Source organism: Pseudomonas sp. BF-R-30, from assembly GCF_019956175.1.
Classification (GTDB): Bacteria; Pseudomonadota; Gammaproteobacteria; order Pseudomonadales; family Pseudomonadaceae; genus Aquipseudomonas; species Aquipseudomonas jessenii.
In genome coordinates, this window is record NZ_JAHBDE010000012.1 from 1 (window position 1) to 96659 (window position 96659).

The 96659-nt window shown below is 57.1% G+C and carries 85 protein-coding genes and 3 pseudogenes; 48 read left to right on the forward strand and 40 right to left on the reverse strand.

The window, feature by feature from the left end:
• The 5 genes from KGB20_RS08915 to KGB20_RS08935 form a co-directional block, all read right to left on the reverse strand.
• Positions 1-588: hypothetical protein (locus KGB20_RS08915; protein ID WP_223532195.1), on the reverse strand; the 588-nt coding region annotated here is incomplete at its 3' end.
• A gap of 126 nt (positions 589-714) precedes the next feature.
• Positions 715-1410 carry an arsenical resistance protein ArsH gene (gene arsH, locus KGB20_RS08920; RefSeq protein WP_154910547.1) on the reverse strand — a complete coding sequence of 232 codons (696 nt, stop codon included), beginning with the start codon at positions 1408-1410 and terminating at the stop codon, positions 715-717.
• 11 nt (positions 1411-1421) lie between these two features.
• Positions 1422-1892 (reverse strand): arsenate reductase ArsC, encoded by a 471-nt coding sequence (locus tag KGB20_RS08925; RefSeq protein ID WP_154910546.1) that lies wholly within the window; start codon positions 1890-1892, stop codon positions 1422-1424.
• A 28-nt stretch (positions 1893-1920) separates the two neighbouring features.
• Positions 1921-3204 (reverse strand): arsenic transporter, encoded by a 1284-nt coding sequence (locus KGB20_RS08930; protein ID WP_154910545.1) that lies wholly within the window; start codon positions 3202-3204, stop codon positions 1921-1923.
• Between the two features lie 23 nt (positions 3205-3227).
• Positions 3228-3575, reverse strand: a complete 348-nt coding sequence (locus KGB20_RS08935; protein WP_090454848.1) for a metalloregulator ArsR/SmtB family transcription factor — start codon at positions 3573-3575, stop codon at positions 3228-3230.
• A 158-nt stretch (positions 3576-3733) separates the two neighbouring features.
• On the opposite strand from KGB20_RS08935, the gene KGB20_RS08940 reads away from it, so the two are divergent.
• Positions 3734-4237 carry a GNAT family N-acetyltransferase gene (locus tag KGB20_RS08940; RefSeq protein WP_150814836.1) on the forward strand — a complete coding sequence of 168 codons (504 nt, stop codon included), beginning with the start codon at positions 3734-3736 and terminating at the stop codon, positions 4235-4237.
• A gap of 206 nt (positions 4238-4443) precedes the next feature.
• Here the strand turns inward: KGB20_RS08940 and KGB20_RS08945 are convergent, their stop codons facing one another.
• The 4 genes from KGB20_RS08945 to KGB20_RS08960 form a co-directional block, all read right to left on the reverse strand.
• On the reverse strand, positions 4444-5781 hold the full coding sequence (locus tag KGB20_RS08945) for a CitMHS family transporter (RefSeq protein ID WP_154910544.1): 1338 nt from the start codon (positions 5779-5781) through the stop codon (positions 4444-4446).
• A 119-nt stretch (positions 5782-5900) separates the two neighbouring features.
• Positions 5901-6644, reverse strand: a complete 744-nt coding sequence (gene phbB / locus KGB20_RS08950) for an acetoacetyl-CoA reductase (protein ID WP_008017165.1) — start codon at positions 6642-6644, stop codon at positions 5901-5903.
• Between the two features lie 132 nt (positions 6645-6776).
• Positions 6777-7565 (reverse strand): hydroxypyruvate isomerase family protein, encoded by a 789-nt coding sequence (locus KGB20_RS08955; RefSeq protein WP_154862223.1) that lies wholly within the window; start codon positions 7563-7565, stop codon positions 6777-6779.
• Positions 7566-7593: 28 nt separating this feature from the next.
• Entirely contained in the window at positions 7594-8253 is a 660-nt protein-coding gene (locus tag KGB20_RS08960) for an aspartate/glutamate racemase family protein (protein WP_008017162.1), read from the reverse strand.
• 228 nt (positions 8254-8481) lie between these two features.
• On the opposite strand from KGB20_RS08960, the gene KGB20_RS08965 reads away from it, so the two are divergent.
• A complete protein-coding gene (locus KGB20_RS08965) occupies positions 8482-9420 on the forward strand; it encodes a GntR family transcriptional regulator (protein WP_043302255.1) in 939 nt (312 codons plus the stop codon).
• On the opposite strand, the gene rraA is transcribed toward KGB20_RS08965, so the two are convergent.
• Positions 9413-9895, reverse strand: coding sequence for a ribonuclease E activity regulator RraA (gene rraA, locus KGB20_RS08970; RefSeq protein ID WP_150814832.1), 483 nt, complete (start codon positions 9893-9895; stop codon positions 9413-9415). The two genes, KGB20_RS08965 and rraA, sit on opposite strands and share 8 nt — an antisense overlap.
• A gap of 194 nt (positions 9896-10089) precedes the next feature.
• Between rraA and KGB20_RS08975 the strand changes: the two genes are divergently transcribed.
• From KGB20_RS08975 to KGB20_RS08995, 5 genes are all read left to right on the forward strand, one after another.
• Complete coding sequence (locus tag KGB20_RS08975; protein WP_223532197.1) at positions 10090-11226, forward strand: isocitrate/isopropylmalate dehydrogenase family protein; 1137 nt, start codon at positions 10090-10092, stop codon at positions 11224-11226.
• 116 nt (positions 11227-11342) lie between these two features.
• Positions 11343-12611: a 3-oxo-tetronate kinase gene (gene otnK / locus KGB20_RS08980; RefSeq protein WP_154910543.1), complete on the forward strand. Its 1269-nt coding sequence runs from the start codon at positions 11343-11345 to the stop codon at positions 12609-12611.
• Positions 12601-13482 (forward strand): LysR family transcriptional regulator, encoded by an 882-nt coding sequence (locus tag KGB20_RS08985; RefSeq protein WP_150814830.1) that lies wholly within the window; start codon positions 12601-12603, stop codon positions 13480-13482. Before otnK ends, KGB20_RS08985 begins: the two co-directional genes overlap by 11 nt.
• A 41-nt stretch (positions 13483-13523) precedes the next feature.
• Complete coding sequence (locus tag KGB20_RS08990; protein WP_154910542.1) at positions 13524-14588, forward strand: lactonase family protein; 1065 nt, start codon at positions 13524-13526, stop codon at positions 14586-14588.
• Positions 14585-15625: an AbrB family transcriptional regulator gene (locus tag KGB20_RS08995; protein WP_150814828.1), complete on the forward strand. Its 1041-nt coding sequence runs from the start codon at positions 14585-14587 to the stop codon at positions 15623-15625. Before KGB20_RS08990 ends, KGB20_RS08995 begins: the two co-directional genes overlap by 4 nt.
• Before the next feature lie 49 nt (positions 15626-15674).
• Here KGB20_RS08995 and KGB20_RS09000 read toward each other — a convergent pair whose 3' ends face one another.
• Positions 15675-16403: an ABC transporter substrate-binding protein gene (locus KGB20_RS09000; RefSeq protein ID WP_154862229.1), complete on the reverse strand. Its 729-nt coding sequence runs from the start codon at positions 16401-16403 to the stop codon at positions 15675-15677.
• 215 nt (positions 16404-16618) lie between these two features.
• On the opposite strand from KGB20_RS09000, the gene acnA reads away from it, so the two are divergent.
• Complete coding sequence (acnA, locus tag KGB20_RS09005) at positions 16619-19297, forward strand: aconitate hydratase AcnA (RefSeq protein WP_154910604.1); 2679 nt, start codon at positions 16619-16621, stop codon at positions 19295-19297.
• Between the two features lie 321 nt (positions 19298-19618).
• Here the strand turns inward: acnA and KGB20_RS09010 are convergent, their stop codons facing one another.
• A complete protein-coding gene (locus tag KGB20_RS09010; protein WP_150813717.1) occupies positions 19619-19870 on the reverse strand; it encodes a hypothetical protein in 252 nt (83 codons plus the stop codon).
• A 343-nt stretch (positions 19871-20213) separates the two neighbouring features.
• Between KGB20_RS09010 and KGB20_RS09015 the strand changes: the two genes are divergently transcribed.
• Entirely contained in the window at positions 20214-20693 is a 480-nt protein-coding gene (locus tag KGB20_RS09015) for a hypothetical protein (RefSeq protein WP_154910541.1), read from the forward strand.
• A 284-nt stretch (positions 20694-20977) separates the two neighbouring features.
• Here KGB20_RS09015 and KGB20_RS09020 read toward each other — a convergent pair whose 3' ends face one another.
• The 4 genes and pseudogenes from KGB20_RS09020 to KGB20_RS29250 form a co-directional block, all read right to left on the reverse strand.
• A complete protein-coding gene (locus KGB20_RS09020) occupies positions 20978-21616 on the reverse strand; it encodes an aldolase (protein WP_154910540.1) in 639 nt (212 codons plus the stop codon).
• Complete coding sequence (locus tag KGB20_RS09025) at positions 21613-22578, reverse strand: GntR family transcriptional regulator (RefSeq protein ID WP_154910539.1); 966 nt, start codon at positions 22576-22578, stop codon at positions 21613-21615. Before KGB20_RS09025 ends, KGB20_RS09020 begins: the two co-directional genes overlap by 4 nt.
• A gap of 155 nt (positions 22579-22733) precedes the next feature.
• Complete coding sequence (locus tag KGB20_RS29245) at positions 22734-23597, reverse strand: methyl-accepting chemotaxis protein (protein WP_411740890.1); 864 nt, start codon at positions 23595-23597, stop codon at positions 22734-22736.
• Positions 23595-24362, reverse strand: a pseudogene (locus KGB20_RS29250) (MCP four helix bundle domain-containing protein); the annotation flags it as partial. The gene KGB20_RS29245 and the pseudogene KGB20_RS29250, both read right to left, overlap by 3 nt.
• Before the next feature lie 311 nt (positions 24363-24673).
• On the opposite strand from KGB20_RS29250, the gene pyk reads away from it, so the two are divergent.
• The 7 genes from pyk to KGB20_RS09065 all read left to right on the forward strand — a co-directional run bounded on the left by pyk (position 24674) and on the right by KGB20_RS09065 (position 32505).
• On the forward strand, positions 24674-26122 hold the full coding sequence (gene pyk / locus KGB20_RS09035; RefSeq protein WP_154910538.1) for a pyruvate kinase: 1449 nt from the start codon (positions 24674-24676) through the stop codon (positions 26120-26122).
• A gap of 14 nt (positions 26123-26136) precedes the next feature.
• Positions 26137-26298, forward strand: coding sequence for a hypothetical protein (locus KGB20_RS09040; RefSeq protein ID WP_008017143.1), 162 nt, complete (start codon positions 26137-26139; stop codon positions 26296-26298).
• Positions 26291-27592 (forward strand): phosphopyruvate hydratase, encoded by a 1302-nt coding sequence (gene eno, locus KGB20_RS09045; RefSeq protein WP_154910537.1) that lies wholly within the window; start codon positions 26291-26293, stop codon positions 27590-27592. Before KGB20_RS09040 ends, eno begins: the two co-directional genes overlap by 8 nt.
• A gap of 3 nt (positions 27593-27595) precedes the next feature.
• Entirely contained in the window at positions 27596-28393 is a 798-nt protein-coding gene (gene tpiA, locus KGB20_RS09050; RefSeq protein ID WP_154910536.1) for a triose-phosphate isomerase, read from the forward strand.
• A 79-nt stretch (positions 28394-28472) separates the two neighbouring features.
• Positions 28473-30098, forward strand: a complete 1626-nt coding sequence (locus KGB20_RS09055; protein ID WP_154910535.1) for an NADP-dependent glyceraldehyde-3-phosphate dehydrogenase — start codon at positions 28473-28475, stop codon at positions 30096-30098.
• Positions 30099-30106: 8 nt separating this feature from the next.
• The gene (gpmI, locus tag KGB20_RS09060; protein WP_223532201.1) at positions 30107-31630 is read left to right on the forward strand and encodes a 2,3-bisphosphoglycerate-independent phosphoglycerate mutase; all 1524 of its coding nucleotides are present in this window, start codon (positions 30107-30109) and stop codon (positions 31628-31630) included.
• Between the two features lie 158 nt (positions 31631-31788).
• Complete coding sequence (locus KGB20_RS09065) at positions 31789-32505, forward strand: TerC family protein (protein WP_154910534.1); 717 nt, start codon at positions 31789-31791, stop codon at positions 32503-32505.
• Between the two features lie 74 nt (positions 32506-32579).
• Here the strand turns inward: KGB20_RS09065 and KGB20_RS09070 are convergent, their stop codons facing one another.
• The 6 genes from KGB20_RS09070 to KGB20_RS09095 all read right to left on the reverse strand — a co-directional run bounded on the left by KGB20_RS09070 (position 32580) and on the right by KGB20_RS09095 (position 40331).
• The gene (locus tag KGB20_RS09070; RefSeq protein WP_154862239.1) at positions 32580-33431 is read right to left on the reverse strand and encodes a DUF2950 domain-containing protein; all 852 of its coding nucleotides are present in this window, start codon (positions 33429-33431) and stop codon (positions 32580-32582) included.
• 80 nt (positions 33432-33511) lie between these two features.
• A complete protein-coding gene (locus KGB20_RS09075) occupies positions 33512-35059 on the reverse strand; it encodes a DUF3300 domain-containing protein (RefSeq protein WP_154910533.1) in 1548 nt (515 codons plus the stop codon).
• Between the two features lie 165 nt (positions 35060-35224).
• On the reverse strand, positions 35225-36502 hold the full coding sequence (locus KGB20_RS09080) for a flavohemoglobin expression-modulating QEGLA motif protein (protein WP_154910532.1): 1278 nt from the start codon (positions 36500-36502) through the stop codon (positions 35225-35227).
• 87 nt (positions 36503-36589) lie between these two features.
• The gene (locus KGB20_RS09085; protein WP_154910531.1) at positions 36590-38716 is read right to left on the reverse strand and encodes a TonB-dependent receptor family protein; all 2127 of its coding nucleotides are present in this window, start codon (positions 38714-38716) and stop codon (positions 36590-36592) included.
• Positions 38717-38822: 106 nt separating this feature from the next.
• Positions 38823-39563 (reverse strand): Mut7-C RNAse domain-containing protein, encoded by a 741-nt coding sequence (locus tag KGB20_RS09090; protein ID WP_057715344.1) that lies wholly within the window; start codon positions 39561-39563, stop codon positions 38823-38825.
• Between the two features lie 213 nt (positions 39564-39776).
• Positions 39777-40331: a YdeI/OmpD-associated family protein gene (locus KGB20_RS09095; protein WP_154910530.1), complete on the reverse strand. Its 555-nt coding sequence runs from the start codon at positions 40329-40331 to the stop codon at positions 39777-39779.
• Positions 40332-40745: 414 nt separating this feature from the next.
• On the opposite strand from KGB20_RS09095, the pseudogene KGB20_RS09100 reads away from it, so the two are divergent.
• Positions 40746-40931, forward strand: a pseudogene (locus KGB20_RS09100) (alkyl sulfatase C-terminal domain-containing protein); the annotation flags it as partial.
• Here the strand turns inward: KGB20_RS09100 and KGB20_RS09105 are convergent.
• Together KGB20_RS09105 and KGB20_RS09110 are read right to left on the reverse strand one after the other, a co-directional pair.
• Entirely contained in the window at positions 40917-42050 is a 1134-nt protein-coding gene (locus KGB20_RS09105) for a response regulator (RefSeq protein WP_150813700.1), read from the reverse strand. The pseudogene KGB20_RS09100 and the gene KGB20_RS09105 sit on opposite strands and share 15 nt — an antisense overlap.
• 117 nt (positions 42051-42167) lie before the next feature.
• Positions 42168-47030, reverse strand: coding sequence for a HAMP domain-containing protein (locus tag KGB20_RS09110; protein ID WP_154910529.1), 4863 nt, complete (start codon positions 47028-47030; stop codon positions 42168-42170).
• Between the two features lie 304 nt (positions 47031-47334).
• On the opposite strand from KGB20_RS09110, the gene KGB20_RS09115 reads away from it, so the two are divergent.
• Together KGB20_RS09115 and KGB20_RS09120 are read left to right on the forward strand one after the other, a co-directional pair.
• Positions 47335-47976 carry a response regulator transcription factor gene (locus tag KGB20_RS09115; RefSeq protein ID WP_057715341.1) on the forward strand — a complete coding sequence of 214 codons (642 nt, stop codon included), beginning with the start codon at positions 47335-47337 and terminating at the stop codon, positions 47974-47976.
• A 319-nt stretch (positions 47977-48295) separates the two neighbouring features.
• Complete coding sequence (locus KGB20_RS09120; protein WP_150813722.1) at positions 48296-48595, forward strand: hypothetical protein; 300 nt, start codon at positions 48296-48298, stop codon at positions 48593-48595.
• 146 nt (positions 48596-48741) lie between these two features.
• Here the strand turns inward: KGB20_RS09120 and KGB20_RS09125 are convergent, their stop codons facing one another.
• Positions 48742-49395, reverse strand: a complete 654-nt coding sequence (locus tag KGB20_RS09125) for a hypothetical protein (RefSeq protein WP_154910528.1) — start codon at positions 49393-49395, stop codon at positions 48742-48744.
• A 277-nt stretch (positions 49396-49672) separates the two neighbouring features.
• Complete coding sequence (locus KGB20_RS09130; protein WP_090454856.1) at positions 49673-49951, reverse strand: DUF2790 domain-containing protein; 279 nt, start codon at positions 49949-49951, stop codon at positions 49673-49675.
• Between the two features lie 491 nt (positions 49952-50442).
• Here KGB20_RS09130 and KGB20_RS09135 point away from each other — a divergent pair, with 491 nt between their 5' ends.
• Together KGB20_RS09135 and KGB20_RS09140 are read left to right on the forward strand one after the other, a co-directional pair.
• On the forward strand, positions 50443-51417 hold the full coding sequence (locus tag KGB20_RS09135; protein ID WP_154910527.1) for a quinone oxidoreductase family protein: 975 nt from the start codon (positions 50443-50445) through the stop codon (positions 51415-51417).
• The gene (locus tag KGB20_RS09140; protein ID WP_090454858.1) at positions 51414-52340 is read left to right on the forward strand and encodes a LysR family transcriptional regulator; all 927 of its coding nucleotides are present in this window, start codon (positions 51414-51416) and stop codon (positions 52338-52340) included. The genes KGB20_RS09135 and KGB20_RS09140 overlap by 4 nt, the downstream gene beginning before the upstream one ends.
• A 944-nt stretch (positions 52341-53284) precedes the next feature.
• Here the strand turns inward: KGB20_RS09140 and KGB20_RS09145 are convergent.
• Positions 53285-53623, reverse strand: a complete 339-nt coding sequence (locus KGB20_RS09145) for a hypothetical protein (protein WP_150813696.1) — start codon at positions 53621-53623, stop codon at positions 53285-53287.
• Between the two features lie 314 nt (positions 53624-53937).
• Here KGB20_RS09145 and KGB20_RS09150 point away from each other — a divergent pair, with 314 nt between their 5' ends.
• From KGB20_RS09150 to KGB20_RS09170, 5 genes are read left to right on the forward strand one after another with little or no spacing between them, the layout of a single operon-like run.
• Positions 53938-55410, forward strand: a complete 1473-nt coding sequence (locus KGB20_RS09150; RefSeq protein ID WP_154910526.1) for a cytochrome c oxidase subunit II — start codon at positions 53938-53940, stop codon at positions 55408-55410.
• 49 nt (positions 55411-55459) lie between these two features.
• A complete protein-coding gene (gene ctaD / locus KGB20_RS09155; RefSeq protein ID WP_154910602.1) occupies positions 55460-57232 on the forward strand; it encodes a cytochrome c oxidase subunit I in 1773 nt (590 codons plus the stop codon).
• Entirely contained in the window at positions 57229-57921 is a 693-nt protein-coding gene (locus KGB20_RS09160) for a cytochrome c oxidase subunit 3 (protein WP_150813694.1), read from the forward strand. The genes ctaD and KGB20_RS09160 overlap by 4 nt, the downstream gene beginning before the upstream one ends.
• Before the next feature lie 6 nt (positions 57922-57927).
• A complete protein-coding gene (locus KGB20_RS09165; RefSeq protein WP_057715333.1) occupies positions 57928-58641 on the forward strand; it encodes a heme-copper oxidase subunit III family protein in 714 nt (237 codons plus the stop codon).
• 13 nt (positions 58642-58654) lie between these two features.
• Positions 58655-58972, forward strand: a complete 318-nt coding sequence (locus KGB20_RS09170; RefSeq protein ID WP_057715332.1) for a cytochrome C oxidase subunit IV family protein — start codon at positions 58655-58657, stop codon at positions 58970-58972.
• Positions 58973-59008: 36 nt separating this feature from the next.
• Here the strand turns inward: KGB20_RS09170 and KGB20_RS09175 are convergent, their stop codons facing one another.
• Both KGB20_RS09175 and KGB20_RS09180 read right to left on the reverse strand, forming a co-directional pair.
• Positions 59009-59569, reverse strand: a complete 561-nt coding sequence (locus KGB20_RS09175; protein WP_057715331.1) for a hypothetical protein — start codon at positions 59567-59569, stop codon at positions 59009-59011.
• Positions 59570-59699: 130 nt separating this feature from the next.
• Positions 59700-59993, reverse strand: a complete 294-nt coding sequence (locus KGB20_RS09180) for a hypothetical protein (protein ID WP_057715330.1) — start codon at positions 59991-59993, stop codon at positions 59700-59702.
• 299 nt (positions 59994-60292) lie between these two features.
• Here KGB20_RS09180 and KGB20_RS09185 point away from each other — a divergent pair, with 299 nt between their 5' ends.
• Entirely contained in the window at positions 60293-60832 is a 540-nt protein-coding gene (locus KGB20_RS09185) for a hypothetical protein (RefSeq protein WP_090454863.1), read from the forward strand.
• 142 nt (positions 60833-60974) lie between these two features.
• On the forward strand, positions 60975-61466 hold the full coding sequence (locus tag KGB20_RS09190) for a hypothetical protein (protein ID WP_154910525.1): 492 nt from the start codon (positions 60975-60977) through the stop codon (positions 61464-61466).
• Positions 61467-61548: 82 nt separating this feature from the next.
• On the opposite strand, the pseudogene KGB20_RS09195 reads toward KGB20_RS09190, so the two are convergent.
• The 4 genes and pseudogenes from KGB20_RS09195 to KGB20_RS09210 form a co-directional block, all read right to left on the reverse strand.
• Positions 61549-61973, reverse strand: a pseudogene (locus KGB20_RS09195) (GNAT family N-acetyltransferase).
• Positions 61974-62104: 131 nt separating this feature from the next.
• Positions 62105-62593, reverse strand: a complete 489-nt coding sequence (locus KGB20_RS09200; protein WP_154910524.1) for a GNAT family N-acetyltransferase — start codon at positions 62591-62593, stop codon at positions 62105-62107.
• Positions 62594-62742: 149 nt separating this feature from the next.
• A complete protein-coding gene (locus tag KGB20_RS09205) occupies positions 62743-63069 on the reverse strand; it encodes an isochorismate lyase (protein ID WP_090454865.1) in 327 nt (108 codons plus the stop codon).
• A 217-nt stretch (positions 63070-63286) separates the two neighbouring features.
• The gene (locus tag KGB20_RS09210) at positions 63287-63931 is read right to left on the reverse strand and encodes a TetR/AcrR family transcriptional regulator (protein WP_154910523.1); all 645 of its coding nucleotides are present in this window, start codon (positions 63929-63931) and stop codon (positions 63287-63289) included.
• A 136-nt stretch (positions 63932-64067) separates the two neighbouring features.
• On the opposite strand from KGB20_RS09210, the gene KGB20_RS09215 reads away from it, so the two are divergent.
• Complete coding sequence (locus KGB20_RS09215; RefSeq protein WP_154910522.1) at positions 64068-65807, forward strand: FAD-binding protein; 1740 nt, start codon at positions 64068-64070, stop codon at positions 65805-65807.
• A 47-nt stretch (positions 65808-65854) separates the two neighbouring features.
• Positions 65855-66823 carry a zinc-dependent alcohol dehydrogenase gene (locus tag KGB20_RS09220; protein ID WP_191628330.1) on the forward strand — a complete coding sequence of 323 codons (969 nt, stop codon included), beginning with the start codon at positions 65855-65857 and terminating at the stop codon, positions 66821-66823.
• A gap of 37 nt (positions 66824-66860) precedes the next feature.
• Here the strand turns inward: KGB20_RS09220 and KGB20_RS09225 are convergent, their stop codons facing one another.
• From KGB20_RS09225 to KGB20_RS09240, 4 genes are all read right to left on the reverse strand, one after another.
• Positions 66861-67667, reverse strand: a complete 807-nt coding sequence (locus tag KGB20_RS09225; RefSeq protein WP_154862250.1) for an SDR family oxidoreductase — start codon at positions 67665-67667, stop codon at positions 66861-66863.
• Positions 67668-67675: 8 nt separating this feature from the next.
• Positions 67676-68203 carry a VOC family protein gene (locus tag KGB20_RS09230; protein WP_154910520.1) on the reverse strand — a complete coding sequence of 176 codons (528 nt, stop codon included), beginning with the start codon at positions 68201-68203 and terminating at the stop codon, positions 67676-67678.
• A 667-nt stretch (positions 68204-68870) separates the two neighbouring features.
• Positions 68871-69407 carry a DUF2867 domain-containing protein gene (locus KGB20_RS09235; protein WP_150813685.1) on the reverse strand — a complete coding sequence of 179 codons (537 nt, stop codon included), beginning with the start codon at positions 69405-69407 and terminating at the stop codon, positions 68871-68873.
• A 23-nt stretch (positions 69408-69430) separates the two neighbouring features.
• Complete coding sequence (locus KGB20_RS09240; protein WP_154910519.1) at positions 69431-70081, reverse strand: DJ-1/PfpI family protein; 651 nt, start codon at positions 70079-70081, stop codon at positions 69431-69433.
• A gap of 126 nt (positions 70082-70207) precedes the next feature.
• On the opposite strand from KGB20_RS09240, the gene KGB20_RS09245 reads away from it, so the two are divergent.
• From KGB20_RS09245 to KGB20_RS09285, 9 genes are all read left to right on the forward strand, one after another.
• A complete protein-coding gene (locus KGB20_RS09245; RefSeq protein ID WP_150813683.1) occupies positions 70208-70762 on the forward strand; it encodes a TetR/AcrR family transcriptional regulator in 555 nt (184 codons plus the stop codon).
• A 786-nt stretch (positions 70763-71548) separates the two neighbouring features.
• Entirely contained in the window at positions 71549-72037 is a 489-nt protein-coding gene (locus KGB20_RS09250) for an Lrp/AsnC family transcriptional regulator (RefSeq protein ID WP_102675000.1), read from the forward strand.
• A gap of 135 nt (positions 72038-72172) precedes the next feature.
• Positions 72173-72712, forward strand: a complete 540-nt coding sequence (locus KGB20_RS09255) for a peptidylprolyl isomerase (RefSeq protein ID WP_150813682.1) — start codon at positions 72173-72175, stop codon at positions 72710-72712.
• Positions 72712-74484, forward strand: a complete 1773-nt coding sequence (locus KGB20_RS09260) for an aminopeptidase P family protein (RefSeq protein ID WP_154910518.1) — start codon at positions 72712-72714, stop codon at positions 74482-74484. The genes KGB20_RS09255 and KGB20_RS09260 overlap by 1 nt, the downstream gene beginning before the upstream one ends.
• A gap of 160 nt (positions 74485-74644) precedes the next feature.
• Positions 74645-75934 carry a purine-cytosine permease family protein gene (locus KGB20_RS09265; RefSeq protein WP_154910517.1) on the forward strand — a complete coding sequence of 430 codons (1290 nt, stop codon included), beginning with the start codon at positions 74645-74647 and terminating at the stop codon, positions 75932-75934.
• 172 nt (positions 75935-76106) lie between these two features.
• A complete protein-coding gene (locus KGB20_RS09270) occupies positions 76107-76820 on the forward strand; it encodes a TorF family putative porin (RefSeq protein WP_154910516.1) in 714 nt (237 codons plus the stop codon).
• Positions 76821-76876: 56 nt separating this feature from the next.
• On the forward strand, positions 76877-78928 hold the full coding sequence (locus KGB20_RS09275; protein WP_154910515.1) for a hydantoinase/oxoprolinase family protein: 2052 nt from the start codon (positions 76877-76879) through the stop codon (positions 78926-78928).
• Positions 78925-80607: a hydantoinase B/oxoprolinase family protein gene (locus tag KGB20_RS09280; RefSeq protein ID WP_154910514.1), complete on the forward strand. Its 1683-nt coding sequence runs from the start codon at positions 78925-78927 to the stop codon at positions 80605-80607. The genes KGB20_RS09275 and KGB20_RS09280 overlap by 4 nt, the downstream gene beginning before the upstream one ends.
• Before the next feature lie 316 nt (positions 80608-80923).
• The gene (locus KGB20_RS09285) at positions 80924-82141 is read left to right on the forward strand and encodes a DUF3422 domain-containing protein (protein WP_154910513.1); all 1218 of its coding nucleotides are present in this window, start codon (positions 80924-80926) and stop codon (positions 82139-82141) included.
• A 235-nt stretch (positions 82142-82376) separates the two neighbouring features.
• On the opposite strand, the gene mhpT is transcribed toward KGB20_RS09285, so the two are convergent.
• Positions 82377-83594 carry a 3-(3-hydroxy-phenyl)propionate transporter MhpT gene (mhpT, locus tag KGB20_RS09290; RefSeq protein ID WP_223532203.1) on the reverse strand — a complete coding sequence of 406 codons (1218 nt, stop codon included), beginning with the start codon at positions 83592-83594 and terminating at the stop codon, positions 82377-82379.
• 345 nt (positions 83595-83939) lie between these two features.
• Between mhpT and KGB20_RS09295 the strand changes: the two genes are divergently transcribed.
• Positions 83940-85247 carry an OprD family porin gene (locus KGB20_RS09295; RefSeq protein WP_411740891.1) on the forward strand — a complete coding sequence of 436 codons (1308 nt, stop codon included), beginning with the start codon at positions 83940-83942 and terminating at the stop codon, positions 85245-85247.
• Positions 85248-85308: 61 nt separating this feature from the next.
• On the opposite strand, the gene KGB20_RS09300 is transcribed toward KGB20_RS09295, so the two are convergent.
• Positions 85309-85797: a MarR family winged helix-turn-helix transcriptional regulator gene (locus KGB20_RS09300; RefSeq protein ID WP_150813673.1), complete on the reverse strand. Its 489-nt coding sequence runs from the start codon at positions 85795-85797 to the stop codon at positions 85309-85311.
• 213 nt (positions 85798-86010) lie between these two features.
• Between KGB20_RS09300 and KGB20_RS09305 the strand changes: the two genes are divergently transcribed.
• The 4 genes from KGB20_RS09305 (at position 86011) to KGB20_RS09320 (ending at position 91598) form a co-directional block, all read left to right on the forward strand.
• Entirely contained in the window at positions 86011-86841 is an 831-nt protein-coding gene (locus KGB20_RS09305; RefSeq protein ID WP_150813672.1) for a p-hydroxycinnamoyl CoA hydratase/lyase, read from the forward strand.
• 83 nt (positions 86842-86924) lie between these two features.
• On the forward strand, positions 86925-88373 hold the full coding sequence (locus KGB20_RS09310) for an aldehyde dehydrogenase (RefSeq protein WP_154910510.1): 1449 nt from the start codon (positions 86925-86927) through the stop codon (positions 88371-88373).
• A gap of 91 nt (positions 88374-88464) precedes the next feature.
• Positions 88465-90348, forward strand: coding sequence for a feruloyl-CoA synthase (locus KGB20_RS09315; RefSeq protein WP_154910509.1), 1884 nt, complete (start codon positions 88465-88467; stop codon positions 90346-90348).
• An 8-nt stretch (positions 90349-90356) separates the two neighbouring features.
• Positions 90357-91598, forward strand: coding sequence for a thiolase family protein (locus KGB20_RS09320; protein ID WP_154862308.1), 1242 nt, complete (start codon positions 90357-90359; stop codon positions 91596-91598).
• Positions 91599-91716: 118 nt separating this feature from the next.
• Here KGB20_RS09320 and KGB20_RS09325 read toward each other — a convergent pair whose 3' ends face one another.
• Complete coding sequence (locus KGB20_RS09325; RefSeq protein WP_154862259.1) at positions 91717-92628, reverse strand: LysR family transcriptional regulator; 912 nt, start codon at positions 92626-92628, stop codon at positions 91717-91719.
• A 109-nt stretch (positions 92629-92737) separates the two neighbouring features.
• Between KGB20_RS09325 and KGB20_RS09330 the strand changes: the two genes are divergently transcribed.
• From KGB20_RS09330 to KGB20_RS09345, 4 genes are all read left to right on the forward strand, one after another.
• Positions 92738-93577, forward strand: coding sequence for a hypothetical protein (locus tag KGB20_RS09330; RefSeq protein WP_090454904.1), 840 nt, complete (start codon positions 92738-92740; stop codon positions 93575-93577).
• A 154-nt stretch (positions 93578-93731) separates the two neighbouring features.
• Positions 93732-94700 (forward strand): ABC transporter substrate-binding protein, encoded by a 969-nt coding sequence (locus tag KGB20_RS09335; RefSeq protein ID WP_150813667.1) that lies wholly within the window; start codon positions 93732-93734, stop codon positions 94698-94700.
• A gap of 109 nt (positions 94701-94809) precedes the next feature.
• Complete coding sequence (locus tag KGB20_RS09340) at positions 94810-95928, forward strand: S-(hydroxymethyl)glutathione dehydrogenase/class III alcohol dehydrogenase (RefSeq protein ID WP_150813666.1); 1119 nt, start codon at positions 94810-94812, stop codon at positions 95926-95928.
• 92 nt (positions 95929-96020) lie between these two features.
• Positions 96021-96404 carry a VOC family protein gene (locus KGB20_RS09345; protein ID WP_102669643.1) on the forward strand — a complete coding sequence of 128 codons (384 nt, stop codon included), beginning with the start codon at positions 96021-96023 and terminating at the stop codon, positions 96402-96404.
• Positions 96405-96659: the final 255 nt, after the last annotated feature.

Here is a 96659-nt window from a genome sequence, read left to right on the forward strand (position 1 = left end):
GGAGGAGAGGGTGGCGATCATGGTGCTGCAGGCCATGACGGTGACGGTCATGGAGGTCCGGGGCGCGGCGACGCTGACCATGGTGGTGTAGCCGGGAACAAAGGCCCGGGCAATGCCCATGACAACGATGCCGCCGATGCAGCCAGGGACGCTGCCAGAGCTGATGCCAATGCAGCCCGGGACACGGCCAGAGCGACTGCGGATGCAGCCCGTGATGCGGCAAAAGCCACTGCCGATGCCGCACGGGATGCCGCCAGGGCTGAAGCAGATGCCGCCCGGGATGCCGCAAGAGCGGCTGGCGTACCGCGCGCAGAAGCGGATGCAGCCAGAGACGCTGCCCGGGCCACTGCAGATGCAGCGAGGGACGCCGCCAAGGCTGAAGCAGATGCCGCCAGGGATGCTGCCCGGGCTACCGCGGATGCAGCCAGGGACGCCGCCAAAGCCGAGGCGAACGCAGCCAGAGAAGCTGCCAAAGTTGAGGCGAAAGATGTCCGAGAGGATATGGCGGACGCCCCGGACGCCCCGGACGAACCGGATTTCGACGCGGTTGAGGTAGAGAACTAGACCTGCACGTTCGGCAATGAACACGGCAGGCATACCGTAGAAAACGTCCCGGGAGCTTGAGGGACGTATCGGCAAAGAGTCGCAAGCCCCGAAGCATCGTGGGGTTTGCGACTTGTTTCGGCTATCGAGCCAAGGCGAACATTTCTACAGTCAGATCGACCGCTGATTCACGCGCTGACTCAGTTCCTGCGCGGACTCTTTGCGTTCCGAGTAGCGGTCAACCAGATCGGGGCGATCCCGTAGCAGCAGGGTGAATTTCACCAGTTCCTCCATGACGTCCACCACCCTGTCGTACAGCGACGAGGGTTTCATGCGATTGGTGTCGTCAAACTCCAGAAAAGCCTTTGGCACGGAGGATTGATTGGGGATGGTGAACATGCGCATCCAGCGCCCCAGCACACGAAGCTGATTCACCACATTGAAGGACTGGGAACCGCCGCAGACTTGCATGACCGCGAGGGTTTTCCCTTGGGTTGGGCGAACGGCCCCCAACGCCAACGGCACCCAGTCGATTTGCGCCTTGAACACCGCAGACATGGAGCCGTGGCGCTCCGGCGAGCACCAGACCTGTCCTTCGGACCATTGCATCAGTTCGAGCAGCTCCTGGACTTTCGGGTGATCGGAGGGCGCATCGTCCGGTAGCGGCAGGCCTGATGGGTTGAAGATCCGTGTCTCGGCACCGAAGTGTTCGAGCAACCGGGCTGCTTCCTCGACCAGCAGGCGACTGAACGACCGCGCACGAGTCGAACCGTATAGCAACAGGATGCGCGGTTTGTGCTGGTCGTCGCGTCCACTGGCGATGGGCTGGGTCAGTGATGTGTCGAGATTGGGCTGGGGATGGGTCATGGGGGCTCCGGTCATAGCGTGCCGATGCGGTCGAGTTCCCGCTTCAGCGCATCGCGGTCGAGTTGTGCAAAAGGCAGGTCGAGGAATGCCCGGCAGCGCGTTTCGATGTGCGCCAGGGTCGAGTGGAACGCCGCCGATACCGTCGCGTCATCTCCCTTTATGTCCGATGGGTCTTCCAGGCCCCAGTGAGCTTTCAGCGCCGGCCCGAAGTACACGGGGCACGCCTCACCAGCGGCCTTGTCGCAGACTGTGATGACGATGTCCGGCGGGTTGCCTTCGAAAGCCTCATTGCCTTTGCTGCTCAAGCTGTCGATGGCGATGCCGGCTTCTTGCAACGTGCTCAGGCTGCGGGGCAGCACCTGTCCCTTGGGGAAGCTGCCGGCACTGATCGCCTCAAAACCTTGCGGGGCGAGATGGTTGAACATGGCTTCGGACAGGATGCTGCGACAGCTATTGGCGGTACACATAAACAGAACGCGCATGGTGATTCCTCTTTGCAGTCGCACAGGGCTAAACGCTCAGGCGCAGGGCCAGGGCAGACAAGGTGATGAACAGAATCGGCAGCGTCAGGACCACGCCGACCTTGAAGTAGTAACCCCAGGTAATGCGGATGCCCTTGCGCTCCAGCACATGTAGCCAGAGCAAGGTGGCAAGACTGCCGATGGGGGTGATTTTGGGACCGAGGTCAGAACCGATGACATTGGCGTAGATCATGGCTTCACGCACCACACCGGTGGCGTCACTGGCCTGAATCGACAGGGCACCCACCAGCACCGTGGGCATGTTGTTCATGCCCGATGACAGTAACGCCGTGAGCAGGCCAGTGCCCAGCGCGGCACCCCAGATGCCGAATTCGGCCATGTGGTTCAGCGCCATGGTCATGTAGGTGGTCAGTCCGGCGTTTTTCAGCCCGTACACCACCAGGTACATGCCCAGCGAAAAGATCACGACCTGCCAGGGCGCCTCGCGCAGCACCCGTCGCGTTGAAATCACATGCCCACGTGCAGCCACGGCGAACAGCATCGCGGCACAGACCGCTGCAATGGCACTGATGGGAATGCCCAAGGGTTCCAGTGCAAACAGCCCGATCAGCAACAGAGCCAGGACAATCCAGCCGACACGGAAGGTCAGGGGATCACGCACGGCGCGTCGCGGGTCCATCACGTCATCGAGAGAGTAGTGCCTGGGGATGTCACGCCGGAAAAACCAGTACAGCACCACGAGCGTGGTCGCCACGGCAACGAAATTGACCGGCACCATGATGGCGGCGTACTCGCTGAAGCCCAGGTCGAAGTAGTCGGCCGAAACGATGTTGACGAGGTTGGACACCACCAGGGGCAGGCTCGCCGTGTCGGCAATGAAACCGGCTGCCATGACGAACGCCAGGGTAGACGCTGGCGAAAAGCGCAGTGCAAGCAGTATTGAAACAACGATGGGGGTCAGGATCAGGGCTGCACCGTCGTTGGCAAACAGAGCGGATACGCCGGCCCCCAGCAGAATCGTGAAAACGAACAGGCGCCGCCCGTCACCCTTGGCCCAGCGCGCCACATGCAATGCCGCCCACTGGAAAAACCCGGCCTCATCGAGCAGCAGACTGATGATGATGAGCGAGATGAAGGTCGCGGTGGCGTTCCAGACAATGGCCCACACCAGTGGAATATCGTCCAGTGTCACGACGCCTGCCAGCAGGGCCAGGATGGCTCCCAGGGAGGCGCTCCAACCGACGCCCAGGCCCTTGGGTTGCCAGATGACCAACACCATGGTGAGCAGGAAAATGATAAACGCAGTAAACATGCGGAGTCTCGATGAGTGAAGGGTCAGCAGCAGGCGGAAGTGTTGAGTGGACGGTCGCCCATCGCGGCAAGACGAGTGCTGTCGTCCGCAAGCCAGTCGGCGTTTGCCAGCAAGGTTGTCTCGAGAACGTCGCGAACCCACGCGGGCAGATCGGGATTGAGCCGGTAATACACCCACTGCCCCTGGCGGCGGTCGAGAAGCAGGCCGCAGCCGCGAAGCTGGGCAAGGTGGCGGGAAATTTTGGGCTGACTGTCGTCCAGGGCGCAGACCAGCTCACACACGCATAACTCGCCTTCACGAGTGATGAGCAAAGTGGCCCGGGCGCGGGTTTCGTCGGACAGACATTTGAATACGGCAGCAGGATTGAGCATTGGCGTGGCTCGATACATATGGTTATTCGAATATACGATTTTCCATATGTATCGTGCAAGCCGCTCGGGCTCGCGAAGGGAAGGCTCGGCCCGACCAGGTTGTTCAGGTATGAGATAGACTCGAGCCCATTCGGCACAAGACACAGGAGAGGCGGTGAATGGAATCATTTAGCGTACGCGAGCTGAAAATGACTGACGCTCAAGCGTTGCTGGCTTTCGAAATCCAGAACCGTGAATGGTTCGAATCCCATATCGATGCGCGCGCCCCTGCTTTTTACTCGTTGCAGGGTGTCGCCGATCATATCGAAAGCTATTTGTCCGATTTCGCCATCGGCGCCTGGCACCCCTTTGTCATCGAGGATTCCAGTCGGAGAATCGTCGGTCGAGCCAATCTGAAAAGCATCGACTCATCGACGGGTTCTGCCGAAGTCGGCTATCGGATCGATCAACGCGTGTGCGGGCAGGGGTTGGCAACACGGGCGCTGAGGCACCTGATCCAGGAGGCCCGGATACGTTGGGGACTTGCGCAACTGGTTGCGTATGCCTTCAGGGAGAACGCCGGCTCCAGAAAAGTCCTGGATCGGTGCGGATTCAAGCTTGAGCAACTCTCCTGCAACGACAACACGGGGGGCGAAGATCGATTCGTCCTGTCGATCAGATGATGCTTGCGCAACTGTCGCAGCATCATTTCACTGCGTTATTCAGGGATCATCGGTGCGGCGATATCGGCGGCGATGTCATTTTGGCTAAACATTCGGGCACCAAAGTGATCCTTGATTGAGCGAACACAAAAAATCCCGAAAACATTTCTGTTTCCAGGATTTTTCATTGTTTCGATGCGGTGATGCTATTTGCTCTCGATTTTCCCTTAGACACCAACTGCCAGAGGGAACAATCCCAGCAGCAGGCAGGCGAGCAAGATCAGGAAGCTCAGCGCGAACGCCCATTTCATTGTGTATTTCTGGTGGTCGCTGAACTCCACACCTGCCAAGCCACAGAGCAGGTAGGTCGAGGCCACGAGAGGGCTGAGCAAGTGGACCGGTTGACCCACCAGTGAAGCCCGTCCAATTTCTGCCGCGGAGATGCCATAGGCCGCTGCAGCTTTGGCAAGCACTGGCAGCACACCATAGTAGAAGGCGTCATTGGACATGAAGAAGGTGCCCGGAATACTCGCCAACGCGGTGATCGGCGCCATGTACGGACCCCAGGTCGCCGGTAACATTGCCAGGAAACTCGCTGACATCGCATTGACCATGCCCGTACCGGACAGAATACCTGCCAGGATGCCGGCTGCCAGGAAGATCGCGATCTGGTTCAAAGCCGTTGGAGCGTGCGCGGAAATACGACGGCGCTGATCGTTCATATGCGGGTAGTTGATCACCAGCGCAATGGAGAACGCGACCATGAACAAAATGGACAGTGGCAGTATTTCCATCACCAGGCCGGCCATCAAGGCGATCGTAAGGCCAGCGTTCAGCCAGAACAGTTTTGGGCGACGCAGTTCGGCATTCTCGTCTGACATGGATGGCAGACCTTCGTCGTCAGCCTCATCCTCAAAGACGGTGGCGGCAGCACCCAGCGATAAGCGCAGTGTGCCCAAGCGTTGACGCTCGCGAATACCGATGAAGTAAGCCAGTGCAAGAACACCCAGGAAGCCCACCACCATAACCGGGATAAGCGGGATAAACAGTTCGGCAGTATCGACTTGCAAGGACGCTGCAGCACGTGCCAGAGGACCGCCCCACGGCAACAGATTGGTGACGCTCGCCGCAAGAATCACTACACAGGTGAGTGACAGTGGTTCGAGTCGCAGGCGCTTGAACAGAGGCAGCATCGCGGTGACGGTAATCATGTACGTTGTGGAACCGTCGCCGTCCAGCGATACCATCCCTGCCAGCAGTGTTGCAAACACGACGGCCTTCATCGGGTCGCCATTGATCAGCTTGATGAACTTACGAATGACCGGATCGAACAGACCGGTATCGAACATCACGCCAAAGTAGAGGATCGCGAACATCACCATGACCGCGGTTGGAGCAACCTTTTTTAGACCCTCGATCATCATGCCGCCCATGTCCGGGCCAAAACCCGCCAGCAGAGCGAATACGATAGGGACTATTGTCATCGCTACCAACGGTGACAACCGTTTGGTCATGATCAGTGCCATGAAGGTCACGATCATGCCGTAGCCGAGTATTGAGAGCATTTGTATCACCTTGACGTAAAGTACAATTGTTTTTATGGGATCTGCGCAAAAAGCGCATCAAGGTTCCCGCTGCATTTTTGGTCTGATCCAGCGGGTTGCCGCTGAGTCTCACACGAGTATCAACTCATGTGAAGACCACCATTTAGCGAGAAGTCAGCACCGTTCGCATACCCAGCCTCATCGGAGGCAAGCCAGGCACAGACAGCGGCGATTTCCTCAGGCGTTCCAAGGCGTCGAGTCGGAATGTCCTGGATGATGCGGTCCATGACGTCGGCGGTAGTAACGGACTTGAGTTTGGGAGTGGCAATGTAACCAGGGGATACGGTATTCACCGTGACGCCACGGGATCCCACTTCTCGTGCCAAAGCACGGGTGAAACCCCGGATTGCAGACTTGGCGGTGGAGTAGTTGACCTGACCCACTTGACCCAGTTGGGCGTTGACTGAGGAGATGTTGATAACGCGTCCCCAGCCTCTTTCAGTCATGCCATCGATAACCTGTTTGGTTACGTTGAACAGAGAGTTGAGGTTGGTGTCGATGACGGTTGTCCAGTCGTTTGGCTGCATTTCCTGAAAGACAACGTTGCGAGCGGTGCCTGCGTTGTTGATCAGGACATCGACTGGCCCGACATTTTTCTTGATCTGCTCAAAGGCTTGGCGGCAAGAGTCCCAATCAGCAACGCTTCCTTCAGAGGCGATGAAGTTAAAGCCAAGCTCCTTTTGCTGAGCGAGCCAAGTGTCTTTCAATGGGGAATCGGGACCGCATCCTGCGACAACGGTAAATCCGTCTCGGGCGAGTCGCTGGCAAACTGCTGTGCCCAGGTTTCCCATGCCAGCAGTAACAAAGGCGATCTTCTTGGTCATGCGTTAACTCCTTTTGTGTTTTTTGTGGGGAGTATTGCGTGCAACCTTCAAGGGCTACTGGCCCTAATAAACTCCACTCGAAATTGTTTTGCAAGGTAACGCAGTACAATTTCTTCAAAAAGAAACGATTTCTTACCAACGGTCATGTTCATGCGGGTTGGGTTTCATGATCCTCCATAGATCTTCGAGCCCGTCGAACGTGGAGGCGCGAGGGCGATACTCGCATCCCACCCAGCCTTGATAGGCATGGTCTTCAAGCATGGAGAGCAGTTTTGGAAAATCGACATTGCCAGTACCAGGTTCATTCCGGCCCGGGAAGTCGGCCACTTGGACATGACTAACGCGCGGCCACCATTGATTTAGCTTTCGCAGACAATCCTCGCCCAGAAGCTCCGTGTGGTAGGTGTCCAAGATCAGGCCGAGGTTGGGAAGGGCCTCAAGCATTTCCTCTGCAAAGTCGAAGCGGCTCATCAGGTAGCCCGGAACCTCAGTTGAGCTGATCACTTCAATCAAGGGTTCAATGCCTTCGCCAGACAAGAACTCGGCCGCGTACTTCAGGTTACGTCGATAAATACCGCTGTCGGCAATCACCCCAAGCTCAGCAAGCGACACACCAGACATCAGGTGCACCATTTTGCAGTCGAGCACCTTTGCGTATTGAACGGCTTGGTTCACTTCTGCCAGGAAATCCTGCTTTGAGCGACAAATGCCAGTGGTGCCTTTTGTTACTCCTGATGGCGCGGCAAATTGCACCATCTGCAGCTGATGCTCATTGAGAAGCTCCGCAATGTGCGTCGCTTCGTATTCATAGGGCGAGGGGAACTCGACCGCTCGAAATCCTGATTTCGCGGCCGCAGCAAACCGCTCTAGAAATGGCAATTCCGTAAATTGGAATCCAATGTGTGCGTTTAATCTGGTCATGCCTTACTCCGAGATTTTTCGACCTGCATCAAGCGTTCAAAAGGTTACGAAGTTTCAACACTGCGCTATCTGGCGTGGTCAGCACTGAAAGGCCGCTCGCTTGGCTTGCCAATTGCGCTGCGCTGGTCATGGAAAACTGCGCGAAACACAGCAGTTCGCTGCTCGTAGGCGCGCGAGCCGAATCAACAATCAAAGCGTCATGACGATCTGTATTTCCCCTGCGCAGTTCGTCAAACGCTTCAGGGCAGACCCGTGTATCGAGTTCAATCTCTACGCCGAGTTGCCGCGCATAGCTTTCAAACTCCTCAGTCATCGAAGTAATGGCTGGTTTGAAGGTCGCAAGGATAGTGATCCTTTGGGTGCGTTGAATGGCCTCCTCGATCATGGCTTCGTTCGGTTTGAGCACAGGGATGCTCAACGAGCGCTTGCACAGATCAATGGCGTCACCAAAAGCGGAGCACGTAAACAAGATCGCATCAGCCCCTGACTCCGCCGCATAGGTAGCCAGTTTCAAAAAGCGTTCATTCAATGCTGGAGTGAGTTCACCGGCTTCCGCCAAGTCGCTGGAAAGCGAGTCTTCCAACAGATTTGCGAGCTTGGCCTCGGGCCAGAGCCGAGTGAAAGCTTCAGTGATGGGGGCGATTGCCACCGGCGTCGCATGAATCAAATAGATACGTGGTGCAGTCATGACGTATTCCCGGTTTGTAGTAGATCAAGTTGATGGACGGTGAAGCCTTGGCATTTCGGTGGCGTGTTGATGCGCATGAGGTGTGTTATTTTTCTTTCAAGTCCCGGATTTGGGTGTCATGGCTCCATCCCAGACCTTTGCATCGAATCCATCCTCCTCTGATAACCGGTTTCCATGAATTCAGCAGAATTGACTCATCCACAACCATTGGCGGGCGAACAATCCAAAATGAAGCCCAAGATAAAAAAAGACCTTGCGGAGCAGTTGGCTCCCAAGATCATCGATATGGCGAGAGCCAGGTCGATGCGCGCCGGTGATCCGCTGCGCGAGGAGTCTTTTGCCAAAGAGTTGGGGGTCTCCCGTTCGCCGATTCGACGTGGTTTCGCTTTGTTGGCTGAGTTGGGCCTCGCGACCAAGGAACCGAATCGGGGCTATTTCCTGACGGCTGACGCGCGAGGAATCGACAGTCGTAAGCTCCCCTTGGAAGTCGACCCTTTTGAAGATTTCTATCTGCGTGTCGTCGATGACGTTCTTCGTGGCGACATCCCAACGACTTTTTTTGAAGCCGAGTTGATGCGCAAATATGAGGTGCCTAGAGGGCAACTCATGAAGGTCCTGAACCGGTTGGCCAATGAGGCGATGATTGAGCGCAAGCCTGGGCAGGGGTGGGAGATCAATAGTTTTCTGCATGACTCCAAGGCCCATATTCAAAGCTACCGTTTTCGTATGGCTATTGAACCGGCTGCCGTGCTCGAACCTGGCTACGAGGTGGATAAGGCCGCGTTTGCCAAAGCTCGTGAGACCCAGCAAAAAATGCTGGATGGAGACATTTTTAACCTGTCGCGATCTCAGCTGTTTCAGATAGGTGCACAGCTTCACGAACTGGTGGTCCGTTGTTCGGGCAACGCTTTTTTTCTCGAAGCTATCCGCCGGCAAAACCAGTTGCGTCGATTCATGGCCTACAAGGCCAACGTGGACCGGCCTCGCTTGATCAACCAGTGTAAAGAGCACATCCATCTTCTAGATCTCATCGAAAGTGGGCAGCGAGAAGCGGCTGCGGAGTTCCTGCGCAATCACCTCGATGTCGTCGGGCGGCAGAAAACCGACAAAGAGGCCAAGGATGAACTGGAATACCAGCGCAGCCTTGAGATCTCGGTGGTCAGCTAAGCCGCGGCTCGTTCAGCAGCACCACCCCATCGTCATCACCGTATAGCTGGTCGCCATCTGCGATGGTGTGCCCGGCGAATTCCACCGCTATACCAATCTGGCCCTCGTTGCGTTTGACGGTCTTTCGCGGTGATGTGCCCAGTGCCTTAATGGCAATCGGCATGTCGCGCAGAGCCGCCTTGTCGCGGATGTAACCGTAGATCAGTACGCCGGCCCAGCCGTTCCTCACCAAGTCCTCAGCGATCACATCGCCAAACAGTGCGTACCGATCACTACCCCCACCATCCACGACCAACACTCTGCCTTGACCCGGCAAACTGCTTATTTCTTTGATCCTTGAATTGTCCTCAAAGCATTTGAGGGTGAAAGCACGGCCCTCGAAATCATTTTTCCCGCCAAAGTCCCTGAACACTGGGGCCAGAACCCGAATGGTGTCCGGGTATTGGTCGCACAAATCAGATGTTTTAACTGTCATGGAGTGAGTCTCCTGGCTCGATTGATGGATGACCGTTGAGCGAAAAGATTGCACAAACTGAATATTCATGCAATAAAATGCAATCTGTCGAAGGCGATAACGACACTGCTCCAGGAAATGTCAGGACGAACGGGAGCAAATGGTTAAGGATTTCGCTTCGCCAATATTGTACTTTGTATTTACGATGTACATAAATGGAGCGGTTTTTAGACAGACCTGCTTCAAAAAATTCAGCTCAAACAATAAGCAAGGGGTGTGCGATGCGTATTTTGGTTCTTCCTGGTGATGGTATCGGTCCGGAAATCGTTGAATCTTCGATGTCGGTCCTGCAAGCAGCCAACAAAAAATTCGATCTGGACCTGAGCTTCGATTACGAGGATGTAGGTTTCACGAGCCTGGATAAATACGGCACCACCTTGCGTGATGAAGTGCTGGAAAAGGCCAAGGGCTACGACGGCATCATTCTCGGCACCCAATCGCACGCCGACTATCCAGTGCCTGAAAAGGGCGGTCGTAACGTTTCCGCCGGTTTCCGCATTGGCCTGGATCTCTATGCCAACGTACGTCCTGCCCGTACTCGTCCGTTCCTGACTTCGAACATGAAGGAAGGCAAGACGATGGATCTGGTCATCATGCGCGAAGCGACTGAAGGCTTTTATCCGGACCGCAACATGAGTCGCGGCTGGGGCGAAGTGATGCCGACCCCTGATATGGCTTTATCCACGCGTAAAATCACTCGTCATTGCAGTGAGCGAATTGCCCGCCGAGCGTTCGAGTTGGCTATGAAGCGTGACAAGAAGGTCACTGCCATTCACAAAGCCAACAGCTTCCATATGACTGATGGCCTGTTCCTGGAGTGCGTCCGTGATGTGGCAAAGGACTTCCCAGAAGTGGCTCTGGACGATCTGCTGGTCGATGCGTCGACTGCCCACCTGGTGCGCAGCCCTGAGCGTTTCGACGTGCTGGTCGCTACGAACTTCTACGGCGACATCATCAGCGACCTCGCCAGTGAACTGTCGGGTAGCCTGGGTCTCGCCGGCTCCATGATGGCCAGCGATATTCACTGCTGCGCCCAAGCACAGCATGGCTCCGCGCCGGATATCGCAGGTCAGGACAAGGCCAACCCGGTCTCCATGATTCTCTCCGTCGGCATGTTGCTGCAATGGATGGGCGAGCACCACAACAATGAAGCATTCATCAAAGCCGGTCTGGAAATGGACAAGGCCGTGGATGTTGTTCTGAAAGATCCTAAGCAACGCACCCCGGATCTGGGCGGTTCTAGCGGTACCAAAGCTTTTGGTGAGGCCGTCGCCAAGGTCATCCTGGGCTGATCGACACGGGCGGCATGAATGTCATGCCGCCCGTTGTTTGGAGTATTGCTGGATCAATAACAAGAGAATGCCTTTCATCCTTGGGGTAACCAAAGGAGGGGCGCGAGGAGAGAACAGTGAGTCAATTACTACTCGGTTGCATCGCTGACGACTTCACCGGCGGTACTGATTTGGCCAGTACTTTGGTACGTGGCGGGATGCGAACGCTGCAAGTGATCGGTGTGCCTGAAGGGCCCTTGCCAGAAGATATTGATGCTGTCGTTATTGCCCTGAAAAGCCGCACTGTCAGTCCCGAAGAGGCCGTTACTCAATCGCTTGAAGCGTTGGAGTGGTTGCGCACTGCGGGTTGCCAACAGTTTTTTTTCAAGTATTGCTCGACGTTCGATTCGACTTCTCGCGGGAACATCGGGCCTGTCGCCGACGCACTCGCTGATGCTTTGAATGTCTCGTTTGCTGTGGCTTGCCCTGCATTCCCGGAGAACAAACGCACGATTTTTAACGGTCATTTGTTTGTCGGTGATGTGTTGTTGAGCGAATCCGGAATGCGCAATCATCCGTTGACGCCAATGACTGATTCCAATCTGGTTCGAGTGCTACAACAGCAGACGCTCAAGCCAGTCGGGCTCGTTGCGCATTCGGTCGTAAGCAAGGGCGCGCAAGCCATTTCAACTGCCTTCAGTAACTTTGAGGCTCAGGGCCGCGGTTACGTCATTGTCGATGCGATAGATGATGAGGATCTACACGCAATCGGTCAGGCTGTTGCGGACCATAAACTCGTTACCGGCGGATCTGGAGTTGCGCTGGGTCTCCCTGAAAACTTCCGCCGTGCAGGTTTGCTGGGCAAATCCGAGACCGCTTCGGTACTACCCGCCATTGAAGGCTTGTGCGCGGTGGTTTCCGGAAGTTGTTCAGTGGCGACCAATAGCCAGGTCGAGCACTGGCAAAAGAGTCGTCCGAGTTTCTCCCTTGACCCGCTGCTCCTGACGAATGGTCATGATCAGGTAGCCGAAGCACTCGCCTGGGCGAAAGACTTGATTCAGCAAGGGCCGATTCTGATTTACGGCAGTGCGCAGCCAGAGACGGTAAAGCTTGCACAGCAGAAGCTCGGTGTTGAAGCCGCAGGGCAGATCGTTGAAGACGCGCTATCCGCCGTAGCTGTTGGCCTATATGAAATGGGCGTTCGTAAACTCGTGGTGGCCGGTGGCGAAACGTCGGGTGCAGTGGTCAAGGCACTTAAGGTCAAGGCGCTGAGAATCGGCGCGACAATTGATCCCGGTGTGCCTTGGACGCTTGGCTTGCGGGACGACCCGGTTGCCTTGGCACTTAAGTCCGGCAATTTCGGAACAGTAGACTTCTTCGAGAAGGCATTGGCCAATGCGCCATGATCTGCTCAGCCTGGAAATCTTCATGGCAGTGGCGGAGCAGCGGAACCTGACAAAGGCTTCGCAACTCTGCCACTTGGCGACGTCCGCGGTCAGTAAACGGATCAGCGAGCTTGAGGAGAAAGTCGGCTCACCTCTGTTTGTTCGCTACCCCCGCGGAATGGAGCTGACTCCGGCAGGGCAGTCGCTTCGTCATTACGCGTTGCAGGTGAATGAAACCCTCCAGAAGATGGATCAGGAGCTGAGTGAATATGGCGCTGGGATCAAAGGCCATGTTCGTTTGCACGCCATTACATCCGCGTTAGCACAACAGCTGAGCCTGGACATCGGGACGTTCCTGGAAACGTACCCCGATATCAAGTTCGACATCGAGGAGCGCGTCGGTGCCGCAATTGTACGAGCCGTCTCGGATGGGCGTGCGGATGTCGGCATCATCGCGCAGCAGACGCCGTCCCTTGGGTTGGAAACACTGGCCTATCGCGTGGACGAGTTGGTGATTGCTGTCCCAGATCACCATCCCTTGGCGGGGCAGGCGCAAGCCAGTTTTGAGCAGGCGTTGCTCTATGAATTCATTGGTCCTCATGTGGAAAGCTCGGTGCACCTGCTACTGACTGAACAAGCCCAATTATTAGGGAAGGCAGTCAGGCAGCGGGTTCGCGTTTCCAGTTTTGAGTGCATGTGCCGGATGGTCTCGACCAATCTGGGTATCTGCATTTTGCCTCGCGATGTGTTGCGCCCTTACCTGCGTCCCTTTCAACTACAAGCTGTGACTCTGGCTGAGCCCTGGGCCAAGCGTCAGTTGCAGATCGTTGCTCGACGATTTGAGGCTCTACCACCTACTGCCCGTGCGTTCGTCGCACACTTGACCGCGTAACAGGCGCTGTTCAATCACCTGTTCACTCTTGAGATGAGTACATGTTTATTTACGTCGGCTGTCGTACCACTCGTGAAAGAAATGCTCGCGGTAATGGGATCAACGTCTACAGCGTCGACTCGCAAACGGGGCAGCTGTCTCACGTGCAACTCGTTGATGGCTTGGTCAATCCGTCTTTCCTGGCCATCAGCAAACAACAGAATTTCCTGTATTGCGTCCATGGCGATACAGATCAAGCCAGTGCATTTAGCATCAGCGCCGACGGCACGCTGACCTATCTCAATAGCCAGAACACCCATGGTCACAATCCCGCTCATCTGGCGATTTCACCGGACGGTGGTTTCCTGGTGGTGAGCAATCATTACAGCGGTTCAGTGGTTGTGCTGCCAATACTCGCTTCGGGTGAGCTGGGCGAACTTTGTGATCAAGTGCTGACCGAGGGGCCAATCGGACCCCATCGAGTGGAACAGAAAGGCCCGAAGCCTCATTTCAATCCATTCGATCCCAGTGGAACGTTAGTGGTCGTGCCGGACAAAGGGCTCGACCGGATTTTCACTTATCGTTTCGACTCGCAACTGGGCAAGCTGCTGCCGGCAGCTTGTCCGTTTGTGGCCACTCGCAAAGGGGCAGGGCCACGGCATGTTGCGTTTCATCCCGGATTGCCAGTGGTCTATTCGGTCAATGAACTGGATTCCACCGTTGGCACCTACCGCTTTAACAGCGAAAGCGGAGAGCTTCTGCCGCAGCAGGTGATCTCTGCGTTGCCTGATTCTTTTACCGGCGACAGCACCGCCGCCGAGATCGAAGTCGATGGAGCTGGGCGATTCTTGTATGCCTCCAATAGAGGCAATGACAGCATCGCGATCTACAGCATCGACTCGCAAACGGGTTGGCTGACGTTCGTGTCGGCGACGCCAACGAAAGGCCGCACGCCGCGATTTTTTGCGCTCTCACCCGACGGACAGTTCATGTACGTCGCCAATGAGGACAGCGATATGATCGTGGTTTTCAGTGTTGACCCAGCAACCGGAGGCTTGACCCCGACGGGTAACCTGATCGAGACCGGGAGCCCTGTGTGCATGGTCTTCGGTGGTCCGAGGACATGAAGACGTTTTTCACCTCAATGGGATTGTGGTGGGCGACACCGCTCGTTGGCATTGCCGGGGCTCTGATCGCCAGTTATTTGAATTGGCCTTTGCCATGGATTATTGGATCGATGTTGGCGGTGATCCTGGTGCGTTGCCTGGGCTGGCGCGTGGGAGAGATTCCCAATGGCCGTCTGACCGGACAGTGGATGATCGCGACTTCCATCGGCTTGCACTTCACGCCTGTGGTGCTGGAACAGATCCTGGGGCATTTCGCGATGATGCTGTTCGCGGCGTTTCTCACCCTGTTCCTTGCACTGCTCGGCGTAGAGTTTATGCGGCGTCGTGGAATGGATCTGACGACTGCATTCTTCGCGTTCATGCCCGCCAACTTTGCAGAAATGATTCAATCGGGAATCAGGCATAAGGCCGACGTCAGTCAGATCGCTGCGGCGCATAGTGTGCGTTTGGTCGTGATTGTTCTCTGCGTGCCGCCTGCGATGTTTTTCACCGCGAAAATCTCGCCGGCAGTGGTCCATGCTCGCTTGCCGAGTGATTGGTATTGGTTGCTACCGCTGCTGATCGGCGGAGCGCTGACGGCAATGATCTGGAAGCGGTACAAATTACCGAATCCCTGGATGTTCGGTCCGATGGCTTTGTGTGCTCTCTTCACGGCCAGTTTCAATCTTCAAACGGCATTGCCCGTGGAACTCAGTCATTACGGGCAGCTCATGATCGGTTGCGCACTCGGTGGTTACTTTGATCGCCAGTTCTTCAGAGCCTCGCCGACTTTCCTGCTCAAGGTTTCGTTGTTCAACTTGATCATGATTTTCTGCACCCTGGTTCTGGCACTTGGAATCGGATACTTACTGGGCTTTCCGGTATTGACCCTAGCATTGGGCATGATGCCGGGCAGTAGTACAGAGATGTATCTGACGGCCGAAGCCCTAAACCTAGGTGTCGGTATTGTCACGGCGATGCAAATTATGCGCTTGGTGGTGGTGATGCTATGTGCTGAACCCGTACACAAAGTCTGGCTGAAACGCCTTCGCCGCTGAGCGGGCAAGTGCGTTTCAAGCCATCATGGGCGATGTATTAATTGCCCTGCTAGGGGGCGACAGTGACGTCGCTCTGACCGCTGTCGACGAGAGCTTTGAGGACGAAACCGCTGGCTTTCTGTTCTTCCAGGAACGCTCTGACGTAAGCCGCGCCAGCGACGCACTCCACGGGAACGCCCATCGCTTGGCGAATCGAGGTGAAGTAACCGTCCAGCACGCGCAGTTCGTTGTTGGCCTCGGCAACTTTGAGCAGTGGCTGACGCACGCCTGCAGCTGCATCCAAGTCTTCGTCGAGAAATAGGTCTACCGCGGCGGCCGATGTCGGCGCACGGACGAGGGTCGCGTGCTGCTGCGTTCGACTCAGGTACAAGTCATAAGCAGCACCCTTACCGACGGCGATTCGCACACCTGGTTGATCCAGATCTTCCATCTTGAAGAATCTGGAGCTGTTCTTGACCAGATAAGTGCCTTCGATGATCACGTACGGTTCGCTAAAAGCGACCTGAGCTTCACGCACGGGTTCGATGGCCAGGAAAGCAATATTCCATTGCTTGTTCGCCAATGCCTCGAACACCTTGCCGGCAGCGTCAAAGGTGATGAATTCAACAGGGACGCCCAGATGCTTGCCCAATTCCACGGCGAGGCTGACGGATACCCCTTGAGGTTGTCCTGTTTCGGTATTGCGCTGTGCAAGAACAGGGTTACCGAAGTTGATGGCTGCTCTGAGTACGCCAGTTGGGGCAAGATCGTTGAGGACTTCTGCGGTAGGGGTGGGCATACAGGTTCTCCAAGGGAAAATGTCATCGGCCCTGAGGGTAGGGAAGTGCGCAGGCCCTGACAATTTCAGGCTCGCCAAGGCTGCGTTCTCCGTGGACGAACGATGGCTTGCTCAACGCTCAATTTTACTTGAGCCTGCCTTTGGTTACGCTGGGTCCAACTGAACGACCGCACAGAGTCGTTTGCTCATGCACTCAACCGGTGAATGATAAGCCCATGATTTCAGCCATCGATGCACGCCATCAAAGTCACCTGCAAGTGGGCGACACCCGTTACGCCTACGTCGATCTGTACAAGATACTGACCCCGGACGAACTACTCGGTTTGCCCTATTCGATCCGTATCCTGCTGGAGAATGTGGCTCGTTGCTCCCCTACGGCTCTGGACAATGTCATCGCGTGTATACGCGAGGACGCCCTCGCTTGCGAAGTGCCTTTTTATCCCAATAGGCTGATGTTTCACGATACAACGTGTCTGCCGGCGTTGGCTGACTTTGCCGGCATGCGTGACATGGTTGCTGAAATGGGTGGCGCACCGGAAACCATGAACCCGATGATTCCTGCGGTGCTGGTCATCGATCACTCGGTGATTGTCGAGCGCTACGCCGAGGCGGATGCCGTCGAGAAGAACCTCGACATCGATTACCGCCGGAACTCCGAACGTTATGAGTTCATCAAGTGGGCACAAAAGAGCCTGACCAATTTCAAGGTGGTGCCGCCGGGCACCGGGATCATCCACCAGGTCAACATGGAATCACTGGCCACCGTCGTTTGGGAAAGCCAGACGGCCGACGGCCAGCCGCTGCTGCATCCTGACGATATCGTAGCGACTGACAGCCACACGCCCATGATCAACGCCATCGGCGTGCTGGGCTGGGGCGTGGGAGGGCTGGAGGGGCAGGCTGCCATGCTGGGCGAGCCGGTGCCGATCAGCTTTCCTGAGGTCGTCGGCATTCGGTTGAGTAACGAACTGCGGCCCGGTGTGACAGCTACCGATCTGGCATTGCGCATCACTCAGATGCTGCGTGCGAAAGGCGTGGTGGGTAAGTTCGTTGAGTTCTGTGGACCTGGTCTGTCGAGGCTCAGTTGGGCGGCACGAGGGACGCTGTCGAACATGGCCCCTGAGTATGGCGCCACGGTGGTGTTCTTCCCGTTCGACGACAGCACGATGGAATACATGCATCTGACCGGGCGTAGCGACGACACCATTGCGCGCATTGAAACGTACCTTGAAGCGCAAGGTCTGTGGCGCCACGACTCATTGCCCGAGCCGCATTTTGATGACCTGATCGAGCTGGACCTCGCGGCAATCGAGCCAAGTGTTGCAGGACCCCATCAGCCGCACCAGTGGCGCAAACTGGCGGACGCCGCACCATCCTTTCGCCAGGATATTCTGGGTGAGCGGGAGGGCATCATTGCTCGCTCCTCGGATAGTGAGGCCGAATACTTCGAGCCTTCTTTTGGCCAGGCGTTGAGCCATGGCGCAATCTCTTTAGCGGCGATCACCAGTTGCACCAACACCGCGAATCCGAGCCAGATGATTCAGGCCGGATTGCTGGCACGCAACGCCCAGCGTCGCGGTTTGCGCAGCAAGCCTTGGGTCAAGACATCGTTGTCGCCTGGCTCGCGGGTGGTGGCGGACTACTTGGAAAAGGCCGACCTCTTAAGCGACTTCTCAGCCTTGGGTTTTGACTTGGCCGGGTTTGGTTGCATGACCTGCATCGGTAACTCCGGCAGCCTCGAAGAACACATGGAGCGTTTTTCGGATCAGGGCCTCAAAACCGTGGTCGTACTGTCCGGTAACCGTAACTTCGAAGGGCGCGTTAATCCTCGGGTGCAGGTCGGTTACTTGGCTTCGCCGGCGCTAGTCGTCGCCTACGCGTTGGCCGGCACCATTGACATGGATATTCAGACTGAGCCGTTGGGCCAGGATGCGGCAGGCAACGACGTGTATCTGCACGAGCTGATGCCGAGCGAAGAGCAGATTCAGGCACTGGTCAGCCAGACCGTTCGCCCGGACCTGTTCCGCAAGCGCAACGCCATGCTGTGGGACGGTACTCATCACTGGCAGGCACTGTCGGCCAGTGGCAGCGTGCAATTTCCCTGGGCGCCGAATTCGACTTATCTGCGTCGACCAATCTATCTGCAAAACGTCAAACCTCAGGCCTCCACTGAGTTGTCGATTCATGACGCGCGTGTGTTGATGGTACTTGGCGACAACGTCACCACCGACCACATCTCACCGGCCAGTGCGATTCCACTCGAAAGTCAGGCTGGACAGTGGTTGACCGAGCGCGGCGAAAACCCCAACGATCTCAATCAATATTCAACCCGCCGCAGCAATCACGAAGTGATGATGCGCGGTGCGTTTGTCAATCGAGCGGTGAAGAATCAGCTGTTGGAGCAACAGCCGAGAGAGGGCGGCTTTGCCACGGCGTTCGACGGTTCCATTCAGCGCGTCTACGACGCAGCACTGAGTTACGTCGTCAAAGAGGTGCCGCTGGTGATTTTCGCCGGATTCAATTACGGCGCGGGCTCCAGCCGTGACTGGGCCGCCAAGGCGCAAGCCACACTGGGCGTCAAAGCCGTCATCGCACAAAGTTTCGAGCGCATCCACCGAAGCAACCTGATCGGCATGGGTATCCTGCCCATTACCTTTGCAGCTGGTGCTGATGCTCCGAGCTTGCGGCTGAGCGGTAATGAATCGCTGGATTTCAGTGGCTTGGAGACGTTGCAGGTGGGGGCAAACTCAGTGAGCCTAACGATCAGTTGTGCTGACGGAAGCCAGACGTCGGTGTCGTTGACTCTGCAGCTGGATTCACAACAGGAAATTCTGTACTTGAAGCAGGGTGGGATCCTGCCTTACGTCGTGCGCAAGGTTGTGGCGCAAGCATAGTCTTAATCGATACGGGGCTTGTAGACCTGTTGCTGCCTGCCCCAGATCTAGCCCGAACAGCAAAGTACTGGCCAGCTTCCGCGCAGCGGCTCAGTCGCCGTTATTCGCTACACGGAATGTCGCTAGGGCTGATAGCAACTACCCCCAAATAAACTGTTGTTCCATTGGTGCTTTAACAAACTGCATAACAGCGTAGTTGGCCGAAAGTGGCCTGTCGTTAAGGACTACTTTCAACCCAAAGCTGACGGTGGCGACAGGCAGAAATCGGCTGATTCTGTTAAAAAAGTCGACCATGGTTTTCGCAGCAGAAAACAACCCGACCTATTCGCCGCGATGGCTTTCCATGTCGGCAATGACCTGTGCAGATACGTCGAACACGAGGCGGTGGTTGTCGAACAGATCGTCCTGATCCGATACGAGATCGACGGCGACATGCCCGCAGTTGAACATCAGTAATAGTTGACCGCCGCCCGGCAGCGGGACGATACGAATAGCTTCGGCTTCACCTGTGGTCGAGATGATGGCTTTGGCGATAAGCAGACGGGTGTGTGAATCAATCGAAAGAGTAGGCATGGTAGCTACTCCGCTTTAGCGAGTATTTTTCAAGCGCCCCCACAAGTAGGATTAAATCGGCGCACCTTTGAGTGTAGCCCACGCGCACAGACTGCATAGAGGGATCAGGATCGGCGACCGGCAGAGAACGACCCATAGCTGACGGTGGCGCCAGGCAATAAACGGCCAAAGGCAGTCCGTCGTGGTGCCCAAAAAGCCGGAGTGACTCAAATTTCCTCAACCAGGGTATTCAAAGTCTCGCCGTGCTCAAACCACCTGCCGCAGCAGCGGTCACCACGTGGCACAACCTTCGGGATGAAACTACGCTGATGAAACACTGGTTTCCCTCCGATGGAGCTGGAAAATGGAAAGGATTTCTTCTACCGCTATCGTGTTCACCACGCTCGTCGCGCTTTCCAATACAGTTTCCGCTGAAACTCGCTCTCATAAAGATGCTCGCACATTCGTAGCCCAGGCACAGATCGGCAGTAACCTCTCTACTCTTGCACTTTTGGCAGCGAAAAGAACGATCACCTACGCGATGATCGTCACAAAACTGGGAAGTGCAGATGCAAGCAGTGCCGTGTCTGACGAAATCAATGCATTGCTGCCGCAGTACCAGCCTAAGTGGGATGAGAACCTTGCTGCAGCCTATGAGAAGTCATTCTCTCAAGAAGAGTTGTCATCACTCGTATCTGAAGGCCGCGCATCAAAATACGCGGGAAAAGTGAAAGAACAGCAATCCGAAATTGGTAGAGATATGCAGTCGAGTTCCGAGCCAATTCTGATTGCTCTTGTTACCGAGGCGCTTAAGGCGACCCTGTCCAAATACATCTCGAAATAGACGGTAAAACAGGGCGGCCGGCATTGCGACCTCGAGCGAAAACGCGCGCAAGACACAGGAGTCGTACATCAAGCTCGCCGGTTCAGTGGTGACCTGGGCTCCACCGAGGCACGACAAGCCCGTTAGAAAAACATCTGAGCAAAGGTATGTATGTGGTTGAGACGGACTTGAAAGAGTTCACTTCGCTAGCTGCTTCAGTGGCGAGCTGATTGGGCATTATGAGTAGCAAGGCGAACGACTAGTCATTGGCTCAATCGAACGCCTTGTCTTGGTCCTCAGTAGGGTTACCACTTAACAGAGAAGACCTGTCGTAGATCTTCAATAGCGTCTTCACCCAGTGACGCAGGTTTAGGATTGCTCATCATCCAAAGCTTTGCCGTTTCCTCAAGTTCTTCCAGCGCAAAGCTGGCTTTTGATACAGAGCTTTCCCAAACAACTGGGCCCAGCCGCTCCAGCATCACGCCCCGAACCGTGTTGGCCAATTGCGCCACTTGCCTGGCCACATCAGGAGAGCCGGGACGCTGATAGGCGATCAATGGGATGTGGCCAACCTTCATGATTTGGTAAGGCGTCAATGGTGGAAGGATGTCGTCATTGGCCCAGACTCCTGCAAGTGTTAGAGCTACGAGCGAGGTCGAATGGGTGTGAACTACACCGTTGACTTCAGGGTTGCGGTCGTACACCTGACGATGCAATTCCAGGGTCTTCGACGGTTTACTGCCCGAGACCCAAGTACCGTCCTTGCTGACTTTTGCTATCTCTTCCGGCTTCAATCTTCCTAGGCAGGCGTCTGTGGGGGTGATCAACCAGCCATCGTCCAGGCGTGCGCTAATGTTGCCTGCGCTGCCCACGGTGTAACCGCGTTCATAGAGGCTTTTTCCGACGATGCAGATTTCTTCGCGTAGTTGTTCTTCGGTACTCAACGTGTGCTCTCCTCGAGAAGTGATATGAGGCCAGTGCTGAGGCCAGAAAGTGAAGGGGTGGTTTCGGCAGATTCTGATCGCAGTTTCAGGATCGGCGATTTGTGAGCAAAAGAGCCGCTCAAGTGCTGCTTCATTAAATGCGCGGCTTCCAGGTTATTGCCCTGTTCCACCAGTTCGATCATCCGAATGTGTTCGGCACATTGTTTGTAGAGACGCTTGCGGTCGATCATCGAGCGGTATTCGATGAGCCGCCGCATGTTGTTCATCTGGACCAGAATCATGTGATAAAGCGGGTTGCCAGAGAGCTTGATGAACTCTTCGTGGAAGCGAATACCATTTTTCAAGAGGACGTCTGCTGGCAGGTTATCGATGCCACCGTTGAGCATGTCCTGCTGCTCTTTTTTAAGACGTTGGAGCTTGGCCAAGTCGTGCAGGTAAGTCGGCTCCAACAGTGCCGCTGGCTCGATTAGCGAGCGCACCTTGTAGATTTGCTCAAGGGTTTCCGGTGTCTTCGCCACATCCAGAAAACGCCAGCCATAACCAGGCTTTGGCTCAGCCCATCCAACTTTGGCGGCGCGATTGAGAATGTCGATGACCTGGGCTTTGGTCAGGTCATAGCGAGTGCGCAGAAACTGCTCCGTCACTTCACTCGGGATTGCGTTGTTCAACCAGTCTTCCGAGAGTCGGTAGTATTCATCCGGCTCTTCAAGAGGAAGTACCTCGTCTTGGATCTGCGATGGATCTTGTACTGATTCCAGTACGAAGAACCCGCGATTGGGCAGCTGCTCCAGAACACATTGTTCCGAGAGCAAGACCAGTGCTTCGCGCGCCGGAGAGCGAGATACGTTGAATTCGTCGGCGACTTTTTGTGCGCTCAGGTGAGCGCCCAGTGATAGCTCACCGGTCTGGATTTTCTGCCGGATCTCGGCAGCGATTCGTTGTACGAGGGCGCTTGAGGCCATATCTGTGATCACTTACGAAATGGGGTGGCGACAAATACAAACCGGTTGAACCGGAATGTGAGATCAAATGAGGCATACCTCAATTCGATCAGGTTTTGTCGCGTGTGACTACTTTTTAACGTGTCATTATGCAAAAAATTGCATGAACTTATTTGTTACATCTTGAAGTGTTGAACCATTGAATTCAGCTCAAGGGCCAGTAAACCAAGGGATTGAGACGCACTAGTGGTTTGTTGCGAGCCTGTGGCTGATTGGACAGACAGGTCTCGGATGTTGAGCAAGTTTTGGTCGACCGAACGCGCAACATGGGCTTGTTCCTCAGTCGCCGTCGTGATCATCAAGTTTCGTTGGTTGATGTCGTCGTTGGCGGCCACGATTTCTGCTAATGCACTTTGGGTGGACTGGGCTAGTGAGAGGGTGAGGCGGGTATTTTCACTGCTGCTGAGCATGGTCGACACGGCAGTATCCGTGCCGTTCTGGATCCCGCTGATCATGTCTTCAATTTCTCGCGTGGACTGCGCGGTACGGTGAGCGAGCGCGCGGACTTCATCGGCGACAACGGCAAAGCCCCGCCCCGCATCACCCGCCCGCGCAGCTTCAATGGCAGCGTTCAGCGCCAAGAGATTGGTTTGTTCGGCTATCGTGCGAATCACGTCCAGAACCTTGCCGATGCCTTGTGCCTGATCCGCCAGACGTTCCACTTGTTTTGAGCTAAGTTGCACGTCTCGGGTGAGTGTTTCAATTGCACCGAGGGTTTCTACCATGCGCTGTTGGCCACGAAGAGCAATGTCCCGGGAAGCCAACGACAACTCTGAAGTAGACAGCGCATTACGGGCCACCTCCTCAATGGCAGCTGTCATCTCATTGACCGCCGTGGCTGCCTGTTCGATCTCTGCATGTTGCTGATGAATGTCCTGGCCTGACGCCTCTGTAACGGTGTTCAGTTGGGCGGTAGCGGAGGTCAGTTGCTTCGAAGATCCGGAGATTTGACTCAGAGTTTTGATCAGGTTGTTCTGCATTGTCGCGAGGGATTCGAGCAGGCGAGTGGCTTCATCATTGCCGGTCGGTTGGATGGGCTTACTCAAATCACCTTCGGCAATTGTTCTCGCCGCTCTTACGGCTTCATTCAGTGGTGCAGTGATGCTGCGGGTCAGTAACCACGCCACCAGGATTGTGCCGATACCAACCAAAATGATGACCAGCACCACGCCTCTAACGGCACGTTGATAGGCATCGATTGATTGATTACCCGCGGCTTCCGCCCCTTGGTTCGAGCGATCAATCAGGTCATCAAAGTTTTTGGTCATCTGGTCGTACGAGTCCCGGATGGTCATCAAAAACTCCCTGGCACCGGGTTTATCGCCTTGCCGAGAAAGCTTGAGCAATTCGAGGTGATTCTTTGCATACACCTCCAGGCTGGCGTTGAACGCGCTCAAACGGCCCTTGTCTTCATCGCTGGTCAGCAACTGAGCATAGGTCTGCATTTGCTCCCGGACTTGCTGCAACCGCCCGGCAGTTTTGTCCTCGTAGGACTGCATGTCTTTTTCGCTGACCGAAAGAATGTGCTGCATCGATCCCATCCGATAGCGATTCAGCGCGGCATTAGCGGCACCCAACGCACGGACGCGCTGGAGCCAGTTGTCCTTGATTTGGATCGATTGATCTTGAACCTCGTCAATCTGCCGCAGCGCAAATACCCCCAAAGCAACGCTCAGCGCAGCAATGATGAAGAACCCGAGAACCATTCGACTGGCGATTGAGAGGTGTCTTGGCAGCATGAGCATTGTCCCTTCGGCAGAGTAGTGCGATCCGGGTCTTGGCCGGATGCGTGTATTTGTGCTGACTAAAATAGCATTGCATTTTGGTGTGTCAATGTGCCAATATTTTTTGGACGATTTTTCGAGACGGCTCACCTCAATGATTTGTGATCAAGGCATAAAAGCTGAGATTTAAAGGATTTAATCGAGCCGTGGTTGTTAGGGATACCAATCAGACCGCTTTGCGCTGATTGGTTATTTACACGCTAATAGCCATAAGCAGAATCCAGATTTCCTTTGCATTCAATAACAAAACCCTGTTCGAGGAAGCATCTGTCATGCAGCGCAGAACCAAGATCGTGGCCACATTAGGGCCAGCAACAGAATCATTCGAAGCCATCGAGGGATTGGTGAAAGCGGGCGTCGATGTCGTGCGTCTGAATTTTTCCCACGGCAAGGCTGAGGACCACATTGCTCGTGCCAGATTGGTCCGTGAGTTGGCTGCCAAGCACGGTCGCTTCGTGGCGGTACTGGCGGATTTGCAAGGTCCGAAAATTCGAATTGCGCGTTTTGCGGAAGGAAAAGTGATCCTCGAAAAGGGGCAACAGTTCGTTCTCGACGCTTCCCTGGACAAGACTGCGGGGGACAAGCAGCGAGTCGGAATTGACTACGAAGCGCTGATTACCGATAGCCGTCCAGACGACATACTGCTGCTCGATGATGGACGAATTGAGCTTAAGGTCTTGAAGGTCGAGGCCACGCAACTGATCTGCGAAGTTCTGGTCAGCGGGCCGCTGTCGAACAACAAAGGGATCAACCGCAAAGGCGGAGGGTTGTCTGCATCGGCGCTGACCGAAAAGGACTTCGCCGATATCAAGACTGCCGCAGAAATGCAGGTGGATTATTTGGCTGTGTCGTTCCCGCGAGATGCCTCTGATATGGAGCTGGCTCGTCGGCTGCTGCACGAAGCAGGAGGGCAGGCAGGTCTGATCGCCAAGATTGAGCGCGCAGAAACCGTCAATGATCTACGTATTCTGGATGCGATCATTGAGGCGTCGGAAGGTGTAATGGTCGCTCGTGGCGATCTCGGTGTTGAGATTGGCGACGCAGAATTGGTTGCCGTGCAAAAGCTTATTATCGACCGTGCTCGCACACTCAATCGCGTGGTAATCACTGCGACGCAGATGATGGAGTCGATGATCACTCAATCGATGCCGACGCGCGCTGAAGTATTCGACGTCGCCAATGCGGTGCTCGATGGCACCGATGCGGTGATGCTTTCAGCTGAAACCGCAGCGGGTGCCTATCCGATCGAGACGGTTGAGGCCATGCACCGGATTATCATCGGCGCCGAAAAGCACCCTCAGTCCCATCGCTCCAAGCATCGCGTCGATCAAGTGTTCCACAAGATCGATGAATCCATCGCCATGTCGGCAATGTATGCAGCGAACCATCTGCATGGCGTGAAAGCCATTATCTGCATGACGGAAAGCGGCGATACCCCTCGTTTGATGTCGCGCATACGTTCACACCTGCCCATTTTTGCATTCTCTCGCAACCTGGCTACTCAGAATCGGGTCACGCTTTTTCGTGGTGTCACCACCATTCCTTTCGACAGCGATGATTTCGCCCCAGAGTTGGTGAACGAGAAGGCCGTTGCGGAACTGACCCGGCGTGGCGTCGTGAAGGCTGGCGATCACATTCTGATTACCAAAGGCGACTACGCCAACGCCCAAGGCGGTACTAACTCCCTTCGAGTCGTGTGTGTCGGTGAAGCCATTCGCTGAGTGAGGAAGCACTGATGAGTGAGATTAATTCAGCAGACCAGGACGCGACTGAAAGTGAATCGTGGCCAAGAGATTTCGATTTTCGTGAGCAGTACGCGGAGCAGCAGGAATTACTGAAGTCGCAGAGCGACGACACGTTAGCTCCGAACCATCCGAAGGGGGAAAACCATGCTTAACAAGAACAGCCAAATTCAACAGATCAGTGCTCGGGAAATCCTGGATTCGCGAGGGAACCCGACTGTTGAAGCTGTGGTAACTCTCGCGAATGGAGTTACTGCTACCGCCAGCGTCCCTTCCGGTGCCTCGACTGGTTCACGTGAAGCGCTTGAGTTGCGAGACAACGCATCGCGCTACATGGGCAAAGGTGTCATGCGGGCGGTCGAGAATGTAAACAACCCGATCCGCGAGTGCCTGATCGGACTGGATGCATTGAATCAGCGCGAAATTGACAATGTCATGATCGCCCTGGATGGCACAGAGAGTAAGAGCATCCTGGGAGCCAACGCGATTCTTGCCGTTTCGCTGGCGACAGCCAAGGCGGCTGCCAAGGTTCAGAACATTCCCTTGTACGAACACTTGGCTGCGCTATACGGCTCGCCGGGCAAATTCAGCATGCCGGTTCCGATGATGAACATCATCAACGGTGGTGAGCACGCCGATAACAACATCGACATCCAGGAGTTCATGATTCAGCCAGTCGGAGCATCGTCGTTCCGGGAAGGGCTTCGCATGGGCGCCGAAGTGTTCCATTCCTTGAAGAAAGTTTTGTCGGAGCGTGGCCTGAGCACCGCGGTGGGGGATGAGGGTGGTTTTGCTCCTTCACTGGCCTCCAACGAAGAAGCACTGGTTGTTATCAAGGAGGCAGTGAGTAAAGCGGGTTACGAGCTGGGCAAAGACATTACCCTGGCACTCGATTGTGCTGCCTCGGAATTTTACGAGGGCGGTCAATATGTGCTCGCCGGTGAAGATCAGGCATTCAACTCGGCAGGCTTCGCCGATTACCTGACGATGCTCTGTGACAAATACCCGATTATTTCTATTGAAGATGGGATGGACGAAAGCGATTGGGACGGCTGGGCAGGCCTGACTAAAAAGCTTGGTCACGTGCAATTGGTGGGTGACGACCTCTTCGTGACCAACACCAAAATACTGCGAGAAGGAATTCAGAAAGGGATCGGTAACTCGATCCTGATCAAGTTCAACCAGATCGGAACACTCAGCGAGACGCTGGACGCCATCCGCATGGCGCAAAATGCCGGTTACACCGCAGTCATTTCCCATCGTTCGGGTGAGACCGAGGACACCACCATTGCCGACCTCGCCGTTGCCACTTGCGCGGGACAGATTAAGACAGGCTCTCTGAGCCGCTCGGATCGTGTGGGTAAATACAACCGTTTGTTGCGTATTGAAGAGGCCTTGCAGGAGCGAGCGCCTTACAACACGGCCGCGCTTCTGAACAGGAAAGCCTGAATCATGCAGACCTCTTCGAACAAACAAAAATTGGTGATCGGCAATTGGAAAATGAACGGTAGTAGCGCTGCCAATGCGTCATTGCTGCGTAGCGTACTTCCGGTGATTTCACGCTTTGAAGGTGTTGAAATTGCAATTTGCCCGCCGTTTCCTTACCTGACGACCGTGGCTGATCTACTTGATGATTCAGACGTTTTGTTGGGTGCTCAGAATCTTAGCTCCCAGCTATCAGGCGCTCATACCGGTGAAGTCAGTGCTTCGATGCTCCATGACATCGGCTGCCGCTTCGTGTTGGTCGGGCATTCGGAGCGCCGGGCGCTTTACTCAGAGGACGATGACCTTGTGGCAAAGAAATTTGCTACGGCGCTTCGAGCTGGGCTCATTCCGGTTTTGTGTGTCGGCGAAACACTTGCTCAGCGTCAGTGCGGCGAAACGGAAGGGATCGTCACTAGTCAGCTGAGCGCGGTACTGAAGGCTGTTGGTATTCAGGATCTGGCTAAAGGCGTTATTGCCTACGAGCCTGTCTGGGCCATAGGTACTGGCGAAACTGCGACGCCAGAGCAGGCGCAAGCAGTGCACCGACACATTCGGCAGTGGCTGGCGATCGAGGACCGCGCAGCCGCCGCTGATTGCCGGATTTTGTACGGTGGAAGTGTGAAGGCCGACAACGCAGAGCAACTGTTCAAGCAACCCGATATTGATGGCGGCTTGATAGGCGGAGCCTCTCTGGACGCGATGTCTTTCGCTGCCATTTGCTGGGCGGCTCAGGCCAATCCAACTACCGAATCTATCGCGGTCTGAATTCTTTTCAATGCATAGGTGCTGCGTGTCCGTTCATTTCTTTCGGGCAGCGCCTGGTGCAGGCACAGAGGTATAAAAAATGTCTTTAAACAATCGACTTGAAGCACTGTTTCCGAGCGCTGACGAAATCCCTGCTGCTTTCCGTCCAGGACCGGCCATCGAACAGCGCGACTATCTCGTTAATGGCGAGCTGCGATTGTGGGACGGTTCATTAGCTCCGGTTCGTAGTCCTGTGTGCCTGAAAAAAGAATCAGGATACGAGTCCGTAATTTTGGGTAGCACTCCGCTGTTGGACGCGCAAACTGCCATGACTGCACTGGATGCTGCGGTGCAGGCATATGATCGCGGTCAAGGCGCGTGGCCGACCATGCGTGTGGTCGAGCGTATTCGTCATGTCGAGGCTTTCCTCAAGCGTATGCGTGAACAACGCGAAGCCGTGGTGAAGTTGTTGATGTGGGAGATCGGCAAGAACCTGAAGGACTCGGAGAAAGAGTTTGATCGCACCTGCGATTACATCGTCGACACCATCAATGCGCTGAAGGAGCTGGATCGTCGTTCCAGCCGTTTCGAGCTTGAGCAAGACACCTTGGGGCAGATTCGCCGCGTTCCCTTGGGTGTGACGCTGTGCATGGGGCCGTACAACTATCCCCTGAACGAGACGTTCACTACGTTGATCCCGGCTTTGATCATGGGCAACACCGTCGTGTTCAAACCCGCCAAGTTTGGTGTGTTGCTGATTCGGCCTTTGCTAGAAGCGTTCCGTGACAGCTTTCCGGCAGGGGTCATCAACATCATCTACGGTAGCGGCCGAGAAACCGTCAGCGCTTTGATGGCCAGCGGCAAGATCGATGTCTTTGCCTTCATCGGTACCAACAAGGCTGCCAGTGATCTCAAAAAACTGCACCCGAAGCCGCACCGCCTGCGTGCCGCGCTCGGCCTGGATGCGAAAAACCCAGGCATCATCCTGCCTGATGTCGATTTGGATAACGCAGTCGCGGAGGCTGTAACCGGGTCGCTTTCGTTCAATGGTCAGCGCTGTACCGCACTAAAAATCCTGTTCGTCCATGAAACCATCGTGGACGCTTTCCTGGATAAATTTCAGTCGAAGCTTGCCCAGCTGAAACCGGGCATGCCTTGGGAGGCAGGAGTGGCATTAACTCCACTGCCAGAGCCAGGCAAGACTGATTTTCTCACTGGTCTGGTAAACGACGCGGTGAGCAAAGGTGCCAAAGTAGTCAATGCTGGTGGCGGTGAAGTCTGCGAAACATTCTTCTACCCTGCCTTGTTGTACCCAGTGACATCTGACATGCGCGTGTACCACGAGGAGCAGTTCGGGCCCGTAGTGCCGGTGGTGGTCTATCGCGATCTGGAGACAGTTATCAACTATGTCCTCGATTCAGATTTCGGCCAGCAGTTGAGTATCTTCGGCAACAATTCAGCGCAAGTTGGTCGTCTGGTCGATGCATTTGCAAACCAGGTCGGGCGTATCAACATCAACGCTCAATGCCAGCGTGGGCCGGACAGCTTTCCATTCAACGGGCGTAAAAACTCAGCTGAAGGGACACTGTCCGTCGACGACGCCTTGCGGGTGTTCTCCATCCGAACGCTAGTCGCCACCAAGTTCCAGGAGAGCAACAAAGAGCTGGTCAGCGACATCATCCGAAATCGTGAGTCGAGTTTCTTGACCACTGATTACATCTTCTAGGGGGAGTGATGACTACGCGCTCTTTGATTATCCTCGACGGTGTCGGCATTCGTCAGGCAACTGACTCGAACGCTTTTGCAGCAGCCAAAAAGCCAACGTTTGATGCGCTGCTTGAGCGCTATGCGAACAGCCAAATCGAGACATCAGGTCTGGCGGTAGGCCTTCCTCAAGGTCAGATGGGGAATTCCGAAGTAGGCCACATGAACCTGGGAGCAGGTCGTGTGGTGTACCAGAGCCTGACCCGGATTGATAAAGCTCTCGCGGATGGAGAGTTCTCTAGCAACCTAGCGTTGCTGGAATTGCTCCAGGGAGTAAAAACGCGCGATGGTGCTGTACACGTCTTGGGGCTGCTTTCCCCCGGCGGTGTTCATGGCCACATCGATCAGATTGTCGCGGCATGCGGTTGCCTCGTTGAGCAGGGTGTCGAAAAAATCTATGTGCACGGATTTCTAGATGGCCGAGACACTCCGCCCAAGAGCGCGCAGGCATCGCTGGATGCCTTGGAGAGTGAATTCGCTCGCTTGGGCGCGGGGCGGATTGTCTCGTTGGTCGGTCGTTACTATGCAATGGATCGCGATAACCGCTGGCCGCGGATCGAAACCGCTTACCGCCTGATTGTTTCGGCGAATGCTGAACATCAAGTGGCAACCGCTACTGAAGCTTTGTCAGCGGCTTACGAACGTGGTGAATCGGATGAGTTCGTCAAGCCGACAACGATTGGGCAACCTGTCAGTGTCGGCCCCGATGACGCGATGATCTTCATGAACTTTCGACCTGATCGTGCACGCGAATTGACCCAAGCATTGATCAAGCCCGAATTCGAAGGGTTTGAACGACCTTTTGTTTTGCCAAAGGATCGGCTGCTGACATTGACCCGGTATTCCGAAGAGTTGGACTGCCCATGCGCATTCGCTCCGGAGGCGATCAGCAACAGCTTGGGGGAACACTTGGCCATTCTTGGGAAGATGCAATTGCGCATTGCTGAAACCGAGAAGTACGCCCATGTGACGTTCTTTTTCAACGGCGGTAGAGAGCAGCCTTTTGAGGGGGAGGAGCGAATCCTGATTCCTTCTCCTGACGTTACTTCCTACGATCTTCAGCCTGAGATGAGCGCCCCCCTGTTGACGGACAAGTTGGTCAACGCCATCGCTGGCGGCGCATTCGATCTGATCGTTTGCAACTATGCCAACGGCGATATGGTGGGTCATACCGGCTCCTTTGACGCAGCCGTCAAGGCGGTTGAGGTGCTCGATGAATGTCTGCGCCGGGTGGTGGAAGCAACCCTCGCCGCCGGCGGTGAATGCCTGATTACAGCCGACCACGGCAATGTCGAACAAATGCTCGACACCGAGTCTGGCCAGGCACACACGGCTCATACCTTGAATCCCGTTCCGCTGATTCTGGTCAGTGAGCAACCTGGCCGAGAGGGACTGAAGAATGGCCGGTTGTGCGATATCGCTCCTACCTTGTTGCAGATGCTGAGCTTGCCGATTCCGTCTGAGATGGATGGCAACTCACTTCTTACCGTCTGATTGGCTTACAGGTGCCATCAGTGCATCGCCGCACCGACGATTGGTTTGGTCGCCCCCGTCGAGGCGATGTGGCTTAACACGACTCGCTCATTTGAGCATGCGGGCATTGCCAGTTTTGGTAGTGCCTTTTTTTCTGGGCAATCGAGAGTTATGAAGTTATGGAATGGTTTCTCAATCCGGAAATCTGGATCGCGTTTTTTACCCTGACAGTGTTGGAAATTGTTTTGGGTATCGACAACATCATCATGATTTCGATTCTGGTCAGCCGCATGCCGAAAGCAATGCAGCCGAAAACACGTTTTTTTGGCTTGGCCCTGGCCATGGTCACTCGCATTCTTTTACTGCTGTCCATCACCTGGATCATGCGCCTGACGGCTGATCTCTTTCATGTCTTTGATCAAGGGATATCAGGCCGTGATTTGATTCTGTTTTTCGGTGGATTGTTTCTGTTGTGGAAAAGCAGCAGCGAAATTTTCCAGGAGTTGGAAGGTGCCGAGGAGGGCGAGTCAGCGTTTGGCAAGAAAGGCGCGGGCTTTCTGAGCACGATCATTCAGATCGCAATCATCGATATTGTCTTTTCCCTGGATTCGGTCATCACGGCGGTTGGTATGGTCTCTCACGTACCGGTGATGATCGCTGCCATTGTGGTCGCTGTGCTGATCATGATGCTGGCTGCCGGAGCGATCAGCGCATTTATCGATAAGCACCCGAGTTTGAAAATGCTTGCCCTGGCATTTTTGATTGTCGTGGGTGTCGTGCTCATCGCAGACGCCATGGGGCAGCACGTACCAAAAGGCTATGTTTACTTTGCCATGGCTTTTTCGCTGGCGGTCGAAGCATTGAATATTCGGTTCAGGATACAAAAGCCTGCATGAATCATTGAAAACGGGGCAAGGACGCCTCGTTTCAGCAATCCACAGTTCTCATGTCAGGTCATCGTGACAACGTGTCAATGCATCGTGACAATTGGGGCCTGATCTTCAGCCACCTCTTTCCAGCTGTCATCCGGATCAAAGCGTTTCATCGCCAGCGCCAGTTTTTCACCTTCGGGCCCCAGGTCTTTTTCGAATACCTGTCCTTCATGACTGATCATGAAACTCATCACGCCGGTGTCGTTGTACTTTGCCGGCCAGGCGATCAGCGCAAAGCCGCGGCTCATCTTGTCGCCGATGAGGTAGCTGTAGGCGCCACCCGGTGCCGAAGGACCCTGGCCATGAAGGATGCGGAAGCGATAGCCATGCCACTCTTCGTCGGCTATGGCTTTGCCGAACGAAGGCCCCAGCGGGCTGATCTGGCCGCTGTCGTCTTCGTCCCAATAGAGTCCATCGTGCATGCCGGGGGTGCTGAAGATTTTCTGCGCATACTCGAGTGCGCCATCATCGTCGCGATCCACTGACGCATAGTCCATCTGGGCGTCGTGATAGGCCAGCACCGATTGCACCGCGGCAAGTTCATTGCGGCCGATTTGACGTGCACGGATCTCTGCACTGCCGGCCTTCATGTCGAAGCGCCAACCGTTCTCGTTCTTTGTAAGGGGGATAGGCAGTGTCCAGTTCTCACTGCCGACCGCCAGGACAGCCTTGCGGTCACTGGTGTTTTCAAAGTGGTGTTGCTCGCGGTACTGCTGCAAGAACGCATCCACATCTTTGCGCTGCACGCCTTCGCGGGGGATGTAATTGTGCCAGTCATTGCCCAGCAGTTCGGTCAGGCGTGCCTGGTCGGCGTGTTCCGTGCCCAGTGCTTCGACAAAGGCTTCCGCGGCCTTTTCCGGGGTTGGAAAGGCCTGCTGTGCCGTCGCCATGCACGACCACAACAAGCCGGTGGCTATAACCAGGACATGAGGGAGCAAGCCCGTGAGTCCCTTCAATCGAGGATAGTTGTTCAACGACGGCCCCCCCTTTGACGCGATGGTGGATTGGACGGCCGGCTGACCTGGTGGCCGGCTGATCGCGAAGCACTGGGGCGTTGGGCGGAAACCTGGCTGGCCCGGCCACGATTGGCCTGGACGTTGGCCTGGGATGGTGAGCGTGCGCCGGCGAACGCATTGTTGCGGGCACTGCCGGCACTGGCGGCAGGCCGTTTACTCGTCGCTTGCCGCGTCTGCGCGGAGCCTTCTCTGCGCTGATTCAACTGGGCGCTCTGGTTCCTGGGTTGCTGGGTCTCTCTCCTGGGCTGCTGATTCTCCCGGGTGTTCCTGGCCGTGCCCTGGCTTCTGTCCGCCGCCTTCGGTCTGTCTGCACCGGCCTGTAACCGGTCGCCGCCCGAGGCCCCGGACTGGAGTTTGCGTGTTTGATCACGGGCTTCGCGGTTGCTGGTGGCAGGTCGTTCGATACCGTGCCTGTCCATTGAGGTGCGGGCATTTTCACGGGCCTGGGCGCGTTGGGCATTGTCCCCGCGATAGGCTTCACGCTGGTTGGCACCGTTGAGTTGGCGGCCGTACTGTGCGCGGCTTGCGTTGTCTCGATAGGGCACGCCATTACGGTGCACCGGGTTGTGTTGCCATTTGTTGTTGGTGATCCGGTTGTTGGCATTGATGTTGTTGTAGCGATTGACGTCGATGTCGATGTCGTTATTGCCCCAGTCACATTCACCCCACAACGATCCAATGATCGCCACTCCGGCACCAAACGCGAGTCCGGCCATCAGGGCCTGACCAGGGTAATAGGCCGGTGGCGGTGGATAGTACGCGGGCGGCGACGCCGGATAGGGCCAGGTGCCGTAGGTGGTGGTCGGGTTATAGGTGGGGACGTACACCACCTGCGGATCGGCAGGCTGAATGATGATGGTGGAGTTGCTGGCGGGGGCCGATTCAGGGGCTGGAGCCGGTGCCGCAGTCGTGGTCGCCGGTGCCGGTGCCGCGACATTCTGGATCGTCACGTTCTGATATTGGTTGCTCTGCAGATTGCCGGCTGCCTGTGCCTGGCGCCGCAAGCGTTGCGCGCTTTCCATGACATCGTCGGGCTGCGCCAGGAAGGCATCGCCCAGGCGCTGGACCCAGACGGGATCCTGTCCGAGCAATGCCAGCACCTGCGGGAAGGCGACCAGTGCCTGCACGCTTGGATCCCATGGCTGGTTCGCCACCTGTTTGACCGCATCGTCACCCTTGGCGTCCGGGTGCGCTTTGGACCAGTTGACCGCCTCGCCGACTTCCCCGGGGTAGGTGGTGGCCATCAGCACCTGTGCAAACAGTGGGTCCGGGTAAAGCGCAATGGGCGCCAGCATCTGATCCAGTTGTTCCTGGGTGAATACCGGATCCTTGGCCGCCGGGGCGACGGGCGCTGCATTGGCTGTGCTTGCCGGTGCGGGTGCTGCGGCGGGTGCCGGAACCGGGGCCGGTGCGGCAGCGATCCCCTCCGTACCCAGTGCCAGGCAGGACGATCCGCTCAAGAACAGTACGGCCGACAACGCGTAAAGTAATGGATTGTGCATTGCACCCCCCATGGGGTCAGGCAGGCTTGAAATGAGTGGATCAATCCCTGGCAGGTGAAGCCGACTTTGCAAGCCACAGAGCCTGACCTCGACACCGCTTCCTAATGGTAGCAGTTGATTTTAAAAAGCCAGGTTGACTTTCAAACGGTGTGATCCTGTTCCTGGTCAATGTGCACTGGCATCGCTTTCGTGTTCTTCGGCGAATGCCATGAACACATCCAGGTCCAGCACCTCCAGCTTGATCTGGGCGATGAACGCCGAGAAGGCCAGGTTGGCGGCCAGCAGGCGCAGGTCGCTGGCCCAGGCCGGAAGATAGACCGGCCCCTTGAGCCAGCCAGACTCGAACAGGGGCGCCAGGCGCACGGTGTCAGCCAGGCTGAGGCGCCCTGCAAACAGATGCCCGACCAGTTCCGGCCGGTTGTCGCGGATAGCAATGCGCAGCAGGGTGTGGACGCCGAGCAACCCGGTCAGGTAGGCGGCGTCCTTGGTGAACGCCGAACCGCCCCGCAGGTCGGCGCCGCGGAACACCCGTTGGGTTGAGCGGAAGGATTCCTCTTCTGTCTGTCCGGCCGCCAGAAAGCCTTCGAACACCTGGATGAAGTCGGCACCCTCCAGCGCCTGCTGGACGGCGAGCACGCGCAGGGCCAGGCGCCGCAGGCGGTTGATGTCCATGCTGCCGGTGAACAGTTCGGCCAGGGTGGCAATGCCTTCCTGGGTCTGGGTGGTGCGGGGCGCCCCCAGGCCCAGGCTCGTGAGGTTGGGCTGGCGCGCGCCGTTCTGTGCCGTGGCGACATGCACGAACGCCTCGTGTTGCAACAGCTGATGCTTGTCCAGTTCCGAGAACAGCGCGCTGGCCCGCAGGCGAATGCGGCTCGATCCGGCGATGGCCTTGGCGGCCAGGTTCGGATCGAGCACGACCGTGATTTGTCCGACGCCGAAGAATCTGTCCAGTTCCGGTTGAATCCAGGCGGCGAACGCCTTGGCCGGGATCTCGGTCGGGCAGGGTGGAATCCGCGCATTGCCCAGCAGGGCGTCGGTGGTCTTGAGGAAGAACCGGGCCGCGTCAAGCATGCTCAGTTGCAGGCGTGTGTAATAGAAATCCGGGCGCCGGTACAGGGCGGATGAATACTGCGTAAAGGCGGGAGTACCGATGGCTCCCAGCATGTGCCCGGCCGTGGCATAGCTACGGGCGGTCATGGCCAGGTAATTGCCGGCCGGATGCCCCACATCGCAACGGCGGATAAAGGTTTCCAGGGCGGCGATGTCGGCGCTGTGGTCGCGGGGTTGCAACTGGACCTTGGGTAACCCGGCCCGCCCGCCGCGCCATTTCGTCAGGAAGTCTTCCTCGACGCCGTCCGGCCAGGACAGGGCATCCAGCACGCGGATCTTGCGGGTCAGGCCGGGCAGGGCGGCATCGAGTTCGGACAGGGCGGCGGCGCTCATGGATAGCTCCTTGAGGGACGAAGTGGCGTTACAAAAGCTTAGTCGTCGCGCGCGGTTGTGTGCGTTTACGAAGTGAGGTAGACGGCCTCAGAGCAGGCTCCACGACACCCCGACATACATCGCCATGCCCTCGCCGGGGGTGGATCGTGCCGCGTCCAGCCCTTTGTCGTCGTAGCCCGGCGTGACCGTGGCGGTATAGTGCTTGTCGGTCAGGTTGCGCAGGTCCAGCCAGGTCTGCCAGTCGCCCTTGGGCGCGTTGTAGCCCAAGGTCGCGCCGAATATGGCATAGGGATCGGCGTAGTAGCTGTTGGCGTAATCGACCGCCACCTTCGACACCCATTGCGTGTTGACCGCGGCGAAGAAGCCTTGTGGCCAGTCGTAGCGCAGTTCGCCCTGGTAATAGTGCATCGGCAGACCCGGCAGGCGGTTGTCGCCGAAGCGCTCATCGTCGCGGTAGTGGAAGTCACTGAAGGTATAGCTCTGGCGCAGGCTCAATTGGCCGCCATCGCCCGGCGACCAGAGGGGGCTCAGCAGGCTGGCTTCCACACCCTGGTGCACGGTCGGGCTGGCGTTCAGCTCGTAGGGCGTGGTGGCGTTGGCGTCCGGCAGCACCGAAAGCAGTTCGTGGCGTACCTGGGCGTAATACCAGGCCAGGCTCCACTGCCCCAGCGTGCTGTCGCCACGGCCGCCGATTTCCAGGGTGGTGGCGGTCTGGTTTTGCAGCGTGACCGGTTCGCGCTGGGCGCCCGTGGCGACGCCACTGCCGGCGGGGAATCGGATGTTCGAGCTATAGATCAGCGACCACGGATGTGGCGCCTCGACCGAGCGGCTGAGATTGCCGAACAGTTGCAGGTCCGGTGTCAGTTGGTAGCGCAGGCCCACGCGCGGGGCGTAGTCCCAGTCGTGCAGGCTGGTCTTGCCACCTTCCTGCGGGTAGGTGACAGCGCTTTCACGGCGGGTGTAGATCGCGGCGAGGCCGGTGGTCAGCCACAGGTCGTCGGCGATCTCCAGGTCATTGCCGACATGCAGGACCGTGTCCGAGCCCTGGTAGGTGAAGTTGCGAATCAGCGTGCCCGGTGCGTAACCGGCGGTGTTGCCGGTGGGGATGCGCACGAACTCGCTGGCACCGGCGTTGGGCAGGTGTTTGGTCACTCGCAGGCCCAGGGTGCTTTGGCTTTCCAGCCCCCAGAGCGTGTCGCGCCGCTTGTAGTCGAACGTGCCGCTGACATCCGTGTACGCCACCTTCAGGCGGTTGGGGCCCTCGCTCAGGTCCATGGGATAGTCGTGGTAGACAAGGCCGGTCTGGATGCTCGAATCGTCATCGATGTACCAGGTGGTCTTGTTGCCGATAAAGGTGCTGCCCGGCTCGTCGCGGTGGTCGTCCCGCGCCACGTAGGCAGGGTTGGCCGCCCGTGGGTTGTGCTCGATGGAGTGTTTGGTCACCCGTCCCGCGAGATCGTTGTCGGTCTGGCGGTGGCGCAGGTAGAAGCGTGTTTCCAGGTTGGGGTTGAAGCGATAGCCGAAGTTGGCGATGACACCCTGGCTCTCGCTGGCCGTGTGGTCCTGGTAGCCGTCGGCGTTGGCGTCGGTCATGGCCACGTAGTAATCGAAGGCGCCGAGCACCTGTCCGGAGCTGACCTGGCGCTGCTGATAGCCGTGACTGCCCGTTGCGTAGCGTACCTGCAACTTCGGCGCGTTGTAGCCGGTATGGCTGACGTAATCGATGGCCCCGCCAAGAGCCAGGGCGCCCCGGTCGAATCCGTTGGCGCCGCGCAGCACTTGCACGTGGTCGAGCCACAGCGGTTCCAGCAATTCATAGGGCGTGCCGCCGGGGCCGGTCAGCGGCAGACCGTCGAGCATGGCGTACAGCCCCGAGGCATGGGCACCCGGTGCACGATTGATCCCCGATCCGCGGATAGAGATCTTCACCCCTTCGTTGCCCGCCGACTGGGCATAGATCCCCGGCTGGTAAGCCAGCACATCCTGATTGCTGGCCACGCGGCCCTGCAACGGACGGCGCATGTCGACCACGTTGGTGCCGCCGGGCACCTGGGCCAGCCGGGCCCTGGCGTCCTCGATCCCCTGGTCTTCGTCGCTCTGGTCCTCAGCGCCAATCAGCACTTGTCCCAACTCCAGGCCCTGAGCTTCGGTCATGGCCGGACAAACAAGGGCCAGGCCCAGCAGCGCAGCGGGCAAGGAATGAGGCGAGGGCATTGGGAAAACTCCAGACGTACGGGAACGGGCAATGAACAGTGCGACGCAAGAAGGAACGAAGGGAGCACATGGCAATTTTGTTATTTTGCCCGCCAAGGACTGGCGGCTATCGATTCAGCAGCGGTGCCAGCAATGCGCACATACCGCGCCAGTGCGAACCCTCCCAGTAAACCCGTTGGCAGGCGTCGCAGCGCAGGAAGTGCGAATAGAGGACGCCAATGCGTGGCGGCACCTGCGTCCGGGCCAGTTCCAGGCTGATCTCATGCAGCGGCAGGTTGCAATGCAGGCACAGGCTGAATGGCCGCGCACTACGCGCCAAATCGAGGCGCTCGTACAATTCGCGCAGCTGCAGCGACGGTTTCAGGGCATGCACATAACAGCCGTGGCTGATGATTCGCCGCTTGAGCAGTTCGCGGTCGCGGGTCAGCACGATGCGTCCTTGCTGCGCAGCGATCTCGGCGATTTCGCTATCCTCGAAGCCATTGTCGTAGAGGGTGTCGAAGCCGCTCATGCGCAGCAGGCTGGCCAGCCCGCCAAGGTGCGCATCCGCGACGAAACGCAGCACCCGTAAAGGTTGCGCACGAACCTTGAGCAGCGGGCTGATGTCCAGCGCTTCGAACTTGGGATACACCGCCAGCCGGTCATTGTCGAGGATCACCCGCTCCAGGCCCACCGACTCGCCGTTGAGCAGCACCAGTTCGACCTCGGTGTGCGGTATCCCGAGCGCCTCGATCATGTGCTTGACCGTCGCCCCTTGCGCGCACTCACAGGTGAAGGGTTGCCGCCGCCGTTCGGCCGGCAGGAAATCGTTGAGCTCCTCGTAGAAGCGGAAAGTTGCACTGGTCATGTTGAACAGTATGGCAGGGCTGCAGGGCTTGCAATCGAACTGATCAGCCATTTATGCCAGATTTAAACACCATGCATCGTGGCCATGAACGGCAGTGAACGAACCTTTGCAGACATTCTTAACAACTAAGCTAAAAGGCGGCTTCAGCCGGTCCCGGTGAACGAAGCGAACGATTTGAATGCATTGTCAGGCGTATTCAACGGAATGTTCCATTTAAAAATCATCTGCCTCGGGCGCACGGAAGGCCTTACTGTAGTAACCGGACTGGTCGAAACAGCAAACCTGCTTCTTGCCGGATGCAAGCATATCGCAGGCATCACCAATTCGTTTTACGCGCGTCTTAAGTTGCTTGGCTGAAGTAATCCAGTGTATCCAGTCTACTCGTGCGATGGTCGTCGTGTTGTTCCAAACTTTACGAGCCTCAGGAGTGGCTGCCAGTGCCTCCTGAAAGTCTGTTGGGATGTCAGGCTCGGGTTCCTTCTTCACAGGGGTTAGCTCTAGTGTAACGATATCCCCAACGGCCGCGCCTGCAGCTTCGAGTAACTCTCTACTTACCTGCAGCCAATGGCTCCGCTGACCATCCGGCTCAAGGGTTGCCTGGAAATGGTGTCCATTGATTGTGCCTTCAACTGTCGTCCTTCCTCGCCTCGGAAGCTGTTCACTTGCGTCTCTTGGCAGTACTACGAACGCCCACGACGTATCATTACCAGACTTTGCCGGACGAAGAAGCTTTGCTTCGAATCGGGATTTCACATCGATTGTTGTCATTGCAACTCCTCCAACTAATACGCCTAACTACTATTTGGCGACATCACTGTCGCGTTTAAACGCGACAGTGATGTCGTATAACGTTCCTTGTCGTCCTGCAAGCCCTTGTCTAGTCTGGAGGAATTGCAGCAAACGCGACATAGCCCAGGGAGAAGCGCGACATTGATGACGCCAGGCTCAGCTGCGGTAAAGACTCAGTGCAGAAGGTCGAAGCTACCTATTAGCCACTAGTCTGTCCAGTGGCTGCTTATGGCCGATTCTGTTGAAAAAGTCGGCCATGGTTTGCGCTTCAAAAAAGTACGCGTCCGAGATTGAAATCTTTACTTTTGGCAGAGGCTTCCAGACCCGGATTTCGGGCCGAAAGCCGAAGGCAAGCGGCTATCGCTCAACTTCGATTTTACCGACCTTGAACAGAAATATTCGGTGGAAATGGAGAATGGCGTGCTCAACCACACCGAAGGTGTTGAAGCAAAAGATGCCGATGCGAAGGTGACCCTGACCCGCGACACGCTGAACAAGATCGTGTTGAAAGAGACCTCGTTGAAAGACGCACTGGCCTCGGGTGATATCAAGATGCCAGCCGGGTCAGTCCAGTGGTAGCGATATCGTTAATCTCGTTCCTTTGTCCGGTGCGCTGTCGATCGTGAACTCCCCGCCCAGCATGCTGATGCGTTCCTTCATCCCCACCAACCCGAACGAGTTCAGTTTTTTGCGATCCGTCATGCCTACGCCGTTGTCTTTGATCTGCAGGTAAAGCCGGCGACCCTCCCTGGAGAGTTCGATATGCACCTGTGTCGCTTGCGCGTGCCGGGCAATATTCGACAGCGATTCCTGCACGATGCGGAACAGGGTGGTGGCGGATTTTTCATTCAGATCGCAACGGAAGTTTTCGTCTTTCGCCGACATCGTGCAATCGATCGCGCTGCGCTGGCGGAACTCTTCAAGTTGCCACTCGATCGCTGCCTGCAATCCAAGATCGAGTACGGGTGGCCGAAGATCATTGATGATACTGCGGACACTGCGGATGGCTGTATCGAGGTGATTCAGAGCATCGCTGGCCTTTTCGTTGAGCTTGGGGTGCATGGTACTGGTGCGCGTCTGCAACATGGAGACATCGATTCGCAACGCCAGCAGACTCTGTCCCAGCTCGTCATGGATGTCCCGTGCGATCCGCTTTCGCTCTTCTTCCTTGATGTGCTCCTGATAGGAGGCCAGTTCACGCAGCTGCAGCTTCGATTGCAGCAATTCTTCGGCCTGCATCGTCAGTTTGCGCTGCAAGTAGAACAGGTCGACAAACACCTGGATCTTGGCGCGAAGAACCTCGGCCACAATCGGCGAGAAGATGTAATCGACTGCGCCGGCCGTATAACCGCGGAAACGCTCGGAATCGGTGTCGGCCTCCGCCGTGACGAAGATAATGGGCGTGTGGGCCGACTTCGGGCGGCCGTGAATGAGTGCAGCGGTTTCAAAACCGTCCATCACTGGCATTTTCACGTCGAGCAGAATGACGGCGAAGTCGCGCTGCAATAGCAGGCGCAGCGCCTCGCGTCCGGAAGTCGCGGTGGCAATATCGAGGCCCATGTCGGCAATCACCGCGGCGAGCGCCGTGAGCTTGGCGGGATTGTCATCCACCAGCAACACGGATGCTGGCACGCCATCAGGCGGGAGCGGGTGCCGCACCTGGGCTCTCTCATTGAATACCGGGGGTTCCTGCTGCATATTTATGCCACTTCGGTTTGCGCTAGCGCCTCTTGCCATTACGGCAACACCGGTAAAGTCGAGCCGGCCTTGCGCACTTTGCCACCTTTGCTGTCGCGCAATGAGCGCGGCACAGAATCATCGATAGAGCCATTTGCGCATCAGTGACAGTAGCTGGTCGGTATCCACCGGCTTGCTGACATAGTCCGAGGCTCCTGCCTCGATGCACTTTTCACGGTCACCCATCATCGCCTTGGCCGTCAGCGCAATCATGGGCAGGGCTTCAAATCTTTTGAATGTACGGATCTGGCGCATGGTTTCAAAGCCATCCATCTCGGGCATCATGATGTCCATCAGCACGATGTCGGTATCGGGCTGCTGCTGCAGCAGCTCAATGGCGGTTCGGCCGTTTTCGGCCGTGGCCACCAGCATTTTGTTGCTCTCAAGCACGCTGGTCAGGGCAAAAATATTGCGCACGTCATCGTCGACCACCAGGGCCTTTTTACCCTCGAGACTGTCCGAACCCTCATAGAGTTTTTCCAGCATTCTGCGCTGGGTCTGCGGCAGCCTGGCGACGACACGGTGTAGAAACAGTGCGGTTTCGTCGAGTATGCGCTCGGGGGACTGAACGGCCTTGATGACGCCCTTGCCGAGCAGTGTCCTGAAACGCTCGTGCTCCGGTTTGGTCAGCGTCTCTACACCATAGACGACGATCGGCAATTCACGCATGGCGGGGTCTTCCTGCAACGCCTCGAGAAACCTGATGCCGGATGCGTCGGGCAGTTTGAGATTGATTGCCATGCAGTCGTAGCGTTTCTTTGCCAGTTTCTTCATGGCGTCAGCGCCGCTGTCGGTCGCTGTGATCTTCACGTCGGTGTTACCGAGCAGATCGAGGATGCGGGCGCGGTTCCCTTCGTCGCCGTCGATGAGCAGCAGGTTCCGGGTCTTGCGCCGAGCGAATGCCACGATGCCGACCAGCGCATTTTGAATCTCGTCGGCTGTGACCGGCTTGAGCAGATAGTCGAAAGCGCCATAGCGCAGCCCGCGGGTGTGGTCGTCAGCGATCGAGATGATCTGGACCGGGATGTGACGCGTGGCGAAATTGCGCTTCAACTGCTCGAGCAGCGACCAGCCATCGATGTCCGTCAGGCCCGGGTCCAGCGTGATCGCGGTGGGTTTGAAGCGCTCGACAAGCTCCAGTGCATCCGCGCCACGGGTCGTGACGATAGCCTTGAACCCCTTCTGGTGCGCGGCCTCGAGCAGAATGCTGGCGAATCGGGCGTCGCCCTCGAGCATCAGCAGCACTTGATCCCCGGGTTGGACAGACTCGCGGTCGTCCAGTACTTGTGCGGTCGGCGTTGACATGAGGTCGCGCTTGACCTGGCCAGGTACTGCCTCTGTCGCTGATTCGTCTAGCGTCTGACCCTGGGCATCCTGTGTACGCAAGGGCACGTACAGCGCGAAAGTACTGCCCTTGCCGATCTCACCGGGGATCAGCCGCAGCTCACCGCCCAGCCGGTGTGCGAGCTCGCGGCTGATCGACAGGCCGAGGCCGGTGCCGCCGTATTTTCGTGAGGTCCCGGTATCTCCCTGCTGGAACGCTTCGAAGATCAGCTTCTGCTTGCCGGCCGAGACGCCAATGCCGGTGTCGGTGACCACGAAGGCGACCACCGCATCGGCACGATTCAATTCGCTGTTATCCACGCTCCACCCGGACACAGCGGGCGCGATGCTGATCTTGACGCTGCCTTGCTCAGTGAACTTGAAGGCGTTGGACAACAGGTTCTTGACCACCTGCAGCAGGCGCTTTTCGTCGGTCCGGATGACGGGGGGCAGGGTAGTCGCCAGTTCAATCGTGAAGGAGAGGCCCCGGCTTTCGGCGACCGGCCGGAAGGTGCGTTCGATCTGGTCGTGCAGATCGTCGAACAGCGCTTCATTCAGATCCAGTGTGACCGTACCCGACTCGATCTTGGACAGATAGAGAATCTCGTCGATCAGCTCGAGCAGATCCTTGCCCGCGCTACGGATGGTCTTGGCATATTCGACCTGCCTGGGAGTGAGGTTGTGTTCCGCGTTGTCGCTGAGCTGGCGGGCCAGGATCAGCAAGCTGTTCAATGGCGTTCTGAGCTCATGGGACATACTGGAGAGGAATTCGGACTTGTACTTCGAGGTCAGCGTCAGTTGCTCCGCCTTCTCCTCCAGCGATAGCTTGGTGATTTCGACTTCGCGGTTCTTGCGCTCGACTTCGGCTTTCTGCTCCGCCAGCAGTCCAGCCTTGTCCCCCAGTTCCTCGTTGGTCTGTCTCAATTCTTCTTGTTGCTTTTGCAGCTCCTGCGCCAGCGATTGCGACTGTTTGAGCAGTTCCTCGGTACGCATATTGGCTTCGATCGTGTTGAGCACGATACCAATCGATTCAGCCAGCTGATCAAGGAAGGTTTGATGAATGATGCTGTAGCGCGTGAACGAAGCCATTTCGACGACGGCCTTGACCTTGTTCTCGAACAGGATCGGCAACACGATGATGTTCAGCGGGGCGGCCGCACCCAGTCCGGATGAAATCGCGACGTAATCTGCGGGTACATCGGTCAGCAGGATGCGCCGCTTCTCGTAGGCGCATTGCCCGACCAGGCCCTCGCCGAGCCGCCACTCATCGTTCACATTGATGTTTCCCTTGTACGCATAAGCGGACAGTAGCTTGAGTTTCGCAGGATCGGGCGGGCTCTCGTTCATCATGTAGAACACACCGTGCTGGGCGTTGATCAGCGGAGCCAGTTCAGACAGCACCATCTTGGAGACTGCCGCCAGATCGCGCTGGCCCTGCAGCAGACGGTTGAATTTCGCCAGATTGCTCTTGAGCCAATCCTGCTCCGCGTTTTGCCGCGTGGTTTCCCGCAGGTTGCGGATCATCTCGTTGACGTTGTCCTTGAGCTCCGCCACTTCACCCTTTGCTTCCACCTCCACGTAACGCGTCAGATCGCCCTTGGTCACGGCAGTCGCCACATCGGCGATTGCGCGCACCTGATTGGTCAGGTTGGCCGCCAGACCGTTCACGTTGTCGGTCAGATCGCGCCAGGTGCCGGCAGCACCCGGCACGTTGGCCTGGCCTCCCAGCTTGCCCTCGACGCCCACTTCACGCGCCACCGAGGTCACCTGATCGGAGAACAGCGCCAGCGTATCGGTCATACCGTTGATGGTGTCGGCCAGTTCGGCGATCTCACCCTTGGCTTCCAGTGTCAGTTTCTTCTTCATGTCGCCGTTGGCTACCGCGGTCACCACTTTCGCGATGCCTCGCACCTGGCTGGTCAGGTTGGCGGCCATGAAGTTCACGTTTTCGGTCAGATCCCTCCAGGTGCCGGACACGCCTTGCACCTGTGCCTGTCCCCCGAGCTTTCCTTCGGTGCCGACTTCGCGCGCCACCCGCGTCACTTCGGCGGCAAAGCTATTGAGCTGGTCCACCATGGTGTTGATGGTGTTCTTCAGCTCCATGATTTCGCCCTTGGCTTCCACGGTAATCTTGCGTCCCAGGTCGCCTTTGGCCACCGCCGTCGTCACGTCGGCGATGTTGCGCACCTGATTGGTCAGGTTGGCCGCCATGCTGTTGACCGAGTCGGTCAAATCTTTCCAGGTTCCACCGACGCCTGTCACCTTGGCCTGGCCACCGAGCTTGCCGTCAGTCCCCACTTCGCGAGCCATGCGCGTCACTTCGTCGGCAAAGGTCGAGAGCTGGTCCACCATCGTGTTGATGGTTTCCTTGAGTTGGAGAATTTCTCCTTTCGCTTCGGCTGTGATCTTGCGTGACAGGTCGCCGTTGGCCACCGCCGTCGTCACGTCGGCAATGTTGCGCACCTGGGTGGTCAGGTTGGCCGCCATGCCGTTGACCGAATTGGTCAAGTCCTTCCAGGTACCGGACACGCCGGTCACTTCGGCCTGTCCGCCCAGTTTGCCTTCGGTACCGACTTCCAGTGCGACGCGTGTCACCTCCGCGGCGAAGCTGGAGAGCTGGTCGACCATCGTGTTGATGGTGTTTTTCAGTTCGAGAATCTCGCCCTTGGCTTCAACCGTAATTTTCTTGCCGAGGTCGCCACGCGCCACCGCCGTCGTCACCTGTGCGAGGTTGCGCACCTGGGTGGTCAGGTTGGCCGCCATGCCGTTGACCGATTCGGTCAGGTCGCGCCAGGTGCCTGATACGTCGCGCACTTCCGCCTGACCGCCCAACTTGCCTTCGGTACCGACTTCCAGCGCCACGCGGGTCACCTCCGCAGCGAAACTCGAGAGCTGGCCGACCATCGTATTGATGGTGTTTTTCAGCTCGAGAATCTCACCCTTGGCTTCGACGGTAATCGTCTTGCCCAGATCGCCTTTGGCCACCGCAGTCGTCACGTAAGCGATGTTGCGCATCTGGGTGGTCAGATTGGCGGCCATGTCGTTGACGGAGTCGGTCAGGTCTTTCCAGGTGCCGGACACCCCTTTGACATTGGCCTGCCCACCGAGAATCCCTTCAGTGCCGACTTCGCGCGCCACGCGGGTCACCTCGGAAGCGAAGGAGCCCAGTCGCGTCACCATGGTGTTCACGATCTCGGCGGATTTGAGGAACTGACCCCGCAGTCTCAGGCCGTTGAGTACCGGCGGTACCTGTTGGTTCAGATTACCCTCGGCAACCGAACCGACAACGCGAATGATCTCGTTCATCGGGCTGATGAGGTCGCTGGTGAGCGCATTGCTCGAGTTGACGATCTTTTGCCATGAGCCTTTCATCATCGGCAATTCGATACGTTCATCGACCTTGCCCTGCTTGCCGATCAGACGCGCCACGCGTTCGAATTCGGTGGTGGTGTCGGCTGCCATGTCGATGATCTCGTTGAGCGTGTCGGCGATCTTGCCCGGCATGCCGGTCCAGTCTTCCGGCATACGTGTAGTGAAGTCACCTTTGCGCAACGACTTCAGCGCTGCCAGCAACGTCTTCATGTCGAAAACTTCGATCGGTGTCGTCACTGTGGCCATGCCTCTGTCCAGTCATAATTGATGCCACGGGCAAGGCATTACCCATGGGCGTGCAGACAATCCTAAGAGCTTAGGCGCCGCTAACGGCTGAGGCAAAAGTGCAAGTGTGCTCTGTGCCTGCTAACGTCAAACTCTGCAGTAGATTCCATGGCTTGCTGGCCACTGGCCACTGGCCACTGGCCGCTGGCCGCAGGGCTGGTGTGGGAATGCATGAGCGCACGCCACTGTGTCGGCGGGTTCAACATCATCCGTACGTCGAGACACGATACGGCCGGGGCCTTGCGGGTGCGAATGGAAAATACAGATGATTGACCACAAAATCAGAGTCTTGCTGGTGGATGATCACAGCATCGTACGTAGTGGCGTGCGACGCATGCTGGAGACTGCCGGCGAGATCGACGTAACGGGTGAAGCCGAGACGGCACAAGACGCAATGCTCCTGGTCCGGGAGCAGGATTTCGACGTGGCGCTGGTGGATATTCAGCTTCCCGACAAGACCGGCCTCCAACTCCTCAAACTCATGCGTGCGCACAAGCCCAAGCTCGCCGTTCTGATGCTGAGCATGCATTCGGTCGAGGCCTATGCATTACGCGCAATCAAGCTCGGCGCTGCGGGCTACCTCACTAAAGATATTTCCGCAGCCACCCTGGTTACGGCAGTTCGCAAGGTGGCCTCAGGTGGCAAACACGTCAGTCCTGAGCTGGCGGAAAAACTGGTCAACGCTATCGGCAAAGGCGACGCGGCGCCCCACGAAGCGCTATCCGACCGGGAGCTTGAAGTACTCAAGCTCCTCGCTGCAGGCGAGAGAATTGTCCGCATCGCTCAGATATTGCACTTGAGCCCGAGTACCGTCACGACGTACCGGGCACGCATCCTGGAAAAAACAGGGATGGACAGCAACGCGAAACTGGCCCGCTATGCACTCGAAAACGGCCTGTTGACTTAGATCGCCCTGCCATCCGACGCAGCCGGGCACCAGACTGTTTGTAGTGGAATCACTACAAGCTCTTGGTCGATAGCTCTACAAAGAAGTCCTGCTAACGTCGATAGCGCGAGCCGTTCCAATCAAGCATATTTACCTCTCGGCAAATTTTCGTCCGCTCAATGGAGTTGTCTTCGTCAAAGTCTTGTACCGCCATGGCCTTCAGGATATGCATGAGAGCAAGTTTCACGAGTCAGAAAAGACTCCGAAATTGATACTCGCAAGTTGAGCGCGGAGTGCACGCTGCATTCATGTTGAATCAATGTTCAAACTGGAGGGCATCATGATGATAGGTTATTGGTTATGCGCATTGCTGTGGGGAGTGGTGCTGCTGGAGGAGATCCAACTCATACCCCGACAGGAATGGAAAGACGAGGGTCTGAAAAAGGTTCTGTTGCTGCGCCGGACTAGAAACCGGACAGGCTACTTTATTGCGTTGATCGCGGGCGCCATGTGTCTTTATAGCGAAATCCTGGTGGCGCCGGTCGATCAGAGTGTTTTCAATCCGGAGCTGATACTTGCCCTATGTGGTGTTCTTTGGGGTGCATATCTGTCCGTAGTCTGCATGAAGGGGAAGCGATAGATGCCTGTCTCCATGACTACTGCGGGTAATTGAAATTTCACTATCGTCGCCCGGCGGGGAGACTTTACCGGTCAGGCGCTCAACTCAAATTTTGCGAACAGCTAATTTTTATTGGCTAAAGCTGAACTTCCTTGTTCAACCTGGCTTCACCATCCAGCGAGGGCGGCGTTACCCAGGGTCCTGGTGCCTTGCTCCCTGCGCGCTTCGGTGTCTCTGTCTTTTGCCCAGGCGGTGAGCAGTACCATCATCCCGAAACCGCCGACGATGAGTACCGGATAGGCTGCCAGCAACTCCACCAGTGAGTACTTCCAGGCCAGCGGACGACCAATACCCAGCATGGCGGCATAGAACCATGACACGCCAGAGAGGGCGCCGGAAAACAGCGCCAGCATGCGCAGGCTGAAGGAGAGTTTGAGTAACGAACCGGCTTTTTTCAGCGCCGGCAATACCGCGCTATGCAACAGGATGCCGTTAAAGGTCAACAGCACAACTATGCCGATTTTGGCTTGCAGTTTGGGATTGAGGAAATATTCCATCCCCTTGCCGGCATAATCGATCCCGACAATACCAATGCCCGTAATCCAGAGCGCTACAAGTGCAAGCACTACGGTTTTTTGAAGGCTTTCCATGTGCGCGTCATCGTGGTGGCCTGACGCATCTCCCTTCAGGAGTTGCTTGACCATTGCAATGTCGCTGGTCAAGACCAGCCCGATTGCCACACAGCAGGCGATAAGATGAAAATATACAACGCCCAAACGCACATATTCCACGGTGGACGAAGAAAACATACTAAGTTCCATGGTGACCTCTTGGCTTCAATAGTGAATCAACTTGGCTCTCGGCACGGCTTGATTGGGGTTTTCCGTTGCTGACTGCCACTTAGATCCAGTAATTGTTATGGGTTAATCTTGCGACATTACGCCGCCAAGATAATAGTGAGTTTCGCGAATGAACTTTTAGTCATTCGATCATGTCCATTTTCAGGTAACCAAAAACCTCAATCGCACTGAGTGCATGGGAGGTTTAACTTCCGCTTCTGGGGGGGCGGTGAGGCCCGGAACCCGATCGACGAGCGAATCAGGCAATGCTGGTAGGGTCGGCGGGGCTTCCACCCCATTCGAGGAAACGGATCTTGTGAACCTCGCCCTCGCTGTCTTCGTAGACCAGGGTCACCGGTACCACGCCGGTCTTGTCGGATGTATCGGTGCGCTGCAGTACCCGTTTCACATCGATCTCCATCCCGTAGTGGTATTCGACGGCTGAAACATGCGCACCGGGTTCTTGCAGGCTGCTCTGGTCAAAGACACTGGGTGCGAGACTGGAAATCACGGCACTGACAATCGTGGCCATGCTCATAAGGCTGTACCTCCACTGAAGTTCGCTTGACAAGGACTTAATGTGACACGTGGTGAAAGTGAAGTTCACTTGACCGCGACGAACGCGCCTGCCTGAAAAGCCTGTAGTGGCTGCAAACTCCCGGCAATTCCCCACGCTTGACGCCTCTCGACCGTTCGTCCTTTAACCCCCGTATTTGCTGGAAAAAGTCCGTTTTTTAAGGAGGTCATGACATGTCATGACCGATTGTCACGCGTTGGGTATTGGCCGATTTCTGCCTGTCACCGAGGGCTATATCCGACCCATGGAGGACTCTCGGAGGTAATCTTTGGCATCTCCAAAATCACAATGAAACCAACATGCTCCACGTAGTAAAGCGTGCTATCCGTGATTATATTGCTGCAACAGGTGCATTAATGTCCTGCAATCAACCCGTCTTGTTCATCAGCAGGTCAGTTATCACACTGAGGTCACTCATTTGATAACGGCTTCTGACTGAAGGAGAGATGACCATGGTATCTGCGATCCGGTTTAACCAGTTCGGCAACCCTGAAGTACTGAACCAGGAGACACTGAGCGAACAAGCGCCCGGCCTGGGTGAGGTATGGCTTGAGCAAGAGGCTGTAGGTGTCAACTTTCTCGACGTTACCCAACGAAAAGGGGCGGTGCCCATTGCTTTGCCATCTGGGCTTGGGCTGGAAGGCGCGGGGCGTGTCGCCGCTGTGGGTGCGGGTGTCAGCAACGTGCGAGTAGGGGATCGCGTCGCCTATGCCACCGGCCCCTTGGGTTCCTATGCTTCGGCCCGGCTTTATCCGGCAGAGCGGTTGGTCAGAATTCCGGATTCGCTGTCATTTGACGATGCAGCAGCCGTCATGTTCAAGGGCATCACTGCGCAGTACCTGTTGAAAGCCACCTATCCTGTGGGGCCCGGTACAACCATTCTTCTCTACGGTGTGGCTGGAGGGCTGGGGGAAATAATGGTGCCGTGGGCGAAGCACTTGGGTGCCACCGTGATCGGCGTGGTTTCAAAGCAGGCCAGTGTCGAGAAAGCTCTGGCGTCGGGATGCGATGAAGTCCTGGTGTTCGATGCGGACAGCCTGGCTTCCCAGGTCGCTCGTATCACCAAGGATAAAATGGTCGACGTCGTCTATGACCCGATAGGGCGTGTTTCTTTCCAGGCATCCCTGGATAGCTTGCGACCACGAGGCCTGATGGTATCGTTCGGAGCCTCATCGGGTGCGCCGTCAGCCGTGGAACTGTCGACACTCAATACCAAAGGCTCGCTGTTCCTGACACGTCCTTCGTTGGCAGCCCATACGGCGAGTGTCTCTGAGTACCAGGAACGAGCGCAGGATGTGTTGGCCGCCATAGGTGCAGGTATTATCAAACCTTCGGTCCGGGCAAGTTACTCGCTGGCGGACGCAGCATTGGCGCATGCGGACCTGGAGTCGGGGCGTTCATCGGGGGCGATCATTCTAAAACCATGAATCTTGATGTTCTGAACAATCAGCACAGCGACGAAATCGCTGCGTTTCTGGCCGTGGCCTCGCAAGGCTCGTTTGTCGGGGCAGGCCGGCTATTGCAGCGACACCCAACAGTCGTTTCGAAACGACTCGCCGCAATGGAAAAGCGCCTTGGCGTTCGGCTTGTGGAGCGCTCCACCCGCCAGGTTCGAATTACTGAAACAGGTGCCAGGCTGGAGCAACGCCTTCGCTCAGCCATTGAATTGATGAATGAAGCGCAGCAGCAAGCGTCCGAGGGTGCCAGCGAAATCCGCGGTACTTTGCGCCTTGCATTGCCGGCAGCCATGGGCAGACGTTGGCTTGGCCCGATGCTGCCGGAGTTTCTCAAGGCTCATCCGCATGTCTCGATCATCGCTGACTATAGCGAGCGTCTGGTCGACATCATCGATGAAGGTTTTGACGCGGCGATCCGAATCGGAGAGCTGGACGACAGCCGGCTGATAGCCAAAAAACTGAGTGACCATCGCCGGATACTGTGTGCCTCGCCTGCTTACATCACAAAGCACGGCATGCCCGAAACGCCACAGGACCTGATCAGGCACAATTGCCTTCGCTTCAGTGGCCTTGCGTCTTTTCCTCAGTGGAGACTCCATCGCGGCAATGAACTGCAGACGGTTTCTCCCAAAGGAAACCTGACGGCCAATGACAGCGAATCATTACTTGCGGCGGCCTGCGCCGATGCGGGAATACTGGGGGCAGGTGACTGGTTGATGAGCCGTGATATTGCTGCCGGGGGACTGTTGCAGGTCCTTCCTGACTGGCAATTGGATACCGCCGGTGGGGTCTACCTGGTCAGGCCATCAGCCAAGTTTCCGGGTGCCGTGGTCGTCGCGTTCAAACAATGGATTGAGTCAAAGTTTACGCCCGCGCCCCCATGGACCATCTGACAGGCTGACCTTCGATTCACCTGACCGACACATGGCTGCCGGTCATGTGTGTTCATAAAATCAGCATTGCATCAAAGCCAATACAGGATAGTAACGGACCACAACCAGCCGATGCAGAGGGTGATGGCAAGGTAGATCGCCACAATCATCAGAGGCTGATTCCACATGACACACCTCCCATAACCGCTTTCTTTGCATGGGTGCCTGGTAAAACGGGCGCTCGTCGCATGAGCAATAACTCGTCAGAACACTCCAAGGGTCAATTCCATCGCCAGTACAGCGGACAACGCCAGCGTCATCACCAACGCGATAAACATCAGGCCCAACTCGGCCAGCTGCTTATAAAGGGCCATCGGCCGTTTCGTGATTCGAGCAATTGATCTATCAGTGGAAGCCATCACCCATCCTCACTTTTGCGTGGAACACGCACCACAGGCTTGACTTGGGTAGTAAGGCGATGGAACCGCATGGTGGTGTCACGCGTTTCATTTCCTACCCCTCGCGTCATGCCGAATCCGGCGAGCCCCGCCGTCTCCATGATGTCCGGGACGACAGCTGTTGCGGGTACCAGGGGTGGTGCAACTAATGAGCCATATCAATAGGGCGAAGAAAAAACTCAAATTAATTAACAAGCTGTTTGCGAGGGGTTTCAAGCGAGAGAAAGGGAGGAGGGGGGAATATTCCTCAAAGTTGGTGGTAAACGCCTGGTTGGGTGGGTGTAGTACCCCATTTTTGGAGAGAGTAGCGGCCCTGTTTAACCGATCGTTTTTAGTAGGGGCTACTTGTCCCTGAGGCAAGGTGGATTCAACGGGGCGAGAGGGCCGCTTCTAACTGTGGTTTCAACCGGTCGAAGCAACACGCTGAATTCTGTTTAATAGACGAGTGAGTTTTCGGCACCGCACATTACCCGCGGAGAAACATCGATGCCGAGAATCACGTAACCGCTACTCAAGCAGCTGATCTATCAACACCGCATTGGTGTAGATCAAACTGCCGTCACTCGCCCGGTGTCCAACCAGATGGAACTGTCCGCGTTCGTGGTGCAAATAGACACGCATCTGACAGTCGGACAAGGGGGCGTATCCCTCGGGCATGATCAGATCCATCGAGTCCATATCGACATCGACCATGGCTTCCGGCTCGTGGGTCTTCTGCAAGCGCTCTTCGGCCTGCTCCAGACGGAGGTGCAGAGGGCCGTCGACGTAGAAATGAACCTCCCCCATCGGGGTGGACTTTTGGGCGCCGCTGGTTTTGCACCAACCTTCGATCGTCAGGGCACTCATGACGAAACCTCCCATGTGGATTGCTGGAATCTGTAGCTATCGTTCCTGCTCGATGCCATCACTTATGTTGGATGACTGCACAAGGGCAGGGTTCGATTTTTGGCGCCGCTTCTGGCCGACCCTGCTGTCCGTCATCAGACATTCAGTATAGCCGGTCGCCGGGCCTCGCTTGCCAACCTCACGTACAACCCGATGGGCTCTATACTTCTTACTGACTTTGCCGCCCGGATGGGTGGTATTTGTCTGCCCTGCTTGGACGTCAGAGGCGATGCTTTTGCATAACCAATGAACAACAGGAATAGGATGAAGAGGAAATGGCAATAGCAATTGTCCTGATACTAATCGTTATTGCATCAGTGCTATTCCACATACTGGCGCCTTGGCACGCGACACCGGCAGCTTCCAACTGGGGTTCCATAGACACCACCCTGTTCATCACCCTGATCATTAGCGGAATATTTTTCATTGCCATCACGGTATTCATGGCAGTAGCGGTGATGCGGTATCGTCACAAGGAGGGTGTCAGGGCGGCCTACCAGCCAGAAAATAAAAAGCTGGAACTGTGGCTAATTATCATAACGTCGGTCGGTATTGCCGGGATGTTGGCGCCAGGCCTTGTTGTCTACAACGATTTCATCCGGGTGCCGAAAGAGGCTTACGAACTTGAAGTGGTCGCCCAGCAGTGGCAGTGGGCCTTTCGTTTTCCCGGCCAGGACGCAAAGCTGGGCAAATCGGATATCAGGTTTATTGATGCCGCCAATCCTTTCGGCCTTGATCCCAAGGATCCTGCAGGGCAAGACGATGTGCTTGTAATGAATAATGAAGTTCGCCTTCCGCTCGACCGGCCGGTAAAAGTCTTGTTGCGCGCTAAAGATGTCCTGCACGATTTCTATGTACCGCAAATTCGCAGCAAGATGGATATGGTGCCAGGAATGGTGTCGTACTTTTGGTTTACGCCAACTAAAACCGGAAAATACGAAGTCCTTTGCGCTGAATTTTGTGGCGTAGGTCATTACAACATGCGCGGCCATATGATCGTGGAAGAGCAGGGCGTCTTCGATCAATGGCTCAACGGCCAGCCGACTTTTGCGCAGACATTGACGACAACTGCCAAACCCGGTCGCGACAACGTGTTGGAAAAAGGCCGCCAGTTGGTCGAGCAGCTCGGCTGCAAGGCCTGCCATAGCCAGGATGGCAGCGCCAGTCTCGGCCCGGGATGGAAGGGGCTGTACGGCCGCACTGAACAGTTTGCCGATGGCACCAGTGCGGTGGTCGACGAGGCCTACCTGAAAGAGTCGATTCTCGATCCGAAGGCCCGGCTGGTACAGGGCTACCCGCCGGTGATGGTGGCCTATACTCTCAAAGACGATGAACTGGGCGCTGTCATCGCCCTGATCAAATCACTGGGTGCTGCGGGGCAAGACGATGAACCTTCGACCGGCGAAGCGTCGAGCCCGGGTGAAGACCTGGTGGCGCAGGGGCAGCGACTGGCCGGCTCGCTCGGCTGTCTGGCCTGCCACAGTGTCGATGGCAACAAGGGCGTCGGCCCCAGCTGGCAGGGCCTGTATGGCAAGACGCAAACCCTTGCCGACGATACGAGCGTAAAGGTCGACGAGGGCTATATCAAAGAATCGGTTCTGCATCCCAATGCCAAAATCGTCAAGGGCTATGCAGCCGTCATGCCGACCCTGGCTCCGAGTGACGAGGAGCTCAATGCACTGATCGCTTTTATCAAATCCAAAGCGAATGCTGACGCTGATGCGAGCAAGGCGGAGCCAGGGAAGTAGCCGTAAAACAGCCAGGAATGCACTGAAACTTCGGCAGGAGGATGACGTGATGGCCTATGCGGAGCAAGCCGAGACAGAAGCACTGCACGAGCCCAAGAGTTTCCTGACCAAATATATCTGGAGTCAGGACCACAAGGTCATAGCCATTCAATATTCCTTGACGGCCATCTTCGTGGGTCTTATCGCTCTGGTGTTGTCCAGCTTGATGCGCATGCAGATAGGTTTCCCCGGCAGTTTAGCGTTCATGGACGCCAGTACTTACTATCAGGCGATGACCATGCACGGCATGATCATGGTCATTTACTTGCTCACAGCCTTGTTTCTGGGTGGTTTCGGCAACTATCTGATCCCGCTGATGGTGGGCGCCCGGGACATGGTCTTCCCCTATGTCAACATGCTCAGCTACTGGTTCTACCTGGTGGCGGTACTGGTGTTGCTCAGCAGTTTTTTTGTCCCTGGCGGCCCCACAGGTTCGGGCTGGACGCTCTATCCGCCACAGTCCATTACCCAGGGGACACCGGGGGTCGAGTGGGGCATTGTCCTGATGCTCGTCTCACTGGCGATTTTTATTGTCGCCGCCACCATGGGCGGGTTGAACTACGTCACCACGGTGTTGCAGGCGCGCACGCACGGCATGACCTTGTTTCGCATGCCGCTCTCGGTATGGGGCATCTTCATGGCCTCGATCATGGCCTTGCTGGCCTTCCCGGCGTTGTTTGTCAGTGCGGTCATGATGCTGTTCGACAAGCTGTTGGGCACCAGCTTCTTCATGCCAGCGATGATCTCGCTGGGGCAGCAGCTCGATCACCAGGGTGGCAGCCCGATATTGTTCCAGCACCTGTTCTGGTTCTTCGGTCACCCGGAGGTCTACATCGTCGCTCTCCCTGCGTTTGGTCTGGTCTCCGACTTGATCAGTACCCATGCGCGTAAAAATATCTTCGGCTACCGAATGATGGTGTGGGCCATTATTGCGATTGGCGTACTCAGTTTTGTGGTCTGGGCGCACCACATGTATGTCAGTGGAATGAACCCGTACTTTGGCTTTTTCTTCGCCGTCACTACTTTGATTATCGCGGTGCCGACGGCGCTGAAAGTCTATAACTGGGTACTGACCCTGTGGCGCGGCGACATCCATCTGACCGTCCCGATGCTGTTTGCCCTGGCCTTTATCGTCACCTTCCTGGTCGGCGGTCTGACCGGGTTGTTTCTCGGCAATGTGATCGTGGACATCCCGCTCTCGGACACCTATTTCGTCGTGGCCCATTTTCATATGGTCATGGGGGTAGCCCCGGTACTGGTGGTGTTCGGCGGCATTTATCACTGGTACCCGAAAGTCACCGGGCGCCTGTTGAACGACACCCTGGGCAAGTTGCATTTCTGGATAACCTTTCTGGGCACCTACGCCATTTTCTTCCCCATGCACTACTTGGGTTTCCAGGGCATGCCACGTCGCTACTACGCCTATGAAAACTACGCGTTCATCCCGCAGTCCGCGCAAGACTTGAATGCCTTCATTACGGTGGTCGCATTGACTGTCGGCGTTTCCCAGTTGCTGTTCCTGTTCAACCTGGCCTGGAGTGCATTCAAGGGCAAGCCCGCAGGCAGTAATCCCTGGGGTGCGGCCAGTCTGGAATGGCAAACGCCGGACACCCCGCCGAAACACGGTAACTGGGGCGCGAAGTTGCCGGTCGTGCATCGCTGGGCCTATGACTACAGTGTGCCGGGCATAGAGCAGGATTTCGTGCCGCAAACGGTCTCCGCCGAGGAGCTGGAGCAGATGCGGCAACTCAGTGCCGGAACCAAGGCGGACATCAAGACATGAACAGGCTGCTATTGAGAAACGCCGACGGCGCTGATCCCGGCGGTAGCTGGAGTCGCGACCCTGAGGGTATTCCGGCCGCCGAGGATGCCGATAGAAGGCAAACCGCAAGGGTAGGCCTGCGCTTGTTTCTGGTGGTGGTGAGTTCGTTATTCTTCCTCTTCCTGATCGCCTTTATTGCCCGTTCTCAAATGGCCGACTGGCTACCCCTGACAGAGCCTTTGGCGCCGTTAGACAATCTCCGGCCGCTCTGGCTGAATTCGGCTTTTCTGGTATTGAGTTGCATCGCACTGCAATGGTCGCGTATGGCCGCCCGAAAGGCTCGGCTGGGCGCAACGGTCATTGGTTTTGCATTGGGGGGTGTGTTTGCCATTGCCTTTCTGGCGGGGCAACTCTGGGTCTGGCAGCAGTTTGTCGCCTGGGGCTACTTTGTCGCCAGCAATCCGGCCAACAGTTTCTTCTACCTGTTGACCGGCCTGCATGGGCTCCACCTGCTGGGCGGGCTGATCGCCTGGTGCTGGATCGTCGCCAGATTTCTGCGTCATGTGCCACTGGCGCAGCTTGGTGCCAGCGTAGAGCTCTGTGCCATCTATTGGCATTACTTGCTGGGCCTTTGGTTCGTGCTTTTCGCGCTGCTGGCCAGCACGCCGCAAACCTATGAAGCCATCGCCAGATTCTGCGGCCTGAGGTGAACAGTCATGGCATTGCACCCACAAGCCCAAGTCGAATCCAGTTCATCCAATCCACCAGGTTCGCCGCCTGCACCGGGATGGCAGGGCATCGCCAGCGATTGGTCCTCGGATAAAGAGGCCTTCAAGCAGGTGCCTTGGGGCAAGGCGATGATGTGGATATTCCTGCTCAGCGACACGTTTATATTCACCTGTTTTCTGACCGGATACATGTCGGTACGCATGACCATCACCAGCGCCTGGCCGAACCCCAGTGAAGTATTCGCATTGACGATCGGCGGCAAGGAAATCCCGCTTATTCTGATCGCCATCATGACCTTTGTGCTGATCAGTAGCAGCGGCACCATGGCCATGGCCGTCAATTTCGCCTATCGCCGTAATCGCGCGAAAACCGCGGCCCTGATGCTGGCGACCGCTGCCTTGGGTGTGACTTTCGTCAGCATGCAGGCATTTGAATGGAGCAAGCTCATCGCAGAAGGGGTGCGTCCCTGGGGGAACCCCATGGGAGCGGCGCAATTTGGCGCCAGCTTTTTCATGATTACCGGTTTTCACGGACTGCATGTATCAATCGGCGCCCTCTACCTCAGCATTGTGGCGCTGAAGGTATGGCGCGGAGATTATGAGCGCTCCGGCAACTATCAGAACGTCGAGATAGCCGGGCTTTACTGGCACTTCGTGGATCTGGTGTGGGTATTTATTTTTGCATTCTTCTATTTATGGTAGAGGAGCACGGGTGATGGCACATGCTCAGGGTCAGCAACATCCAATCAGTTTGTACCTTAAAATCTGGGGACTGTTATTCGTCCTCAGCACGCTGTCGTACCTTGTCGACTATTTCCACTTTCATGGCTACCTTCGGTGGTCCCTGATCATCACGTTCATGTTGTTGAAGGCAGGTTTGATTGTCTCCATCTTCATGCATATGGCATGGGAGCGCCTGGCATTGGTCTACGCCATATTGGTGCCACCGTTGTGTTTACTGGTGCTTATCGGGCTGATGGCCTCCGAGGCAGACTATATTTTCCTCAGCAGGGGCATTTTCTTTGGCCAGTAGGCAAGCAGCTTTCGGATGGCCTTGAGTCCCCAGGCGCTAACCCGATATCACTCGCTTGAACTGATGCCATTTGTGCTGCCAGGCCACTGTCCAGTGGGGGGCTGCCGTTCCCGTGCCGGCGATCTTCAGCTTCGGATGCTGTTTGATGACCTGGTCCAGTACCGATTCCTGATTCGGTTCAACATCCACGAAGAAGATATGTTTCCCTTCTTTTACTGCCTGTTTGAAATTGCGGAAGTGAGTGTTCGGCACCTGGAACCCAAAAAAACCGCCTTCCCAGATGCAGAAGCCCAATACAACAATGGCAAGGAAGATAAAGGGCATCCAGCCTGCGGCGGATTCGGTCCAGCCCATCCAATAGGCGCCACCCAGGACCAGCGCTGCGAGTGGCACGCCGATCACCGCACCAATCTCACCAGAGTGAACAGCATCCTGTTCCATCAGCGAGCTGATCTCGTGGAGGTGATGTTCTTCTACATCAGCAACTTTTTCACTGAGCACATGAATCTGTTCGGAATTGATGCCGCTGGCTTCCAATTCATATTCAACGTTTTCAAGATCGTTGAGATTGTCACTGATGTAATAGTGTCGGTTCATGCCACACCTCCCATCTCGGGTTTGCTGCAGACCTCCTCTGTCCGGCAGCACTTGGCAGCTGTACTGTGGGGAACGTTGCACACCCGGTGCAATTTGAAAAAAGTATAGCACTCACCATCCTGCGGACCGGTCACTGGCTGATCTGCACAATGACCGGACCTTCCGTCACGATCGGCGGGTTCGCGCGGATATTCGATGCATTTTTCTGAATCCAGTCACGCGCGACTTTCAGGCTTGCATCGCTGCCGGCCTTGTCCGTGCAAACAGTCACCGCTGTACCACCATCACCCGTATTCAACAGTGTGTAGCTGACGAGGCCAGGCACTGTCCGCAGGGTCGCTTCGACGTCGGCATTGCGCTCTTCCAACAACTCGAAAAGCTGCTTTGCTCCAGTACCCAGGTAGGTTCTTATAACCGCATACATAGTCGTCTCCCTTGGGAGTGTCGCCTTGATGCCAATCCAGATCCGTTGATGGCCGCTATTACTCAAGGCTTCAGCTCGCCTTGATTTATTAAGCTTAGCCAAACGTCGGCGACAATCGTAATGCAACGACCACCGGCCATTTTTGCCGTCGTGAATAGCGATGGCAAATTAGTGGCTATGCTTGGTCAGGTACCTGTACGCGTTGGAGGGGAACACCGTCCAGCAGGCTCGTGAAAACGTGATCATCTCGCTTCAGGCGTTATCACAATTTGCCCTTGTGCCACGGAGTCGTCACTAATATGAAAAAAAAAGAAGCTAAAGCCAAAATAAAAGACCTGATCTCGTCCGGAGTACCTAAGTCGGAAGTATTCACTCGGCTCTCAGGACAAGGGATCAAGGACAGTCTGCTTGCTCGCTTGATCGCTTCAACTGCTGACCCCTACCTCTGTGATATACATGATCGCAAGGTTAATGCCGTTATTACGCTAATGTTTATCCAGGCAGCATTAGCTGTTCTAATCGGCTTTGGTATAGGTTCAACTATTGGACCTAACGCTAGATGGATAATTGGCGGTTTGAGCGCACTTGTCCCGCTCTTGTTTGCCTGGGGCTTCTACAATCACTTGGCAGGAGCTTACAATGCTTACATTGTTCTATCCATGGGCTCGGCAGCGAAGCAGTTTGAAGGGTTGATCTCAGGCTCCATCCCAATGTTTGTCGGCTCGGTTATAGGTATCGGAATGTTTGCTTTTGTATACTACGTTCGCCAGAAGATATTTCCAGATTTGGCTTTTTTTTCACCAAGAAAAGTCAGGGGGCAATATGTGTTTTCTAATTGAAGAAGCGATTGAAGTAAGTCGCTTGAATAGTGCGAAATAAATAATGGGGGTGCTTGAGTGGAGGCGCGGGGCCAGATCTGTTTTTCACGTTAACCTGAACAGTGGTGGCTCCAGACTCGCTGCGGGAAAATGAGGGATTGAAATGCAATGGCCGAAAGGAGGTTTTGAGCAGATCAGGTTGACCTTCGGTGTCTTCGGAGTGGCCATATTGATTTTGCTCATTATTATTGATTCCTATGGCTACCGTGGAGCCGACATTGAGTTCATGCGTGGCAGGGCAGTTCATTTCAGCGGTAGTAAAGTGTCCGTAATCACAGTTCGAGATTCGGAGACCGGCCGATATAAACAGCTTGATTATCGATTAACCCGCGCACCCGGATTGTTCAGGGAGGCAAAAGGTAAAGAGATTGAGTTGTCTTTCATAAATGGCAGCTTGCTGGACTGCAGCGTCGATGGCGTGAAGCTTTGCTCTGCTCGATGTTCTTCAGGAGGTGAGTGCGAAGAATTATATGAATCCAGGGAAAGCAGAAAGGCTCGTTTTCTCGTATTCATGTTTTTTTCGTTCTCGGCATTTGCTCATCTGATGCTCATGTGGAAAAGATGGAAGCTCAGGAACTGCCGCGGAACTATTTAACCAATCTGTTGCATCGGTTGAATCCACGGCCGATTGCTGCCTGCTACGAGGCGCAGCTATCGGCCCAAGATCCAAAACGCGATCAGCACAACGACTTCTGGTAATAGAACCGGGTATGTCCCGGTGGATAATCTGCCAGGCGGCCGAATTCGGAGTAACCAAGTTTTCGATAAACCCGGGTGCCTGAAAGCTGAAAGTCTCCAGCCAGATACCAATACAGTGCTTTTTCTGCGCGACTTCTTCAGCCATGCGCATTAGCCGTTCTCCGATACCCTGGCCACGCATCGACTCGGGAACGCTGACAAGATCGATGAGCAGCCATCGATAAGAGACCTTGCCGTACAGTCCGCCAATGACTTCGTTACTGTCTGGGTCTCGTAGCAACAGAGCAAATGTTTCATGTGCGTCGTCTCCACCGTTGACCTGGTTATGGGCCAGCAACGGGGTCAAAATTCCCAGCCGCTCTGCTTCAGTAGCATTTTCAGAAAGTTGGATTTTTACAGACATGGTGCTCTCCCTGAGCGGTGAGTAACCGGGTCAACAAGGTATCCCAGTCCAGTCACCCCATGGTGGATCAGTGAATACATCAAGTTGTCGGTTTTTTCAGATGGCCTGAATAGCCGCTTTTGGCCGTGTATTCAACCTGTCGAGCTTCTGCTGCGCGTCATGTGTATGAGGGCCGAACGGCCGTTTCCCAAAGAAGGTCGCTCCTCAATGGCATAAAGCACAAATCCAAGCTTGGGGTATAGCAGCAGCCCTGCCGTGTTTTCGTTGAAACAGGAAATCTGCACCTCGTTGGCTCCGTAACGCTCGAATGCCAAGGCGGTCATCGTCTCTATGATAAACGTGGCCACTCCTTCGCCCCGAGCGCTCGGTGAGACGATGACATTGCCGATACAGCAAACGCCATTGCGTTCAGCTCGATAGAAATTGGCAAACCCAACGACAGTCCCATTGATCTCCACGACGGTAGAGTCGAAGCGTTGGGAGATCGCGGTAATCAACTGCGTTTCCGTTAGCGGGAAGTGCGCTTTCGGAAACATGAAAAACAACTCTTGAGCGTTCTGAGGAAAGCCGCAGATCATTTTTACGTCGCTAGCCTTCACTGGCCTGTGGTTCAGTTTCATTGCTCGTCTCTAAGCTCCATGAGTCAGTACTTTAGCTGAGTCCCAAGGCTAGCGCAGGGTGACGGAAAGCAATGATGTGTCCGCCAATGGTCGATTGAAGCTGACATGAAGGGCGGTTGACGCCCCATGGCGGACAGTCCATCCGGACACTAGAGTCCGGTGTTGGATTGATGAGCCGCCCAGTGTTTCATCTCTTCTGCAATGAAGTGGTTCACCAGGTCACTGTACATCCTCTCGATTGCATCCGGGCTCAGGCCCTCAGCTTCGGCCCACTCGCGTCTTGTCGCCAACATGGCCTTGAAACGCTCCGGAGCACGCACCGAAGTCACTGAGGTCTTGTACTTCGAGGCAGCCAGTACGTAGTGAAAACGCTTGCCCAACAGTTTGATAACAACCTGATCAAGGGCATCGATTTCACGTCGAATATCCTCCATTCCTGCACACTCTTCGGGCTGCAACTGATTGATGACGTCCATGTAGGTGACTCCGTTTACTGAAAAAATCGTGGGCCTTCGCAAGAAGTATCGGGGTTGGCTAAGGCGGATCGGCGAACTCTTTAGACTGCGTTAATCGATAGGGCAGTGGGCGAGGGTGACGGTGTTTGAGTGACCGCTGATAGTTGCCTGTCACGAATTTTTTCATCGAGACAATCAGGACTCGCTGAATTTTCGGCCAGAAAACCGGATTAATCGCTTACTCAAGAGCCCTGCAAACAAGCGTCGGCTGAAGCATTGCCAGTTGCTCACGAATTGCATGTTCATCGGCAGGAACAAGACAGTACGCGAGCCCGATTCGACTGATCAGCGCGATGATGTTCTCAAGCGACGCGACAGACCCGTTGCTGCGTTCGACATAACGACGATAGGGCTCTTCCAGCAAATCACGCCACATCGGTGCGATGTTTTCGAGGATGTAGGTGAACACCTCCAGGGTTGAGTTCTTCGTCAGGTAGCTATGGTGGAAGCCGCCGTTATGACGATCCAGGTAGCGTACGGAGAAACACACGCACTCTGTGAGATAAGCCTCGAAGTCATCTTCGAACTCATTCAGGGAGCGTTGCATTTCCTCAAAAAAGGCAGCGTTCTCTGCACTGACGACAGCCTGAATCAGCTCCTTCTTGGAACCAAAATACCGGTACAGGGTGCGTCGCGAGATGTTGGCACCGCGGGCCACGTCATCGATCGAGAAACCTTCGGCGCCCTCGGCAATCATCGCGTCGAGGGCGGCACGCAGGATCAGCGACCGGCCATCACTGGCGTTTTCCATCCTGCTGGCATCACCCCAGCGTAATTGTCGACTCATTTGCACCTTCACACGCTCGGGGGGCGGGGCGGGCATTCGTGCCCGGCCCTTGGGAAAAGCAATTGAGCCCGATTTTCACATGGCATGGCACAAAAAGCCATTTCGTGCCAATCTCTGGCACAGATAATAAAAAGTGTGACATAGGGTTGACCATTTAACAGGAGGTATAGCCATGACCAGAAGTCAGCAGGACTCGAACCGGGACGACGAGTTTGATGTGGTGATTGTCGGTTCGGGCGCCGGGGCCTTGACTGCAGCACTGCGAGCGCACGACAACGGCTTGTCGGTACTCGCGATTGAAAAGAGCGATGTCTATGGCGGTACCACGGCGGTATCCGGGGGAGGGATCTGGATTCCGTGTAACGACCAGATTGCCGCACTGGGGGGCAGCGATTCATACGACGAAGCGATCAGCTATCTGCGCGAGGTGGTTGGCGAAGATTTTGATCAGCAGCGCATCGACGCCTATCTCGAAAATGGCCCGAAAATGGTTGAGTACCTGGCACGTCAGGCGCGCACGAATTTTCGCGCAGTGCCACGCTACCCCGACTACTACCCGGACCGTAAAGGTGGCAAGCCCGGCTACCGCACCATGGAGCCGGCCCCGTTCGACGGGGCACGCCTGGGTGAACACTTCGAGCTGTTGCGGGCGGCTTCGCCGGCGACCCTGATTGGCGGGCGTATCGCCATGACCCAGGTCGAGGCCCACACCATCCTTGCCAAGGAGCGCGGCTGGCTGCTGCTGACCGCCGGGCTGGCGTTGCGCTACCTGAGTGATTTTCGCTGGCGTCGCCGCAGCCGGCGAGATCGCCGCCTGACCCTAGGTAACGCCTTGGTGGCGAGCCTGCGCGCAGCCTTGGCCGAGCGAGGCATTCCCTTGTGGCTGCAAACCTCGATGCAATCATTGCAACTGGATGAGGGCCGGGTGGTTGGCATCGATGTGCTGCGCGAGGGGCGCACTCAACGCCTGCGGGCGCGGCACGGTGTGGTGCTTGCCTGCGGCGGTTTCGAGTCGAACCAGGCGATGCGCGAACTGTATCTGCCCCGGCCCACGCAGGCCCAATGGACGGCGGCGCCGCCGATAAACCATGGCGACGGCATTCGCGCCGGGCTGGAGGCCGGCGGTGCGGTGGCGCTGATGGAACACACCTGGGGCGCTCCGACAGTGAAGGTGCCAGGGGAGTCGAGCCAGCGCGCCCTGTTCGTTGAGCGTGCGGCGCCCCGTTGCGTGATGGTCAATCGACTGGGCCAGCGCTTCGTCAATGAAGCCGCGCCCTACACGGACATCATCTATGCGATGTATGCCGACCATCAGCGCACCCAGGCCAATGCACCGGCCTGGCTGGTATTCGATGCCGAGTACCGCAAGCGCTATCCCTGCGGTGTGTTGCTGCCGGGCAGTGTGCAGCCGGACAGCAAGATCCCCGCCGGCTGGCTCGACAATGTGATCTACCGCGCCGAAACACCGGCCGAGCTGGCAACCAAGATCGGCGTCGACGTCGCCGGGCTCGAAGCTACCCTCGTGCAGATGAACCGATACGCCGCCGCTGGCGTTGATCCGCAGTTCGGCAAGGGTGGCAACCTGTTCGACCGCTACTACGGTGACACCACCTGCAAACCCAACCCCTGCCTTGGCCCGATCGATCGCGCGCCGTTCTATGCCTTGCGCATCGATCCGGGCGAGTTGGGTACCAAAGGCGGACTGCGCACCGACGCCTGCGCGCGCGTGCTGCGCCCGGACGGCTCGGCCATTGCCGGTTGCTATGCGGTGGGCAACACCTCGGCTGCGCTGATGGGCAAGACCTATCCCGGCCCCGGTTCGACCATTGGCCCGGCGATGACCTTCGCCTTCATCGCTGCCGATCACATCGCCGCCGAATCGGCATCAGCCACCAACAGGACTCAACAATGAACCATGTGATGAAACAGGTACGACTCCACGGCCCTCGAGACCTGCGGATGGACGAAGTCCCTTTACCATCCCCGGGTGAGACAGATGTGCTGATCGAAGTCGCCGCGTGCGGTGTTTGCGGGAGTGACCTGGGCTTCTATGAGAGCGGGGGCATTCGCCGCGATGGGGCACCGATGCCATTGGGGCATGAGTTCTCCGGGGTCATCCGCGAGGTGGGCACGGCAGTCGTCCACTACCGGCCCGGCATGCGGGTAGTGGTCAATCCCATGGCCAACGGCGCGATGATCGGCGTGGGTAGCGATGAGGGGGCGCTGGCGAACCTGGTCCGGGTGCGCAACGTAAACAGCGGCCCGATTCTGCATCAACTGCCCGCGAACCTTCCCCTGGAGGTGGCCGCCCTTGTCGAGCCGCTGGCGGTGGCCTTGCACGCGGTCAATCGCTCACGGGTGACGGCCGGTGAGTCTGTCCTGGTCCTTGGTGCCGGGGCCATTGGCCTGGGAATCGTCGCGTGCCTGAAGGCCCGGGGCATCAGCCAGATCGCTGTGGCTGACCTGTCTGCCGGGCGCCTGGAGATTGCTGCCGGGCTGGGGGCGAACCTGACGCTCGATCCGACACGAGACGACCTGTGGAGCGAACTCGCACGGGCCCATGGCAGCGTGCCGACTTTCCTGGGGACGCAAGCGCCCGCGACCCAGGTGATCTTCGAGTGTTCAGGGGTGAGCAGCGTGCTGCACGAGGCCATCGCCAGGGCCCGGGATGCCGCCCGCATCACCGTGGCAAGTGTCTACAAGCAACCGCAGGCTTTTGACTTCTCGATCCTGCAGGTCAAGGAACTCGAACTGATCGGCACCCTGTGTTATCCGACGGAGTTCGCGCAGGCACTGGAGCTGCTGGCATCCGGCGCATTCGACCCGGAATCCATGATCAGCCACCGTTTCTCGCTCGATGACGTCGCGCAGGCTTATAAAACGGCGGCTGACCCACAGCGGTCGGCCAAAGTCATCATCAAGCCCTGAACCATCGCACGGCCGGCAATGCCGGCCGTGCTGTTTATCAGAGGTGCCGGGCCGGGCCTGCGGGTGCAGTGGCCGCCGCATAGATCTCGGAAATGGAGGGATTGCGTCGAAGCGTCTGTCCGCCGCTGACATGAATGACCTGACCGGTCACGAAGCTGGACTCGTTGCTGGCCAGCCAGAGTGCCGCATCGGCCACGTCGGCGGAAACACCACTGCGCCCGAGGGGGATTTCGCGGTGATAGAGGGCAGCGATAGACGGGCTCAGCAGTCCGCCACCCGACATCGGCGCATCGGCAACACCACCGGGGGCAATGGAGTTGGCCCGGATCCCGTGCTGACCGAATTCGTGAGCGATGCAACGGATGACGTGGTCGATGCCGGCCTTGGTGCCCATGTACGCGGCGTGGTTGTCGAACATGATACTGGCCGTGACCGACGAGATCTGGATGATTGATCCCCCCGTCGGCATATGACGCAGCAGTGCCTGAAAGTACTGGAACGGGCCGGTGAATTGCACCGCGTTCATTTTCTCCAGGTCTTCGCGGCTGTGTTCCAGGAACGGCTTCAAGAGCCCCCAGCCCGTGGCATTGACGCCGATGTCCAGGCCGTTCAGGCACTGCTTGCTCTGCGCCACCAGATCGTCGACCTCGGCCTGCGAGGTGATATCGCACGCCAGCCAAGGCACCCCGAGTGACTGTGCAACCGCCGCCACTGCATCGGCGCGGCGCCCTGAAACCAGCACGCGCGCCCCTTGTTCGACATAACGTCGAGCCACGGCTTCGCCGACGTTGCCAGGTGCCACACCCAGCACCAATGCCGCCTTACCTTCAAGTCGTTTCGACATGCTGTCCCTTACGCCCCCACATCAAAAATGTGAACCGGATCCGTGCCATCCCAGTGCCTGGCGGCTTCAATGCCCTGCTGGATCAACTCGCGCATCCCGATCCCATGGATGATTTCGTAAAGCACTCCAGGCTCCGAATGGTTTTCCAGATAGGCCACGCGGGTCGTCGGGTTGCTGGCTTCAAAAACAATTTGCAACCCGGTCGCAGTCAATCGCACAAGGGTCTGGTCGAAGTCATCGACGACCCAGGCGACATGGTGCATGCCCCGGATTGGAAGGCCTTCAGCATCTCGATAGGGCGACTTCGCATCGTTGGTCACCTGGATCAGCTCGATCTGGATATCCCCTTGATAAGCAAGCCCGACATCGATCGTGACAGTGACCGGTTCACCTCGATACTTGCCTTGGAGGCTGACGTTGCGAAAGAGCGTCCAGGGCCCGACACCGAGATGCTGTCGCCAGCGTTCCATGCTTTGTTCCAGGCTCTCGACCAGATAACCGATCTGACTGATCGGACCAAGCAATGCACTGCTCATGACGCCTCCTTGGGAGTGATGTCATTGGGAAAAGGCTACTGACGAAGGTTCAGCCCGGGGTTGGGCTCTGTGACGCCAGTGGTGGTTATGGCACAAAAATCAAATTGTGCGCCAAGCATAATGGCACAAAATTGTTTATGTGTGTCACGCCGATCAAGGGAGTCGGGTGAGCCTTTCGCCGACGTCTCGCTGGAGGACGGAATGATTTGCCATGCAAACAACAGCCCTGCTCGTGGGCGCGAATGAGTTGGCTATGTTGTTCGCGGGGAACCGAAATCGCGATTGCACTCTCGATTTGGCGTAGGCCCCGGCAGTGGACAGACATTCGAGACGAGCTTGATAGACGGCGCTCGGAGAGAAAGGCTTGAGCCATAGCTCGTGTAGCGGAAGTCCGCTTCTGGCCGATTTATGCCTGTCGCGACGGGCTGAAACCGACCCAATATAGATAGTCCGTCCCAATCTGGATGGCGGTGGGCTTGCTTGTTTTCGACGGTGGCCGCTATTTGTGGCACACGCGGCGGTTAGCAGGTAGACAAAATGTGGCGAGGATAAGGCAGATTTAAGGGCATCCCCTGGCTCCTTCATCGAGTATCTGCGTTGAAATCCAGCACCCGCGTGACACCGCCAAAGTGACGCGATCTCGTGCCTAATGGATCAGCAACGGCTCTCAGCCTTCGGGGCAGGTAGCCAGAGGCCAACCGATGCGCGCTGCACGGAGAAGGCTGGCCTTAACAACCAAGCGGTGAAATGGGGCAATAACGAATATGTAGGCCCGGCCTAGACGGTTGTGGCACTGGACCACGGTTGAAAAAACGAGTTGGCGACTGCCTTCTGGCTCTGCCTCTCCAGAACATAGGATCGAAATCCGGAAGTCGAGGTGCTTGTCGTCCTCTCCCAACACGACTTCAGTCTGGTTCGAGCTGTAGACCTTGAAGATTTGAATCCGATTCGCAAGCGTTGCCAAATGTTTGGCTGTCTTGAGACCAAAACAGGCAACGATAGTGTCTCGGACTTTCATGAGCCATCCGATCCAGGATGGCTGGTGGGAAAGGATGAATCGAGCTAGCAAATCTGGATTGCTGGAGGTGCCCGCCGGGAGCCGAATCGCAAAAGCGTCTGCTAGGTTCATCGACTTGTAAAGGTGGGTGATGCCGGACCTCGAGGGTACAGGCACGGACATAATGAGCTCAAATTCTCGGGGCATCGGGGATCTCTCCTGAGTTCTAACTACCAATTAGATGACGTGCCATGTCGCGTTTCTTGTTGCGATGGTTTGTCGTATAACGCTCCTTGTCGGATACTGAGCCCGATCAAGACATCATAGAGCTCTTGCTGCCCAGCTGGAAGAACAGGGAGCAACGTCGCACGGCGCTTGCCGACATCGAACCAGGATTCAACCAACCATCCCACCAGATAGAGCGCCGAAAGGCATCCACCAGCGGTTGCAACGTTCCCTTGGCATACAAGAGGCTGGTCCACGGGCTCAAGTCCCAGAGCTTGCAAGCTCGATCGTGCATCCGGGTGTGTAGTTGCTTGGCCGCTGAGCAGCCCAAGCCGTTCGAGAATGAAAGCTCCGGCGCATATGGAGCCGATTCGCTGGCGTCTGGAGTCAAGTTCAAACGACGGCAGGAAATCTGGGGCGGCAAGTGCGGCGGGTATCCCTTCCTTGCCGCTGACGAACAATACCGCGTCGGCACTATTGGCCTCGGAAAGCGGACCGTGCACCGGAACAGGCAGGCCGTGCGCCGATCGCACGATAGCGCTAGCACCCAATATTCGGACGTGCCAGTCCTCAGTGTTGCGGCCTAAAATGTCCCACATCAGGAATAGGTCGATATCAGTGAATTGGTCAAAAGCAACCAGAACGATTTTCTTCAAGGCGAGCTCCATGAAAAGTGCTAGCGTGCAAAACGCAACGGCCATCTTTGCTGGTGTTCGCAGCGTATCAATCGGTTGCGCACCATACACAGTCTGTATGGCGCTAAATATGGAGCGAAATAACTGGTGGGAAAACTAACTCGCAACCATTGGATCGCAGCTGGTTTTGAGGCCCTCGACCAAATAGGACATAGTGGCGTTTCGGCCGAGAGTCTATCGCGCCGATTGAATGTGACCCGCGGATCCTTCTATCACCATTTCCGCAATCGCGAAGACTTTGTCCGCACCTTGCTGGCCGCTTGGGAAGAAGACTACACGGAGCGCATGCTCGCTTATGCGGCGCAGGGTCGTAGCGCGGGCGAAATCTTGAAACGCTACTTGAGTATTGCCGCTGAGAAACAACCTGGGCGGGAAGTTTCCATCCGAGCCTGGTCGCTGCACGATCCGTTGGTAGGCGAGTTTCAGCAGCGTGTTGACACAAGACGACTGGACTTCGCGATACGGACGTGCCGCCGCTTGGTCCCTATGCCAGGCGAAGCAGAAGTGATTGGTCGGGTGGCCCATCTGTGCCTGATTGGTGGTCAACAGGCAGGGCTGCGGCGTGATGCCGCTCGCTTCAACAGTTTCCTGCATCGAGCCTTTTCACTTTTCGAAGGGGCTCTTCCACCGTGGCGGGCCTAAGTCATGAGCTAAATTGGGTAACTGAATAAATAGAGTTCGCGTGCCGCTAAATTCTCGGCAGCACTCAATTCCTTCACCGAGTGGCTGCTTGAACGCCATTCCCTTCAAGGCAAGCCGCCTGGCTAACGCGATCTACCAATCTCCAGCTCTAGTGCACGCCATTGGTCTCATAGGGCTAACGTCCATGCCACTGGCCTACGGCACTAATTTGAGTACGGCCTTCGCCGCACGCATACCCTGCACAAGGCGTATTCCTCGTACGCTTACCGATGTTCGTTGGGCAATACCAGATGTGTATCACTTGCCGATCCAAAAATCAGGACCTGCCGAGCGACCGCTTTTGGCCGATTCTGTTGAAAAAGTCGACCATGGTTTCCACGACAGAAAAGTACGCGCTTGAGATTGAAATCTTTACTTTGAACAGAGGATTCCGGGTTCAGATTTCGCGTAGCGGCGCGCGGAAAAGGCGTTTTCAGCGGTCAGTATGCGAGCAGTCTGGAAGTACCGACTTTTTCAACAGAATCGACCCATTGCAGACATTCGCCGACCACAATTGAGCTTTCGTTGAGTGCTATGGAAAGCTGATCATCAATTCGTCAAAGCTCTTTTCTTCAGTCGAAAGCTGACATCAGTATTGGCTATTCGTTAATGCCAGAATGAACAGAAATGATTGCGATTGGGGACAAAAGATATGGGCTATCCAGATCGCTAGTCTCATGTCAGTCTCGTGGCAGACATTCTTTCCGCTAGTTCCTGAGGTTTAGCGTTGATTCGTGTAGAGGCAACATGAAAAAAGTGAAGTTGGATCGTATCAACCGAGCAATCCTCGAAAATCTGCAAAGCAATGCCCGGATCAGCAATCTGGAGCTGGCCGAGAAAATCAATCTCTCTCCCAGCGCCTGCCTGCAAAGAACCAAGGCGCTGGAGGATGCCGGTTACATCCGTGCCTACATGGCATCGATCGATATCGACGCAATCTGTATCAACGTCATGGCCTATGTCATGTTCAGCTTGCGTGATCACGCCGGACATCTGCGTGTTCAATTCGAACGCTTCATTGCCAAGCGTCGCGAGCTGGTCGACTGCCTGAAGGTCGATGGCGAGTTTGACTACATTGCCCTGGCCACCTGTTCGACCGTTACCGATTTCAACACGCTCTGTGAACAGCTGCTGGATGAGAACCCCAACATCCTGAAAATCAGCAGCAACATCATTCTCGACAAAACCAAGTGGTTTGCCGGCTACCCGCTAGAGAATCTGATTTGGCGTGAGTGACGGCGCGCGATCTGCACAATCTGCGGTAAGTGCGCGTGCATACCGCAGCAAGTGCAATGCACGCGGGCTATCTCAATCTTTTGCACCGTCGTCTTTGCAGACAATAGTGGTTTTATCCTGAGGGAGAGAACAGCCATGTCTGCATCTGCGTACGTTACCCTGGAAACGGCACTGGGGGCCTTTACACTCGAGCTGTTTGGCCAACAGGCACCGCTGACCACCGCGAACTTTCTGGCCTACGTGGACAGTGGTCGCTATGACGGCAGCAGTATTTTTCGCATCGTCAATCCGTCCAATCAGCAACCGGAAGACCCGGTGCGCATCAGTGTCGTGCACGGAGGCACGCGCCCCCTGGCAGCCGATAATTTGCCCATGATCCAACTCGAAAGCACACTGCAGACCGGCTTGAGCCATCGACATGGCAGTGTGTCGTTGGGACGTGACGAGGCCAACAGTGCCGAGGGTGATTTTTTCATCTGTATCGGTGATCAACCGCACTTCGATCATGGTGGCGCTCGCCATCCTGATGGGCTGGGCTTTGCGGCGTTCGGGCAGGTCTGTGCGGGCATGGAGGTGGTCGAGGCGATCTGGAGTCGTGCTGGAGCGCAAGAATATTTGTTACCTGAGGCCGAGATAGCCATCGTACGAGCCTACCGTCAGCCGCGAGGTGTGTGATGGGGCGCTATGCGAATGTAAGGGCGGCGATGGCAGCGCGTCGATACGATGCATTTTTGCTTCCCCGCAGCGATGCCTACCTCAATGAAGACCTCGCACCCGCTGACGAAGCCTTGCACTGGTTGACCGGTTTCAGTGGCAGCGTAGGGCTGGCGGTGCTGACACAAGAGCGCGCGGCGCTGTTGGTCGATGGTCGCTATACCGAGCAGGCCCGTCAGGAATGTACTCAGTTCGATACCTTGATGCTGGACGAAAGCAGCCTGTTCAGTTGGCTGCGCGGGCAGCTGCAACCCGGCGCGACCATTGCCTGCGATTCAAGGCTGCATAGTGTCGATGAATGCGCGCGCTGGCAGGTCATGGCGACACAGTCGGGCTTCAACTGGCACGAGTCCCTGGACAATCCCGTGCTTGAGTGCTGGCGCAATCGTCCAGAGGCGCCGAACAGCCCAGTGCTTGCCTGGGGGTTGCAATATGCAGGTATGGCTGCGCAAGACAAACTCGAAAACCTCACCGCCAGCTTGGGCGCGTCGCAGTGCGATGCCCTGTGGCTGCCGGCGCCGGATATGGTGGCGTGGCTGTTGAATGTGCGCGGCCAGGATATCGATATCGCACCATTGCCGTTCAGCAACGCCCTGCTGTACGCGGACGGCCGGCTTGACTGGTTCATCGATGCCAACCGCCTGCAACTGCCCCAGGGCTGGCTGCCCGCAGCGGTGTCTGTGCGTTCACCCCAGTGGCTCGACCAGGCCATCGCAGAACTTTATGGCCAGCGAGTATGGATCGATCGCCGAATGTGCACGGCGGCTGTTTATCGTCAGTTCGAGTCCGCCGGTTGTGCCTTTTATGAGGCGCAAAATCCTCTGCTATTGCAGCGTGCCTGCAAGCAGCCCGCCGAGTTGTCCGGCAGCCGTGAAGCACATCGTATCGATGGTCTGGCTCTTTGCCGGTTTCTGTATGAGTTCCACGATCGCTGCGACCGGTTTCTCGGGCAAAGCGAGTTGTCTATCGTCGAATCTCTGGAGGGCTGGCGTACGCGGCATCCCGATTACCAAGGCGCGAGTTTCGAGACCATCGCGGCCACCGGTGCCAATGGAGCCCAACCCCATTACTTGCCCAAGCCAGGGCGGGCGGCAAAGCTCAAGCACGGCGAGTTGCTGCTGATCGATTCCGGTGGCCAATACCCCCAGGGCACAACCGACGTGACCCGAGTGCTGGCCTGCAGTCCCGCTACCGCCCGCCAGCGTTACCTCTACACCACCGTGCTGCGTGCCCATATTGCGCTGGCCAGCTGTTTGTTCCCCGTCGGCACCAGTGGTCAGCAACTGGACAGCGTTGCGCGGCAGGTGATGTGGCGAGAGGGGCTGGACTATGCACATGGCACCGGGCACGGGGTTGGCAGCTACCTGCATGTGCACGAGGGGCCCCACAGAATTGCCCCCCACGCCAGCGCGGTGCCACTGCAAGCGGGAATGGTGACCTCGATCGAGCCGGGCGTTTACCTGTCCGGTGAGCTGGGGATTCGCATCGAGAACCTCTATGAGGTGGTTGAAGTCGAGGCGCATCCGGGGTTCCTCAAGTTCCAAGTCCTTACCCTGGCGCCGTTTGCGATTGAACTGATAGACCGTGGGCTGCTGAGTCCGACCGAAACTCAGTGGCTCGATGAGTATCATTGGACTGTTCGGGGGGCATTGGCGGCATCTCTGGAACCAGACGTCGCAGCATGGTTGCTACGGCAAACGCTACCGAACAACATGCAGTTTCGTGCTGAATAACAGTTGATTGTTTTTCCTGGCCCCTGCAAAAGCGCAGTTAGATTTCAGTGAGGCTGGCAACATGTTTCCAGCGTTCGCGAGCGCCTCAAAACAATTCTAATAGTCGGTTTGCCTCCTGCTTCTTAGTGGGAGAGCAAGCGTTGCCAGTATAGAGGCGAGCATGAACAGTACAGAAAACGTGATTCCCGATGGGTACGATCGCAGGCCCGTACCCCAGTCCGAAACGGTTTCCGGAACCGGGCTGGCGCTGATTACCTTTGGGATAGGGATGACCTTGCCGGTGTTCTGGCTGGGTGCAGACGTGACCCGGAAAGTCGGATTCTCGACTGCCTCGCTGATCTTCGTCGGGGTATGTGTTGTGCTCGGATTGCTGTGTGCATTGACCGCGATGGTCGGTGTGCGGACACGACTGAGTACCTACATGGTTCTGCAGTTTTCCTTTGGCCGGCATGGGGCCAAGCTGATCAACCTGACCATGGCGGTGACCTTGCTGGGGTTCTATGCCGCCACGGCGGATATCTTCGGCAGCACAGTGGCCAGCGCGTTGCAAAGTTCCTGGGGCTTTGTCACGCCGGCATGGGTTCACTGTGTATGGGGGAGCATCCTGATGACATTGATGGCCATTTATGGATTGCGCGGGCTCGATCGGCTGTCGATTTATTCGGTGCCGCTTATGGCGCTGTTCATGCTGTTTGCATTGTACCTCGGCTTCCAGCGCGCAGCGCCCGGTCAACTGGGCGGGTTCGCGGGCTCGGGTGACAGCCTGGCACTGGCCATCGCCAGCACCATTGGCATGGTGATTTTGACACCGGTATTGATGCCTGATTTCACCCGTTATGCACGCACTGAAAAAGATGCCTTGATTGCCATTCTTGGAATGGCCGCCGGTTTTCCGTTTGTACTTATCGTCGGTGGCTTGTTGTCGATCATTACCGGCCAGAGCGAAATCATGTTGATCATGGCTAGCCTGGGCGTGCTGCTGCCGGCCTTGGCCGTACTCGTGTTCTCCACCTGGATCACCAACACCGCGAATTTGTATTCCGCGACGCTCACGCTGGCGACCGTCAGCCGCACCGCGAGCTGGAAGCTGACAGTGGGGGGGAGCGTACTGGCAACCGGCCTGGCCGTGGGTGGGTTCATGACGCATTTCCTTGATTTCATCATGGCCTTGAGCATCGTGATCCCGCCATTGGCGAGTATCTATGTCACGGACTTCTTTTTGGTACGTCAACAACGCTATGACATCGACGCACTGAAGCAGGCCTCCGCATTTGGCTGGCCGGCGCTGGTCAGTTGGGCATTGGCCAGCGCAGTCGCCTGGATGACGTCCTTTGAAGGTTGGACAATGACGTCGCAACCTACATTGGACTCACTATTGGTCGCCCTCGTCGCATACCTGGTTCTCAGTCGATTGACCCCTGTTTCTACAGTAGTGCCGTGGCACTCGTAAAACCGATAACTCCCCACCCAATGCGTTGACCCGGGTTTTTACCCGAAGGGCGAAGCCATGCCCGTTTTTAGAAAAACGAACACTGCAAGCGTGTGTTCGACGGGGCTGGCTCGTCTTTTTTTTGCCAACCGCAACGCCCATAAAAAGCTTTAGAAGTTCAGGAGCAGTTTCAATGAACATCATCCGACTCATCGTGATGGCCGCGTTCGGATTCAGTTGCGCAGCCCATGCCCAAGTCTCCAGCACACTGGCATTAACCTCTGAGTACCAGGTTCGTGGTATCGGTTACTCCGGCAACGATCCGGCATTGAGCATGAGCCTGGACTGGGCCGGGGAGAGCGGGTTATTTGTCGGCGCCTGGGCGACAAACACCGACAGCTTCGAAAGTGGCGACCCCTATGACGATGGCGCGAACATCGAGATCGACTTTTACGGTGGCTATAACGGCCAACTGGAAAACGGCTTGCGTTATGGCGTGATCGGTTATTACTACACGTTCCCTGGGACCAACTACAACATCAACTATCCGGAGATTGGATTCAGTCTCGGTTACGGCAACTTCAATACGTATTTCTACTATTCCAACGACATGATCAGTACGTCTCAGTCGTCACAGTACCTGGCGGCCGACTACACCTTCAATCTGCCGTTGGATGTAGATCTGACGTTCCTGGCCGGGCACTCCTTTGGCGAGTACTTTCGCCAACCGGATCTGACAGGCGCCCATGAATACTCGAATTGGGAAGTTGCACTCAAACGCAGCTTCGGCCCGGTCAATACAAAACTGAGCTGGGTCGACACCGACTTGTCGGGTCGCTACCACAACAGTGGCGAGTACCTGCGTAACGACGGACGCTTGATCTTTACCGTTTCCCACACTTTTTGAAATAACAGCCGGCGGCCCTGCGGCTGGCCGGCTTTTGCGTGATTGCCGGAGGACTTATGACAATCCGTGTGGCTACCGATATCGGTGGCACTTTTACTGACCTGGTTTACCTGGAAAACGGCGTGATCAACGCGGTCAAGGCCGACACTACACCGCCGAACTTTGAACAGGGACTGCTCAATGCGGTCGCGAAAAGTGGCGTCAGTTATGCCGACATCGAGTTTTTCGCCCATGGCTCGACCGTGGTGATCAACACCCTGACCGAACGCAAGGGTGTCAAAACCGCCTTGCTGACCACCCGTGGATTTCGCGATGTGCTGGAGATTGCCCGGGGCAATACACCGGATATTTTCAATACCTACTACCGCAAGCCGCCGCCTTTCGTGCCGCGTCATCTGCGTCTGGAAATCTGTGAACGCTTGAATTATCGCGGTGAAGTAGTAACCCCTCTGAACCTTGAAGCCCTTCCAGCCATACTCGACCCCTTGCGCGGGGAGGGCGTTGAAGCGATCGCGATCTGCCTGCTGCATGCTTATTGCAACCCCGCGCATGAACAGCAATTAATGGCTGCCGTGAACGAGTTGTGGCCACAAGTGGCGGTCATCGCTTCGCATCAGGTCAGTCGTGCACTGCGTGAATATGAACGCACCAATACCACGGTGTTGTCGGCTTATGTGATGCCTGCTACGCGAGACTATCTGGATAATCTGTCCACGCACCTGACAGCTAAAGGGCTGCAATCGGCGCCCTTCATCATGAAGTCCAATGGCGGCATTTCCCCGGTTAATGCGGCCAAGCAGGATCCGATCAGTCTGGTGGAGTCCGGGCCGGTAGGTGGCATCCTCGGGGCGCAGGCCTACGGCCAGTTGATCGGGGAAAACCAGTTGCTGGCGTTGGATATCGGCGGCACAACGGCCAAGTGCTCCTTGATCCATGACGGAAAGGTGGACATCAGCAACGATTACGTCATCGAGAAAACCGCAATCAGTGCCGGTTATCCGATCATGACGCCTGTCGTGGACATCGTTGAAATCGGGAATGGCGGTGGCAGTCTGGCATGGGTCGACGCGGCGGGTAGCCTGCGTGTAGGGCCGCAAAGTGCAGGCTCTACGCCAGGCCCGGTCGCTTATGGTCGAGGCGGCATGGCACCGACAACCACCGATGCCAACCTCTATACGGGCCGGATCAATCCGGATGACTTCGCCGGTGGCGAAATCAAACCGGATGTCGCAGGGGTGGAAAAGGCTTTTGCGAAACTGGGAGAGCAGATTGGCGTATCGGCCAAACTGCTGGCCCATGGCGTATTGCAAATCGCCAATGCCAACATGGTCAATGCGCTCAAGTTGATTTCGGTCAACCGTGGTCATGATCCTCGTGACTTCGCGCTCATGGCCTTCGGCGGTGGCGGGGCATTGCATGCCACAGCCCTTGCCGCTGAATTGGGAATTCCAAAAGTCATCATTCCGCCATTCGCCGGTGTTTTTTCGGCGTGGGGCATGCTGATGCTCGATTCCCGTCGCGATTACATACAGACGCACTTGCAACTGCTCAATGACGAAGGGTTGCCTGGCCTGACCGGGGCTTTTGCCAGCCTTCAGAGCACTGCCGAAGCGCAATTTGCCGACGACGGTATGTCGCGCGAGAAGCTCCGTTTCGAATGGCACATCGATGCGCGTTATACCGGCCAGGAACACACCGTAAAAGTAGCCCTTGATGAGCTGCAGTTGCCGTCAATACTCGAGCGCTTTCACGCGCAGCATGAGCAGGCCTACACCTTCCGGCTGGAGTTGCCGATCGAGGTTGTCAACCTCCATCTGGTGGCGTTTGGCGAAGTACCCAAATCGCCCATGGCGCCCATAGGTGTGAGCACTTCGACTACAGCCGAAGTTGCGTTGAGTGGGCGGCGCTGGGTCGAGTTCGAGCCTGAACAACCCGTCAAGACGCCCCTGTACCAACGATCGGCGCTGCTCAGCGGTATGCGGATCGATGGCCCGGCAATCATCGAAGAAGCGACCACAACGACAGTCGTTCGCCCAGCCGATCGACTTGAGGTCGACAAGTACGGTGGCCTTCACATTCATATCAACGTGCAGGAGGTTTCGGCATGAGCAACGCCAGTCCATTTACCCGCGAAATCATCAAAAACGCCTTGGTTGCTATTGGCGAGGAGATGTTCATTGCCCTCAAGCGCACCAGCATGAGCCCGATCATCTATGAAGCACTGGATTACGGCATTGGTCTTACTGATGCGACAGGACAGTTGATTTCCCAAGGCAACGGCATTCCTGGCTTTATCGGCACACTCGATGGCGCCGTACGCAGCGTGATGGAGAAATTCCCGCTGACCGATATTTTGCCGGGCGACATGTTCATCACCAACGACCCTTACGGCGGAGGTGGCACGCATCTTTCGGATGTCTCGATGATCATGCCGGTTTTCCATAAGGAGCGCCTGATCGCCTGGACGGCCAACAAGGCGCACTGGACGGAGGTGGGAGGCAAGGATCCCGGCAGTTTCAGTTCGGATGCCTCAGAGATTTACCAGGAAGGCTTGCAGTTTCCTACCGTACGCATCTTTGACCGGGGGCGGATCAACCAGGCTGTGGTGGACATCATTGCTGCCAACGTCCGCCTTCCAGACATGACGCTGGGTGACCTGCATGCCTGCGCCGCTGCTTTGCGCGTAGGGGAGCGTCGACTGTTGTCGATCGTGGCCAAGTACGGCGAGGAAACCACCCTCGATGCCATCGAGCGGTTGCTCGAGCATGGCGAGGCGATGACGCTGGCGGCGTTTGCCAGCCTGCCGAGGGGCGTTTTTTACGCTGAGGACGTCATCGACGAAGACGGTCTTGGCAATGGGCCGTTCACGGTGAAAGTCAAAGTCGAGATCGGCGAAGGTCGCTTCGTGGCAGATTTCACAGGATCAAGCCTGCAAGCGCAAGGGCCGATCAACAATACCCTGTGCGGTCTGCAGTCTGCTGTACGCGAAGTATTCATGGGGGTCGTGCGGCCTGGCATTGCGGCCAATGCCGGGTGTTTCCGCCCAATCGAGGTGATCTGCCCGCCTGGCACCATTTGCACGGCCCAGCGCCCGGCGCCGGTGTCTGCTTACTTCGAGTCAATGGTGGCGGCAGCCGATGTGATACGTCGGGCATTGGCTCAAGCGCTGCCGGATCGCTTGATCGCAGGGCAACTCGGTTCTGTGTGCTCGATGGTGTTGAACGGGCGCAACTCCATTACCAATGATGAGTACCTTATGGTTCAGCCGTTGGTTGGCGGTTGGGGCGCTGGACATGACAAGGACGGAGAGAGCGGTCAGTTCTGTGTGGGAAATGGTGAAACCAGCAATATTCCGGTCGAGTTGACCGAACGTTGTTATGAGGTATTAGTCGAGCGCTATGGTTTTCATCATGAAGAGGGTGGCGCGGGGCGTCACTGTGGCGGAAGAGGGGTAATGCTCGATTATCGGATCTTGTCGCCCAAAGCTTGGGTGTCGACATTCTTCGGGCGCGGCATCACCCCGCCGTGGGGAATTGACGGTGGTCATGAAGGTTCGTGCAACTACGCTGAAGTAATTCGCGCACAGGGGCCAACCGAACGCTTCAGTCGAGCCAATCGTGTGGGGCTTGAGAAAGGCGATTTACTGCGTCTGGTCACTGCCAACGGCGGTGGTTGGGGGCCGGCAAAAGCGCGGAGCCTGGAGGCTATCCAGGATGATGTAAAAAACCAATACATCTCGGTCGAACAAGCCCGGCGCTACTATCCCGAGCAGATGTCATCGGCATAGCTGAACCGGAGCTTTTGAGTGACAGCGCCGGCAACGGAATCGGTATGAGAGGTGCTTGCCAGGGACGGCAGTGCTTCTCTACTACTGAAGGAAACGCGATGGCTCATTCGCGTCTCGCTCTTTCGACTCCAGACCGGGTTCCCCACGGACGGGCTGCGCCGTACCTTCCCAACGTTCATGGCCTGGCAGTGACTTGTGAGTTCGACAAACTGTCCCACCAACAACAGCAGTCGATAATGCCCCGAAAGACTTGGCGCCCGGCTCGGGTGGGTATTAATCGCAAGCGGCAAAAACAACTCCAACATGGCCCTACAACATGCACCCGTTACGACAAAGCCTGCACAACGAACTACACGCGCGCCCATCACTGTACTTCGATGAGCCGGCCCATGTGTTTCATCTGGCGTTCCTCGGCAGCGATCAGGAGTGTAATGCATTCCTTGAAAACTGCTGCCCTGCTTCCCTCGACCTGACTGCCGCCCAAGGAATTACCCATCTCGATGGCCATGCACTGAAATGGGAGCGCCATACCGAGTTTTTCACCCTGACCCTGGTGGTCACTTCATCCTGTGACGACCTGTCCTGGACGACGCTGCCCGAGGTGCTGGCGTCAAAGGTCGAAGCGCATTTGCCGGCCTTGATCAACTCGGTGCAGATTGTCGTGCGTGGTGAAAACAACCTGGATCTGTCCCGTTACGGCTTCAAGGATCCGAGCGGCTCTTGCGTGGGTGGTGGCGATGCAATGGTCTGGAGCGATTTTCGTCTCAGCGAGGAGGGCAACAACCACATATTGTTCGTCAACCGACGCCTGAATGCCTACCGCCAGGGCCGGATGATACGCCGCCTGCTGGAAATCGAGACCTATAGGATGATGGCCTCGTTATCGTTGACCATGGCCAAAGACCTGAGCGCGCAGCTCGATGTTTTTGACAAGACCTTGGTCGCCCTTTCCGAACAGAACGCCGACCCGGACGGCAGTAATGCGAAAGCCCTGCTTGCGGATATTTCCAACCTTTCTGCCCAAGTGGTCAGCAGCTCTGCGAAAACCCGGCACCGCTTCAGTGCCACGCAAGCCTATGCACAATTGGTGTTCGAACGTTTGGGGGAGCTGCGAGAAAGTCACGTAGGTGATTGCCAACGCCTGGGCGTATTTATCGAGCGCCGCTTCAAACCTACCGTCAGGTACTGCACCGCCACCGAACAGCGCCTGGAGCACCTGGCCGAAAGCGTGGCCAACCTTGGCGATTTGTTACAAGCACGGGTTCAGGTAGAAATGGAGGAACAGAACTCGGAAATCCTGAAAAGCCTGAATGCTCGTGCCGATGCTCAGATCAAGATCCAGCGCGCAGTGGAGGGGCTGTCGATTATTGCTATTACCTACTACCTGCTTAACCTGCTCAAACTTGGCTACTCGGGGCTGCACCTGCTCGGCGTTGCGGTGGCCCCGCGAGAGGCCATGCTCGCAATGACGCCGCTTGCAATCGGCATTCTTACGTTGATTGTGCTTCGCATCAAGAAAGTCAAAGAGCATTGAGACGATGACCGTACAATCTTGATTCACCAGGGCATATGGACTTAAAAACCCGGGAAAGCACACAGATTATTGAATGTCGCTGAGTGACTGCTTATGGCTGTGGATTCAACCGGTTGCTGCTTCTCGCATCCAACACGGTACGAGGCACCTCTAACCGGGCAGTTGGTTTGATGTCCATAAATAATGCCCGGCAAATTGCCGGGCATTTTCATTCCTGAAACCTTTGTAGCGGGGCTTAGTTTGCCGCTTCCGGTTGCGACTCGGCGATCGCGCCAGTGCGGGCGATCACGGTCAGGATCGACAGCGCGGCGATTGCCAATCCTGGTGACGTTGCCAGCAGCACGCCAGTGGTGCCGGCACCGGCGGCGAGAATCTGGCCGGCGGCCAGGGGGCCTGCCACCGAACCGAGCCGGCCGATGGCCACGGCCGCGCCGACACCGGTGGCGCGCACCGAAGTCGGGTAGGAAGGGGGCGCCAGGGCGTACAGCACAAGCTGTGCGGCCATGACGAACAGCCCGACGGCAAACCCGGCGATGGCCATCGGCACGATACCCACTGACAGGCCGACCCCGGCCAGCGCCGCCAACACCCCGGCGTACACGAACAGGACCACTTTCAGGCCGTTGCAGCGGTCCAGCATCACCCCGCCGAGCAGCGAACCAATGGCGCCGCCGATGTTGAACAGCATCTGCACCATGCCTGCCTGTGGCTTGGTGAAACCCTGTTCCAGCAACAGCGAGGGCAGCCAGTTGAGCAGCATGTACATCACGGTCAGGGTGAAGAAGTAGCTCAACCACAAGGCCAGCGTACAGCGTGCGCGTCCTTCGCCGAACAGCGCCTGGGCGGTGGACGACCGTGGGCTGCCGGTGGTGACATGTTGTTGGCGGAACGCAGTGGATTCGGGCAGCAGCAGGGCCATCAGCGGCACTACGAGCATGGGCGTCAGACCGCCGATGATGAAGGTGGTTTGCCAGTGTTCACTGGAAAACATTGCCACCACGGCCGCCAGCGCGCCGCCCAGGGGCACGCCGCAGTACATGACGCTAATGGCGGTGCCGCGATGGCGCTCGCTCACGGCCTCGGCACACAGGGCAATCAGGTTGGGCAGGGCGGCACCCAGGCCCAGGCCGGTCATGAAGCGCACCAGCAGCAGGTTGGAGTAGCTCTCGACATAGGCGGTACAGAGCGAGAAGACACCGAACAGCAGCACGGCGCCGAGGAGGATCTTCTTGCGGCCGATACGATCGGCCACCCAGCCGCCAAAAAACGCACCTGGCAGCAGGCCGATGATCCCGGCGCTGAACACCCAGCCCATCATCTTCGGGTCCAGGGCAAAGCTCTGACGCAAACCTGCGGCAGCGGTGCCGGCAGCCTGCAGATCAAACCCTTCGATCAGCGCAACGATAAAGCACAAAGCGATTGTCAGCGTCGAGCGACGCGATGGACTGTCCATGGGTGAACCTCATTGTTGTTTTTTTTATGCAGTCGAACCCTCCGTGCGTTGGGCGCGCCGTCGGTGACCGCTGGCGATTAAGATAACAAAGATAACTAAAAAAAGAATGATGTCGTAAAAGCTGTAAAAACCACAAATAAAATGTTTGAAAACAGACTGTTATGAATGCATTCATATGAATATGTGGAAATAGATAATAATATTAATGTTCGATTATCGGTCATGTGCGATTGACGGCGACCCTTGGCTGTTTCCATTCTCTGGTCGTGAAGCCGGCAGTCCCGTGCGGATCCGGCACCCACGAACAACAATAAAAAGTGGACATCGAACATGCCAAAACGCCCCATGAACATCGGTTCCGTAGCGTCACTTCCCTGCGTTTGCAGTATCCATCCAGGGTGGGTCGTGGCACTGCTAGGCGTCAGCGTTCTGCCCTCTCAGCTGCGGGCTGAGGGGTTTATCGAGGACAGTCACGCAAACTTGACCCTGCGCAATTACTACATGGACCGTGACTACAAGGATGGCGGGGCCAAGTCTGCTGCACGGGAGTGGGCCCAGGGTTTCATCCTGGGCATGGAGTCCGGGTATACCGAAGGGACTGTAGGCTTTGGCCTGGATGTGCGGGGGCTGCTGGGGGTCAAGCTCGACTCCGCCCCGGATCGCAGCGGCACCGAACTGTTGCCGGTGTCGGCCAGCGACAAGCGCGCGGCGGATGATTATTCGCGGCTGGCGCCGACGGCCAAGCTGCGGTTTGCCCAGACAACGGTCAAGAGCGGCGATGTCTCGATCTTCCTGCCGTTTGCCTTTGCCAGCCCGTCGCGGCTGCTGCCACAGACCTTTCGCGGCACCACGCTCAGCTCCAGGGATTTCGATGGCCTGACCCTGAACACCGGTTACATCGATCGCATCAACAAGCGCGATTCCACGGACTATCAGGCCATGAGCATCGCCACGCCAAACCGGCGATTCAACGGTGCCGCTACCACCTCGCATCTGGCGTACGTGGGGGGCGATTATCAGGTCGACAAAGAACTCAGTCTGCGCGCCTACCATGCCGAGGTGGCCGAGCTTTACCAACAGGACACCCTGGCGCTGCTGCACAACCTGCCGCTTGGCGACGGTGTGTTCACCAGTGACTTGCGCAGTTTTTTCAGCCGTGAGGATGGCGCCGCCAAAGCGGGTGAGGTGGACAACCGCAACCTCTCGGCATTGTTTGGCTACCGCTTCGGCGGGCACCGGGTGAGCCTCGGCTACATGCACTCCAGCGGCAACACGGCGACGCCGTACATCTCTGGCACCGAGTTGATGGGCATGAGCGAACAGACCATGGCTTCGGATTTTCTCAACGCCAAGGAGCGCACCTGGCAAGCGATCTATGACTACGACTTCGTCGCGTCCGGGGTGCCCGGTTTGAAGGGAAGGTTGCGTTACGTGCGCGGCGACAATATCGAGTTGGCCGCCTTCAACGCCGAGGACCGCAAAGAGCGCGAATTCCAGATGGAACTGGGTTATGTGATTCAGAGCGGCCCGCTGAAAAACGTCGGGCTGTTGGCGCGCAAGGCGATCTATCGCAATGACTTCCCGAGCGGTACGGCGTTTCGTGATGAAAACCAGACCCGGTTCCAGGTGCTCTATACCTTGCCGATCTGGTAAGCCCGGGCCCTTCGATGTTCCCCGCCGGCCGCCCCTTCTGGAGCGTGCCGGCAGCGTGCGTTCAGTCCTGGTAAACCTTCCTCAGCAAGCGCAGCAGCTCTTCGCGCTCTTCGCCGGTCAGCGCTGAAGTGGAGTCGAAATCGCTTTGCGCGGCGATCTGCTTGAGCTCCTTGAGCAAGGTTTCGCCGGTCTTGCTCAGGAAGATTCCGTAGGAGCGTTTGTCCGGCTTGCAACGCACTCGCACCGCCAGCGCGCGGCTTTCCAGTTTATTGAGCAACGGCACCACCTGCGGCGGCTCGATGGCCAAGGCCCGGGCCAGGTCGGCCTGCATCAGCCCCGGATTCTGGTCGATGATCGCCAGGGCCGAGAACTGCGCGGGGCGCAGGTCATGGGCTGACAGGCGACCGATCAGGTTCTGGAACAGTTTGAGTTGGGCGCGCCGCATCGCGTAGCCGATCAGGTCATCCAGTGCCGAATCCAGCGGTGCCTGCAGCTCGGCGGTGGCGGACGGGGACTCGTTCTGGTCGGCGAGGGGAGAAGGCTTGGCCATTGCGGGTGAATCCTGAAGAGATGGAGGTTAACAAGTGTATCTAGTTTGCCGGGGTTGGCCGCTGATAGCTATGCCCGTCGTTCATGGTGAAGGGGACGGAGGATATTTTCGGGTGGATAAAAAATGGTTAATTAGATTAATAGTTAATTGACATAACTATGTCGATCCTTTAATTTCCAGTCATCTTCAAGCCAAGAACAAGAGAGTATCGCCATGAGCAATTACGAAGGTCGCTGGACAACCGTCAAGGTCGAGATCGAAGAAGGCATCGCCTGGGTCATCCTCAATCGCCCGGAAAAACGCAACGCCATGAGTCCGACGCTCAACCGGGAAATGATTGATGTGCTGGAAACCCTTGAGCAGGATCCGGCGGCCGGCGTGCTGGTGCTGACCGGTGCCGGCGAAGCCTGGACCGCGGGCATGGACCTCAAGGAATACTTCCGCGAAGTGGACGCGGGCCCGGAGATCCTCCAGGAAAAAATCCGCCGCGAAGCCTCGCAGTGGCAATGGAAACTGCTGCGCATGTACACCAAGCCGACCATCGCCATGGTCAACGGCTGGTGTTTCGGTGGTGGCTTCAGCCCACTGGTGGCCTGTGACCTGGCGATCTGCGCCGACGAAGCGACCTTCGGCCTCTCGGAAATCAACTGGGGCATCCCGCCGGGCAACCTGGTGAGCAAAGCCATGGCCGACACCGTGGGCCATCGTCAGTCGCTGTACTACATCATGACCGGCAAGACCTTCGGTGGGCAGAAAGCCGCCGAGATGGGCCTGGTCAACGAAAGCGTACCCTTGGTGCAACTGCGTGAAGTCACCGTGGACCTGGCGCGCAACCTGCTGGAGAAAAACCCGGTGGTACTGCGTGCGGCCAAGCATGGCTTCAAGCGCTGCCGCGAGCTGACCTGGGAGCAGAACGAGGACTACCTGTACGCCAAGCTTGACCAGTCGCGCCTGCTCGACACCGAGGGTGGCCGCGAGCAGGGCATGAAGCAGTTCCTCGACGACAAGAGCATCAAGCCCGGTCTGCAGGCCTACAAGCGCTGAGACTGATCACCGGGTGCATGTCCGCCCCGGCGCTCTGCATCGCTCGAATGCATTCCCGACAAAGACAATAAAGAGGAATCACCATGCTGGACGTGCCCCTGTTGATTGGCGGCCAGTCGCTGCCTGCCCGCGACGGTCGAACCTTTGAGCGCCGCAACCCGGTGACCGGTGAATTGGTATCGCGGGTTGCTGCCGCCACCCTGGAAGATGCCGATGCCGCGGTGGCTGCGGCCCAGGCAGCGTTTCCCGCCTGGGCCGCCCTGGCGCCCAATGAACGTCGCACCCGTTTGCTCAAGGCGGCCGAGCAGTTGCAGGCGCGCAGCGACGAATTCATCGCGGCGGCCGGCGAAACCGGGGCCATGGCCAACTGGTACGGTTTCAACGTGCGGCTGGCGGCCAACATGCTGCGTGAAGCGGCATCGATGACCACCCAGATCAATGGCGAAGTGATTCCCTCGGATGTGCCGGGCAGTTTTGCCATGGCCCTGCGCCAACCCTGTGGCGTGGTGCTGGGGATCGCCCCGTGGAACGCCCCGGTGATTCTCGCCACCCGCGCCATCGCCATGCCGCTGGCGTGCGGCAATACCGTGGTGCTCAAGGCGTCTGAGCTGAGCCCAGCGGTGCATCGTCTGATCGGCCAGGTCTTGCAGGATGCAGGGTTGGGTGACGGCGTGGTCAACGTCATCAGCAATGCCCCGGCGGATGCCTCGGCGATTGTCGAGCGGCTGATCGCCAACCCGGCGGTGCGGCGGGTCAACTTCACCGGCTCGACCCATGTCGGGCGCATCGTCGGCGAGCTTTCGGCACGCCACCTAAAGCCAGCCTTGCTGGAGCTGGGCGGCAAGGCGCCATTGCTGGTGCTCGATGATGCCGACCTGGATGCGGCGGTGGAGGCAGCCGCTTTCGGCGCGTACTTCAATCAGGGACAGATCTGCATGTCCACCGAACGGCTGATCGTCGATGCCAAGGTCGCCGACGCCTTTGTCGAAAAGCTGGCGGCCAAGGTCGAGACCCTGCGCGCCGGTGATCCCGCGCTGGTGGATTCGGTGCTCGGTTCGCTGGTGGATGCCAGTGCCGGAACGCGCATCAAGGGGTTGATCGACGATGCCCTGGCCAAGGGGGCGCGGCTGGTGGTCGGTGGACAGCTGGACGGCAGCATTTTGCAGCCGACCCTGCTCGATGGCGTTGACGAGAGCATGCGTCTGTACCGCGAGGAATCCTTCGGCCCGGTGGCGGTGTTGTTGCGCGGGGTGGGCGATGAAGCGTTGCTGCGTCTGGCCAACGATTCCGAGTTCGGGTTGTCGGCGGCGATCTTCAGCCGCGATACCGGGCGCGCCCTGGCGCTGGCCCAACGGGTCGAGTCGGGCATCTGCCATATCAACGGCCCGACCGTGCACGACGAAGCGCAAATGCCCTTCGGTGGAGTCAAGTCCAGCGGCTACGGCAGCTTTGGCGGCAAGGCGTCCATCGAGCATTTCACCCAGTTGCGCTGGGTTACTTTGCAGCATGGACCGCGGCACTACCCGATCTGAACCGCAGAAATAACAATAAAAAAAGGCTGCAGCCACCACCATGCCCATTCGTGCGGCTTGGTGGTAGCGTGCCTTGATGGAGAACAAGCACGTGAGTTCCGAATTCAGATCGCAACCCCACACCGAGGCCTGCGCGCCGCGCTACCGTCACGTGGCCATCGGTCGCGCAGCGGTCGAGGTCACAGAACAGCAGGGCGCGTTGCACATGCGTTCCCTGGAGCCATTGGCCGAGTATCCACCGCGACTGCTTGACCGTTTGGTGCTTTGGGCCAAGGTGCGTCCCGAGCAAACCTTTATCGCCGCCCGCCAGGCCGACGGTGACTGGCGCCGGGTCAGTTACGCCGAGATGCTCGAGAGTGTTCGGGCCATCGCCCAAAGCCTGTTGAGCTACGGCCTGTCAGCAGACAAACCGCTGGTGTTGCTCTCAGGCAATGACATCGAGCATTTGCAACTCGCCTTCGGCGCCATGTACGCGGGCATTCCCTACTGCCCGGTGTCGCCGGCCTATTCGCTGCTGTCCCAGGATTTCGCCAAGCTGCGTCACGTCTGCGATCTGCTGCAACCTGGCTTGGTGTTTGTCAGTGATGCTGCGGCCTACCAGCGCGCCATCGATGCCGTGATACCCGCTGAAACGCCCATGATTACCGTCCGGGGCGAAATCGCGGGACGCCACCAGGTGAGTTTCGCCAGCCTGCTTGAACAACCGGGCGGAGCCGAGGCCGAGGCCGCTTTTGCTGGCACGGGGTCGGACAGCATCGCCAAGTTCCTGTTCACCTCCGGCTCGACCAAGCTGCCCAAGGCGGTGATCACCACCCAGCGCATGCTGTGCTCTAACCAACAGATGCTGTTGCAGACCTTTCCGGTGTTCGGCGAAGAACCGCCGGTGCTGGTGGACTGGCTGCCGTGGAACCACACTTTCGGCGGCAGCCATAACGTCGGCATCGTGCTCTACAACGGTGGCAGCTTTTACTTGGACGACGGCAAACCCACGGCGCAGGGGTTTGCGCAAACCCTGCGTAATCTCAAAGACGTGTCGCCTACGGCCTACCTGACCGTACCCAAAGGCTGGGAAGAATTGGCCTCGGCACTGGAGCAGGACGCGGAGCTGCGGGAGATCTTTTTCAAGCGTATCAGTCTGTTTTTCTTTGCCGCCGCCGGTCTGTCGCAAAGTGTCTGGGACCGCCTCGACCGGATCAGCGAACAGCACTGCGGTGAGCGTATCCGCATGATGGCCGGGCTCGGCATGACCGAGGCTTCGCCGTCTTGCACCTTCACCACCGGGCCGTTGTCCATGGCCGGTTATGTCGGCTTGCCGGCGCCAGGTTGTGAGGTGCGCCTGGTGCCGGTGGACGGCAAACTCGAAGGACGCTTTCGTGGGCCGCACATCATGCCCGGCTACTGGCGGTCACCACAGCAGACCCACGATGCGTTCGACTCGCAGGGCTTCTACTGCTCCGGAGATGCGCTCAAGCTCGCCGACCCGCGCGATCCGCAATTGGGGCTGATGTTCGACGGGCGCATCGCCGAAGATTTCAAGTTGTCATCCGGGGTGTTCGTCAGCGTCGGGCCGTTGCGCAGCCGCGCGGTGCTCGAAGGTTCACCCTATGTCCAGGACCTGGTGGTGACCGCGCCGGATCGCGAGTGCCTGGGTGCGCTGGTCTTTGCGCGGATGTTCGAATGTCGACGGCTGTCAGGGCTGGCGGCCAGTGCCAGCGACGCCGAGGTGTTGGCCAGTGCGCCGGTGCGCGAGTGGTTCGCCGGCTGGTTGCAGCGATTCAATCGCGAGGCCACGGGCAATGCCAGTCGCCTGGAATGGATCGCCTTGCTTGACGAGCCGGCGTCCATCGATCGGGGGGAAATCACCGACAAGGGTTCGATCAACCAGCGTGCGGTATTGCAGTGGCGCGCGGAGCAGGTCGAGGCGCTGTATCGCGGGCTCGATCCAGCCATCCTGCGCGCCGGGGCGAAGTCGTGAGCGAAGTCCTGAACACCGGCGGGCAGTACTCGGCCTTTGCCGATGCGGCGATTTTCGATGCGGTGCGCACACCGTGGGTGGACCTCGGCGGGGCACTGGCCGAGGTGTCGCCGATCGACCTGGGCATCAAGGTCGGGCGCGAAGTACTGGCGCGCGCGCAAGTTGACCCGCTGGCAGTCGACAGCGTGCTGGCGGGTTCCATGGCCCAGGCCAGTTTCGATGCCTACATGCTGCCACGGCACATCGGCCTCTACAGCGGCGTGGCGCAATCGGTTCCGGCACTGGGGGTGCAGCGGATCTGCGCCACCGGTTTCGAACTGCTGCGCCAGGCCGCCAGGCAACTGGATGACGGCGTGCAATTGGCCCTGTGCGTGGCCACCGAATCGATGTCGCGCAATCCGATTGCGGCCTATACCCATCGAGGCGGTTTCCGCCTTGGCGCGCAAGTGCAGTTCAAGGATTTTCTCTGGGAAGCCTTGTACGACCCGGCTCCCGGGGTGGACATGATCACCACCGCCGACAACCTCGCGCGGCGTTATGGGCTGAGTCGAGAAGCGGTGGACGCATACGCCTGTGCCAGTCATCAGCGGGCATTTGCGGCACAACACGCGGGCTGGCTGGCACCCGAGCTCGTTGCCGTGGGGCATCAGGTGTTCGAACTGCAAGGCTATCAGCCACGGGGCATCCGCCTGTCACGCGGCGTCGACACGGTGAGTGAAGACAGCCACCCACGGCCCGGAGACATCGCGGCGTTGTCCCGGTTGCGCACCGTGCACGAAGGCGGGGTGCAAACTGCCGGCAACAGTTGTGCGGTGGTCGATGGCGCGGCGGCGGCCCTGGTCGGGCGCGCTTCGGCCCGTCGGGATACACCGTTGGCCTTGCTGCGGGCCAGCGCGGTGGTCGGGGTGGCGCCGGAGTTCATGGGCATCGGTCCGGCACCGGCGATTCGCCTGCTGCTGCAGCGCAGCGGCTTGAGCCTGGATCGGATCGACCGCTTTGAAATCAACGAAGCCCAGGCCGCCCAGGTCCTGGCAGTGGCGAAGGAGCTGGAGCTGGACCCTTCGCGTCTGAACGTCCAGGGTGGTTCGTTGGCACTCGGCCACCCCTTGGCCGCCAGTGGCTTGCGCCTGGTGCTGACCCTGGCCCGACAACTGCGTGAGCACAATCTGCGTTACGGGGTTACCGCGGCCTGTGTTGGCGGTGGGCAGGGCATGGCGCTACTGATCGAAAATCCCGCCTGGCGTGCCTAAGAATTCGTCGGCTGACGGGCAAGCTGTGTTTTCTGCCAATGACGGCTTCTGGCCGATTGTTGCCCGTCGCGAAGGGCTGCAATCGACTAAAAAACCATTTTTACGCGCTAACCAGCGATTAGCTGCGTTCAGGCTTTCCTGAATTTTTAATCCAGGTATCAAGCTCCGTAACCATTTTACTGACCTCGCTATCTTCCCGTTCCGAGGGACGAACGATTGCGTTCCAGGCGATATCCAGGCCGTCATTCAGGGCGGCCCACGCAAGTTCCCCGCGTTCAAGACTGGGGGTTACCAAATCCCGTTGCAATATGCTGATTCCGTATCCTGAGCGGACCAGTTCAACGATGGCTTCGATCAACTCCACCGTGATCATGCGGCGCGGCAAGATGCTGGCGGGGGCGAAGAAACGGTCATACTCCCAGCCACTGGCGCGATCGGTCGAATACGTCACCAGGTTGTAAGTCTTGAAGTCTTCCGCATAGATATTTTTCCTTCCCGCAAGGGGATGATCGGTTGCCATGATTGCAATCAAATCGTCCCGAAAAAGTGGCAACTTCGCGACACCGCTAGGCACCATGCCGTCATCGATAATGGACACATCCAGTCTGCCTTGCATCAGGCTCGCGTAAACGTCGTTACGGGGCACGGTCACCAGTGTGATTTCGATGTCCGGCCGAAGACTTGAGTAGTGCTTGATGAATTTTGGAATCCAGCGAAATGGGCCGTAGGAGGTGACACCCATACGGACAAACGCTGTGACGCCACCAGCCATGGACCGGGCCTCGGACTCAGCCTCATTGAGTATGGCGATGATGTCTTTGGCGGCCCGTTCCAGGCGCACGCCGGCAGGGCTGAGTCTGAGCTTTCCTCCTGATCTTTCCGTCAGGCTCACACCTAGCCGCCGCTCCGCTTCGCGTATGCGGTGACTGACGGCTGAAGGTGTCAGCCATAAACGTTCGGCCACCGCGGTGATCGAATCGACTTCCGACAAGGTTTGCAACATCACCAAGTGATCCAGCGTCAGTCTCATGGGTATACGACCTGAAAATAATTCACAAAATTGCGTAAAATTATGAGCGTGACTTGTTTTTGGTGCCGATGCAATCTGAATCCAGCAGAGCCAACGGAGACCAACAACAATGACTACCCTGCCTTTCACACCTGCGCTAACCCTGGGCGATCTCGTCGATCTCGAGCGTTACCCAATCACCGATCGCACCAGCCCCGCTTATCTCGCACTGGTCACTCACAGTCAGTCGTTGCTGGCACAAGAGGGCGTTGCGATCTTTCCGGGTTTTGTTCGCAATCCATCGGTTGTCGCGATGGCGCAGCAGACACTTGCACTGCACTCGCGCATGTTTCATTTTCGGGAAAGCCACACGGTTTATTTCAAACCTCAGGACGAAAGCGTTGATCCGGAACACCCGCTACGACGCTTGATGAACACGGCAAAAGACACTGTTGCCTATGCCGATATTCCTGCCGACCATTTGATCCGGCAGATCTATGGATCGGACGAAGTCCTTGCTTTCATCAAAGATGTTTTGGCTCTGGACACGCTCTATCGTCATGCCGATCCATTAGCCGCCCTTAACTTGCAGGGCTTCACGGCAGGGCAGGAGTTGGGGTGGCACTTTGATCGTTCCGACTTCAGCGTCACGCTGTCGCTTCAGGCTGCAAGCGCCGGTGGGGATTTCGAGTATGTGCGGATGCTGCGCAATGAAAGCGACGATTGCTATGACGCGGTCAGGCAATTCCTCGATGACTCGCAAACACAGCAGGTAGAGGTTCTGCCTCAAGTGCCCGGCACCCTGACATTGTTCCGCGGCCGCTATTCATTGCACCGGGTCACGCCGGTGGAAGGGGACAGGTTGAGGCTCAACGCGGTGTTTGCGTACGTGGACCAGCCCGATGTCGAGTTCAGTGCCTATGCGCGCCAGTTGTTCTACGGGCGTACTTCTGTTGATCCATTAGCTTGAGCTTCGCCAATAACAATAAATGCAATTGATTCACGCCTTTGTTTCACGTGTTTGCGCACGCACTTGTCCATGCTAAATCTGATGGACTCGTTTGCTCCTGTGTCGCACACAACAGTTCGCTGCCCCCAATAATAATGATTCGGAGCGTCTGATCATGAAAAACAGGAAGAGTTTGTTGGCCTCTTTGCTCACCCTTGGCTTGCTTGTCGGTAGTGCCTCAAGCCAGGCCTCAGGGTGGTGTGAATCGGGCAAGTCGGTGAAATTTGCCGGGTTGAACTGGGAGAGCGGGATGCTCCTCACCGACATCATGATGATCGTGCTCAAGGATGGTTATGGCTGTGCAACGGATCAGTTGGTGGGTAACACCATCATTCTCGAGACCGCACTGGCCGGCAACGACATTCAGGTGTTTGGCGAAGAGTGGATGGAGCGCAGCGAAGTCTGGAAAAAGGCGGCGGCGGCCGGAAAGGTTGTCGGGGTTGGCGCTCCGATCATTGGTGCGACTCAGGGCTGGTATGTGCCGCGTTACGTCGTTGAAGGGGACGCCAAACGTAACCGGCCGGCGCAGGCGCCCGACCTCAGGACAGTCGCGGACCTGAGCAAGTACGCGAGTGTTTTTCGCGATTCGGAAGAACCGTCCAAAGGCCGTTTCTACAACTGTCCTGCGGGTTGGATCTGTGAGCAGGACAATACCGAGATGTTGAAAGAGTATGGCCTTGAAAACACGTTCACGAATTTCCGTCCAGGCACTGGTGCCGCATTGGATGCGGCTGTCCTGTCCAGCTATAAGCGCGGTGAACCGGTGCTGTTCTACTACTGGTCACCGACGCCGCTGATGGGGCAGATCGATGCGATAAGGCTGGAGGAAAAGACCGGCGCCAACAAAGACGTCATCACCATGGTGGGACTCTCCAAGGCATTTCATGAACAGGCTCCTGAACTGGTCGCAGTACTGGAGAAGGTCAACATTCCGATCGACTTGTTGAATCAGAACCTGGCGAGGATGACCCGGGAACGCATCGAATCGCCGAAGCTGGCCAGGATGTTCCTCAAGGAACACCCGGAAATCTGGCATGCCTGGGTCGACGAAGCCGCAGCAAAGAAGATCGAGGCATCGCTCTAATCGGCCTCAAGGGCAAGGACGCCCGCCCTCTGTAACGCTCCTATGAACACAATCTCTTGACTGTTTCTACACAGGAACGGCGCCTCTTTGCGTCCGGGAAATCACGAACATGATCAAATCACGAGCGGCCGTCGCCTTCGCGGCGAACCAGCCTCTGCAAATTGTCGAAGTCGATGTAGCGCCGCCGCAAGCCGGTGAGGTGCTGGTACGCATTGTTGCGACAGGTGTCTGCCATACCGATGCGTTTACGTTATCCGGTGCCGATCCCGAAGGGATCTTCCCCGTTATTCTTGGCCACGAAGGTGGCGGTATCGTCGAAGCGGTTGGCGAGGGGGTAACTTCACTGGCGGTGGGCGACCATGTGATCCCGCTCTACACCCCGGAATGTGGCGAGTGCAAATTCTGCACCTCCGGCAAGACCAATCTTTGTCAGAAAATCCGTGCCACTCAAGGCAAAGGTTTGATGCCAGATGGCACCAGCCGATTCTCTTACGAAGGGCAGCCTGTCTTTCACTACATGGGCACCTCGACGTTCTCCGAATACACCGTGCTTCCCGAAATTTCCCTGGCCAAAATCCCCAAGGATGCGCCACTGGAGAAGGTCTGCCTGCTCGGTTGCGGTGTGACCACCGGCATTGGCGCGGTGATCAATACGGCCAAGGTGGAGGAGGGAGCCAGCGTGGCAATCTTCGGTCTGGGTGGTATCGGGCTGGCAGCCATTATCGGTGCGACCATGGCCAAGGCCGGCCGGATCATCGCGATCGATATCAACCCGGCCAAGTTCGAGATTGCCAGGCAACTGGGCGCTACCGACTTCATCAACCCCAAGGATTATGACAGGCCGATCCAGGACGTGATCATCGAGATGACCGAGGGCGGTGTGGACTATTCCTTCGAATGCATTGGCAACGTCCATCTGATGCGCGCCGCCCTGGAGTGCTGCCACAAGGGCTGGGGTGAGTCGGTGATCATTGGCGTCGCTGGCGCCGGTCAGGAAATCAGTACCCGTCCTTTCCAGCTGGTGACCGGGCGCGTCTGGCGCGGCTCGGCATTTGGCGGTGTGAAAGGACGTAGCGAGCTACCCAGCTATGTCGAGAACGCGCAAAAGGGCGACATTCCGCTGGACAGTTTCATTACCCACACCATGGGGTTGGACGAGATCAACAGAGCCTTCGACCTGATGCACAAAGGCGAAAGCATCCGCACCGTTATCCATTTCGATCGCTGACTCAACAGATTGGCGAAGCCCGTCAGGGCGAGTCAAAGGCGCGAAAACCTGCAACATCAACCCACCGTATCTACACCAAAGAGAGCACAAAGATGACCATTTTCACTCATGTGACTGTCGGTACCAACGACCTGCAAAAAGCGCGCAGCTTCTATGACAATGTCCTGGGTACCCTGGGCCAAAAACGCATCGCTGATCTGGACGAGAATGGTTCGATCTGGGGTGAGAGCGCTCCATCCTTCTTCGTGCTGAAACCGGCGAACGGCGCCCCGGCCAGTGTGGGTAATGGTGTCACCATCAGCTTCGAGGCGCCGAATCGTGCCGCCATTGATGCTTTCCACGCCGCGGCGCTGGCCAGTGGCGGCACCGACGAAGGTGCACCGGGTCCGCGAGGCTGGGCACCTGACGCCTATGCGGCTTACGCGCGGGATCTCGATGGGAACAAGCTGGCCGCGTACTGTTTCAAGCCAGCCTAAGCTTCAAGACGAGGCATCATTAGATGCTTCGTCATTAGCCCTTACTCGCAAGGATTAGTAATCCGTAAGGTTGCAATGGTGGCTTGAACAAGCCCGTTTAACCTTGGTGTTCGAACGACAGCTTCTGGCCCAGAGTGTGTAAAAACGCCTTCGTGAACCCTTGCTATGATTTCTGAGGAATTCATCGCAGGGATCGCCCATGAAGCGCTTTATCCAAGGTGAACATCGAGGCCAAGGTACCTTACTTCCCGAAAG

What these genes read in the sequence shown, in the direction of transcription:
- arsH (WP_154910547.1), bottom strand. Translation starts at nt 1,410, where the DNA reads ATGACCCATCCCCAGCCCAATCTCGACACATCACTGACCCAGCCCATC.
- KGB20_RS08925 (WP_154910546.1), bottom strand. Translation starts at nt 1,892, where the DNA reads ATGCGCGTTCTGTTTATGTGTACCGCCAATAGCTGTCGCAGCATCCTG.
- KGB20_RS08930 (WP_154910545.1), bottom strand. Translation starts at nt 3,204, where the DNA reads ATGTTTACTGCGTTTATCATTTTCCTGCTCACCATGGTGTTGGTCATC.
- KGB20_RS08935 (WP_090454848.1), bottom strand. Translation starts at nt 3,575, where the DNA reads ATGCTCAATCCTGCTGCCGTATTCAAATGTCTGTCCGACGAAACCCGC.
- KGB20_RS08940 (WP_150814836.1), top strand. Translation starts at nt 3,734, where the DNA reads ATGGAATCATTTAGCGTACGCGAGCTGAAAATGACTGACGCTCAAGCG.
- KGB20_RS08945 (WP_154910544.1), bottom strand. Translation starts at nt 5,781, where the DNA reads ATGCTCTCAATACTCGGCTACGGCATGATCGTGACCTTCATGGCACTG.
- phbB (WP_008017165.1), bottom strand. Translation starts at nt 6,644, where the DNA reads ATGACCAAGAAGATCGCCTTTGTTACTGCTGGCATGGGAAACCTGGGC.
- KGB20_RS08955 (WP_154862223.1), bottom strand. Translation starts at nt 7,565, where the DNA reads ATGACCAGATTAAACGCACACATTGGATTCCAATTTACGGAATTGCCA.
- KGB20_RS08960 (WP_008017162.1), bottom strand. Translation starts at nt 8,253, where the DNA reads ATGACTGCACCACGTATCTATTTGATTCATGCGACGCCGGTGGCAATC.
- KGB20_RS08965 (WP_043302255.1), top strand. Translation starts at nt 8,482, where the DNA reads ATGAAGCCCAAGATAAAAAAAGACCTTGCGGAGCAGTTGGCTCCCAAG.
- rraA (WP_150814832.1), bottom strand. Translation starts at nt 9,895, where the DNA reads ATGACAGTTAAAACATCTGATTTGTGCGACCAATACCCGGACACCATT.
- KGB20_RS08975 (WP_223532197.1), top strand. Translation starts at nt 10,090, where the DNA reads ATGGAGCGGTTTTTAGACAGACCTGCTTCAAAAAATTCAGCTCAAACA.
- KGB20_RS08985 (WP_150814830.1), top strand. Translation starts at nt 12,601, where the DNA reads ATGCGCCATGATCTGCTCAGCCTGGAAATCTTCATGGCAGTGGCGGAG.
- KGB20_RS08990 (WP_154910542.1), top strand. Translation starts at nt 13,524, where the DNA reads ATGTTTATTTACGTCGGCTGTCGTACCACTCGTGAAAGAAATGCTCGC.
- KGB20_RS08995 (WP_150814828.1), top strand. Translation starts at nt 14,585, where the DNA reads ATGAAGACGTTTTTCACCTCAATGGGATTGTGGTGGGCGACACCGCTC.
- KGB20_RS09000 (WP_154862229.1), bottom strand. Translation starts at nt 16,403, where the DNA reads ATGCCCACCCCTACCGCAGAAGTCCTCAACGATCTTGCCCCAACTGGC.
- acnA (WP_154910604.1), top strand. Translation starts at nt 16,619, where the DNA reads ATGATTTCAGCCATCGATGCACGCCATCAAAGTCACCTGCAAGTGGGC.
- KGB20_RS09010 (WP_150813717.1), bottom strand. Translation starts at nt 19,870, where the DNA reads ATGCCTACTCTTTCGATTGATTCACACACCCGTCTGCTTATCGCCAAA.
- KGB20_RS09015 (WP_154910541.1), top strand. Translation starts at nt 20,214, where the DNA reads ATGGAAAGGATTTCTTCTACCGCTATCGTGTTCACCACGCTCGTCGCG.
- KGB20_RS09025 (WP_154910539.1), bottom strand. Translation starts at nt 22,578, where the DNA reads ATGGCCTCAAGCGCCCTCGTACAACGAATCGCTGCCGAGATCCGGCAG.
- KGB20_RS29245 (WP_411740890.1), bottom strand. Translation starts at nt 23,597, where the DNA reads ATGCAGAACAACCTGATCAAAACTCTGAGTCAAATCTCCGGATCTTCG.
- pyk (WP_154910538.1), top strand. Translation starts at nt 24,674, where the DNA reads ATGCAGCGCAGAACCAAGATCGTGGCCACATTAGGGCCAGCAACAGAA.
- KGB20_RS09040 (WP_008017143.1), top strand. Translation starts at nt 26,137, where the DNA reads ATGAGTGAGATTAATTCAGCAGACCAGGACGCGACTGAAAGTGAATCG.
- eno (WP_154910537.1), top strand. Translation starts at nt 26,291, where the DNA reads ATGCTTAACAAGAACAGCCAAATTCAACAGATCAGTGCTCGGGAAATC.
- tpiA (WP_154910536.1), top strand. Translation starts at nt 27,596, where the DNA reads ATGCAGACCTCTTCGAACAAACAAAAATTGGTGATCGGCAATTGGAAA.
- KGB20_RS09055 (WP_154910535.1), top strand. Translation starts at nt 28,473, where the DNA reads ATGTCTTTAAACAATCGACTTGAAGCACTGTTTCCGAGCGCTGACGAA.
- gpmI (WP_223532201.1), top strand. Translation starts at nt 30,107, where the DNA reads ATGACTACGCGCTCTTTGATTATCCTCGACGGTGTCGGCATTCGTCAG.
- KGB20_RS09065 (WP_154910534.1), top strand. Translation starts at nt 31,789, where the DNA reads ATGGAATGGTTTCTCAATCCGGAAATCTGGATCGCGTTTTTTACCCTG.
- KGB20_RS09070 (WP_154862239.1), bottom strand. Translation starts at nt 33,431, where the DNA reads ATGGCGACGGCACAGCAGGCCTTTCCAACCCCGGAAAAGGCCGCGGAA.
- KGB20_RS09075 (WP_154910533.1), bottom strand. Translation starts at nt 35,059, where the DNA reads ATGCACAATCCATTACTTTACGCGTTGTCGGCCGTACTGTTCTTGAGC.
- KGB20_RS09080 (WP_154910532.1), bottom strand. Translation starts at nt 36,502, where the DNA reads ATGAGCGCCGCCGCCCTGTCCGAACTCGATGCCGCCCTGCCCGGCCTG.
- KGB20_RS09085 (WP_154910531.1), bottom strand. Translation starts at nt 38,716, where the DNA reads ATGCCCTCGCCTCATTCCTTGCCCGCTGCGCTGCTGGGCCTGGCCCTT.
- KGB20_RS09090 (WP_057715344.1), bottom strand. Translation starts at nt 39,563, where the DNA reads ATGACCAGTGCAACTTTCCGCTTCTACGAGGAGCTCAACGATTTCCTG.
- KGB20_RS09095 (WP_154910530.1), bottom strand. Translation starts at nt 40,331, where the DNA reads ATGACAACAATCGATGTGAAATCCCGATTCGAAGCAAAGCTTCTTCGT.
- KGB20_RS09105 (WP_150813700.1), bottom strand. Translation starts at nt 42,050, where the DNA reads ATGCAGCAGGAACCCCCGGTATTCAATGAGAGAGCCCAGGTGCGGCAC.
- KGB20_RS09110 (WP_154910529.1), bottom strand. Translation starts at nt 47,030, where the DNA reads ATGGCCACAGTGACGACACCGATCGAAGTTTTCGACATGAAGACGTTG.
- KGB20_RS09115 (WP_057715341.1), top strand. Translation starts at nt 47,335, where the DNA reads ATGATTGACCACAAAATCAGAGTCTTGCTGGTGGATGATCACAGCATC.
- KGB20_RS09120 (WP_150813722.1), top strand. Translation starts at nt 48,296, where the DNA reads ATGATGATAGGTTATTGGTTATGCGCATTGCTGTGGGGAGTGGTGCTG.
- KGB20_RS09125 (WP_154910528.1), bottom strand. Translation starts at nt 49,395, where the DNA reads ATGGAACTTAGTATGTTTTCTTCGTCCACCGTGGAATATGTGCGTTTG.
- KGB20_RS09130 (WP_090454856.1), bottom strand. Translation starts at nt 49,951, where the DNA reads ATGAGCATGGCCACGATTGTCAGTGCCGTGATTTCCAGTCTCGCACCC.
- KGB20_RS09135 (WP_154910527.1), top strand. Translation starts at nt 50,443, where the DNA reads ATGGTATCTGCGATCCGGTTTAACCAGTTCGGCAACCCTGAAGTACTG.
- KGB20_RS09140 (WP_090454858.1), top strand. Translation starts at nt 51,414, where the DNA reads ATGAATCTTGATGTTCTGAACAATCAGCACAGCGACGAAATCGCTGCG.
- KGB20_RS09145 (WP_150813696.1), bottom strand. Translation starts at nt 53,623, where the DNA reads ATGAGTGCCCTGACGATCGAAGGTTGGTGCAAAACCAGCGGCGCCCAA.
- KGB20_RS09150 (WP_154910526.1), top strand. Translation starts at nt 53,938, where the DNA reads ATGGCAATAGCAATTGTCCTGATACTAATCGTTATTGCATCAGTGCTA.
- ctaD (WP_154910602.1), top strand. Translation starts at nt 55,460, where the DNA reads ATGGCCTATGCGGAGCAAGCCGAGACAGAAGCACTGCACGAGCCCAAG.
- KGB20_RS09160 (WP_150813694.1), top strand. Translation starts at nt 57,229, where the DNA reads ATGAACAGGCTGCTATTGAGAAACGCCGACGGCGCTGATCCCGGCGGT.
- KGB20_RS09165 (WP_057715333.1), top strand. Translation starts at nt 57,928, where the DNA reads ATGGCATTGCACCCACAAGCCCAAGTCGAATCCAGTTCATCCAATCCA.
- KGB20_RS09170 (WP_057715332.1), top strand. Translation starts at nt 58,655, where the DNA reads ATGGCACATGCTCAGGGTCAGCAACATCCAATCAGTTTGTACCTTAAA.
- KGB20_RS09175 (WP_057715331.1), bottom strand. Translation starts at nt 59,569, where the DNA reads ATGAACCGACACTATTACATCAGTGACAATCTCAACGATCTTGAAAAC.
- KGB20_RS09180 (WP_057715330.1), bottom strand. Translation starts at nt 59,993, where the DNA reads ATGTATGCGGTTATAAGAACCTACCTGGGTACTGGAGCAAAGCAGCTT.
- KGB20_RS09185 (WP_090454863.1), top strand. Translation starts at nt 60,293, where the DNA reads ATGAAAAAAAAAGAAGCTAAAGCCAAAATAAAAGACCTGATCTCGTCC.
- KGB20_RS09190 (WP_154910525.1), top strand. Translation starts at nt 60,975, where the DNA reads ATGCAATGGCCGAAAGGAGGTTTTGAGCAGATCAGGTTGACCTTCGGT.
- KGB20_RS09200 (WP_154910524.1), bottom strand. Translation starts at nt 62,593, where the DNA reads ATGAAACTGAACCACAGGCCAGTGAAGGCTAGCGACGTAAAAATGATC.
- KGB20_RS09205 (WP_090454865.1), bottom strand. Translation starts at nt 63,069, where the DNA reads ATGGACGTCATCAATCAGTTGCAGCCCGAAGAGTGTGCAGGAATGGAG.
- KGB20_RS09210 (WP_154910523.1), bottom strand. Translation starts at nt 63,931, where the DNA reads ATGCCCGCCCCGCCCCCCGAGCGTGTGAAGGTGCAAATGAGTCGACAA.
- KGB20_RS09215 (WP_154910522.1), top strand. Translation starts at nt 64,068, where the DNA reads ATGACCAGAAGTCAGCAGGACTCGAACCGGGACGACGAGTTTGATGTG.
- KGB20_RS09220 (WP_191628330.1), top strand. Translation starts at nt 65,855, where the DNA reads ATGGACGAAGTCCCTTTACCATCCCCGGGTGAGACAGATGTGCTGATC.
- KGB20_RS09225 (WP_154862250.1), bottom strand. Translation starts at nt 67,667, where the DNA reads ATGTCGAAACGACTTGAAGGTAAGGCGGCATTGGTGCTGGGTGTGGCA.
- KGB20_RS09230 (WP_154910520.1), bottom strand. Translation starts at nt 68,203, where the DNA reads ATGAGCAGTGCATTGCTTGGTCCGATCAGTCAGATCGGTTATCTGGTC.
- KGB20_RS09235 (WP_150813685.1), bottom strand. Translation starts at nt 69,407, where the DNA reads ATGCCCCGAGAATTTGAGCTCATTATGTCCGTGCCTGTACCCTCGAGG.
- KGB20_RS09250 (WP_102675000.1), top strand. Translation starts at nt 71,549, where the DNA reads ATGAAAAAAGTGAAGTTGGATCGTATCAACCGAGCAATCCTCGAAAAT.
- KGB20_RS09255 (WP_150813682.1), top strand. Translation starts at nt 72,173, where the DNA reads ATGTCTGCATCTGCGTACGTTACCCTGGAAACGGCACTGGGGGCCTTT.
- KGB20_RS09260 (WP_154910518.1), top strand. Translation starts at nt 72,712, where the DNA reads ATGGGGCGCTATGCGAATGTAAGGGCGGCGATGGCAGCGCGTCGATAC.
- KGB20_RS09265 (WP_154910517.1), top strand. Translation starts at nt 74,645, where the DNA reads ATGAACAGTACAGAAAACGTGATTCCCGATGGGTACGATCGCAGGCCC.
- KGB20_RS09270 (WP_154910516.1), top strand. Translation starts at nt 76,107, where the DNA reads ATGAACATCATCCGACTCATCGTGATGGCCGCGTTCGGATTCAGTTGC.
- KGB20_RS09275 (WP_154910515.1), top strand. Translation starts at nt 76,877, where the DNA reads ATGACAATCCGTGTGGCTACCGATATCGGTGGCACTTTTACTGACCTG.
- KGB20_RS09280 (WP_154910514.1), top strand. Translation starts at nt 78,925, where the DNA reads ATGAGCAACGCCAGTCCATTTACCCGCGAAATCATCAAAAACGCCTTG.
- KGB20_RS09285 (WP_154910513.1), top strand. Translation starts at nt 80,924, where the DNA reads ATGCACCCGTTACGACAAAGCCTGCACAACGAACTACACGCGCGCCCA.
- mhpT (WP_223532203.1), bottom strand. Translation starts at nt 83,594, where the DNA reads ATGGACAGTCCATCGCGTCGCTCGACGCTGACAATCGCTTTGTGCTTT.
- KGB20_RS09295 (WP_411740891.1), top strand. Translation starts at nt 83,940, where the DNA reads ATGAACATCGGTTCCGTAGCGTCACTTCCCTGCGTTTGCAGTATCCAT.
- KGB20_RS09300 (WP_150813673.1), bottom strand. Translation starts at nt 85,797, where the DNA reads ATGGCCAAGCCTTCTCCCCTCGCCGACCAGAACGAGTCCCCGTCCGCC.
- KGB20_RS09305 (WP_150813672.1), top strand. Translation starts at nt 86,011, where the DNA reads ATGAGCAATTACGAAGGTCGCTGGACAACCGTCAAGGTCGAGATCGAA.
- KGB20_RS09310 (WP_154910510.1), top strand. Translation starts at nt 86,925, where the DNA reads ATGCTGGACGTGCCCCTGTTGATTGGCGGCCAGTCGCTGCCTGCCCGC.
- KGB20_RS09325 (WP_154862259.1), bottom strand. Translation starts at nt 92,628, where the DNA reads ATGAGACTGACGCTGGATCACTTGGTGATGTTGCAAACCTTGTCGGAA.
- KGB20_RS09330 (WP_090454904.1), top strand. Translation starts at nt 92,738, where the DNA reads ATGACTACCCTGCCTTTCACACCTGCGCTAACCCTGGGCGATCTCGTC.
- KGB20_RS09335 (WP_150813667.1), top strand. Translation starts at nt 93,732, where the DNA reads ATGAAAAACAGGAAGAGTTTGTTGGCCTCTTTGCTCACCCTTGGCTTG.
- KGB20_RS09340 (WP_150813666.1), top strand. Translation starts at nt 94,810, where the DNA reads ATGATCAAATCACGAGCGGCCGTCGCCTTCGCGGCGAACCAGCCTCTG.
- KGB20_RS09345 (WP_102669643.1), top strand. Translation starts at nt 96,021, where the DNA reads ATGACCATTTTCACTCATGTGACTGTCGGTACCAACGACCTGCAAAAA.